Raw genomic sequence first — 115,343 nt, 5'->3', positions numbered from 1 at the left:
GAAATCTCATTCGCACTTGATGTCGCGGCATTGCCAATAGTTGCGATGCTAAAAAAGATGAGTGCAAGAACTGGAATATGGTTTTGAATTTTTATCATGATTTTCCGTAAATAAGTTCAACTTCAATGTTGCGAGTACTTTCACTGTCTTGGTCATACTTTATGTAATAAAATCAATCAATAGTATTGTTTATTCACTTGTTTTGTTGTGTGAATACTATGGTATTCGTTTTGAGAATTACTCTTTTTCTTTGAAGTCGTTACGGCAGTATTTAATGAAAGAGGTTAGGATTTCAGGCTGTAATATATTTTGTTTGTGGGCAATTACAATCTCGGTTGGATTGATGCTTTCTTTAATTTTAATCGGAACGACAAAGTGACCGTCATAGGTTTGTTTTGTTTGTGGACGCATCGTAAGAAGGGAAAATCCCAAGCCATGTCCGACAGCACTGCGGACAGATTCCAGTGACGTTGATTTAAAAGCAACTTTTGGGGTGATTTTATGTGCTGAAAAAATAGCAAAGAAATATTCGCGACTACCAGGAGCGTCGAATAGTACGTAGGGTTCATCTGCTAAATTTTGTAAGCTTAACGATGATTGGCTGGCCAGTGGATGATCTTCTGGTAATAGAATATAAGGTTGTGGTCTGGTAAGAACGTGCCAAGACAGTTCAGAAGGGTCTAGATCTAGATTATAGAGAATAGCCAAATCTATTTTTTCTGCCAATATTCCAGAAATAAGTTCTTCTTGTAAATGCTCTTGGGCATCAATCCTTATCTGGGGCATATGTTTGCTATAGCGACTGACCAGTCGGGCGATATGGAATGGGGCAATTGATTGAAAGCAACCTAACCTAATCGTGCCTTGTAAATTAGAGGCAATGTTTTCAGTACTTCGACTAAGAGCTTCGGCATGTTTGAGGAATCCGTGAATTTCTTTAAGGAAACTCCGCCCGGCGATGGTTAGTGACATGCCCTTTGCATGTTGTCTGTCAAACAATTGAAGTCCGGTAATTTCTTCTAATTTGTCAATTGCCTGGGCTATTGCCGGTTGCGAGATATTTAGGACACGAGAAGCTTGGGCAATACCACCTTGTTCTGCGACGATCGCAAAATAATGACATTGTTTGATTGTATACCTAACCATATTTTTCTTTCTTTATGTCAAGATTATACAATGTTTTTCTTTTTTATAAAATGCAATAGGGTAATGCAATAACACGAAATAAAGGAGCGCAGGATGAGTGTGGCAAATATAATCGACTTACAAAAACACCCAATTTCGGATCAGGCTTTTGTAAAGTCCTGCAGGGAAACGCTTGATCAGAATGGAGCCTTGGTTCTGGAAGGTTTTCTGTTACCTGATGCTGTTACTCAGATAAAATCAGAGGGCGAGCGAAACGAAGGGCAAGCTTATTTTTGCGAGCAAAAACATACTGTATATCTAAGCCCTCAAGACCCGAGTTTTGCGAATGATCACCCTCGAAATCGTCTGGTTACTTCCTCTAAGGGATGTATTACGGATGATCAAATCCCCGCAAACTCGCCTTTGCAGACGCTTTACCATGATAGGGAATTTCAAAAGTTTCTGTGTACTGTATTAAAAGAAAAGGCGTTGTATGAATACGCTGATCCTCTGTCGTCGATTAATCTGCACTATGCCCGGAAAGGTCAGGAGTTGGGGTGGCATTTCGACAATTCGTCTTTTGCGACAACCCTTATGATACAAGAACCCGAAGCCGGTGGTGCTTTTGAGTATGTAGAGAATTTACGCGATGCCGATCGTGGGGAAATGAATTTTGATGGTGTTGGGAACGTTCTTGATGGAGAAACGCCCGTTAGCCGGCTTTCGATGGGGGCCGGTGCACTTGTTCTGTTTCGTGGTCGAAATGCTATTCATCGGGTTGCCCCGGTCGAAGGTAGTCGTACCCGTATGTTAGTGGTATTGGCCTATAATTCTGAGCCGGGAATAGCACTTTCAGAGCCCGCGCGATTAACCTTTTATGGCCGCCTTGGGTGAGAAACGACCCAGTCGATTAGTTAAATTGCCAAATTCAAAAGGCCACAAGTTCATTAGATTTTGGGGTTAAGCTAAAATCAGTAGATCACGTGGGGGAGAAAGCGGGAGCTATCTTTGGTAATGGGGGAATTGTCTTCACGTATGCCCATGCCGCAAGGTTTACTCGCGACAAGCCAGGACCCGATAACAGTGTGATTGCCATCAAAGACTGGCAGGGGGTGTAAGGCTTGGATAATATGGCCTTCTTCCCCATATGGGCCTTCTATTTTTAGAGACTGTTCACCCTCGCGCACCATTTCTATATTGCTGCCTTCGCGGGAAAATAGTGGTTTTTTGACGTAGCCACCTTTAATATCGGCAGCGCGGGGGTCGTTGGCGAAAAAGGCTGGCAAAAGGTTAGGGTGACCTTCGAACATTTCCCATAACAGCGGAAGCAGTCCTTTGTTCGATAGAATTGATTTCCATGCTGGTTCGATAAAGGTCACACCGCTTTTGGGAACAGCCTTGCCGAAGTCATCAGTCATAATCCATTCCCATGGATACAGCTTGAACAGGGTTCGGATGCCCATATCGTCAAGGTCAGTGAAGTGACCGTTTTTATCTATGCCGATTTCTTCCATATGAAGGAAGCTGGTTTCCAACCCGGCCTGGACGGCGCATTCTTCGAGATAACGCACTGTACCCTCGTCTTCGGGGGCGTTCTGACATGATGCCAGATGTAACTTTCCATCAATGTCTTTATTGCGGTGCAGGTTTTGGAAAGCTTCGACAAGTTGTTCATGAATGGAATTGTACTGATCACAGCCCTTGGGGATCAGGTCAAGTTCCATTGCCTGTTCAAGCCAAAGCCATTGAAAGGCAGAGCTTTCATAAAGTGATGTTGGCGTATCGGCGTTATATTCCAAAAGCTTGGCGGGGCTTTGCCCATCATAGGAAAAATCTAGACGACCATAGAGGTTCTTTTCCTGATTAAACCAGCTTGCGCGTATGTAATCCCAAAAGCTTTCAGGAATGGCCAGCTTGGTCAGTATTTCTTCGGAATCTATGGCTCTTTGAACAACTTCGAAGCAGAGGTTTTCAATCTCTTCACTTGGATCTTCGATGTCGTTTTCTATTTGTTCTAGACTAAAGCGATAGCAGGCGCTTTCATCCCAATAGGGTGCATCGTCAATTGTGTGGAAGTTAAAACCAAGACTTTCCGCTTGTGTTTTCCAGTCTTCGCGCTGTTCCAGCGAAATGCGTTGCATTTATTCTATCCCTAAAATTTGGGGGCCTAAAATTGGGTGTGCCTAGTGATGTGCCTAGTATCGGGTGTGCTTATTATTGGGCGTTTTGTGCAAGGCGAGAATAGTCGGGCCTAAGAATTTTAAGATCCGAAAATATTAAAGCCTAAAAATACTAATGCCTAAAAATACTAATGCCTGAGAATATTTGAGCCGAGGGTACTGGGGCACGAAAAGCCTTAGCCACCAAAGCTGCGGCGAGGGGATGACATCTTGGGGGCACTGGCACCAAATCCGCCACGTCTGACTGTACTGGTTTTCGTTGTGGGGGCTTTTGCAACATTGGCAGGAACTTTTGAAATGCCTGTTTTCCCAGCAACTTTTTGGTTATCCCCTGTTCTGAAGCTTTTCGGATCATCCGCAGATCTATAAAGGGGTTGTGTTGCAACACGGGACCCGCCGCTGAGCATGTTGCCCATCATATAGCCCATCATTAACGGCATGAATACTGAGCCGCCGCTTGATGTCTGTACGGGTGCAATTTCACACTGTGTTGAGCCAAAATCAGCTTCGCAATCTTCTACGGATGTATATTTAGGCGAAACTCTCAGGTGTTCGTCTTGGGCCAATTTCATGTTTTCTTCGCAAGCAGAGCGATCAAAACCATCTTGCTGAGTACATTGGTCGACGTTCTCAAAGATAGCGACATCCTGGGGTTCTTCACAGGCACTTAGGGCCAGAACGCTTGCTCCCATCAGGGCAAGTTTTAAGGATTTTGATCTTTTCATGAAATGAAATTCCGCAAAGTTATTTATTGAGAGTTATTTGTTGTTGTTTATGCCTGTCAATGTAAGATTTACAGCCGTAGTTGCAAGGATAAAATCGCATAATTCCCTGTGAAATATTCAGATAAATGTGAAATATTCAGATAAATTCGTTTTAAGCGGCTACTTTGTTACGACGTTGGTATTTTTCCGCATTAATTCTTTGCGTTTGATCTTGTTTCCGGATGTGTTGAAGGTATAAAATTTTACATTTTTACGTAAGATCAACGTGTTACTGACTTTGCGCCTTAGTCTCAAAAGAGGTTATTCGTTGGTGGCACACAAATTGCTTGTTACGTGGTGTGTATTTTCTATTCATACTGATGGATAAGAGCAATGCTGCTAAGTCGAACAGACGCTGTGATAGAGGCAAACCGCAGGGTTAGCCAAGTTGAAGAGCAATTGAAGTTAACAAAGGTTCAGGCCGCCAGAGATTATAACCTGGCAAAAACTGCCTACTCTTCTAATAAGAGTGCGGCAGAAAGTGTTGCTGAGTCCTATAAAGATCTTACCGCGCAGAATGTCGTCGATGATAAAAGTGATCCGGTTGCAACCACGGCCGAAGCTATTAACCTAGCTGGAACTCAGACATCACAAACTCTTTTTTATGCTCAACAAATTGCATCGGCTGTGCCGGATGCGGACGTTAGCCAATATCTAAACCCAGTGGCACCGGATGAAGAGCAATACGAACAATCTGTCGCGGCTTTTAAAGATATTATTGGTCAGACACCGGGTGAGCGAATGCGTGCCCAGGTCTTGAGATCCCTTGGGTTGACCGAGGATGACCTTAAAAATATGTCACCGGAAGACCGTAAAAAGATTGAAGAGAAAATTGCCAAGCTAATCGATGAAAATATTAAGAATTCAGTTGCAGAGAACTTTACACCGGCAAATGAAACTGATGTTGAAAACGGCGATAGCAACCAACTACAGGCAAACCTCAATCTAGGAAATGAATTAAGCGATAAAACTTTGGCTGGCGGGGAAAACAAGAACCTTTCAGTAGATGAGCAGCAAAGGGACGGTATTCGTAAAGCAATACTACAAAATATTATCTAGCTCCGGATGCTCCCCCTCGATACTCCCCGGCAAGTGTATCCTTATAGTTGAATTTTAACTTTTATAAAATCCAATTATTACCTATATTAATCAGAAGGTGATTCTGTTTTTTGGTGGTATGGGATTTCATTGTGGAACAATACGCTGATCTGGATAATTTGGCTCCTCCGGTTCTTGGGGTGTACGAGTACTGGCTTTCTTTGCCGAAATACGAGGGATTACCGTTAAAGTCGTCTCTTGATCCTGTTGATATGCCAACAAAACTTCTACCCCATGTCTTTCTTGTTCAGTTGGAAACAAATCCCTTTGCTGCTTTGATCCGTTTGCAAGGTACCTATATAAATCATTCTCTTGGGGAATACTTCACCGATAAATATATCGACGAAAGTACCTTTGGTAATAGCGCCGCAGCTATTTTGGCGGGGTACGAGGAAGCAGCACAAAAACGTGTGGCCTATGTATCCCACGAAGAGGTCTATGGCTTATCCGGGCAAACCATGCTCATCGAAGCCATTCATCTGCCGATGGTTAATGAAGAAGGGCATGTTAATTATTTTCTTGGGGCTTTATCTCGGATTTCCGGGGTGACAAACCATGATCATGAATTCAGAGGGCGCCGTTGGGACGTCAAGACGATTAGTAACATCGCATAATCCCTGAGTTATCAAACTTTATTATTATAGACGCCAAATAAATCTTGAGGTTAATCCTTAAAGAATCAAGGGTTATGTTTACTTTAAAATTCGTAATATCAATCGCTTATTTTGAAATGTTACTCTATGGTCGAAATCTTATTTATAGTTAATACTATATTGTAGTATAGTGTCCCATCGCCTGAAACGAAAAGTGATTGTAGGACGTTGCTTCGTGGAAAAACCCAATGATCTCCTTAAGCTGACAGCCCCTGTGAAAGGTATTTATGATTATTGGCGATCTTTACCGACCTGTGAAGGTTTACCCCTGAAATCTGCGCTTGATCCTGTTGAAATCCCGTCGGGTTTTTTGCCACATATTTTTCTTGTACAGTTGGAATATAATCCCTTCGCTGCTTTTGTGCGGTTGCAGGGGACTTATCTGAATTATTCTCTGGGACAGTATTTTACAGATAAATACGTTGATAAGAGTACATTCGGGGATAGTGCCGCGACCATTCTCGCCAGCTATGAAGAGGCCGCAGCCAAGCGTATGGCTTATGTTTCTCAAGAAGAAATTCAGTCATCCAAGTATCAGTCAATTTTGATTGAAGCTATTCATCTGCCAATGGTTGATGACGTTGGTGACGTTAAGTTCATACTTGGGGCCTTATCTCGCATTTCAGGGGCCGATAGTACCGATCTGGAATTCAGAGGACGTCATTGGGATATTAAAGCCAGAAGCCAAATTGCCTGATGATTTTAACGTGACTTACATAGATAATAGGCTCGTATGGGGTTCGTATCCACATGTCTTGGGGATATGGCATTTGATTTGATGTTGGTCGACGTTATAGCTAGTACTAATTGCAACGAAATTTGCTATTCAGCAAGTGTTCACAAACATTAAAATCAGTATGAAAAGCAAGCGAGTAAAGCAAAATGAAGAAGACTTCTGCCCGTCCAGAGATTAATCAATCCATTGTTTTTACCTATTGCGATGATCTTGACATCGCATCGAAATTCTTTCGCGAAACGATGGAACTGGAATTCGTTGTCGATCAAGGGGCATGTCATATTTATCGGCTGACTGATTTAAGCTTTCTAGGGGTCTGTTGTTTGCCGGATCGACCGCGTTCTCAGGTGGGAGTGATGATTACCATTGTGTCCAGCGATGTGGATGGCTGGCATGAGTTCCTGACTTCAAAGGGCGTTAAATATATCAAAGACCCCGGACATTCAGAGAAATTTTCAGTCTATAGTTCTTTGTTCGAAAGCCCTCATGGTTACAAAATTGAAATTCAAAATTTTGATGATAAAGACTGGCACAAAAGAAATATTGGTTTGAAAGTTTGAATCGACTGATCTGGCCTTACTTGAAAGTAATTGCTTCAATTTTTATTGAGAGCGTTTTCTTAAATTCCTTTCTCGGTTTTTTGTCTCGTTTTTTTGTCTCGGGCTTTTTTCAAGTTTTGTTACCAAATCTTTCTTCTAAGTCTTTTTCCAAGGCTTTTGCGGTGGGGGTCATTGCCAAGCCACCTTTGCCCGTACATCGTAGTTCACAGGGCAGAGATTGTCCGACCTTGTGCATTGCGATGATGACTTCATCCAGAGGAATAAGATGATCAAATCCTGCCAGCGCCATGTTGGCTGCGGATAACGCGTTGCCAGACATCATTACATTTTTACCAAGGCAAGGGGCTTCGACGCGATTTGCAACCGGGTCACAGATAAGGCCAAAGGTGTTTTGCAAGGCCATGGAAGCAGCGGCAATACATTGATCGAGTGAACCATCGAGTAGAGTAACCAGCCCAGCCGCAGCCATGCCAGATCCTGACCCCGTTTCAGCCTGACAGCCACCGATTTCAGCCGAAAATGTGGCCATACGGGCAATGAAAACGCCAATAAGCCCCGCGGATAGCATGGCTTTGACCTTTTGGTCTTCGTTCATGTTCAGGGCTGTGGCGATGCCAAGGCAAGTACCGGGAAGTGTGCCGCAAGATCCAGCGGTTGGTGCGGCAACAATAACACCCATAGAACTTTTAACATCCATTAGGGCGGTCACTGCCAGAATTGCATCGTTATACAGCCCCATATTGAGGAAGCTGTTACTTGATTGTTTTTCTTTGAAAGCGGGGGCCTGAGCAGGGTAAATCCGATCCATGTATTGCGTGCCCTTGATACCGTCCGCGATGGATTTTTCAAGTATGCGAACAATGTCACGCATTTTCTCGAACACTTCTTCTTCAGGTATATTGCCCCGGGCGCTTTCGTACTTTAGGGCGAGTTCCCAAAGTGAGAGATTTTTATCTTTGTTGTAGGACATCATCTCTTCACTGATTGTGAAGGGGAGATCCATTTTAGTAGAGCTGCCAATAGGTAGAATAGGCTTGAGGTTTTTTATGGCTTTTATAGCTGTGCTGACAGGTAAGTCCTGTGTCGAAATACCCTTTTGCCCTTTTATTTGCAGGACACGACCTTGCAGTCCTTGGTGCGTGTGAAGACTATCGACATAGGGCAAGTCGTTCAAATGTTGATCAAGGGTCGTATCTTCGGTCCAGATAAAGGTTTCATGATAATCGCCATAGAGCGAGAGTTTGATATCATCAATGGCAATAATTTCAATAATGCCGCCACCGATTGAAATGGCTAGAATACAACAGCTTTCAGTATCATTGGTCAGGGTGAGTTTGTAGGTGTTGGGGTGTGTTGCGCCATAGTCTGTTATGGCGATTTCAACATCTGTACCTGTCGCTTCAAGATGTTTTCTAGCATCAACCATGCGGTCATCGGTGATGTCCCACCCCATCAATCCGGTAAAGAGCCCCATATCTGAGCCCTGACTGTCATGGGTAGGTTCCAAGGAACCGTTAGGGTCATATTCAATTAGGACTTTGGATAAATCGCCATTTATATAATCGCGGCCCAGCCGGCCAATTCTATAGGCTGCGGCAACGTGGGAACTGGATGCGCCGCGCATAACAGGGCCGATGGCGTCATTGAGAATAGAGGGAAAATAATTATCCATGATATGACCTGTCTCTGACCTGATTATGCGTGTGGGTTTCTGACTAACCCTTGGCAAATGGAGCGGTTTTATATATCCGCGTTTTGTTATGTTGTTATTGTGTCTGAATTGCGTCTTTTTTTTAGACTGGTTTATGTGAAAAGGTGCTGGACGAGACAGCAGAACTCGCCCAGCCAAGTTACTCTCAACAAGTTACCTCAAGTGATAGGGGGACCTTGAGAGTAGATACTTATGCGAGAGAAGGAAGTTCCGGACGGCAAGCAATAGCGTCGCGGATAATCTTTTCTGCTCGTTCACGCTGTGCGCCAATCAATGGCATACGTGGCATACGACAACGATCGTTAGAGCCGAGTTCAATCTGTTCAGCGAGCTTGATGTTCTGTACAAGGTATGTGGAAACATCAAGGTCAAGAAGAGGACGGAACCAACGATAGATTTCAAGTGCTTCCTGATTACGGCCAGCCTGCATCAGGCGATAGATGGCAACCGTTTCTTTTGGGAAGGCAACCACAAGGCCGGCAACCCAACCGATAGCACCAACACTCAGGGCTTCGTAGCCCAGGTTATCAACACCTGTGAAAACATCGAAACGATCACCGAATTTGTTGATGATCTCGGTTGTGCGACGAATATCATCAGAGCTTTCTTTGATCGCGACAAAACGCTTTTCGTCTGCAAGCTCTTCCATGATTTCCGGTGTAACATCAACACGATAAGCAACGCGGTTGGAATAGATCATGATTGGAAGATCGCTTGCTTCGGCAACCTGACGCATGCTTGCAACGGTTTCACGCGGATCTGTGTGATAAATCGGGCTTGGAACAAGCATAATGCCATCTGCACCAGCTTCCTGTGATGCTTGAGCCATAGCACAGGCGTCACGGGTTGCAGCTTCGTTGATGGTCATAATCGCGGGCTTGTCACCTGTGGACGCTTTTGCTGTTTTTAGAACGGCAATTTTCTCTTCCTTGGAAAGCATAGAGCCTTCGCCAAGAGATCCTGCGACGATCAGGCCATCACAACCTGCATCCATCTGATAATCAAAGCAGCGTTTCATTTCTGCATGATCTAGATTATCGTTTTCGTCAAACTTTGTCGTGACGGCTGGGATAACGCCTTTCCACATGGTCTTATTCCTGTACTGATTATAAAAACTGTTAATGGGTGGTGTGGTGTGTCCGAAAGAAGAATACTCCCTATCGGACGTTCGCTAAAAACTTTTGTGTATGAACCGATTGGGGGGCGCCAAAAATCTGTTCTGGTGGGCCCACTTCTTCCATGACGCCCTGATGGAAATAGGCAACACGGTCAGACACATCACGGGCAAAGCCCATTTCGTGCGTGACACAAATCATGGTCATACCTTCTTCGGCCAGAAGTCGCATGGTATCCAAAACTTCACCTACCAATTCGGGGTCCAATGCCGACGTTGCTTCGTCAAACAACATGTATTCTGGTTCCATAGCCAAGGCACGGGCAATGGCCAAACGTTGCTGCTGTCCGCCAGATAAAGCAGAGGGATAAACATCCAGCTTATCACCCAAACCAACATGCTTGAGTTGTTTTTCAGCAATGGATTTTGCTTGGTCTTTTGATACTTTCTTGACGATCTTGGGGGCCAACGCAACGTTTTCCAAAGCGGTAAGGTGAGGGAACGAATTCCATTGCTGGAAAACCATTCCCAAGCGTTGGCGTAGCTTGTTTATGTCGGTTTTTTTGTCATGAACGGTGGTTCCGTCAACGACAACCTGACCTTGCTGGATTTCTTCCAAGCCATTGATACAATAGAGCAGGGTTGATTTTCCAGACCCGGAAGATCCGATAATGCTCAGAACTTCGCCTTTGCTGACATTCAGGTCGATCCCCTGTAGGACATGGAGAGCCCCGAAATATTTGTGGAGTTGTTTGATCTCTATCATGAGGTCCAACCTTCTTCGAGCTTTTTGGAGTATTTGGATAGCGGGTAAGACAAGGCAAAGTAAAATGCCCCGGCACATGCCAAAATTATAAAAGGTTCTTGAGTTCTGGTGATCAAAATTTGGGATGCGCGCAGCAATTCCAGATATCCAAGAACAGATACCAACGCACTATCCTTGATTACGCTTAACGCAACGCCAACCCAGGATGGGAAGACTGCCCGTAATCCGATAGGCCAGACCACATATCGTAAATCCTGCCAATAGGACATGCCCAGTGATCTTGCCGCACGACGCATGGGGATACCAACGGCATCAATACCACCACGAACAACATTAGCAACAAGGGCTGCGGTGTAGAGGCTCAAAACAAAAGCACCAGCCGCAAAGGGACCCATTTTCCACCCAATGATGGGGAAGAAATTGTAAAACAGGATCAATTGAATAATCAAAGGGACGGATCTGAAGACGTCCAGAACAGTTCCAATGGTTGCCTGGGCAAACCATCTTGATGCTTGAAGCGCCCAGCCAAAGATACAGCCAAGTATCGTGCCGATTGTGATGGATACGGCTGAAATGCCCAGTGTGCGACCTGCGGCTTCCCCTAGGAATAGTAAATCTGTTGCCTGGAAGTCAGTGAAAAAGGATGCAGAGTTACTCATCTATTTGTCCTTTCTCAATATCTGAACAGACGTCGGGCAACGAGGTTTGATGCCAGAAGAATGATTTTGACGATGACGTAGTAAATTACAGCCGTCACGGCGAAGTATTCGAAAATGCGATAGGTTTTAGAGGCAAAGAACTGCGTTTCCCCAGATAGTTCGCGAAAGCCAACCAGCATTCCAAGCGAGCTCATCAACACAGCCCAAACCATTTGGTTTGTCATGGGGTGATAAACTATTTTCAAAACCTGTGGGATGATGATGCGTACGTACGTCTGTACCGCGGTCATGCCCAATGATCTTGCCGCGCGAACCTGTGTTTCCGGTACGGCAAGAAAGCCACCGCGAAAATTTTCTGCCAGATACCCGGCATTGTTAAAGGTCAATCCCGCCAAGACAATCAAATAGGGGGAGAGGTGTAGGCCAAATGCGCCCAAGCCAAAGCCAAAGAAAAACAGCTGAAAAAGGGCTGGTGTATTTCTGGCGATCTCAACCCAGGTTGTTGCAATCTGGCGCAGCGGGGTTGGCCCTTTCATACGAAGAAGTGCTAATCCTAGCCCTATCGTGATGCCGAGCACCATTGACAGAACTGCGACTTCCAGCGTTAAGAGGCCAGCCTCTAGCAATTCCGGTAGTTTTCTGAATACTGGACGCCAGTGAAAATTATAATCCACAAGTATTACTCCGACTATTTTCGGGGCGATTATCGGGGCCAATCCCGGCAAAATACCGATCAATCACACTCAATCGTGTTTTTCCTGAATGTGAGCCAAAATCTGGGCCGAAAAGAAAGTCAAGAATAGGGATGTCTGGTGTATAATCAGATATTGTCATGATAGCCAAACATCCCTTTAGATCACATATGTCAGATATAAACAGGTTTAGTACAGAACGCCGGGGATGCGGAGTTCTGGTGCTTCACCACCGACATAAGTGTTCCACAATTCCTGATAACGGCCTGAACGTACCTGATGGGTCACAAAAAGGTTCAGATAGTTAAGCCATGTAACGTCCTTGCGAGGGCCAACAACCGATGTGTAGTCTGTGGTCCACGGCATACGCGGGCCTGCGGAAATTGTGTCGTACTTTTCAACAATGGGCTTAACCGCCGTATTTGTTGTGATACCAACGTCTGCTTTACCTTGGGCGACAGCTAGGAAGACTTCGTTTTCGCTCTGATATCCCTGATAAAGGTCTTCTGTTCCCCATTCTTTTGCAATTTTGAGGAATTCCTGTTCCGGAACTGTACCAACAGCAGCGGCAACACGTTTGCCCTTCATGTCTTCGAAAGTTTTGATGCCGGTGTCTTTACCTACAACAGCCTGTGCAAAGTAAATTGCATAGGGAATAGAGAAGCCAACGGTTTTGGCGCGGGCGAGGGAATCAGATGTGCCACCGAAAACAACGTCAGCAGAGTTGGTCACGATAACAGGCAAGCGTTCTGCCCATGTCACGGGCAGGATTTCGTGTTCAACTTCCAACGCAGCGGCGAGATCTTTGCAGTATTCAACATCGAAGCCAGCAGGTTCGTTATTGGCATCGCGGTATCCAATTGGTGGAAAGTCTAGAACAACACCACAGCGTAGAACGCCTTCGTCTATCACGTCATCCAGTTTGTCTGCGAGTGCCGCGGGTTGAGCAACAAATGCAGCCAGGCAGCCGCCGAGCGCAAGTGTCTTCATCATATTCTTAATCATTTCTTTCTCCAACTGTTGAGCTTGTTTCTTGTCGTTATCTTTTTAAGTCCGGTTAAATCCGGGGCCTTTAAATTCCGAGTTAAGGCCCTGTGCGTCTGTGGAACTTCCTTAGTAAGGCCAGGGCCAGAATAAGGGAGAGGCCTGTTCCTGATCTTTTTGTCTGGTTTTGGTGGCCTACGTATTGTATAATGCAGATTGTATACAATATTCAATATAAATTTTTGTATTATCCTTCAAGTTTGAATAAATTTGACCAAGATTTGACCAAAATTTGGTGGGTAAAAATGAGAAAAATAAAAATATGCCTTTGTTAAAAAAGAGATTTTTGGCGGCACAAAAAATAATTTCTGGAGAGGAAAAAAGATGAAAATTTTTGCGACTGATCTGGCAAAAACAGCGTCTTCGTCGGATATTATTTACGATGCATTGCGGGATTCCATTATTAGCGGACAGATTCAGGCCGGGGAGTCGATGCGACAGGCGCATATCGCAGAGCTGTTCAATGTGTCGCGTATTCCGGTTCGTGAAGCCTTAAAGCGATTAGAAGCACAAGGGCTGGTTCAATCGCTTCGTTATAAGGGATATGTCGTCTCGCCCTTATCTCATGCAGAAATGGCAGAGATATACGAGATCAGGGCTAATCTGGAGCCAATAGTGATCGAAAAGTCCGTCGCCAATATGAGTGATGAAACACTGGAAGAGGCTAAGGAGTATTGTGATAGTTTCTCAACCGAAACAGATGCATCAAAATGGGGAGAGTGGAACCGTCTGTTTCATGAAACTTTGTATAGAGATGCCGAACGTCCCTATCATCTAAAGCTGGTTGGCGAGGCGATTGATCGGGTTGATTCCTATTTACGTGCGCAATTGGTTCTGACCAATGGGATGGAGGTCGCCAGACGTGAACACAATGATATTCTGGAAGCTTGTTTGCAGAGGGATGGTGTTTTGGCGGCGAAAAGAACCAGAGATCATATTCTTGGATCTTACCGTGTCTTGATGGATTACCTTGGAAAACAATCTAAATAAACACAGGATAGGCAACCCCAATTCCGCAAAATTTCAAAGGTGCCTTAATCTCACGATGATAAAATTCAAAGATTTTGAATACCAGCCTAACTGGGGTAATCAGGCTAAAATTTATCCAGACCTATGATGAATCTTTGGTTTGTAGAACAACGCTGAGAAGCAGGCGGTCAACATCAATTCCATTTTCTGACAAGGGTAGCATCAGACGTGAATATTTAATGTAATCCTTGTCTAGCCAGTTTGCATCAAGATCGTGCAATGTTGGCTCTTTGGTATTTACAATATGTCTGAACTGTTCCGTGACTTGATCATAAACGGGGCCGAGAAGGATATCTTCGACAAATCGTCCTGTGTAATCTACGCCCCATATTTCCACGACTCTTGTCCCCATTAACGTAACTTCATATCGTAAAGGGTATCTGTGAATTTTATAAATGCAAAGATTGGGAAGAAGGTGAGGGAAGTCGATGGGATCGATATCACTTCGGCTTGGGGCAAATCGATCCCCGCGTTTTGAATTCCAGTAATCATAGAGTTGTTGTTGTTCGGGGTAAGAAAACTCTAGCATCTGTATCCTAAATATGAAGTACAGTCATAATAACTGTAAGGCTTGATAATGACACAAATGATTTGAATTGGAAATTCAGTTTGTATCAGATCTATACAAGAACTTGTGATCAGGCATTAGGGGTGATATTTAAGCCAAATCATAACCGGGATCTGATGTGGTGACACAGATACCCTGTGCAAGAATACAATCTGTAGGGATATCATCGCGATGGGCGACAAAAATCGGGACTTTCAACAGGCGCTAGTAAATAGGCTTACTGACGCGACTTACCCTGAGCTTCCAAAGCACTATCAAGGCAAGGTACGTGATGCTTATGATCTGCCGGATGGTCGCCGTATTATGATTGCTACGGACAGACAGTCTGCGTTTGATCGTATTCTTGCGGCAGTACCCCACAAAGGGCAGGTTCTTAATCAGACGGCCCGTTTCTGGTTTGAACAAACTGAAGATATTTGCCCTAACCATGTGATTAGTTTTCCTGACCCAAATGTTGTGATTGGACGCAATCTTGAAATGTTGCCAATCGAGATGGTTGTTCGCGATTACATGACGGGCTCAACAGAAACGTCGATTTGGCCCATGTATCAACGCGGGGAACGCACGCTTTATGGGCATAATTTTCCTGAAGGCCTTAAAAAGAATCAGAAGCTGCCGACAACCATTATTACCCCGACAACAAAAGCCGCGCAGGGTGATCACGATGCCCCGATTACGGCGGCTCAAATTGTTGATCAGGGGATTTTATCCAAAGATGTTTGGGACGAGCTGGCGCGTTTATCCCTTGCACTTTTTGCGCGTGGTCGCGAAGTTGCCGCGAAAAACGGATTGATTTTGGTCGATACAAAGTATGAATTTGGCGTTGATCAGGATGGCCGTATTACATTGGCCGATGAAATCCACACTCCGGATTCAAGTCGTTACTGGATTGCCGAAAGCTATCAGGAGCGGATGGATAGCGGGTTAGAGCCGGAAAGCCTTGATAAAGAGTTCCTGCGTTTATGGGTAAGTCAGCGTTGTGACCCGTATAAAGATGATATCCCTGAAATTCCTGACGATACGTTGGAAATTTTCAGTGAAAAGTATATCAATTTGTTCGAGCGTGTAACTGGCGAGGCATTTAAACGGGAAAGCTTTGACAAGCCTTTACGAGAACGCATCCGGGATAATTTGGCCAAGATTTTGCCCGAATATTTCTAGAATACAGGAAATCATTTAAACTATTTTGAAGGCTGGGGTTTTTGTCTATGCCTAACAAGTATCAGAACTTCCAGACAAGCATAGAGTTTGTTGCACCATTCTACGGTGAAGGGGGCGTATGATGCCCGAGCAGTCATATTGCTATATATGGGAATTTATCGTCAAAGATGGCGCGAATAACCATTTTGAAGATTTTTACGGTGATGAAGGGGAGTGGGTACAGCTCTTTACCATGGGCGCTGGCTATATCCGAACAGAGCTGGTTCAGGATCAAACTGATCCTCAGCGGTATCTGACGGTGGATTATTGGAATACGGAAGAAGATTTCCACGAGTTCAAGAAAATCTTTGGTCAGGAATATTTGGCTCTTGATAAGGAATGCAATGGCCTGACCCTAAAGGAACGAAAGATTGGCGAGTTTGCTAATATGAACACTGCTTTTCATTAACAGCTGATATCTATTCTTTTGAGAAATAAAATGACCGCCACACATTTTTTACGCGCGGCGGTCATGAAAGGTGATCTCTTTAAGCTGCTTTTACCTGATCAATGAAGCTTGAGACATAAGAATTAAGCTTGCCTGATTCACCCGACAGTTCGACCGATGCCTGTTTTACCTGATTAGCGGCGGCTTCACTTTCTTTGGCGGTGTTACTGACATTGTTGATGTTGTGGGTCACAGTTTCAGTCCCGTTTGCTGCTCTTTCCACATTGCGGGCAATTTCTTGTGTTGCAGCCATTTGTTGTTCAACTGCCGCAGCAATTGCTGAGGCAATTTCGTCCATATTTCCAATGGTTTTACCGATAGAGCCGATGGCCGCAACGGCATCACTGGTGGCATTTTGAATACCCGTTATTTGCGTACCAATCTCGTCCGTTGCCTTGGATGTTTGGCTGGCAAGATTTTTAACTTCTGAAGCAACAACGGCAAAACCTTTACCCGCTTCGCCGGCACGCGCAGCTTCGATTGTTGCATTGAGCGCCAAAAGGTTGGTCTGTTCTGCTATATCGTTAATAAGAGAAAGAACTTCACCAATTTTTTGAGCAGATTGGTCCAGTCCCTGAATAACAGTATTTGTCTCGTTGGCCTGGGTAACCGCATCTGACGCAACTTGTGTTGATTTACTGACCTGCATGCCAATTTCTTTAATGGAGGCAGCCAACTGTTCTGATGCGGAAGCAACGGTTTGTACATTTGCAGATGCTTCGTTGGCAGCATTCGCAACGGCGGTGGATTGTCGGCTGACCTGATCGGCGGAATTGTTCATGGAACTTGCCGTATCTTCCATTTGATGAACAGCACCATCTACAGATCCAAGTGTTTTCTTGATCTGAGCTTCGAAGTCTTCTGTTAGCTGGTTGATATTATTGGACCGTTTTAACCGTTCTGCTTGATCAGCAGCCTGAGCAATAGCAAGTTCTTCGGCCTTGATCATGTTCTCTTTGAAAACAAGAACGGCACGACCTATTTGGCCCAACTCGTTTGCTCTTTCTGTTATGGGGACGTCTGTTTCTTTATCGCCGCCAGCTAACTTGGTCATGCTATCTGTTAATAACTGAAGCGGTGTTGTGATGCCTTTGCCGATAATCATTCCAACTGCAAAAACAATTAACGTGATGACAACAATCGTGGTCAGTGCCAGGTTTTGACTGTCAGAAATTGCGGTTGTGCCTTCTTTCACGGCTTGGTGAAAGTTTTCCTGAGTATAGTTAAATACGACATCAAAGTGTGGGGCCATTTCAGCGAAGATTGCACTGAGCACCTTAACGTTCGCTTCTGTTTGAAGCCGTGTTTCTGCCAGTGTCTTAAAATCTGTGATGTATGAGGATATAAGTTCAGTCAGTTCTTTCTGGGCGTTTGCGGGGATATCTGATTTTGCCAGATCTGCGCTGAATTCTTCGAAACGTGTATCCATACGGGCGATGTATTTATCCTCTAAACGCAATAAAAAATCTTTTTCATGACGTCGCATCATCAACATGGTTACAAGCAAGCGATCGTTTTTAAATTCTTGTAATTTGGTTTCGGCATTATGTACTGAATTTCGAAGTTTTCCGCGTAGCCCTTCTTCTTCGTTGAGGCCCATTTTTTTCCAGTCTTGTGATACCGCTGCAAATTGTGCCTGATATTTTTCGATGCCTTCTAGGGTTTTGTTGAGTTCTGTTCGTACTTCTGGTGAATTAATCAATCCCTTAAGCTCGGCTAATTGGATACTTGCTTTGGTAATGACCTCTGCATGTTGTCCGATGTATTTTTCATCCAACCTGATTAAGAAATCTTTTTCCCGACGCCGTGCGTTCAGGAATTCATACTTAACGCTGGCGACCAATTCCATGGCATTGGATGATCGAGTTTGTGTTTCCTGTGAGGAAAGCACGGTTTTTGAGCTGGTAAATAGAATGGCGCCAACAATAATGAAGCCAATTAATGCAATTATACTTGTTAAATTGACTTGGTATGCCAGCCGTACATTATAGAGCGACAGTTTTAACAAAGACATGAAACGACCTCTTCTAAAACAGATAAAAAGATAACAACGCATGCTTGTGAAAAAATGGAGGAACAACTGTCTTCAACTCCATAGATTGAACAAATAATACATTTTATACCTTAAATATTTATTACTTGTATCGTATGGCGCGGGTTGATTTTTTTTGTTTAAAAATTTTAGTTGTATATTGTTTTTTAGAATCTGTTGTAATCTGTCTTTTGTTGCGAATTGCGAGGGATTTTATGGTGCTTATTCTTTGCTTCAATTAAGAATAATGAAAGTTTCGGTTTTTAGAATTATAGCCTGACGTAAAATTTTCACGTAAATTTATTGAACTGTCGTGTATGTTTTATTGAGCAATACGTGTGAATATTCTCGGATGAAAGAGGATTAGAGGAGAAACTGGTTATGATTAAGTCCGTGGTGGAGATTGTGGCGAACGCAAAAGCTGAAGTGCCAACAATCAGTCCCGCCGGGTTAATGGAAGTATTGGGTCAAAGCAACGTTGTTGTTATTGACGTTAGAGATGCACAGGAATTGAAAGCAACAGGTGTTGTCCCCGGTGCCATTAATATTTCACGCGGCATGCTGGAGTTCAAGGCTGACCCCACCACGCCTATGCATCAGAAAGAATTGACGCGCGACAAGATGGTTGTTCTTTATTGTGCGTCTGGTGGTCGTTCTGCCCTGAGCGGTAAAGTCCTGATGGATATGGGGTATGATAATGTCCGCAATTTGGGTGCGATCAAAGACTGGGTCGATGCTGGTGGAGAAACCGAAGCGGTTGAGTAATTTTTCCCGATTACATCTATTCAAAATCTTTGATGGTCAAAACAGGCCAAATCATACGAATTTGGCCTGTTTTCAGGTGTTTTATTTACCTTATGAAGCTCTCAGTCCTTGAATAAAGTTATCAACTTCAGATCTGAGTGTTTCTGATTGCTTTGAAAGTTCACCCGCAGCTTCGAGAACCTCGTTTGCTGATGCGCCGGTTTGTTCCGCAGCTGTTTGAACTGTTGTTATATTCGTTGATACTTGTTGCGTGCCGATGGCTGCTTCCTGAACATTTTTTGATATTTCCTGAGTTGCACTTGTTTGTTGATCTATTGCCGCGGAAATGGATGTCGTGTTTGTACTTATGTTCTTGATTATCTCGGTAATTCCTTCGATAGAACGTACGGTGCCATCCGTTGCATTTTGCATCTGAGTAACTTGAATTGAAATGTCTTCTGTTGCTTTTGCCGTTTGATTGGCAAGAGACTTAACTTCACTGGCAACAACGGCAAAACCTTTTCCAGATTCTCCTGCTCTTGCGGCCTCTATCGTTGCATTTAAGGCGAGTAAATTGGTCTGTTCAGCAATGTCTGAAATTAAGCCAACTACTTCGCCAATCTTTTGAGCTGCGTCTGAAAGCCCCTTAACATTTTCATTTGCAGTATCTGCATCATTAACCGCCTTGTGTGCAATTGTTGTTGATTCTTCTATCTGGCGATTAATTTCTCCTATCGAAGCTGAGAGTTCTTCCGTTGCAGACGCAACAGTCTGGACATTTGAAGAAGCATCTTCTGAGGCCGAGCGAACTGCATTTGACTGCGTGTTTGTTTCGTCAGCAGTAGAGGACATTGATTGGGCCGTATGTTGTAGTTCTGTTGCAGCAGAGGATACTGTGCTGATAATAGATCCGACACTGCTCTCGAACTTATCTGCCATTTCTTCTGTTCTGCGTTTATTTTCTTCTTCTAAGCGTTGATCTTGCTCTATTTTTTCCGCCTGCATTTTCTTCACTGCAATGGCATTATCCTTAAATACTTGAACGGCTTCTGCCATGTCACCAATCTCGTCTTTTTGGCCGACTGCTGGAATCGCAGTTTCAAGATCTCCGTTGGCAAGTTTGTTCATAGCAGAGGTCATATTGTTAACAGGACCTGCGATCATCCGTCCTGTTAAAAAGGATAGAATTATGCCGATGATAATTGCACCAACTGAAATAATTGCAGTAATCAATACTGTCTCGTGCATGGATTTTAGCGCACGTGGGCCGAGCTCATCCTGAAGTGCTTTATTTTGTAATTTAAGCTGTTCAGTTTCTTCCGCGAGAGCTGGACCAATTACATCAAGAGTTCCTTTGATTATGGTATTGCGCTTGCTGATAATATCGACAGTTTCCTTGAATGTGACAAGGTATTGGCTTGCTAGGTCTTTTACTTCCTGGGCTAATTTTCTTCGGGTTGGGTTTTGAAGCTCCTGTAACATTTTATCTGCTGTGGCGTTGAAGCTTGTCAGTTCAGATATAGAACGTTCTGCACTGGCGTCTGTATTATCGACGAGATAACGGGTTGCATATAGTCTCGCGAGTAATAGATGTCTTAAGGTTACGCCGGCCATATGACTGGCAGAAGCATCCCCATCTGCATAAGCACTTTCCATGATGCTTGTCAGGCTTTTTTCTGACAGAGGCCCAATAGTGTTCATTCTTTCAACGTGATTATTACGTTTATTAACGTACTCTCGGACTTCCTGAAATGAGCTTTGATAGGTGAGCATGTCTTTTTCGGCTTGCTTCATCAGCTCTAAAGCTTCAGGGCGGTTGAATAGCTCGCCAGATTCTTCGATTAAATTTACTGTTGTTTGAATACGTTGTGAAACCTTTTCGGCAGAGGAGTCTTTGTTTGTTTTAATGTAATCTTTTGCGAAAAGCCTTGCTGTAAGGAGGTTGGCCTGAATGCGTCCCATTTGATTAGTTTGTAAGGCGTATGAACGATACTCAGAAAAATTTTTCTCAGCTTGTGATGTTCCGTAATAAGAGATGAAACCAACAACGGCGAGAAGAAAGAGGGTAAGGGCTGATCCCAATCCTATTTTCTTGCCGACTTTCATATTCACAAAAAAGTTTTTGCTGGAAGAGTGGGGAAGAGTTGCTATTTCTATCTCTTTGTTTTTAACGGTATCGGTAGTCATGTGTTCGCCCTAAATCAAATTTTCACTACAATTATTACATACTATTGTATGCACAAGTGTTAATATAGATTTAATCCCGACAAATTTGATGTGTTTAGGCTGTACGGATTCTTTTAAAAATATGTACGTAAATACCAGCTAGGGCCTGGGTCCTAGGTCTGTGCGATTAATATTTACGGAAGCACTATGCTTTAAAGCATAAAAGGACTTTTTTGCTCAGAAGGTAATTTGTTTTGTATTTTGTTCTCTTCATGTTGGTGAAACATGCCCAAAATTCATGCCCAAGATTCATGTCCGAGTATCATGCCGGTGAAAAAACTTTTAAACCAACAATGCCTGTTACGATTAACAGTAAGCAAATGATGCGCATGATGTCATGGCTTTCACCAAACAGGATCATCCCTAAGACTGCAACGCCAACCGTACCGATGCCTGTCCAGACCGCATAGGCCGTTCCAACCGGAATGGTTTTCATTGCGGCAGATAGTAGCCAAAAACTAATTGCCATGGCGGCAATGGTCAAAAGGGAGGGAACTAGTTTGGTCCATCCATCTGCGTACTTGAGCCCAATGGCCCACCCACATTCAAAAATACCGGCTAAGACTAAGTAAACCCAAGGCATGTCTGCTATACTCCTAAGTAATATCTTACAAGTCTCTCATCGCACGGTGTTCACGTTGCGACAAGCTGATATTTGCTTGATTTTGTGAGTATGTTTCACAAGATGAATGTTGAGGGCAGACTTTATAGTAATTTGGGCCGGACGGCTTATTTCAGTGTTAATAGTTTGAAGCCAGCAAACCCGAATATCAACGCGGCGGTGCCTTCTATCCAGCGCCGGAATGAACGATAGAGATCAATCATTCTTTGTGTGGAAAAGGCCAATGCGTAACCTCCAAAGACAAAAATACCCAAGAAAACGCAACCCCCAACGATGATAAAGCTAAGGTCCGTCGATGCGCCGGGAGTGATCCCGATAGTTATGATGGATAGCCACGCGAAGATGGATTTTGGGTTTGTCAGGTGAATGCCCAGACCGAGAAGGAGATATTGTGTATTGCTCCGGTTTTTATCCGTTTTCATCGCCTGTGGTGTTTGGGACCCCAAAGCGGATTTTAATGACTTATATCCAAGCCATAACAGGTAAATCCCGCCAACTATACGAAAGGCTGTCATCAACCAACCGAAAGAAGATAGAAGCGTTGAAAGGCCGAACGCAGCTAAAATGCCCCATGTCATTGACCCGATAATAACACCGCTTGCCATCATTAATCCCGGCGTGCGTCCTTCGCGCATAGAGGTGGACATGATTGCCAGATTGGCGGGGCCGGGGCTTATTGTCGCGATAAGATAGGCAGCATAAGAAACCGCGATGGTCGAAAGATAGGGGGGTAAGTCTTGTATATATGACACTACATAATCCTGCTATTGGGACATAATCCTACTATAGGGCATAAGCTTGATGATGGGTTGTTTGTTTCTTGGCAAAGCTTATTCGATGCCACGAACATTCGCGAGTTTGGTCACGGGGGGTTCAGTTGAAACATTCTTTTGTGCAAAACGTTTGGCCCCGGCAACACAAAGAACCACTGCTAGCGTGACAATCATCATTGCTAAATTAACAGTTTCGTTCAAAAGAAGCGCGGCCAAGATCAGGCTGAAAAAAGGTTGGAGTAGTTGGAGCTGACCGACAGAGGCGATCCCGCCTTCGACCAAGCCGCGATACCAGAAGATAAAGCCGATCAACATGCTAAAGAGGGACACATACGTCAAACCGATCCAGGCAGGTGTTGTGACATCAGCAAAGCTGGTAGGCATGGTGTAGAAGGTAATTGGAAGCATCAGCGGGAGAGAGAGAACAAGCGCCCAGGAGATTACTTGCCAGCCCCCAAGTCGCCGGGAAAGTTTTGCTCCTTCGGCATAGGCAAGTCCACAGAGAACGATTGCGGCAAACATCAGGAAATCCCAAAGGCTGAATGCTCCGGCACTTTCAACAAGGGCGTATCCGGCAACCAAGCCGGACCCCAAAATAGAAAACAGCCAGAATATTGCCGGTGGTTTTTCATTCCCGCGAAGAACGCCAAAGATAGCTGTGGCAAGCGGAAGCAAACCAATGAAGACCGTCGAATGGGCGGCCGTTACATGCTCTAATGCATAGGCCGTGAGCAGGGGAAAGCCAATAACAACGCCAAGAGCCACGATCAACAAAGAAAGAAGGTCTTTTGCCTGTGGGCGCTTTTCCCTGAACATCAATAAAAGAGAGAGACCGAGTAACCCGGCAATGCTTCCCCGAGCCAATGTCAGAAAGATAGGATCAAAAGAACCAACGGCAGCACGTGTTGCAGGCAGGGAAGCGCTGAAAATTGTCATGCCGATAAAGCCGTATAGCCAACCTTTGTTTATGTTCTTCATAATCCTAACTTTCTGTCATTTGTGGCCCTTATTGGCTCACGTGAAATTGAGGCCGAAATGTAATTAAGTGGAGGATAATCAGGTTACTCGGGCCTTGGTACTTATGTAGGTTGCTAAAGAAAACTGTACCAGATACAGTTAAGTACAGTTTGATTAAACTGTACTGGTTACAGGATAGGTACAGATATGATGTTGGTAGAAGAAACGACACTGGTTGAGCGGGTCATGGATGCGATCAGACAAAGAATTGCGGGTCGCACACTTGCGCCGGGGGCCAAGTTACCCTCTATCCGACGGTTTGCTGGTGATATGCAGGTTTCGAAATCAACGGTTGTCGACGCCTATGATCGTCTTTCTGCCGAAGGAGTTATCACCTCGCGACCGGGATCAGGGTTTTATGTTGCGGGACAGTTGGCACCTCTGTCTTTGGCAGAAATCGGGCCGAAACTGGACCGCGAAGTTGATCCCCTGTGGGTGTCGCGTCAGTCGCTGGATGCCGGAGGGAACTTTCTGAAGCCTGGCTGTGGGTGGATGCCCGCATCGTGGATGCCGGAAACATCTATTCGTAAGGCACTTAGAAATTTGTCGCGGGCAAATGATGCAATCCTGACTGAATATGGATCTCCATTGGGATTGTCAGAATTGCGCCAGTTTCTTGCCAGACGGGCGGGGGGATATGGTATTGATGCCAGCCCGGATCAAATTATCCTCACCGGGTCCGGTACTCAGGCTATTGATCAACTCTGTCGGTTTTTGCTGGAGCCGGGGCATTGTGTGGTTGTTGATGATCCCTGTTATTTTAACTTTCACGCACTGTTAAGGGCGCACCGAGCAAAGGTTATTTCTGTTCCCTTTACCCCAAACGGCCCAGATGTCCGGGCATTTGAACAGGTATTGATTGAACACAAGCCAAAGCTCTATATCACCAACTCTGGTCTGCATAACCCCACGGGGGCTACGTTATCCCCAGTGGTGGCGCACCGAGTGTTAAAGCTTGCAGAGCAGCATGATCTCACCATTATTGAAGATGATATCTTTGCAGATCTGGAACATGAACACGCGCCGCGCTATGCTGCCTTTGACGGATTAGAACGTGTTGTTCATATCGGTAGTTTTTCTAAAACGCTCTCGGCTTCGGTGCGTTGCGGATATATTATCGCCCGACCTGATTGGATAGATGGTCTGGTTGATCTTCGTATTGCAACGTCATTTGGGGCAGGACATTTTTCTGCCGAGCTCGTGTTATCTGTTCTGAAAGACGGCAGTTACCGCAAACATCTGGATGCGCTGAAAACAAAGTTGGCCGATACAATGGGCACCACGGCTGCCCGCCTGACTAAGCTTGGGATCAAGCCGTGGATCGAACCGCGTGGAGGTATGTTTCTTTGGTGCGAATTACCTGACGGAATGAATGCTGCCGATTTGGCGCAACGAGCCTTGGCCCGTGATGTCATTCTGGCACCCGGTAGTGTTTTCAGTATCACACAGTCTTCTGATAATTATATTCGTTTTAATGCTGCGCAATCTCAGAACCCAAAAATATTTGATGTACTCGAAGATTTGCTTATTGATATTAAAGATTAATTGGTTTCAGGGGCTATCATATTATTTTACGTTTTATTTTCTAACGGATGTCTTTGAGTAGGCAAACTGTAATTGTCGTTCAAGTGGTAAATTATAGGCATGATTTTTCATAGCGACGGTTTTTTATACCGCAGACGTTTGAACTCTATACTCATAAAAAGAGAGGCGTCTTATGAAGCTCTATCAAGTTATCTTACCAGCAACCGCATTACTTTTATCCAGTCTTGTCAGTAATGTGGCAATTGCGAAGTCTGCTAAGGGCAAACATGTCCAAAAACCTCATATTGTGAAATCTCACAAATATGTTCCGCCTGCTCAGAAGATTAAAAAGTCTCATGGTGTAAAAAGAAAGCGTCCCATTCAGATTATCTATACACAGAAAAAATTAAAGCAGAGGCATTTTTATAGATTAACTTCGTTACAACGCGCTCGTTTTGAGAACGCCTTTATTTCGGCAGTATCTATTTCAGATGGACGAGCCTTTTACTGGAATGCGAATGGTGTATCTGGTGCGATAAGCGTGTTTAATGACTCTTATCAGAATAATGGGTGCAGATCTTATCGACACACTGTGAAAATTAATGGAAAGTTAGAGAGGGTCGAAGGTCTGGCATGTAAACAGGTTAATGGCAGTTGGGAAATTATCTCGTGATAAATAGGCCTGCTGTTAGATCGCTGCATATATAGAAGCATTTTTATCGCTAATAATCTGGGTGAAGATAGATAGCCTGTAATATGACAGTTTTAACGATAGACTTGGCAGATTGGAATATGTGGGCAGGCCGTGTTTTGTCGCGATGGTTATCAACTTTTAGAGCCACCGAATAGATTTTAGGTCTTGTATCTGGCTTTGTCGTATTCTGAGGCAAGGTATCAAGACCAGCCCCTTCATTCTATATTAATTTTTCCATTGTGATATCCGTGGTGTGATACCCAAGTGATGCATAGAGTGCGTGTGCTGTTTTGTTAAAGGCAAAGACATGCAGACCAATTTTTTTGATGCCGAGTTTCTTTACTTCAGCCTCCAGCGCCAACATTGTGGCTTTGCCCAGTCCTTTGCCGCGTTCAGCCAGATTGATTTCAATATCATAGATGAACGCGGTTTTTTTGCCGTAATGTTCTTTAACGGCAAACCATAGGGAACCGACGGGTTGTTCCGATGAATTCATAATTGTGAAGATATAATTATCTGGCGTGCTTAATCCGTCTGGTAAACCTGATGCGTATGACTCTTCTGATAGTTTTAATGCGTTTTCAGGGCTGTATCCTGATTGTGCTTTATCTGCGGCAAAAGCTTTAATGCCGTGATCGCGCCAAGCTGGGTAATCTGCTTCGGCCATGGGGATGAGAATAGCTGTGCGGCCAGTTAGAATGCTCACGTTTTAATTTCCTTTGTATATAAAGTTACCCTTAAATAGATTGTTTTTATTTTTACCGTAATTATAGGTTGCAATTATAATATGAATGGAATGCAGTAAAATGAAAAGGAGCCACAATAAAAATTGTAGCTCCTGTGACATTTAAGCAGATAAAAGTGGAGGAACTGATTTTAAATGATCAGTCCTTCTTAGGTGCTTTTTTCCGTTTTAGTGTGGATGCACCTGCTTTATCACCAGCGGGCTTTCCACCTTTGCCTTTGAAAGGTTTCGCGCCTGACTTTGGACCTTTGGCGTTATCGCGGAAAGGTTTTTTGCCAAATGACTTTTTGTCACCTTCACTCCGTTTGCTATCTGAACTGTCGTCAAACCAAGGCTTTTTCCCGCTATCATCTTGGGGGCCTTGGAACTTGCCGTCAGCACCAAATTTGCCTTTAAACTTGGTTTTAGCTTTGGGGGTGTGATCTTTCTTTGCGTAATCACGTTCGCCAGCTTTGCGGTCGCCAAATTTCTTTTTGCCATAGGGTTTGTCGCCAGATTTATGGTCGCTAAACTTCCGATCATCTGATTTGCGGCCATCTGATTTCCTATCTGGGGATTTATCATCCCGATCTTTGAAATCGTTACCTTCGGCTGCACGGCGGCTGTATTCTTTGCTGCGGTCACTTCGATTGAAATTATCCCGAAACGGCTTTTGCTTATGCTTTTTACTCTCGCCTTTTCTACTCTCTCTGGGCTGGCGGTGATAACCCGGGCCGTCTTTATCGTCGAGGGTATCTTCAGGTAGATCCGGAATGCCTTCCAGACGTTTGACGGTAATGGTTTTTTCAATACGGTTGCTGCCACCAATGGTCTCAAAGAACTTTTCAGCGCCTTTGGGGGTTAGCTCGACATGGGTTTCCGCCATGTGAATGCGAATAGCACCGATTTCTTTTTTGGTAATACAGCCCGCACGACAAACCATAGGCAATAGCCACTTGGGATCGGCAGTGTGCTTGCGTCCGACGGTCATGGAAATCCAGACACCATCTTCGAAATCGACACGCTCTTTACGAGTTCCGGGGGAATTGTTGCGTCTGCCGCCGTTGCCGTATTCGTAACTGTCATCACGATCACGGCCGCGATCACGATCTCTGCCACCACGATCTCTTCCATCTCTGTCACGGTCTCTTTCCCGTGATGGTCTTTCCGGGCGGTCAATCAATTCTTCCGGTGCTGGGCGTCCGGCACTTTGGGTGCGGATTAGAGCAGCGGCAATCTGTTCTGCGCCATGCTTTTCAAGAAGCTCTTTGATGAATGCCTGTTCTTCTTCTTTTACAGGTTCGATCAACGTTGGGTTGGCAAGGAAGCGTTCGCGATCCCGTTGCAAGATTTCTTCAACAGATGGTGGTTTGGCCCAGGTTGCTTGAACCTTGGCACTTTCCAACAGACGTTCTGTGCGTTTGCGCCAGTTAAAAGGCACAACAAGGGCAGAAACACCCTTACGGCCAGCACGGCCTGTTCTGCCGGATCTATGCAACAGTGGTTCACGGCTTTTTGGAATATCGGCATGAACAACTAGCTCCAGATCGGGTAAATCGATACCACGCGCGGCAACGTCTGTGGCAATACAGACTTGCGCCCGACCATCACGTAGTGCCTGTATGGCATGACTACGCAGGTTCTGACTTAACTCACCGGACAGGGCAACGACAGAAAAACCGCGATTGGAAAAGCGGCTGGTCATGTGGTTCACGGTGGCACGGGTCGCACAGAAAACAATCGCATTCTTAGGCTCATAATACCGAACCAGATTGATGATCGCATTTTCCTTGTCGTTGGGGGCAACGGTCAAGGCGCGGTATTCAATATCGCTGTGTTGCTTTTCTTCGGCTTTGGTGCTGATACGAACTGCATTACGCTGATAACGCTTGGCAAGCATGGCAATAGAGCGCGGGACAGTGGCCGAGAACATCAGGGTACGACGTTCTTTCGGTGTGGTATCCAGCATATATTCGAGGTCGTCCCGGAAACCGAGATCAAGCATTTCATCCGCTTCATCCAGAACAACGGCCCGTAGCGCACTGATGTTCAGGGAACCGCGTTCAATATGATCGCGAAGACGTCCGGGCGTACCAACAACAATATGTGCACCACGTTCCAGCGCCCGCCGTTCGCTGCGCATATCCATACCACCAACACAGGTGGCTGTACGTGCGCCTGTATCGCCATAGAGCCATTCAAGCTCTCGCATGACCTGTAGGGCAAGTTCACGCGTTGGGGTGATGATCAGGGCAAAGGGCGCATCGGCGCGTTTGAAGTGATCCTGCCCTTCCAACAATGTCGGGGCGAGGGCAATACCAAAAGCAACTGTTTTACCTGAACCTGTTTGCGCAGAAACCAATGCATCCGCATCGGCAAGTTCCGGATCAAGAACGGCTTTTTGAACGGGAGTTAGCTTTGCATAGCCTTTTTTCGCCAAGGCTTTTGCCAAGGGTGCAGCTACGCCTTCAAAGGGATCAGCTTGTTCTGGTTCGAGGTCTGGTTCAGCGTTTGCGGCGGTGTCAGTGTTGGCCTCTGTACCTGAAACTGCACCCGAAGTGGCTTCTGTATCCGCGCCATTATCTGCATTAGGCGTTTCGTCGTTTTGATCTTGTGTTGAAACGCCAGGATTGTTTTCTTCTGCGATGGTTTCTACAGGTGTATCAACGGCGGCATCTGGTGCGTCTTCTGAAATGTCTTCTGTAACGTCTTTTGGGGTGTCGTTGACGGGTGTATCCGAATTGGACATCTTTAATCTTTCTGATTATTTAGCCGTAATATCCCATATGGATATTCTGGGCAATGTTCTGGCTGCGCGGCAAGGGCCATCAAGAAGATAGCTAACGAACAGGCGCGGCAGGTGTAACGTGAATGGGGACCTCAATCTCTTTATCTGTCGGGTCCACCGTACATACTTACCGTACATACTTAACAGTAAAATACTTAAAAGCTGGCGTCCTTGTACGTTGTGTTGCACAGAAAGTAAAGCATACAGAGGTTAAACAATTGCCCTATTCTCGCTGAACAATGCTGATTTTAGGTTTCAGAGTTAATTTGCTATATAAAATGAACATCTTTACGCCAAAAAATTATAAAATTATCAAACAATTTTTCGACTTAGCGGCCTTGATAATTGCGATATATAAACAGGGATAAATACAGTGGAAGCAACGTCCCATTGCAAGTCAGTTCGACTGACCATCAACGATAAACCAGAATTTCTTTTAAGCTGTAACTGTTTAATCTGTCACCGCTTCGGGGCGCTCTGGACCTACTCAACCCCGGATCAAATTAAGGTTGAATGCACAGGTCGCGAGACTAAAGCCTATAAACATGGCGACGAAACTATTGCCTTTCACCACTGTGAAAACTGTGGCTGTATCACCCATTGCACCCACAGCTATCTTTGTTTTTTTATCCGTTCTCTGAGTTTAACACCAGCATAGCTCTCTAGATAAGCGAGATGTTTGGGATTAAAGGCGTATAAAGTGTTGTTCCCTACGTTTTCCTATAACCAGAGCGGGTAATTTTGCTCATGCCAGTTAAAAGTATTGTAGCCATGGTATTTGAAGTATGCTCTATCTGTTTTAATAGAAAACCCGCAATTTGAGCAGGTTAGAAAGTCAATCCCTAGAACTAAATTGTCGGATGCTTTTTTGTTATTAATAACGGCATATCCTTGGCAATGAGGACAGACCACATAACTAGGCTCTATTTAGTATGATAAACAATATGGAGGATATTGAAATCGATCTGACATATTTAAATTTTCATATTTCAGAATGGGTTCGGGCAACAAACAGCTGCCTCAAGCATATTTTCATTGGAAGAGAGCTTCAATCCGTTTTCATCTAGATTGTTATAGATCACTAAACTTTGGTTTTCTTCTGTCGTCAGGATTAAGTCGACCCAGATTTCGCATTGATGACTGCCTATATTCATATGACCAGGAGAAAGACACACCCGTTTAAGTTTCTGACCTATAATACCATTTATTCTCTTTATGGGATTTAAAAGCCAACGAACTTGAAGGTCTGTTGTAGGGAAAGGGAGGGCTTCTCCCTCCTCGATCATTAATTCATCAAATTTTCTCCAAGAAATCGAAAGTTTCGTGTCCTTAAAGTGAAGTCGGAAAGGCAAATCCATCCAGTCATCCCAAGCCCTATTTTCTTCACACCAAAGCTGAGCGATTGAATAACCTGTAATTTCAGAACCAATCAAAGGTGTGAAATGCCGTTGAATAAGCTCGATCTTATCTTTTTTAGTGGATTTAAACTGCATGAAAAATGTTCGTTAATTCTAAGTCCCACAGAAAGTAGCATGAACAACTTCTTCTGGTTTGGGAGGCACTTCGTAATGGGCGTTGTCGGGTTGTTCTGTAAATGGGGCTGACAGGATGCTGTGGAGTTGTTCAAAGGGGGCGTAATCACCTGCAACGGCAGCTTGGATAATGGCTTCGACCTGATGGTTTCGGGGAATGAAGATCGGGTTTGATGTGTGCATGATCTCAAGGCGTTCTTCGGTTGAAGCTTCTTCTTGATCTTGCCGGGCTTGCCACTGTTGGAGCCATGTGGTCAGGGCTTCAGGCTCTTTGAACAGGTTTTGTAGTTTTTCTTTATGATCTTGGTCACTTTGGTCTTCGGCACCTTGGTCTTGTCCTAAATTAGATCGGGCATAACCCGTGAGGTGACGGAAGAAGAGAGTGAAATCGACTTCGTTATCTGACAAGAGCTTAAGATTGTCGCCAATAAAATCCGGGTCACCGTGCTGTAAAGTTATTAGGCCAAGCTTTTTGCCAAAGCCTTCGAAGTAATAGTTGCTGAAAATATCCTGAAATTCATCGATGGTTTCTTGGCCGATACCAACGGCGACCTGAGCGTCTTCGTGTAAAATCGGCAGCAAGGACTGGGCAAATTGAGACAGGTTCCAGTGCGCCATGCCAGGTTGTTTGGCCCATGCATAACGGCCTGCATGATCAATAGAGCTAAAAACAGTGCCGGGGTGGTAGGTATCCATAAAGGCGCAGGGGCCAAAGTCGATGGTCTCGCCCGCCACAGACATATTATCGGTATTCATGACGCCGTGGATAAAGCCAACCTGCATCCACTTGGCAATCAGTCTGGCCTGTTTGTCCATGACCATTTCAATCAGCGCGCGATAAGGGTTTTGTGCTTGTTTGGCTTCGGGATAGTGGCGGTCAATGACATAGTTCGCCAATATACGCAGGTTGTCTTTGTTACCTTGGGAATAGTGATATTGAAAGGTGCCGACCCGGATATGGCTTTGGGCAACACGGGTGATAATAGCACCGGGCAAAGGACCTTCTTCGCGGAGGATCTTGTTGCCGGTCTCTACAGCAGCTAAGGCACGTGTCGTCGGAATGTCCAAAGCCGCCATGGCTTCACTAATGACATATTCTCGCAGGACAGGGCCGAGCCATGCCCGGCCGTCACCACCACGGGAATAGGGGGTGCGCCCTGAACCCTTGAGGTGGATATCACGGCGGATACCATCCGTTCCAACTGTTTCACCGAGCAAAATCGCACGCCCGTCGCCCAGACGTGGTGACCATCCGCCAAACTGATGCCCGGCATAAACCATCGCCAGCGGTGATGCGCCGTTGGGCACACTATTCCCCGCGAGCATTTGAACACCGTCTTCGGATTTCAACGCAGCAGGATCGATGCCCATAAGTGTGGCAAGACCTTCATTCACCTTAATCAGTTTGGGGGCGGCAACTGGGACAGGGTCTTGCCGGGTATAGAACTGTTCAGGCAACTGAGAAAAGCTGTTATCAAAGGGAATGTTTACAGTTGAGGTCATTGGTACCAATTTCTGAGAGCGGATCGTGCTTTAAAAATAGGGATAGTCGGCATCATGAACAATGGGAAATGATGTTTTGGGCAATTTAACAAAGCAACAGTCTGGGGTTCTTTATTGCCTGTTGAATGGAAGGATATGATTGAAAGCTATTTTGACGAATTGAAAAGTGGTATTTAAGAATGCCTATGACGTAAGCAACGTTGACGCTTTTGGTATTGATATTTCAACCTGAAAACCCTTTTCGTTGCTGAATTTCAAGTTGCCATTATGAAGATGGATAACCGCAGAAACGAGGGAAAGTCCCAGTCCGTTGCCGGGTAAATTACGGCTTGATTCCACCCGATAAAATCGTTCCAGAACTTTTTTGTGTTCTGCTTGGGGAATGCCATTTCCTTGGTCGTGGATGGACAATGTCACATGGGTGTCCGAATTATCTATGCGGATGGTTATTACACTGTTATCAGGACCATATTTGATGGCGTTATCCAGTAAATTTGATATGCATTGGGCGATGAGATCGCAATCGCCAGATACCAATAGATCATCGTTAGGTGAAGGGTCTAGGACCGTGTGTTGGTTGGGAACGGCGTCTTTAAAGATAATCTGTTGCCCTTTATCTTCGGCAAGGGGTTCGTAAATTTCAATGGTGTCTTTGACCAGATGAGACAGCCGTATCGGCTTGAAATTCGTTTCCAGTTCACCTGTTTCCAAGCGGGATATACTGAGCAGGGCCGTGAAGGTCATCAAGAGTTGATCAACCTCGGCGATGGTTGATTCGACCAATTGGCGGTTTTTGTCGCCGAGTGTGAGAATAAGCAGGCTTTCCAGACGACCATGAACGCGGGTTAAGGGCGTGCGCAGATCATGGGCAATGTTGTCTGTCACATGTCGAATGCCGTCCATCAGGGTTTCGATACGATCAAGCATTGTGTTTAGTGTGTGCGCCATTGCATCGATTTCATCGCTGGTGTGCGAGACAGGAATTCGGTGTGAAAAACGACCCTGCATGATTTGGGTACAGGTGCCAGAAATCAGATCCAGACGGTTTTTTAGATTGCGGTGTAGAAGGAACCCCGCTGCACAGCCCCCGGCGATACTAAACAGGACGGCACCCAGAAAAATCAAAAAGACATAATCTTCCAGCTCTTCTTCTTTGAGTGTATCCAGGCCCAATAACAGGTGATATTTATCATCAAGGTTTAAGGCTAAGAACCTGTATTCATTGGGATTTTCGTTCGTGTCTTCTACTTCTGTCCATCCTGCTATTCTGGGAACGCTTTCCGGCCAGTGATTGATATTACCGGACAACTTTTGAAAATCAGCATCTGCCAGCAGGTAAATTCTGTTTTGTGAATCTGATTGTGCAGCGCGTTTTTCAATTAGCTTGGTCAGTAGGTCAATACCCCCAAGTTCATAGACGCCCCGCATGTCACTTATTTTCGTCTGGAGTTTGCTGTCGACCTCTTTTTCCATGAAGTATTCAGATGTTTCAGAAACGACGGCTTCGAAGACAAGGGTGCTGATGATAAAGATCGCACCAAAGCTCAGCGCGAATTTTAAGGAGAGAGAAAGGTGGGGAGCTTTGATTTTCAAAACGTCATTCCGGTCGGCTTTGTTTGGGGTTAGTCTTCGCGCAGGCAGTATCCAGCGCCACGAATTGTATGCAGCAACTCGTTTGGATAGCCCTTGTCTATTTTGTTGCGTAATCTGGACATATGAACGTCAATTACATTTGTTTGTGGGGCAAAGTTATAATCCCACACCTGTTCCAGAAGTATGGTGCGGGTGACTACTTGCCCGGCATGACGCATCATAAATTCCAAAAGCTTGTATTCTTTTGGTTTTAGGTCAATCTCAACACCTGCGCGAGTTGCTTTGCGTGACAAAAGATCAATTTTTAATTCGCCAACAGTTAGTTCTGATTCCGCATTTGAAGGTATTGTCCGCTTTAGAAGAACCTGTACGCGAGCCAAAAGCTCCGCGACGGAAAAGGGCTTGACCATATAGTCATCACCACCAGATTTTAGCCCGTCAATGCGGTGGCGTACATCCCCCAGGGCAGACAGAATAAGCACGGGCGTTGCGATCTCGGTTGCGCGCAAGGTTTTTAAAACGGACAAACCGTCTTTGGTCGGAAGCATACGATCAAGAATGATGACGTCATAGCTTTCGTTCGCGGCCATAAAAAGACCATCGCGTCCATCATGTGCGGTATCTGTGACAAACCCTGCTTCTTTCAAGGCTTGCGCGACAAAGTTGGCAACCTCGTGGTCGTCTTCGATTATTAATGCCCGCATCTAAAAATTTGATCCTGCTTGTCGCTGTATCGGTATCTATGCCCGTTCAGCGGTGAAGTGTTGCGCCTCTGTCAGGGGCAGATACTAACACGTTAAAAGGGGAAATAAATAACATGAACAAAAATTTAGAATTCAGACACGCTGACGATAAGTAGAAAACCTTAGTTTAGCTCTGCCAGAAAATACAAGTCACCTAAGAGAATCCTTTTCCCGTTGATTTTATCAATGAAAGCAGAGCTTTAAGTATGTTGAAAAAACAAAAATTAAAAACCTTTCTATCCTTGTCGATTATTCCTCTTGCTCTTTTGGGATGGATTAAATCGGAAGAAATCAGGCATACCGCGCTTTTGGCCCATACGGACATTACCAAGGGATATTTCTTATCGGGGTTTGCTTTGCAAAAACCAGCTTGGTTTGTTGCAGACAAGAATGCAATGTTCACCGAAAAGTCTGGAACGCTACAGATAAATAAAGGGAATTGGGATATTTCCGAACCTCTTATCCTTGACGGGGGCCTGACGATTGAACCGGGTGCTGTGCTCAATTTTTCCAAAGATAGTTATGTGATCGTAAATGGCCCGCTTAAAGCCGTTGGCACAGACCAGATGCCGATTGTGTTTCAGGGAAAAGATAGTCAACTCTGGAAAGGGGTCTATGTTCACGAAGCAAAGAGCCAATCCAGGCTGGAGAATGTTGTTATCTCGGATACTGATGCTTTGGAAAATGACCGTCTTGAGCTAACGGGGGGGGTAACCTTTTATCGCTCCAATGTTTCTATCAAAGACACGCACTTTCAAAATTCTAGCGCGGAAGATGGGTTGAACATCATCCTATCCGAATTTGAAATGGTGAATACGCGGTTTGATAAAATGCGGTCTGACGCGATTGATAGTGATTATTCCAATGGCGTTATAAAGGACGGCGTTTTTACGGATATTGGAGGGGATGGGATAGATTTTTCTGAAACAAGAGGCTGGGTTGAAAATCCCCAAATTTCGGATGTGCATGATAAAGGAATTTCGGCCGGTGAAAATTCTGTCGTAAGTGTCATGGGGGGCGTTATTAAATCTGTTGGCGTTGGTGTGGCTTCGAAAGATGGAAGCGTTGTTGATATTATGGAAACCGAGATCAAAGATGCAGCGCTTTTTGGTTTAATGACCTATGTAAAGAAATCTTCTTATAACCTGCCTGAACTCAACGCCTATAACCTTTTCTGGGGGGGAGCAGGGACCAAAGCCAGCAACAATAACTGGATACGACAAAACGGGACCACGTTGACCATAAATGGACAGGGTGTACCGGAAGAATCACTGGATGTTAAAGCTCTTTACCGAGGCCCCGTTATGGCCAAGTAAAGGTTGATCACCATCTTTTACCGACAAGGAATAGAGGTTAAAGCTCTATTCCTTGTCCTTTGAAGCGTTTCGTAAGTCTTAACATTATCTTGGGCATGATTGTTTAAAGTTTGTTTTGGCTATTTTCGGTACTTTCCTGAATGATGAGCGGGATTTTTGATATGGCTTTTTGCCCGACAGGTGTTTTGTAAAAGATAACAATTTCTCTCAATTCATCTGTCCTAAAGTGTTTGCTGTAAATTCTCTGAATATTCTTTCTGAAGCTAGGGCCATTAATATCGTTCTCGACCAATTCAATTGTAACTTCCTCAATTATTTTTAATGCACGATATGGTATATTAGGGTTCGCCTGTTTTAGGCTGGCGTAAATGTTTTGAACAACCGCTTTTGCCATCAACTTAACTGTATTTTCTGTCTGTGTAATTTCAAGTAATTCATTGATGATGGCTGTTTTTTCTGTTGATGACGTTTCGGGCTGTAGGGGGGGAAGAACAATCAAAGAATGAATGAATAAAAAAAGGCAGGAAAGATGATGGCTATAAAATCACAACTTTTGGGAGAAATGGGTGAGCAGACGGTTAACGATCATTTCTCTCAACGTAATCCTGATTATTTGATTGTAGAATTTAGTGAATATTATTATTCGACCCATATTATGCAGGATGATGCTGAACTTCTTTGAAAAAAGATTAACTCTAAATCGGAGACATTTCAGGGGAACAGACCACATTGCTTAAATCAAATCGTGCTATATGAAGGACCCTAAGTTAGGAGTTATGAATCATAAAATTATCATAGACAGCAATAGATTGAATTGGGTTCACACTTTAGTATCGTTTAAGGCTCGATATATTTATTAAAAATATTATTATAAGTACCGTCTGCTTTCATTGATGCAAGCGCAATGTTGTAGTCATTAATAATTTTCGTAAAATCTCGCTTTTTTGTAAACGCTAGGTAACTTGGTATAACTTCAATATCGGGTGATAATTGCTTTACTCTATTGGTTAGGCCCATTTTTTTTAGAGTATTAAGTACAACGTATTTATAAGAAGGAAGTACATCAATGCGACCTGCAATAAGTTTTCGAATATTACTTTGAGAGCTGTTAGTAATATCTATTTTTTCAAAAAAACCTTTTTCTAGTGCAGAATCCATCTTTGGACCATAGCTAGTATCATTAATGATACCAAGCGATAAACCCGACAGTTCCTGTAGGTTTCCATTGAAGGTTATTGTAGATTCAACCGCAACAAAAAAGGTTTGCACTTGATCAATAAGAACTTCATCAGCATATGTAAGAAACGCTTGACGCTCTTCTGTATTATAAATAGAAAAAATCCCATCAACAGCTCCTTCTTTTACTTCCTGTTGACACCGTGCCCAAGGCATTAATTTTATTTCTACAGAATGGCCTATTCGTTTAAAAACCTCATTTATGACGTCAACTAATATACCCTTTTGTTCTCCATTTTCTAGATACGAAGTTGGAATACTATTTTCTGCAGCCGCTAAAACGAATTTTTCAGCAAACACAGCTTGAGAATTAAGAAGAAGGGTTGAGCTGGCAACCAAGAAACCTAGCAAATATCGCTTCAGTTTAACGAAGAGATCAATTGTGAAAACTATCAACTGATAATCACGCATTCAGATACTCCTTTATTATGCGGCCAAGAACCAACATAACAACGCAAGAATATAGTAATACTCTTTATTCGGCGGCTATACAGAGAGCACACTTTTTGATGTTGCATTCTGTTCGCAGGTATTGAAGCGGGTCCATGCACAGCACTTTTGGTCATGCTGAACCTTGTATTTTTTATCAGGCTGCGTTTGCCGATTTTTCATGGATAAGACGTTTAAGGGTTTTAAGAAGGTCATCCATGTTTAAAGGCTTTGAACAAGTCGCGTTCATACCACTTGCAATATATTCTTTTAAATTACTGGTTTCGATATCGGCTGTTAAAGCAATGATCGGTACAGTTGATTTGTTGGTATCAGCAAGAGCTCGTATTTGCTTTGTCGCTTCCACGCCATCCATATCTGGCATGTGAATGTCCATCAGAATAATGTCATAATCATTCTTGGTTACTTTTTCGACGGCTTCGAAACCATTATCAGCAGTGTCCACAGACTGACCGCTTTTTTCCAGTAGAGCTTTTGCCATGATCTGGTTCACCTTGATATCTTCTACGAGCAAAAGATGAAGGTTTGTTAGGTCATGTTCGGGAATTTCTTCCTGAGGACGGAAGAGGGCTTTGGTTTTGTCGAGTGTAACTTCAAACCAGAAGGTACTGCCTTTTTCTTCTTCGCTATCAACCCCGATCTGACCATCCATCGCGAGGACTAGTTGCTTGTTAATGGCAAGCCCCAAACCTGTTCCTCCATAGTTCCGTGTTGTTGATGCATCGGCTTGGGAAAAGGCGCTGAAAAGAGCTGATTGTTTCGATTTCGGGATACCAATGCCCTGATCTGAAACCTCAAAACGTAATCTTTGGGTAAACTCATCTTCAGATTTTAGAGAGACACGAAGGGCAATTGAACCGTCAGTGGTAAACTTCACCGCATTAGAGAGAAAGTTCATCAGGATCTGGCGTAGTCTGACGCTATCGCCAAGTACCCATCGATGAATGTTATCGGGGAAGGTAACATCAAGAGTGTTGTTTTTTTCCCTTGCTGCGAGAACCATCATACTGCTGGTTTCTTCAACAAGTTCTGCCAAGCTCATGGCACTTTTTTCTAATACCAGTTCGCCCGCTTCGATTTTAGAGAAGTCCAGAATATCACCGATGAGATCCATCAGATGATTACCCGAGCTGGAAATAGTTTTAATGTAATTTTGCGTTTCTTGCGGAAGAGTCTGAATGTCTTTGTCACCAAGTGTCAGATCTGCATAGCCCAGTATTGAGTTCAAAGGCGATCGTAGTTCATGGCTCATATGGGCCAGGAACATGGATTTGGCTCTGTTTGCAACTTGAACTTCTTCGATTTTGTTTTTGATTGCCTCGGACATGCCTTCCATAGCGCGGGCCAAATCACCGAGTTCATCATTTGAAGTGACGTCGATATGGTCTATTGGTTCTTGTTTTGCAATGTGTGCTGCTGCTTTTTGTAGATGATTAATAGGTTGTATCAAAAGGCGACGGGTTACGAGTGTAAGCAATCCACCCATCAATAAAATAGAAAGAAGAGATACCCCAATTGTTACAAGCTGAATAATTGAAACTTGTTGAGTGACTTCTGCCTCGGGACGAGATACAAAAATAACCCAATTCCAGTCTGGTTTATCGAATGCTGCTGATGCATATAGTGTATTGATGCCGTCGAGGGCTTGAAAAATTCCAAAACTTTGCCCTTTTTGCGACTGAGCAAGTTCACTCCATTGATAGAGAACGCTTGGGTCTTTGCTATCGCTACAGTAAATAGGAGTGCCATCTTGACCGATGATAGAGTAGCGTCGATTGGTGATAGTCGCTAAGCTATTTAATTCATTGAATATCTCTTCCTGATAGGATTCAACAAATGCGGGCATGTCTGTCAGACCGGCTTGTTTCAAAAGATCATACCGTGAAGATATAATATGGTGCACAGCTTCGTTAAGAAGAAGATTCATATTTTCTTCTTCGCTTTTATAAAGTGCATTTCTGGAATGTGTATAAGACCAATATCCAAGAGAGCCAATGCAAATCAAAATAATTGGCAGCATAGTCAAAAAGTACTTTTGGTATAATCTCATGTCAGGCTTCTATCGATAAATGTTTTTACCCGCGAGCTTTAGAAGAGCAGAGGGAATAACAGTTCCCAGTTCCGTCGCGGTTGTAATGTTTATACTAACTAAATAGCTATTTGGTCGCGTCACAGGGATTTCCCCTGCTTTTTTCCCCTTGAAAATTTGGTCGGCGATTTCAGCGGCTGCTATGCCGTTGACTTCTGAGTTCGACGTCATAGAGAGCATGGCGCCGGCTTTAACCGATTCAGTATTGTTGGAAAAGATAATCGGTATATTTTTTTCTTTTAAAGTTTTCAGAAATTTGAGATCACTTCCCATGGGACCTGTTGATAACCAAAGTGTGTCAAAACGAGTACGATTATTCTCAATCACTTCCAAGGCGTTTTTATGCAAAATATCCCTATTTTCTTCACCGGGAAGGTACTGGAAATTTAAGTTTATGAATTCTAGTTCGTTAAGATTTTTGCCGATCTCCATAATTTGTGCTGTTTCACTAACCGCTGAAGGATAAGTAGAGTTTACGACACCTATCCTCATTGGAGATATTTTTGTTAATGGTTTAAGAGCTTGTTTGACGATTTCAATCTTGGCTGCGGGGGGGATAATATGTGTTTTTCCGGTGATATGTGTACCGCTAGCTTCTCCTATCGCACGAACAAAACCTTCTTTTTCAGGATAAGAAACAAGAATAAAAACTTGAGGAATATCTTGATCTTTTAATAATTTATAAGATGCTTTTGTTGCGAGCGTTGCAATAGTGACAACCATATCTGGTTTTTCATTGTTTAACTCATCAGATAACAAACGATAGGATGTTTCCGAATTACCTTCTGCATCTAGAGTAACATATTCGATGTTGTTTCCCTCTAAATAACCTAGGTCGGTCATTCCTTTGCGAAACCACTTGGTTGCATCCTGAAGAGCGGGAAGGCTCATCGTTTCAATGACAACAACTCTTTTGGGTTCTTCAGCTTTTGCTTGGGATATTACGCTAAGACCAAGAATGGAAGCCAGCAGTATATATAAGGCAAGCACCAGCTTGATAAACTTATGATTTCCTTTGATAATGCGAGCATAAAACGGCAAAGCTGGGACCTCTTAAAGTCTTTATTGTTTATAAGTTAACCAGACTGTCTGTGTGCGATTTGTTATGTTTTCAAAATACAATCTGCGTCACAGTTATTTCCTTTTTACAATAACATCTGTTAACAAGGGGCTAATAAACCAGAGGTTTCTACTTTTCTTATAATGATCAAATCGTCTGTAAGTTTATAAATAATATGCTACTTTTGTCTGTAGTGCTTGTTGATTGACAATTAAACTAAGAAGTAGAATGTCTGGGTGGATATAATTAATTGAAAAATAGTCAAAAATTTAGTTAAGCGATTAATGATCCATGTTTTCTTGGATAATGCATTTCGTTTTTGAGCTGTAAACAAAGAGAAATCACGACTTATTTTTTTGAAAGTAATTTAAGATGAATGAAGATTTGTTTTTAGAAAATTTATTAAAAGCTCACATTTATGAAGATAGAATTTTACATCTTCTTGATGCTGCTGAATTATCAAATTTTTTTGGGTATTCGTTAGAGTTTGGAGTGTACAAGGGACGAACACTTAATTGTTTGTCGCATGCATATCCAACGGAAAAATTTTGGGGATTTGATTCGTTTGATGGATTGCCCGAGCCTTGGTATCTTTCTCTGGATAAAGCAAGTGTTACACCAGAAAAATGGTTTGCATTAGATAGAATTCCAGAAGTTCCTAACACTGTAAAACTTGAAGTCGGCTTATTTGAAAATACAATTCCTGAATGGTTAAGACGTTATTCGGGTCTGGTATCATTTATACATGTTGATTGTGATTTATATTCGTCAACAAAAACAATATTGTCTCTATTGAATGATAGGATTGTTGAGGACACTGTACTCGTTTTTGACGAGCTGGTTAATACGCCAGAAAATGAATATGAAAACTGGCGAGAGGGGGAGTGGAAAGCCCTCAACGAGTGGTGTGATCAATACAACCGGGAGATAGAAATTCATTCCAAAACAACAAGCTGCCAAGTAACAGTTCGGGTTCTGAGATAAAATTTATCTGGGGTATGAGTGATTAATTCTAGGTAACCTTTATTCCCCCGACCCAGCGAGATGAGGATGTAAGATCCTGATAATCCAGGGCGCCCGATAATAGCCTTTTGCCGGTATCGGTAATACTAATTAATCGTTCAGGCCAAGGCTGAGGGGCTTGTGTTGTCTCATATTGAATTAGGGGGATTTTGCATTTCACTAACTGGCTTAGTTCGTACCAGTACATAAGATCGCCCAGATAGGGGAGAGGCTCATATTCCTTCATTAATATTGAAAATAGGTTTTTGCCTTTTATCTGGCCTTTGTCTGCAAGAATACGCAGTGTCAGTTCGTGTGTGAGACCAAGCCCATTATGGGGCGATGGTAATTCTTTTAGATGCCGCTTTAGGGCGTTTTTCATTAAGGGAAGGATGGGGGTACCTTCTGTAATGATTGTTTCCAACTTATCAGGAGTTTCCTGTTTTAGTGCATTCCAAATTCTTTCACCCAATAAAAGTTGATCGTCGGTTATGGGCGTACGTTGATTTTCCCACAGCCATATCAGTAATTCCGGGGCAAGTTGGCCAAGACCGACGAAATCGGGAACGCCTGGGACGCTATCTATGCAGATTAGTTCTAATTTTGGGCGCGTGATAAGTGACGATAGATGGTCGAGTAAAAAAGCAAGAATGAGTTGATCATAACTATCGTGTTCGAACCATAAAACAACACGATCATAATCCCAAAGTTGATCCAGCTTGTCGTAGGCAATTGCTTGGTTTGCCGTGACCTCATTCAACGGAATGCCGTAAGAGGAAGAGATAAACTCTGACCGTTTCTTTCTGAGTGTCGCTGTACTTCCCTTAGGGATCGGGCCTTGACAAAAGGGATCGTTAAATTCGTGAAACTCGCCTGTAAATCCAGCCACCTTTAAGCTATGTTTGATGTCTGAGCCACAGCGAATATGTAGGGTGGTTGCGTCATCCAGATTTGGGGTATGTCCTGAACGTATCTGGGCTTGTTTAATTCGAAGCTGATCACAGTGGGTTTTGAGTTTTTGCCATGATGCAAAACCATTTTCACGTGCGATACAAAGTTGGCAATCAGCAAGGATAGCGTTGTTTATATCTGCTGTTATCTTTGATGCGCGGGGGTGATAGCGTTCTATCTTGTCTAGTGCCTTTTGGTCATGCTTTTTGACAGCCTTTAAAAGCTCTTTTGCTCGCTTTTTTTGTTGCTCGTAGTTGATAGAGCCATGGAACATCGTTCGGGGAAGTTGTGGCGACGTCAAGTCAAATTCAGGCTGAGTATTCATACGATTATCCTCTGTCTAAAAACCTGTGTCCGCCATTCAGGTTAGGAAATCGTTTATATAAATCATAAACTTATTTTTGGGCGCAGCCCTTTCCGCGAACATGGAGGCTTAAGAAAAGCCAAGAAATGTATGCCATGTGCGAAAAGGGGCGTCAATACTGGTTATCTTTATAAGCTATGGGTGAGGGGACGCTCCGCCAAAGTTTTTTGCCAGATATGCTGTGATTTCTATCGGATCAATTATACTTTCCCGCTCATTTAGAATGAGCACTGGTAGCCATTGATTTTCTTTGCCTAAGTATTGAATGATTTCTTTTCTTGGTTTCGCATGAGAAATGCGTTTGATTTCGACATGGTTACCCCAATGTGGATTGATCGCAAGCGCACCCTCGATCATTGCACAGTGAGTACAAAACCAGCTGTTATTATTGGGTGAAGGGATTTCTCGATCTTCAAAAGGCATCTTGAGTATAAAGAGCACGGGTTTGTCCATTGTGATCATTTTTCAAGTTCCTTTATTTTTATAATAGGTATTTTTATAGTAGGTATTATTGAGGGGCTTCCCCGGCGGGTACACCGACACAGATTATATAACCATCCGGGTCTTTCAAGTAGAGTTCGTGCATCCCATACCATTGTTGCAAAGGGCCTTTGATAACAATGTCCCGAGAGGCTTTTTTAAGAATTACTTCAGGATCTAACCCGCGGAAATAAATCGTCCCAGATGGGGTTGGCGAACTCTTTGCACTAAAGGAGGGGAGTTCATCTGACAGGCTTTGGGCCGTTTGTAACATAATTTGACCACCAGGTTGGTTTTTGGAGTTTCCGTCAGGATTTTGAGCTTTCCATTCTAATGTTGCAAAGGCTGCACCTGCACCATTGCCTTCGAAGGCAACATCCCTTTGTGGGGAGACGAGAACGACAAGTTCCATCCCTAAAATCTCTCTATAAAAATTAAGGGATGCTTCTATGTCTGTGACCATAAGGTTGGGAATTATCATTTTATGCTCTGAGTAATAATTGGGGAGGAAAAGGTATTTTGAAAGCGCGTGATCATCGCATCATCACACGGACGATGCAATTTTCTGAACATAAAGAAATTTTGTAAATCTATGCAGTCTGTCGTTGCTTCACCCAGGCGATAAATTCATCTGCGGGAACAGGGCGGCTTATATAATAACCTTGCGCAGAATGGGCCCCTTGACGCCTTAGGAACTCCAGATGATCTTTTGTTTCTACGCCTTCACCAACAATGTGCAAGTTCAATGCTTTGCCAAGATAAATTACGGCTGTTGCTATGCCCGCGTGCTCTGGGTCGTCCATGATGTTTGCTATAAAAGAACGATCAATCTTTAGAACGTCAAATGGTAAGCGTTTTAGGTAAGTTAGGGATGAATAACCCGTTCCAAAATCATCCAGTGCAAAAGAAAACCCCATCTCTTTCAATTCACGCATTTTTACGGCGGTTTCTTCGATATCGGCCAACATAGTGCTTTCGGTTAACTCTAATTCTAGCTGTTTCGGGCTGACCTTGGTTTCTTTGGTGATTTGTTCAATCGTTTCAACAAAGTTTGGTGCATGAAATTGCTTGGCGCTGATGTTAACCGAAATTCGTGGAATGCCCGCAAAGCTATGAATTTGTTCACAGGCCATTTTGAAAATTAAAGCCCCAAGAGGATGGATAAGCCCGCTTTGTTCTGCGGATGGAATAAAATCAAGTGGGGAGATCAACCCTTTTTCCGGGTGCATCCATCTAACAAGAGCCTCTGCACCAATAACAGCGCCTGAGTTAACGCAAACCTGTGGTTGGTAATAGAGTTCAAATTCATTTTTCGGGATAGCTTTACGCAGGTCATTTTCTAGCGCCAGCTTATATTTTACTGATTTTTCCATTTCTTCCTGGAAAAAACTGATAGTGTTGCGTCCAGACGATTTTGCTTCGTACATCGCTGTGTCAGCATGTTTTAAAACCGTGTCGGCACAGGTTGTATCTTTCCCGGAAAACAGCGTTGCACCAATTGATATACCGATGTGTAATTGATGATCCCCCAGTTCAATGGGAAGTCGCAAAGTGTTTATGATGTTATCTGCAATCTGTTGCGCTTTTAACGCTGCTTCTTCTTTTTCTTTCGAAATCTCGGGAAGAAGAATGATGAACTCATCCCCCCCAGGCCGGGCGACTGAATCTGTTTCGTTTAATACAGAGCTAAGTCTTTTGGATACTTCGATTAATAGGTCATCGCCAACAGTATGCCCAAGAGAGTCATTGATTATTTTAAAGCTATCCAGATCGAGAAATAGCAAAACGCTGTGACGTTGAGTGCGCGAAAATCTGATCAAGGTTCGCTCTAGGCGATCAAGTAGTAAATTTTTGTTAGGTAATCCTGTAAGAGCATCGTGATAGGCAAGGTATTGTATGTGTTCTTCTGCTTTTTTGTGCTTTAACGAATAACGAACGGCCATTTCAAAAGAATAAGGCGTTAATTCTTCTTTCAACAGAAAATCCTGGGCGCCTGCCTCCATGGCCTTTAGATCAGCTTCACGACTATTTTCTTCAGAAAGAAAGATTACGGGAACCATAATCTTAAGATCATTTATAATGTGGTGAACAAAATCGATCCCATCTGGGCCTGTTGATTTGTAATCCAGCAGTACAAGATCGTAATTTTGCAGCCTGATTTTTTCGGTCCCCGCGATTAAGCTGGTGACTTTGTCGTAACGGTAATTATTATGAAAAGCCTGCTCAAGATAGCTTTTCACCTGCTTATTTTCTTCTTGTTCGTCCTCTAGGAGCAATATTTTAATTTGCTCTTCCATGCTGTGGTTTCCTGTGTTTTTTGTTTTATATTGTCAGAGTTGGTGCATTTTTATTTGTAAAATTCTTATGTCAGGGACTTTTTTCTTGTTGTGCTATAATTGTTCGGGATGCAGGGAAGGTTAGGGTTACTTTGGTTCCAACAGTAACTTTGCTCTCAATTTTCAACTTCCCACCCAAAAGTTTCATAAAGCTGTGGCAGAGGAAAAGGCCAAGCCCAGTTCCTTCATGTTTTCTGGGGTGCAAGCGATCGGTTTGTTCAAAAGCGTTCATTGCACACTCTAAATCTTGTTCAGACATTCCGATTCCGGAATCTTTGACTGATATTTCAATCCCGTTGTTTTCGTTAGTCGTGGCGTTGACAGCAATAGTTCCCTGTTTTGGCGAATATTTGATCGCGTTGGATATCAGGTTGTTTAAAATCTGAATAATGGCGCGCTTATCCCCTTTTAAATGGGGAAGGGTTGATGGGATTTCCATCTTGAGAGACTGATGGGAACTTTCGGCCATTAGTTCCAACTGCCGAAATGATAAACCAATTAATTCATCTATTTGCAGAGGTTCGTTGGTCAGTTCGTATTTGCCCGCCTCTATTTTTGAGAGGTCGAGTATATCATTGATGAGGCCGATTAAGAGAGTTCCGCTATTATGAATATCCCGGACATATTCATCGTATCTGGGGTGACCTAATTTACCAAAGGTTTTGTGCCGCATAATATCGCTGAAACCGATAATAGCAGTCAAAGGTGTTCGTAGATCGTGGCTCATATTCGCCAAGAAATCGGACTTGGATTTGTTGGCTTTTTCTGCTTCATCGCGGGCTTTTTTTAGCTCGTGTTCTGCTTTGGTGCGTTTTGTGATGTCCGATGCTGAACCTCTGTGTCCTTTGTAGTTGCCTTCGTCATCATAGAGGGGAATTCCATTAATCAGAGCGTGGTATATTTGTCCGTTTTCATCGGGGTATTTATAATGGAAGTCTTTAATTTCTTCCTGTTTGTCCAAGGCTTTTTGGTAATCTGCCCAATCTTTTTTCTTCATAACATCCCCTGCCAGTTCCTGGCGGGTCATCCCTTGGATTTCGATGAATTTTCTACCTCTGTAACCTTGTTTCTTACTGGCTGATTCCCAAACGATGCGCCCCTTTTCATCTGTCTCCCACAGCCAATCTGATGCTGTTGATGCAAATTCTTTGAATCTCTCTTCACTTGTCCGAAGGCGGCGTTCAACTTTTTCCAGCTCATTGACCATCGAGTTGAAAGAAAGGACAAGATCATTGGCTTCTTTGAGGATGAAGGACCTAAAGGTTGGTATTCTTGCGTTTAGTTTACCCTTTGCAACATCGCCGGCGGCATAGACCACGGCCTGCATGGGCATGGAAAGATAACGTGCTAGCCACCAACTAATCAGGGCAGCCGTTAATATGCCGAGAAGGGTAATAATGATAACAGCCGTTCTGACACCGCTGGCGCGTTCTTCTAATTCTGATAGAGGTTGGGGAATCATAACGCCCCACCCAATTTTGGGTAGAAAAGTAAACCCCGCGATCATGTCAGTCTCTATAGCTGGCGAATAAAACGTGGTGACCCCAGTTTGCGCCGCCATCATTAGGGATACAGGTTTGATGTGGGATATGTCTTTTATTTCGTTCCGCCATGTAGAATTGGGGTGGGATAGAACATGACCTTTATGATCAACAATCGTTGCGTGCCCTAACTTACCAAAAGAAATGTTTTGCCCCATATCAACAATATAATCTGTTTCTAGCGCCCCAATAACAAGAGAGCCATCAGGGGTGAATTTAATGAGGTATATTGTTGGTTTACCGTGGGAGTTATGAAGCGCAGGGGAAAAGAAAACGTGGTCAGGTAATAATTTTGCCTGTTCAATGTCGAGGGATAATTTCGATAGCAATTTGTGTGAAATTTGAGTGTTGTTTTTTATTGGTTCTTGCCCTTGCCAATCTGATTCAATGCTGAAAATTCGTCCGGTTTTGTCCGTTATGTGAAGATGATTGAAGCGAACGATCTTCATTAGGGCGGCTATTTGTTCTGTTGGTTTATCGGTCTGAAGATAATGGGTTGAAACACGGAAAATTTGTTCTGCATCCTTGGCGAAACGATCTAATGTACCCGTTAGGTTTTTTGCTAATAATAGATGCTTATCTTCTATTGCGGTATATTCATTTTCAATGGCCGATTTCTGTGTCCAAGCGGCAAGAAAGAAAACAGGTACAGTCGAGATTAGGGTGAACCCGATGAATAACAGGTGATGGAGACGCACTTTTTTTGGGTCTGACTTCTTACCACCTGCTTCCATTAAGGTTCCCCGATTATCCCCTTGATGGCTGATTTCTGTCAGCCCAGTGATAGCGTGATCTTCGTTATACTAGGAATAATACAATCTAGGGATTTCTAATTCATTAATACGCAACCTATGATCGGAATTAGGTGCGTTTCTTATTAATATCCTAACAGAAGAGCAGTAGATTACGCTATATCCATGCGATAGAGATGTATACAGTACAATTGAAATCAATGAGGTTGGCTGGGAAAATGCCTGAGCATCTACGTATTTCTTAGGATGTTTTTGAGGTGATTCCGTGCGAGTGTGTTCAGGGGTAACGGAGTGTTTCGTATTACGTTTTATTGTTCCCCAATTTTTTTACCGATCAGAATAACCCGTTCGTTTGCGGAAGAGAGGCTTTGTAGCAGATTGTTTCTAAAGCCCGGATCATTCTCGTTACCCGGATTTGTATTTAGGTCATCTGGACCTGTCAGCGGAAGTAACAGAACTGTCGCGACAGAAAGATTATCCTGAGATTTATTGACGGGTAGGGCATAAGCCAGATTCAGGTGATCCAATTCACCAAAGGCAAAATCGTGAGTTTTACCATTGAATTCTAGGCTTACACGACCATCGTCCATATAGGATATACGGTCATCTGGTTGTGGTATTTCGTCCCGGGTAATATCTTTGATAAAGCCAATGTCGCCTGTCATCAAATCCCGGTCTGGATCGTTTTGTAACAGTATGACTTTGTCACCGATTTTATATTGGGTGCCAAATTTTTGCAGGGTTAAACCTGTGTGCCCGTCGTTAAGCAAGCTTTGCAGTTGAGGTATCAGGTTCTGAGGGGCAAGCATTCCCTTTGCCATGCTGATGACCTGAATGTCTTTTATGGAATTGTATTTAAAGCTTTTGGGTAAGCGGTTTTTAATGACTTCGGCCAGTTTACGTTGTGTATCTTGCTCATTTTCAGATTCAATATAATAGAATGTTCCTGGGTTTTGTGTATCTGAGGTACAATCAAAACCCTGATTGTTATTTAAACTAAGCAAATTTCCTGCGCGTTTATTATTCTGGTCTTGGGTAGATAGTTGATCAAGTAAGAGAGTATTGTTGTCACCAAGATCGAGCAGTTTATCCAGTACGCGGCCCGAACCGGGAAAAGCATTTGCTGTGCTGCTTCGCATCAATACCAGACCTGAGTTTTCGGGGAGGGCATCCAGCACAGCAAGGGTTGTTGATCGATCTAACAAGTCAGCTTGATCAATAATCAAAAGCTGGCAATCCAATTGTTTTCGTGCGTTGCGTTTAAAGGTTTTTGTCTTGGAATTATATTCCAGAAGTTTGACAATCGAGACTGTATCTTCGTCCAGTGCCGCGCTGGTCTTCTTTGTCTGAGTAGAGGACGGAACGGCGATCAATGATGATATGTTTTTTGCGCTGACGATTTTGGCAAAGGCTTTGATAACATCATCTTTACCGGTTCCGGCAACGCCTTTGAGGGTGGATAATTTGTTTTTTAGTAATTTAGCAACAGCAGCTTTTTGATGTTCCGACAGATCAATTTTGTCACGATTGATAACCCAATCAATTGCCTTTTGCGTATCAATTTCACCCCAGGGAACAGTCCCTTCGGACAGCACATTCAACCGTTTTTTGATTTTTGAATTTGTTTGCCAGTCCTGTTTCAAAATCAGGAATTCTTGAGTGCTTCCAGTCGCATCTTTTTCTTTGTAGGCGTGTATATGTTTGGCTTCTAGCTCTGTCGTCAGAGCTTGTTCTAGTATGTCTGTCGGAATATCCAAACGTTTATTCAATAGCGCCAGTAGATTGCTTTTTTCGCGTGCATCAGCGGCCTGTAGGAGCGCGTAATACAATGCCGCGCCAGCACGTTCCAGACCGTGCGCTTCCAGTCCAAGTCGATGTGCAATGCAATCGGGTACTTCAAAGGGGACACCCTTTATATCGCGGACGATACAATAGGGATTGTCTTTTAATTTCGCGATTGTGTCTTGCCCGTAAGCATCAAAAAGACGGTAGGATCTTGCGGGGTCAACACTATGGTTGTGTAGGAAGGTGGTAATTTCAGAATGTGTCTTCCTATCTTCGGACCAGTCTTCCAATAGCTTGATTTTTCCCTTTGGCAGGGATGTTTCTGTTGCAAGCTTTTCCGGTGTTTCCACGATCACCTTTAGCGTATCGACCCCAAAGCTTTCGACCAATTGCTTTGCTGCTTTTGCCCCTAGCCCTTTGATCATGCCGTCAGAGAGTTGTTTTTCAAGGTTTGCGAGGACTTTTTCCGGGCTTGGCCCTTTACCACCAAGATGTTCATCCAGAAATTCACGACAGACATTAAAGTCTGATGTATAGCCCTTGGGGAGTTTTACCCCCTTGTTCTGGGCAACGGACTTTGCCGTTTCCTTCATTTTATCCGTTGGTTTGCCCTTGCCGGCATTTTTGGGCATGGCCACACCTGTATTGATCTTTGGCGCGGTTGCAGCACTGGTTTTGAGGATGCTGATAAGGCGTTCTGTATCATTCCCAATATCGTCCCAAACCTGTCGTGCCGTCTGTTTCCCTTCGAGCACGTCGTCCATGTTCATTTCCCACATGGCGGTAACACCGGGATCAACCAGTTCCGGGGCTGCTGCTTTCAGGGTTTTGTATAGGGTCAAGCCTGCGTCCGTTGGAACGATGTGTTTTCCGCTTTGGGCAAGGAAGTTTTGTAGTTTCAGACCTGTAATCACGGCTGCGCGCGTGGCCGGGGTGCCGATACCCTTGGCTTCTTTTAGGCGTTCTTTCAGATCCTTGTTTTCAACAAAACGCCAGGCATTCTGCATGGCATCAATCAGAGTTCCTTCGTTATACCGCGGAGGTGCTTTGGTTTTCTTGGTATCGGTTATCACAGGGGATAGAACAGCAATGTCGCCGTTCTGAATGGGGGGAAGTTCCCCGGCGTGATCTTCCTTTTTTTCCATGACATCGGTATAAACGGCTTTCCAGCCCTGTTCTTTTGGAATGTTGCCTGTCACCTTGAAATCGAGAATGTTCTCTTTTTCTTGACCGGTGTCTTCATCAGGCAGGGTTACGGGAACGTCCATAGACACACTGGTTGATTCATAGACGTAATCAGGCATCAGGATCGCGAGATAAGAACTGGCTACCAGATCGAACATGCGTTGTTCGTCCTGGGTCAGGCGTGCATAGATGACTTCTACACGATCCATGGTGTTTTTATTCGGAACAATCGCGTGGTGGGATACGCCCTTTAAACCTGCATCAGAAAAGTGACCGGATTTTCCTTTGCGCACTTCGGGGGATGACAAGTCAATTCCTTGATATTGCGGAAGCTTGGTTAATCCCTGAATGATTTCGCCGATGTCTTCTATCTGGTTTTCTGCCAGATACCGGGATTCAGCACGGGGGTAGGTCTGGATCTTCTTGCCTTCCCCGTCGTAGAGTTCCTGGGCAATGTTCAGTGTTTTGTCGGCGCTCCACCCCCAACGGCGGGCGCATATCTTTTGTAATTCTGGCAGGTCAAGAAGGCGCGGTGGCTTTGTTTTCTTGATTTTCTTTTCTGTTTTCAGCGGACCTTCAAAGCCTTCGACAGCAGCGCGGAGCTGTTCTGCCTTTTCCGGGTTTAGTATACGGTCTTTGGGGGCGTGACGAAGGTCTAGTTCGCCACTTTCAGCCTTGGCCGTTGCAACAAGGTGGTAATAATCCTGCGGCGTGAAATCCAGAATTTCCAATTCGCGCATACAGACAATTGCCATGGTCGGCGTCTTTACACGGCCAATACCGATTGCGCCGTATTGTCCGGGTTGTTTGAGGGCGACCGTGGCAGCACGGGTTAGGGATAGGTTATAAACCTGATCCGCTTGCTGACGTACAACTGCTGCTTGGCCCAGATTATGATATTTATCATTGGGTTCCAGATTCTCGAACGCTTGTCGCAGGGTCTTTTCATCCTGCGCGGTGAACATGGCACGCTGAACCTGACCTGAAAATTTATAGTGCCGTAAAATCTCTTCACCAATAAGCTGTCCCTCGCGGTCACAGTCGGTCGCGATGATGACACGTTCTGCGGTTTTTAGGGCCTTGGCGATTGCCTCAAGCTTGCTTTTTGCTGAAGGTGATGCATCAGGAGCTGGACAGGTTGGGTAGAAATCATCAGGTTTGAGCAAGTCAAATGACCAGCGTCCCCAACTGCTTTGAATTTGTTGTGGTTCTTGCAGGCTTAACAGGTGTCCTTCTGCTGGCAGGATTTGCCCGTATTTACTGCCGATTGCCGCTTGAACATCGCGCTTTTGCGAGGTTTTTTCCGTAATAATAATGGTGGACAATCTAAAACCCTTTACCGTCACTCAGCTCTACTATGCTTTTACAGTAAAGAAGGGCGTGGGATAAAGCCTCTCTTTTGAAAAAATGTGTTTGTTGAGGACTGGATTTGGTTTTTCCCTCTAAATGAATTTCTTCTCAAAGTTCCTGATGAATTGTTCGGCTTGCCTGTTGATTATAAAATAAGGGCGGGGAAGTGGGCGTGATTTTTGCCTTGGATAAGTAGATATCCTTTCCCCATTTCTGTTTTATATCTGGGGGAGGAAAAATGAGTGATCCGGATCTAAAGCAGCCGTTGAGCGAGCGACAAAAGAGGTTTGTCGAAGAATATCTGGTGGATTTAAACGCCACGCAAGCTGCACTTCGGGCAGGCTATAGCCCTAAATCAATTAAGCAGAGCGCCAGCCGAACGTTGAAAAATCCTTTGGTGCTAGATGCCATTGAACATGCGAAGGCCGCGCGTTCCCAGCGCTTACAGGTCGATGCTGATTACGTTCTGAAAGGGGCGGTGGAGCTGTTTGAACGTTGTATGCAGCGTAGCCCGGTCGCGGATGCCGATGGGGAGTACAAATTCCAGCATACCGGGGCGGGAAAGGCGTTAGAGATTATCGGGCGGCATGTATCGGTTCAGGCCTTTAAGGAAAAGGTTGAAATGTCGATTGAAAATGAACTGGTTGATCGTCTGATGCGCGGACGCAAACGCCTAAAGAATAAGTAAGTTTTCTCGTCTTCTGGTCACCATTTTTCCTATCTGATTATAGAGGTATCTTATGACCCATGGGGTTGATCTGGATCTTGCCGAAGATTGCGCGCAGTTCTATGCAAATCCGCTTGGCTTTGTTCTGTGGGCCTTTGATTGGGGACAGGGCGAATTGGCCGACTTTAAAGGCCCGCGCGACTGGCAGTTGACCTATCTGGAAGATCTGGGCGTGCAAATCACAGAACGCGGATTTGATGGTCTTCACCCCGTTGCTCCAATGGATATGGCGACGGCATCTGGGCATGGTATTGGCAAATCAGCGATGTCGGCGTGGCTTATTCTCTTTATTATGTCAACGCGGCCCTTTGCTAAAGGGGTTGTGACGTCGAATACAAGCGATCAGCTGCGTACAAAAACCTGGGCCGAGTTGGGGAAGTGGCACAAACGCTGTCTGACCGGTCATTGGTTTAACTATAGCGCAAGCAAAGGCAATATGGCGCTGGTCCATAAACGTCACCCCGAAAGCTGGCGGTGTGACGCGCAGACCTGTCGCGAAGAAAATTCTGAAAGTTTTGCCGGATTGCACGCCGCGAACTCAACGCCCTTTTATCTGTTCGATGAAGCATCAGCCGTGCCGGATAAAATCTGGGAGGTTTCCGATGGCGGTCTGACCGACGGTGAGCCCATGCGCTTTGTCTTTGGCAATCCAACCAGAAACTCGGGGCGCTTTTTTGAATGTTTTAATCGGTTACGCCATCGTTGGAAAACCAGACAAATTGATAGCCGTTCAGTGGATGGAACCAACCAGAACCTGATGCAGCAATGGGTCGAGGATTACGGCGAAGACAGTGACTTTGTTCGTGTGCGTGTGCGCGGTGTGTTCCCTAGAGCTGGATCAACGCAGTTTATCAGTGGTGCGATTGTTAAAGCGGCCCGAAATCGCCAGCTTTCGGCGCAACCACAAGATCCCCTTGTCATTGGTGTGGATGTTGCCCGGTTTGGCGATGACCAATCGGTGATTTTGATACGGCAGGGGCGCAAGGTACTGGAAATCAAAAAGTACCGGGTGGATACGATGACACTGGTCGGACATGTGGTTGAGGCCATACGCCAATATCGTCCAGACGGTGTGCTTGTTGATGGTGTGGGCGTTGGTGGCGGCGTTGTCGATCGCCTAAAGCAATTGGGTCATGACTGCATTGATGTGAATGCAGGAGCCAGAGCGCAGGACCAGAAGACTTACATGAACAAACGCGCTGAAATGTGGGGCAAGATGCGCGACTGGCTCAAGGGTGGCGATATCCCCGCTGATGATCAGGAGCTTGAAACAGATCTGACAGCCATTGAATACGGCTTTGATGCCAAGAACAGACTACAGCTTGAGCGCAAGGAAGACATGAAGAAGCGGGGATTGCATTCGCCAGACGTAGCAGATGCACTTGCACTGACCTTTGCCGAGGATATAGCCAAGTGGTCAGAGGATGACTACGGCGATATGGAGGTGGCTATCTCGGATTATGAGCCGGGGGGGTGATTGATTAGCCTGTTGTATCATTATTCCATGTTTTTAGTACAGTTTGGCTCCACACTCTCGCATTTTCTTTAGCAATTTTGAGAGTTTCGAGCATTTTGTTTGAGCATTTGTAAGAGTTATGAGTCTCAACCTTATTGGCAACTGTTGAAGCTATTTCTTCTAAATAGTAAGAAATTTCTACATCTCTTTTTAATACAATATAGATTGTTGAACGCGGTATTTCCAACTCCAGACCTTTAGTAATTACTGAAATATCAGTGTTAAAATTTTTTGTCTCTTCACTTGATAAATAATTACATCTTTTGTTTATTTGTTGCGCCTGAATTATCATTGCGTAAGAGGTAAAGACTTTTTCTAATATTTCTTTCGTAAGCTTCTCTGCAGAAGCTGTAACAGTAAACGTAGATAGCAGAAAAACAGATAGCAAAATTTTTGTCATGTCGCCCCCTATTGCTCACGAAATCTAATGTTCAATCCGTATGTATGCCAGGGTTGTGCCTAATCGAACGCTTCAACCTGTTGTTGTGTGAGAGTGTTGGGCTGTTTTTTGAGTTTAAAGTAGAGCCAGAAGAGGTCGAATGTGAGAAACAGCGGGGTTATCCATATGAAGATTACAGTGCCTATAAATAATAATTTTAACGCTTGTGTATGCCTCGAACTTAATACCGTCTCCATCATGCCAATAGGATTAGTGAAAATTTGTACGCTAACGATATATAGTTGTTCTGAAGGAACATAAACTATTAGTTCAGCTATAAAGTAGATGAACAAGCCACCAACCACACTCATCGCCAAAGCACTTTTCTTATACCCCAAATACCACCGATGCCCACCGAAGACACCAGTGAACAGACAGAGTAAGTACGCTATGGGGAGGGATTTATTGGGCATGTGATAATATTAGAGAGTTATCATAGCATTATTTTTAATTATTTCACAAAAGCCTTAAGGCGATGTTGCATAGAGATAAAGTAGTAACCGTCAACTCTATGAGAAAAATCAAATAAATCTTCTTTAATTTCATTGTAAGGCTTCTCAAACAATCTGCTAATCATCTCAGTTTGGGATTCATTTCTTTTTATATATGTTGGTCCTGCATATGCCTTAGCCAAACGATCAAGATGGGATTCTATACTTAATTCCTTTAAATTGTGATGAAGATCTTTATCAGCAGTACCAGCATGAATTTCTACTCTGTGTAAAACACCCAAATTAAAGACAACAAAAGCAGTTACGTATTGCTGTAAGTCAGAACTATATAAACTCAGACTCATTAATTCCTGTGATTTTTTTAACTGGAGTGGATACTCATTTTGAGGCGTCCTTCGGAATCCTAATTTTGTAAGACCTTCTCTCGTCGTAGATTCAGAAATAGAGTTTACTTTTGTTGTGATAAATTGGGGGAAATCTCGAGTAACATTTTTTGTTCTTGTGTCTGCACCTGGTAAGGTTTGAGCAATTGAATGTGGAGAGTTATAGATAAACAAAAAGCAACAAAACACAGTTGTTAAAATAGTTCTCAAAATGGTCTCCTGAAAATATTATTTTATGAGAAGAATTATGCAGAGATAAAGTAACAATAATCTAGAGATTATGTGTTTATCTTTCCAAATATAAAGTAAGAAAAATGAAGAGGAAAATTTCGCCAAACCAAAAGCCTGTTTCTTTGGACCTCTGTAGGCCTAAGATCTCTCATAGAAACATCCGTGATGAAGTGAATGATTGCTTTATGACACATATAATCTTCCTGTTTGGTGATCGTTGTTCGAAACAGGAGTTATTCTATGACAACACTTAAAATGTTAATCGTTGCTTTGTTTGGAGTTTTCTTATCAACTGCTGTTGTGGCCGGTAACGGTAAAGCGGTATCGTCGCATTGGATGGCAACAGGGGAATCTGCGACCAGCTTATGGGTGAGTAACATTACTGAACATGATTTGAAGGTAAATATTGTGTTCTATGATGAGCATGGAACTGCGTTAAACCCTGATCTGTATTATAACTTTGAAAACTCTAATACCGAGATTGCTGCTGGTGATACTGGTTATGTAACCATTCACAATGATTCCTATGGGTATGCTGTGATTACCTGGGAAAATAAAGGGACTGATGACGATCCCTTTGGTTTGGTTGCGCATTCTCACCGTGGTGGCGGATCTGTTCCTTGGCGTGCGTCTATTTTGATTAATAATGGCCAGCCTTTTTAATTTTCACTGTAGGATTAAGCGAAATTTTTAAACAGAATTAAGGTCCTGCGGGGCTTTAATTCTGTTGTTTCTGGTAAATATTGTTTTGTATTAAAGCAGCAACGAGTTAAAGCACTCTGCTTGGTTTGTGTTTTATATGAACCTTTTGGATAATATCGCAGACTAACAGTACAAATCTGTATGCAATTTATTGTCGGAGGGCAAAATGGGGTTCATTCTTTTTCTTGTTGGTCTTGTCGGTGTCGCGTTTGGGATGTGGGGCATGTATACGGATGCTGGCCGGGTGAGGTTTGATGAAATGGATGGCCTTTACCCGATGTTCAGTGCCTTGGCCGGCGGGATTTTGATTATCATTTCCATCATCGTGATTTATTATCGTAGCCGATAAAGAAGGGGCCCTTCAGACCCTATTAGAACTTGTCAAAGCTGCGTGCGAGAAAGAACAGGCAGGGCAAAGCTGCGTATACTGTTGCAACCAAAAGCCAGAATTGGGTGAGCTGATAGTAGATATCAGGCTGATTAACAAAGAGAAAGTAACAGATCCCCGCCGCATAAAGAATTGTCAGGATCATGCTTATGGCGGGTGTAACGCGTTCGCTAACCCAAACCGACAAGCAAAGATGGGGAAAGAGTACCAGTAAAAACAGGTCTAAGAAGTGTTGTTTGGAAATCATCAGAGGGGATTGCCCTGTCTTGTTTGGATTGTCTGCATCTAGATATCTCTTGAAGGGAGCTTTAACCCAAATCTCGGTTTTATCTAGGGGCTGTTTCTAATTTGGGGAATAGTGGGCAAGGGCTATTATGAAGTCAAGAAATGATGAAATAGCGATTTTTTCAGAAAATGATTGAAAAGATACCTAATTTGATTAGGGTTAGGTGCGACTGATTGATTGTACCGAGCGCCGCAAACCTTTACTAGGGGCGCGGCGTTTTGGGTTTTTGCCAAGTATTTTGATCCAGAAATCTGAGTATGATGAGTTAGCGACGCATATTTCCAAGTGCGTAACCAATGGTAGAGCCAACCAGCAATAAAAATACTGTCGTAATCCCAAAGGCACCACCGATAAAAATGATACTAAGCCAACTTATGGCAAGAGCAATTGTTGCGCCGATCAAGGCACCAAGGAAACTATTTTTCATTGTTATTTGCCCTAATAATGTGTCTTTATAGTTGTATTGATTTTGTGGTAAAATTTGACAATGGTCAATAGTTTGTTGTGAGAGAGTTATGACTTGGAAAGAGGCTCTATTTGCAAGTCAAGACGAAGGTAAGTTGTTAATACGCTGAGTTCAAATGCTTTTAACCTGTTTTGTGATACGAAGGTTTGTCGGAGATGTTTTAAACAGGGTATATAATCACTCAGGTTGAGGTCGGACATGCGTTCTCTAATTTAGTCCTATGATACTTTTTATACCATCAATATTGTTGGTAATATTGTTTTGGGAAAATCCGTCTTTTTTGAAAAGTAAGCTCCACCGAAAGTGGAGCTTTTTTTTGTATGGATAATGGGGCGCAGCACATTTTGTCGCTGATAACCGTAAGCAATCAAAAAGGTTTCGAAGTTTTGAAGCTTTTTAATTGAGGAGATTTAAAACGTGAGGAAAAGGCAAAAGGTTTCGAAACGAGGAAATGCTTTGGCTCGTTTGGCAACAAAGGGGCGATTTGGTGATACAGAGTTGGTTCATGTTAATAAACGCGAAGCCGCACTGTTAAAGGCATTGGGGGGAAGCGGCACTGTAAACCCGAAAACCGGGTTTAGAGAGTTCTATGATGCACCTGGTGATAATGAAGCTGGTGCTAATTCTCCGCAAGATAATACCGGTCTTGATGGGCGGGGAAGGGACCGAAGCAATGAAAACGATAATGACCCAAATGATAATAGAGATAAAGATGGAGGAGAAAACAGAAACCCGGGATCAATAGATAATAATAAGACAAAAGGGCCAGCTGGTAGTCCGAAAGCTGATAAAACCAAAGAGTTGGCAGATAAACACAGGGCTGCTTTAGAGAAAGAGTATAACGCAATAGAGCAGGAAGAAGCAGAGGAAACTGGATCTGGTTGGCAGCATACACCTGATGCCCCGCCTGGATATTCGGGAAGCAGAGTTGATTGGGCCAGACAATATAATCGAGCGAATGGTATTGCGACTGCGAAGCTCAGCCCTCTCACAAAAAGTCAGTTGGATAATATTCAAGCCGCTGCTTCACCTGTAGAACGCAGAGCGCTTGCCCGAACTTACGCAAAAATAAATAACCCCGGTACTTATACTTTTTCTCGGATTGCAAGCGCTTTTCTGCCGGGAATTGATGCCTACCCAACCTATTCTCTGGATACAGAAACCTTTGGCCAGCCAGCCTGGAGTAAATCATATAACCCCGGAGAACAGGCACTTTCATTTATTTCTAGAAGTCATGGTTATTCTGGTATAGCGGGGCAGGCTTCGAAGTTTGCTTCTTTGGCCGGGTACCCAGTCGGGAAATCCTATACCAGTGAAGTTTTGGATAGTGTGCAACGACAACAAAGTGCGGTTGCTGCAGGACGACGGAGCTTACAAAAAGAAGCTGAAAAAACGAGAGGTAAATCCGTTTTTGAACGGGCTTCGCAGCAATTATATCCTGAAGCGTTAACCGAGGATGATCCGTTCAATTATGCTGTCGGTGTATCGCAAGGGAATTCACCTGTTCGCAGGGCACCAAATCTTTCAGCACTAAAAGCCAGACGGGCTAATTTCGGGAGGGTGAGATAATGCAACTGACTTCGACGAATTACCGGGCGCCACGCCCAGCCAGAAAATCTGAGGCGTCTGAGGGAATTCTTGTGTCTCAAAAGGCTCGACAGAATTTTGGGCGGCCATTTGGTTCCTCGCAGGGGCGTTATGAAGATACGCGGAGTTTGAGGACGATCAGGCGTCCCCCAGAGGATGTTTTGTATCCAAATGCAAACAAACCAACGTCTTTGTTATCTCCTTATACCAGCTTAACCCCATCACCTGTTCGACGAGTTCGCGGTCTGGCGACGTTGAATTTACATCGCCCTGAGTATAGCAAAATTCGATAAGAATTTTTCTTCGTTATACTTTGTTTGAATAAGTGGATAACGGTATATTCGTTCTTGGATAAATAGGTCCTCTTAACGGCGAACTCTGTGGGCAATTTAATTGCTGTCTAGTGTTTTAACGATCATGGCGGATACGTCTTGAACCCCTCGTATTAAATGCGAGGGGTTTTGTTTTGTGGGGATGAGATAACAGTGAACTGGAGATCTTATGGAGCTTGCTGAGAAGGTAATTAATCGTCAGGCGGCGCTGGCGAATGAAAGATCCAAGTTTGACAAGATTTGGGTGGAAACGGCTGAACGCCTTGATCCCTTTGGCTCAATCCTAGAGGGCAAGCGTGGCGATATGTCAAAGATGTTCAGCTCTCGCCCTTTGCAGGATTTGGCGCGTTTTTCTGCGGCAATCGAAAGCCTGCTTATTCCACGGGGATCAATTTGGCATGGGCTGGAACCTGTAGATGACGATCTCCGCGAAAGTGACGAAATTCAGGCCTGGGCAGAGCAGCGCACCAAAAAGCTCTTTTCTGTTCGGTATATGGCAAAATCAGGGTTCGTTTCAAACACGCAACGGATGTTTCGGTCGCTGGGCTGTTATGGCAACCAGGTGCTGATGACGGAAGAAGTGCTTTCCAGAGGTCCGGGCGGGGAAGATTTGCCACCCATTCGTTATCGAATGATCCCGATCATTGAGTGCTTTTTGGCGACCACGGCATGGGGACAAGTGGATACCTTTTACCGGGTTTATAAACTTACCCTGCGGCAAATTATTGATGAATTTGGTCTAGAGGCGTTACCCGAGTTTTTGACGACCCGCTTGGATAAACCAGATTTATTGGAAGAAAAGTTTGAAATTATCCACGCCATCGACACAACCCTGAGCGCAGATACGCAAACTCTACTTCCCTGGCCGTCTGTGCATGTTCTTAAGGGGCATCATCATGTCTTGCGACAGTCTGGCTATTACGAGTTTCCCATTCACGCGTCGTCATTTGTAGAGAGCGATGGTGAAGCCTATGGCTGGGGACCGGGCATGATGGCCCTGCCGGATATCAAGCAGCTCAATGTCATGAATAAAACAACAATTGCAGCGGCTGAGCAGGCGGTATCACCTGCCTTTGCCACGGTGCAAAAGCTCAAGCGTCGATTGAACCTGAGTGCCAATGCAATTAATCCGGACCTTGTAACCGATGACGGCCGTTTGAAAATTCAGCCGATTGTTACGGGGGCGCGGCCGGACATTGGCGAACAACTGATTGCCAAAAAGCAAATGGATATCAGCGCGAATTTCTATGGTGATCTGTGGCAAATCCTTGTGAATAAGCCTGATATGACAGCTTATGAAGCAGCTTTACGGGCACAGGAAAAGAACGAGTTGATCGGACCACCCTTTGCCAAGCAGGAAGAAATGCTGGCGTCTATGGTGATGCGTGAAAATGCGATCTTGGAACGTCAGGCGGAAGACGGGATTATTGATCTACCTCCGCGCCATGATGGGTTAGAGGGAAAAAGTCTAACCCTTAAATTTACCAGTCCCATGGCCAAATTACGTCGGGCGGCAGAAGATGTCGGCATTCAACGGACGCTGGAAACTGCTGCGCAACAGGCACAGTTCGATCCAACAATTATGGATAATTTTGATCACGACCGGATTATTCGCGCTCGTGCAGATATTAATGGCATGCCCGCAGATTTGATGCGTCCAATGGAAGAGGTTCAAGCAAGTCGACAAGCAAAGATAGAAGCCGAACAACATCAGTTGATGGCGGCCCAGCATGCACAGGATGTTGATACTGCGGGTAAAGCCTTACCGATAATGGAAGCACTTGGGGCGGCGGGACTTAATCATGATCAGATCCCGGAAGGAGAGGTTTAAAATATGCTCAAAGGTTGGCCTTTTTCCCTGCAAAAACAACACGAACTTGTCGAAGCTTATAATCGGCTTTTTGCGTCAAGCGATGGTCAGATTGTTCTGGCTGATATTCTTGAACAAGCGCAGGCCTTTGAAGCCACGCCACCGGATGGACCATCGATTTTCAATGACGGTAAACGGGCTGTTGCGTTCGATATCCTGCGTAAAGCGTCGGTTAGTTCTGACTTGCGTGCAGAACTTGCAAAAGCGGCTTATCTAAAACAAGAGGAAGATACACAGTATGAGTGATGATCCCGGTTCTTCACAACCTTTACCAAATCAACCCGCATCGCAAGATAGCGGGTCTTTTTATGCCGAAAACACAGGCGGTGCTGATGGTATGAATACATCACTATCCGGGCAGAATGACGTTTCTGCAAACGAAGGTGGACAGGATAGCGATGGTCATTTGACGGATAGTCCAACGGTTCAGGAAACTAATCAAGCAGCTGATCAAACTACTGGGCAGGACGGATTTATCAAGTTGCCGGCAGATGACGCCAATGAAGATGAAGTTGATGCTTTTTACGAGGCGTTGGGCGTACCTGAAACCCCTGATGGGTATGAGCTACAAGTTCCCGAAGAACTGAGTTCTCAGCATAGTGAGGAGGACTGGAAAGCATACACAGGTGCCATTAGTGAACTATCGCACGCGCTGGGCCTTTCACCAGATCAGGCACAGGCGCTGGCCGACATGGATATACAGGCGAAGACACAATCCATGGAAAACATGGAGCGTGAACAAGAACAGTATCTAAGCCAACAAATTGAGGAAACCACGCAAACGTTAAGCGATGAGTGGGGATCCAAAATGGATGTGAATGTCAGAACTGCCAATCGTGCCTTAAAGGCGCTGGGTGGTTCTGAACTTGAGGGGGTGTTGTCTGAGGCCGGGGTTCTGAACGATCCCGTTGTCATTCGCGCCTTCCATAAAGCTGGCCTCTCCCTGGTAGAGGACAGCAGCCCCGGCGGTGCCGGTGCAACCAGACGCAACAAATCTGCTGCGGAAATTCTCTACCCATCATCTACTAAGGAAGGCTGATTATGGCTACACTTGGAAATACTTTTGTCGATCTTATCGATATTTATAAACAAACTGATCCAAATGGTTCTACGGCAACCATTATTGAGCTCCTCAAACAGCAAAATCCTATTCTGGATGATGCGATTGCAATGGAATGTAATAAAGGATCGGAACACCTGCATACCATTCGTACAGGTTTGCCATCTGTTTCCTGGGGGGCTTTGTATCAGGGGATCACACAATCCAAAGCCAAGCAACAGCAGGTTACGGATACAACGGGTTATCTGGAAGCATTGGCAACCATTGATGAACGCGTTTTGAGCCTGTCAAAAAATGAAGCGGGTGTCCGTTTGAACGAGGCCATGGCGTTCATGGAATCAATGAACCAGGAAGCGGCTTCGGGTCTGTTTTATCATGACACAGCCTCTACCCCGGAAAAGTTCAAAGGGCTTTCCGCACGCTTTAACGCCATCGGTGGTGGTGGTGCAGGTGAACAGGTTATCGATGCCGGAGGAACAGGATCTGACAACACGTCGATTTGGTTCGTAACCTGGGGTGATCGTCACTGTCATCTGCTTTATCCGCAAGGCACAAAAGCAGGTTTGCAACGTGATGACATGGGCCGTCAGCGCGTTTTGGATGAAAACAATAATCCGTACTATGTGAAGGAAGAAAAGTTCACATGGCACCTTGGTTTGGCCGTCAAGGATTGGCGCTATGTATCCCGTGTTGCAAATGTGGATGTGTCTGAAATGCAGGCGGGTAATGTGAAGCTGTATGACTTCATGCGCAAAGCCTATTACAAGCTACAAAGTCGCATTCGTCGCGGGGATGCGGCAGGTGGTCGTCAGGTTATTTATTGTAACCGTGATGTGCTTGAAGCACTGGATGCACTGGCGACCAATGCCGGGGCCGGAGACAACTTTGTTCGCCTGAAAGACAGTGAACTGGAAGGACAGGAAGTTCTGACCTATCGCGGTATTCCAATTCGTGAAACCGATGCGTTGCTCAATACAGAAGCACGGGTTTTGTCTGCTTAATCCTTATTCAAACTTAAGGGCCAAATTTAGAGAGAGATTTAATATGATCCATAGTAAGCAACTCACCTTCTCTGATCAGCAGGCAATTACCAGTACTGCTGCATCAACCAATATTCTTGATCTTGGTACTACCGGAACTGTGGTCGGGGCATCTGCCGCGTTACCAAGTAATCCCGGTGATGGTACTGCGGTGCCGCTGAATGTACAGGTGACAGAGGATTTTAATAATCTGACGTCACTTAAGATAGGGATTGAAGTGGACAGCACATCAAGCTTCTCTTCACCGCGTGAAGTGTTGTCTCAGTCTATTGTGCGGGCCGATCTTGTCGCAGGAAAGCAAACGTCTTTCCACATTCTGCCCAAGGGGCTGGATGAACGATATATGCGTCTGCGTTATACCGTGACGGGCACAAACCCGACCAACGGTAAAATTTCAGCGGCAATCGTGGCTGGCGTACAGAGTTAATGACGCTGAGGACAAGATCTACAAAAGCAACTGGTGCAAAGGGATCGCGCGGTTCTGCCAAAGCAGTAACTGTTGAAAGCCTTTCTGGTGCAAAAGCAACTGAGCCAAAAGCTGAAACGTTGAATGTACGCGCTATTGCTTTGGGGTATTACGGTGCCCAGCTCAGGGAAGAGGGGGATACTTTTGACTTGAGAGAGGCTGAACATTTTTCGTCCAGTTGGATGGAGAGGGTTTAATGTCATCAAGGATTGAGTTCCTTTGATGTTTGAGAAAGCGGGAGATCGGAAAGCCGATCTCTCGCTTTTTGTATTATTTCCACAATTACAGGTCAGGAAAACAGATGAGCAGCAAGGTTGAAATCTGTCGGGATGCTTTGCAGATCCTGGGGGACAAGTCGATTGTCAGTCTGGAAGATAGCAGTAAGGAAGCACGACAGTGCAAGATTGCCTATCCCAGAGCGGTAGAGACTGTGTTGCGAACCTATCCTTGGTCGTGTGCTATCCGACGCGTCAAGCTGGCGGCATCTGCGGAAACATCTGCCTTTGGCGAGTGGAAACGATATCGCCGTCCGGTTGATGATATTCAGGTTTTGCCGATTACAACGACAGGTGAAGCCAATGGTTTGCCCGTGACCTATCAACTAGAGGGACGGTATATCCTGTGCCACCAAGACGCACCGCTTTATTATCGTTATATCAGTAGTGAGGTTGAACCGTCTGATATGCCGCCGGATTTACGCCGTGTTGTGGCAGCTCAGTTGGCCGTGAGACTGGCAGAGGTTCTAACCGGATCCCAAACCAAATTAAACATGGCTCTTGGTCTTTATCGGAATGATCTGGCGCTGGCGAAAACCAACGACATGACGGAAGACGGCGTGAGTGATTTTGTGCCTTCTTCATGGGTGGAGGCACGGGACTGATGCCACCAAGAACTCTTCAGGCTAGCTTTGTTCGTGGCGAGATTACACCCCGATTGCACGGGCGGGAAGATACCCAGCTTTATCAAACAGGATTGGCCCTGTGTGAAAACTGGATCGTCTTGCCGCACGGGGGCATGACGCGTCGTCCGGGAACACGATTTGTCGCAAAAGCAAAATATGCGGATAAACAATGCCGCCTTATTTCTTTCGAATATTCGACAGAAGATGCCTATATTCTGGAAATTGGTAATCTTTATATGCGGTTTTATCGTGATTTCGGGCAGATCGAAAAAGATAATGCTCCTTATGAGATTACCACGCCTTATAAGGAAGAAGAGCTATTTGATCTGGTCTTTACCCAGACGGAAAACAGCCTGTGGATTGTGCACAAGGATCACCCGCCTAAAGAGCTTAAAAGAAATGATCATGCCGATTGGGCCTTGGCGGATATTACCTTTACGTCCAAGCCTTCGGAATGGAAGGCCGGGAATTACCCTAGACGCTGTTCCTTTTACCAGCAGCGGTCTATTTTTGCCTCACCACCAGATCAACCACAAACCATCTGGACATCGAAAACATCTAATGAGAAAAATTTCACTTTAGGCACCAATGCCGACGATGCGTTCAAAGCCACGATCAAGGCCGGACAGGTCAATCACATTCAATGGATGGTCGAGGGGCGTGCCCTGATGATGGGGACATCCGGGGCCACAAGGACGTTGAGCGGATCCTCGGCGAATGAAGCCCTGACCGTTACGTCGGTTATCAATCGCCGCCATACTACCGAGGGATCTGCCGCCATTCCACCCATCCAGAAGGGGGAAGTGGCTCTCTTTTTAAGCCGGAACAGAAAGCGGTTGCATGAGTTTGTCTTCTCGTTTGAGCGAGACAGTTTTATTGCGCCCGATCAGACCTTTTTATCTCAACATATAACGGGAACCGGGATCAAGGATATGGACATGGTCAATGACCCTGATTCCATTATCTGGATGGTCCGGGACGATGGGCAACTGGTTGGCGTTACCTATGAAAAATCTCAAGAGGTTGTCGCGTTCCACCGTCATAAGCTGGGCGGTTCAACGGACGAGCACGATTGGGGTGAAGTTGAAACCGTTGCCGTGACTTATGAAGCCAAACGAGAAGTTTTATGGCTGTCGGTCAAGCGTAAAGTCAATGGAGAAATCGTGCGCCACATTGAATTTATGGAAGCCGGGTTTGATGATGGTTTGGACAAAAAAGATGCCTTTTTTGTGGATAGTGGCGGAACTTATGAAGGTGTCGCGGCGAACACAATTAATGGTTTTGATCATCTGATCGGTGAAGAGGTGGATATTTTGCACGATGGCAAGGTGTCTCCACGATCAATGGTGGCAAATGATGGCAAGGTATCGTTAAAGAATAATCGTACAGGTTTGAAAATTACAGCCGGCTTGCCTTATCAATCTGTCGTCCAGCCTTTATCCCCGATTGTCGCTCTGCAAAATGGTACGGGCAGAGGTAAGAAAAAGCGTGTTGTTTCTATGGGCGTGGATGTCATGAACACAGGAACAATCGAAGCTGGGGACAGTTTGGAAGATACGCAAACGCATATCTTCCGAGACGGATCGACCCCATTCGGACAGTCCCCGGATCTCTATACCGGGTATCTGGAAATTGATCCGGAAAACGGCTTTAGCGACAAAGCACAAATTTTCATCAGAGCAAGACAGCCGCTTCCGGCAACAATCAGATCATTGATCACAGAAGTACAGTCAGAGGGGTAGTTACCTCTCTAGTTTTGCTTTTACATGGTCGTTCTAATTGAGGAATAAAATGGAAAACTTTCGTACTATAAAAGATTTTACTGGCTCATCAGATTTTCTTAGTCCATCGCAGAAAGATTTCCCAAAAGTGGCTGAAACCGTTGATGAACTTCTGAGGCGCATTGATCAGTTGACTGAAGGCGCAACAACTAATTTCTACAAAGCATATTCCGAGATAGCTTTAGTTCTTGATGAAAAACCTGAAATATTGGGGATGGATCGGAATTCTAAGGACTTTGATAAAACGAAAACATGGTTTGAACGGGCTGTGGAAATTAATAGTAATGATCCTCGAAGTTCAGCAAATAAATTTATACGCGCAGTTTCTAAGTATGGATTGCTTTATTCGGGAGAACCTCTTGTCAACAAAGACGGTAAAGATCGTCTTGCAGATACAACCAATATAATTGGAAGTAATGTTATTGGTTATATTCTTGATAAAAAGACAGTGCCAAATATTGGTGAAATTATTAATGCTGAAATTGATGGCGCTTTGAATGAGGGAGGGCAGGATCTGGCTGGTTGGGGCGGTGCGTTTTATTTTTGGGATCATGAATTGGAAACAGGTAAAACAATTGGCCAGACAATAAGAGAAGATCCTGAAAAGCTAGAAAAATTTTTGACGATTAATGCAGCTGCTACCCGGTATACAATGGGGGCGGAATGGGAGGAGGGAGATGGCAAAGAGTTATTTGAAGGCGTCCTGTTTGGTATGGCGGCTCCTGTCCCAATGCCTCTAAGAGCAGAAATTACAGGGAGAGCTATAAGTAAAAATTATACAGGGAGTCCTGACAGAATTGATGGTTGGATGTTTCGTGACCAAGATAATCAATGGATTAAATCGGGAGGATTGAAAGCCTATGGGGTATCCGAGTTTACACTTGATCCGGGTGACGTAGCTGAATTTGATTTGAGAAGACAAGTTCGTTTGAAAGGTCAAAGTTTAGATTTTGATAGCATAGATGTACTGGGAAATCGCGATAATTCAGACATCTTTGCTCCTGTTAATGGGAGGGAAAATTTACTGGACAAATTCTTCCCTGATAAAGTTTTACCTGGACATGATGATTTTGAGTTCTGGTCTGGGAAAAAGAGTGATTTACGTCAAGAAACACAAGGAGGTGTAAATCAGCTTGATCACGATGATGAACAAGAAAATTTAGGATTTTTAAATGGCTTTCCCCGGAATTCTTTGATGTCTTCTCAAATAAACAGGCAATCTAAATCTATTCAATGACCTGTTTTGATAAAGATGATGTCGCTTGAGTGGTCGTAATGTTGTGCCGTTTGGAGAACTTCAAACATGTTATGAATATATCACTGATGCTGATCAAGTTTTGACAAGAAATCTAACATAAAGGGTAACGCGATGGGGTTTTTTAAAAAGCTTTTTAAAGGTGTTAAAAAAGTTTTGAAGGGTGCTGCCCCGGCTATTGGTGCGCTGGCAGGGATTGGCGGTTTGTCGTCGACGGCTGGTCTACTCGGTGCGGGCGGGGCACTTTTTAACGGCTTTGCCGAACGCAAACGGGCAAAAAAACAGGCTAAAATGGCTCGACGGTTTGCGGCACAGGACGCGGCCAACAGCCTGCGAAATACGCAACGTTTGGCGGGGCAGCAGCGCGCGAACTTCGCTGCGGCAGGCTTGAAGATTGAAGGCAGTCCTGCTCTGTTGATTGAAGAAACTGAAAAACTGGGGGCGCAGGAAGTGGATAATATTCTCTACGCCGGGAATCAGAAAGCAAAAGCTTATAAACGTGCCGGAAACAACGCAATGATTGGTGGATTTCTGAATGCGGGATCTTATTTACCTTAGGCGTTGTTATATTCCTTTTGATGCTTATGGTAGAATGTTGTCCGATGGTAAGAGCTATGGTGTCTGGGGGAAAAGATGGATTGGTATTTTATAAGGTATCGAGTTGCCGTTTGGGCGGTGAAGGGCGCAACCTCAACCCTTCTTTCCCTTTGTTTGTGTTTGAATCTTGTTCCCATAAAACCAGTTTATGCAGAGAACTGGAAAGAGTGTCCCGGTATTGAGCATAGCGAACCGCTTCATGATGCGATCAGGCAGGAAGCGTTATCTACTGTGAAATGCCTCCTGAAGGGGGGATATAATCCAGATACGCTTGGTAAATATAACTATTCTTCTTTGTCCTTAAGCGTTGACGTTGATATCAACAGTAAAATTCTTGATTTACTGCTTGATTATGGTGCTGATGTAAATATTAACAATGGACGTGCCTTACAGGTTGCAATGCTCAATCTCGGAGAAGCTGTAAGCGACTGGAATTCCATTGAGAAAGCACCCGAACAAGGGGAAAATGATGATGCTCTGAGCCTGGAGCAAGATGTTTTAACAAGTTTACAGATGCTTTTTAAGCTGTTGGATTATGGGGCAAATTACTATTTAATTCGAAATGAAGGCCAAGATCCTGAATATTCTCACCTTGTATCCCTGATTTATAGTGTGTGCCAAGTCGATTCAGAACGTTTTTATGATTATCTGGATTACAAGAATATTTTTAATGGAATAAAAACCAAGTCCCAATTCAGGATATTTATGACCAAGGATGAACTTCAGGGAATTCGACATCTTGAGGTCTTATCTGATCTTGGCTTATTTGATTATGAGTGCCTTTTATCATCTCAGAAAATTTTCCCCCCTGAAGAGAAAATTTGAAATCCTGACCATTAACTTTCTTATCCAGTAATTTGATGTTTGTGAAGAGGTTAAATAATGCCGCAATGGAAAAAACGAAAACCAAAGATTGATACGAGAGAACGAGCACTGGATTTTGCAATTGAAAAGGCCATTGCTGAAGCCAATAAACAAGGCAGAGCAAGCTATGCAAACAGAAATCAAACGACTGGTAATGAACTCCTTGATAGTATTAAAGAAGCCTTTGAAGCTGGCCAAGAAGCTAAAGGCAATCCTATGTCTGCCGGAAGGAGTGCTGCCTTGGATGCTTGGGATAAAATAACGATATCAGGAGGCTTTTCGTTCGCTGTTAACCTTGGTGTTCAAAGAGCCCAAAATATCTATACAAAAAGGCTTGAAAAACTAAAGTTGCCTGAACCAACAAATAAAGAGCTACAGCTAATAAAGGAGCTAGCTGAAGAAGAGTTTTTAAAAAAAGCGAATATGCCGATCCAGATGATGCCGTTAGGAATGGGGGTGTAAGCGGGCTTGAACAGAGATCTTCCAGAAAGGAACCTTCATCAGAAAATCGGGATAAATCGAAAGTGAATAGAACTGGAGCAACCCGATCAGGCAAATGGGGAGATGGTTTTCGTGGTGCAGAGGAAAATGAGATTAACTTGAAGGATCTTGTTAGTTCTCTTTCTGTTCAAGACCCTGAAGAGGCTATTGATACTGATGAAATTTTATCAGAACGCCTTCGCCAGGAATTCAATAAACCTCAAATAGATGATCCAGACGCTGATATAGAAAACAATGTGGCCGGGTTCTTGAGTAACCTTTCAAACAACGAGCTGTTACGGACACAGTGAATGCCAATGATTTAATGCCTTTGTAGGCATCCTTCCAACCATATCTCTTTAGTTTTCTCTTTAGATCCAAGCATAGCTGCTGGATCTATTTTTTTGCCCAAATTCAGTGGGTTCAAGCTTAAAAGGTTATCAAAATGCCAAATATCCCTGATAGTCGAGCCCCCGCGACAGTTCGATTTCAACTGCCTGATGAAAATATTGGTGCCGTTACGAGTGGTCTTTCTAAGCTTTCACAAGCTTTTCATGAAAAAGATAAAAAGAAGAAAGAGGAAGAAAAGGCACGTAAACAAGAGCCTGCTACTGCGGATGTTGATCCTGCTGAGAACCCACAAGATGAAAGTCCCATCGAAGGTGTGAAATCTGATCTGAGGGACGCATCGGAATACATGCAGGAAAAATTGCGTGATATTGATCTGTACGAAGAAATGTCAGAATTTGCGTCTGGTCTTTATCAGGGGATCAAGGAACAGCTTGGCTTTACAGACAGTTCGCCATCAAAAATTGATGATGAAATCACGACGTCCTATGCGGATATGAAAACGGACCTGATGGCGCGACAGAGTTTCAAAAATGAAAATGATGCTGCCGTTTTCAGTCAGCGATTTGATGAAAAAGCCCGTTTTGATCAACAGTCTCTCGGAGCCTTTAAACAACAAGTTCTTAGAGAAAAAATTTATACGACTGTTGATCGCCATATTGAAAAATACGGGGCTGGTGTTATTGGCAATCCAGATACTTTGACGGATGCCATTATCGTTATTGATAGCAATATCAACGATCTTGCGCCGGGCATAGGGCGTGAAGCCGCAGTTGAAAAAAGCAAAGAAGCACGTAGAAGTTTGTTGTCCTTTGCGCTTCAGGGGCATGCGAAACAGGGGAATTATGACGCATTACAATTTTTGCTGGATGGCGTTGACCCGGCAACAGGGGCGGCGATCAACATTGATGAGTATGTGAACCGCGAAGATAAGGGGTATTTTCAATCCATCGCCTCAAAAGGTATTGTCCGCAATGAGGCCACGAAACTTTTGGATGATATTTCAGCCGCGAGGCTGTCCGAAGAGGATTTGCTTCTGACGTTGGAATATTATCCTGACCAGTTGGTCGGCAAGGAAGCAGGTCTTCTTTGGAGAAATCAACGACGCCTTCAAGCTAAAGAGCAAAGAGAGATAATAAAAGGGCAGCGTTATTCCGCGTGGAACTATCTTGTCGAAAACAAAGGAAATATTGACGTTAATAATCTTTCGCTGGAGTTAAGCGAAATAGATCGAGATCAGATTGCGGAGTATGCTGATCAGATAAACGCCGGGGATAATGATTTCTCTTCTGAAATTAAGTTTAAACGTGAGCAAGGTTCACGTGCTTTACACGAACTTAAAGCGTTGCAAGTCGCTGATCCAGAAGCTTTTCAAAGCTATGATTTATCTCATTATTTTCAGGATCTTTCCCCAAAGCAAATCAGCGAAGTTATGGCCATGCAGCAAAGCGAGCCGGATCCTCGTATATCTGCCAATTTTAAATTACGCGAACGTTTGGCACAAAGAGCCTGGAAAAATATTACCGGCAGTGATGGGCAAGGAGAGTTTGATGGGGATGCTTTTGTTGACTTCCGTGTTCGCCTTGATGAAAGGATTGACGAATATAACGGAACGCAAAAAGAACCCGCGGGACCTTTTGAAGTAGAGCAAATCGTCAATGATATGGTCGCGAATGGCGAGGTGGTTCAGCCTGAATTTGGAGACGTTTTAATCGAAGGTGACAGGCGGGATATCCTTATTGGTGGTGTTGAAGAAGAACTCTTCGAAGACGAAGGTAATACAGGTGTTCCGGAAGTTGTCTCAATTGATGAAGATTTTCAAAGCCGTGTTGAAAAGGAACTTGAGATTCCAGAAGGAGCGACAGCTGTCTTGTTTCAAGACAAGCAGACCTTTCTTGATGAAGAGCAGTTAGGGAAAAGTAGTTTTGAAGTGATTCTACAAGATGAGAATGGTGAGGTTATCGAAGGCCCAATTAACTTCAAAAGGCTTCCCGGTGAACCGAGAGAACAAAGTTATCTCAGATATATGCCGGGTGAGGAGTTCCAGAGACATGTTAGCGGTAATTTAGCTTCAAACCAGCAAGTGTCTGTAATGGATAATACAGATGATTGGCATAATTATATGGCTAATTTAATGGAAACAAACAGACCTGAATACGATAAACTACCTTTAGTAGATCGAGTTGCAAATGAAGCATATTGGTCAAAAAGGCTGGGGGGAGGGCGATTTGAAGCAAGCCCTGCGACTTGGTTTGCTGCAATAAATGATGGGTCTGAACATAGGCATAATGCTTTGGTCGCAGGGCAGCTACAAAGAAGTATGTTTGACGAAGTTGATTGGGAAGAAAGGCTAACCGATCACCTTGTCAGTGCTGGATTTGATAGAGATATTGCTAAAACGGGTGTTCTTATTGTTTCTTTGACGCCCGTTGGTTCGGCCTTGGATATAGGTGAAGGTTTACTTAATGCATCGGGTGCGCTTGCTAAAAATGATGTGAAAGGAGCACTAGGCTATCTCGGTAGTGCAGGTATAAGTGCTATAAAATTAAAGAAAATTGATCGGGCGTTAAAAAAAGGTGGCGTACTTGCACAACAGGCGCTTGTTAAAGCGATGCCTGATATTATAGCGGCAACTATGATGAGGAAATTAACCAAGAAAGGATTGTCATCGAAAGTTGTTCATGACAGCTTGTCGAGAGCATTTAGAAATGGCTTTAACCCGGGAGAAGCTCTTGCCTATGGTGTGTTTTCTGCCAACGCAAAACAGACTATAAGCTCATCGATGAAAGCTTTTAAAGGGGTCGTTTCCAGAAGCACCTTTGAAAAACGTTCTAGAGATAGAAAAGATGCTATTAGAAAAAAAATAGAGACAGATCTGTATCGTAAAGGTAGCAAATTTCTGGAAGGTGTTTCTAAGAAAGCCATCAATAAAGCGATTAATACGTTAATGGATGAGTGGTTTGAAAATTCACAACTACAATAGTCTATAGTGTAAGATGAATTGTTCACCTCCTATCCTCCATATATAATCGTTCTTGGATAAACAGGTCTCAACCTCTGCTATTTGGCGGAGGTTTTTTTATTGGGAAAATCTGATATGACTATTTCTGCGACACCGCGGAGGGCCTCTTACATCGGGGATGACTCTACGGTAACTTTTGCTGTGCCTTTCAAGTTCCTTGCCGACAGCCATTTAAAGGTTGTGGTGACAACGGATGATGGGGGAGAGACTGTTGTCACACCGTCACAAATCATCGGGGCTGGAACAGAAAATGGTGGCTCTGTTACGCTTCCTTCTGCACCTGTTGCGGGGGATACGATTACCGTTCTCGGGGCGACACCGTTGGAGCAACAAACTGATCTCGCGGTATCAGATGGAATGCCGGCGGATGTGATTGAGACCGCTGTTGACCTGTTGACCATTCAGAACCAGGAACAGGATGTGCAGATCGGTCGGGCAATTAAGTTACCCATTGCCTATTCAGGGGATGAGTTGCAATTTCCGTCACCGGTGCCTAACGAAGTTCCCTATTATGATGAAAACGGCAAACTGGTGATGTCATCAGTTGGCTTTAGTACTTTGATGTCGACAGTTCAGGGTTTGATTAATTTAGCCGCCGACACGGGGCAGGCCCATACCCATGACTTTTCGGTTCTAACAGGGACAGATCAGGTTCTTTTGGCAAACTTATCTCGAATTTTGGGGGTGAGTTACCCGACGATGGTTAATTCCTATGGTAACTCGACTGATAACCCTGTGATTGATTTGACCCAAACCTTTCTGACATCCATGACGAATAATGGAAATGGTGTCATTACGGCGGATAAAGCCAATAACAACGCTGTTGATATCTGGTTGACCAATGGTCCAACAGCAGGGGTGTTGGATATTTCCAGCTTTGATTACGTGAAGGGATCATTCGGCGTGGGAGATGGTGTTATCACCATTATGCATATGTCCACTGTCAACGGCATTGCCCGTGTTGCGTTGGAGGTACTGGAATGAGAGCACTTTATGCTGGAGCAGATGGTCAATGGAAAAACGACCTAATGAATTCCTTGGCGTTGTCTGCGGGGAAAAAGCTGACCTTCACGCCAAGTGTGTTAGGAAATCAACGCCAATTTACGGTTATGTGTAACGTGCGTCGCACCCAATTGGGGGGACTGCATTACATTTTTTCCGGGGGGACTTACTGTTATTGGTATTTCCATTTTGATGACACCCTACGTTGGAATGGTACGGCCGCAGTTGGGGCTTATCACACAACCAGAAAATTCCGTGATACCGAATGGATGTTCCTGGGGCTTGCGGTTGATACGGTGGCCAGAACAGTGAAGATGGTTGTGAACGACGAAGAAATTGACCTGTGGGACACGCAAACACTACCTACACAAAATGCCGCTGTGGGAGTGAGCTTAGCTGGTACCGCTATGCAGATTGGCGAAGGGGAGCATGTTCTATCTGATTTTGTCCTGCTTGACGGCGAAGTTCTAACGCCACAGGAAATGGTCAACTACCGAACACAGAATGTGCCCTTTGGTAACAACGTTATTACGACGACCAAGAAGTTCACGACAGAGGGAACGCAAGAACGATTTTGGGCTATTGCGCTTAACGTACCAACATCGGGAACGTCTATTCAAGATGAGGGGCAGTTTCTAGTATGCCCTTCAGCTTCTTGGTCAAATATTGCGCACACAGAAATTCTACCTGAAACCGGCAAATATCAAGTTGAATTTACTCAACTTGATGGAACAGGGGCTAAGTTCCTCGTAGGTACAGGACTAGCTTCTTCGAATTCGTTTACAGGTAACAGTATAAATACGCAAGGTAACTACACAGGGATGTCTTTAAGAGGGGATAATAACTGCGTTTATTACAGTAATACTAATAATGGTGGAGAGATCTCTCCTACCAGTTGGGGTAAAGCATTTCTACGGGATGATGTTGCATCCCTGTTTCTTGATATGGATGCCCGTAAGATGTACTTCAAACTCAACGGTGTCGAACCTAACGGTATGAGTGTGGAGGCAGGTACAGGTGGTGCAGATATTAATCCTGCTGACGTTCGGATGTATTTTGATTTAAACAATCAAGATGCAGGTATGAGAGTTAACTTCGGGCAAACAGACTATAAATACCCAGTAACTGGATATGGTGCTCTTAAAGAACCAGTCAAATCTAATTTAAAGCGGTGTAATTTCTACGAACTCCAAAACGGCGCTATGTGCGATAATGTAAACGATAAAGTGTTTACGACAGGTGCTGCATGGTACACAGCAATCTCCAACTTCGTAATGCCAACTGGTAAGTTTTATATGGAGTGGGAAGTTAGTGACGTTACGCACCAAATTGTAGGTGCAGGTAATCATGATCTTTCTAGCGCCAATACATACTTAAGTTTGGCTGCGAATGGAGATAGTGCTGGGATGTACTTCTACAATTCCACAACGACTATCTATAAAGATAATACTTCCACTCTAGTAACTACACCTGGCCTATCTGGGGCAACAGTTATTGGTGATATCCTTCAGGTGGCTGTTGACGCAGACACTGGCAAGTTGTGGATTGGCCGTAATGATGTCTGGGAAGGCGATCCGGCAGCGGGTATAGGAGAAGTAGATATTCTTGGCATAGATGGTCTTCGGTTTGCTATCTCTGTTAACTCTAATACGGGTTGTTATTACAATTTCGGTGATAGCCCATGGAAGATGACACCACCGATAGGATTTAAAGGTCCTGCCGAGCTTGATTTTGATAGTTTGCGACCTTCTCAAGACGAAAAGAATTATGAATATGGCGCCAATGGTTGCCAGCTTTTGTTCGAGAATGGGGGAGCGTTAGGAGAGGTAACTGAGGGTAATCTCCAAAACTGGACGTTGACGGGGATCGCACCTGACGATCAATTAACGGATACGCCGGGCGATCCTTATGCGGTACTGAGTTCTATACATACGTATGGAACAAATGTAGCCATTAGTGAGGGAGGGTTACGTACAACTGTTTCTAGTACAGCTACTGATAGAGGGGCATTGACCAACATCCCTGCCGACTTCCCAATCTACTTTGAGTTCACGGTTGGGGACACGGTGGCTGATAATAACTTAGGTCTGCAAATGTGTCCTAATAGCGGGGATACTGGTCCTTACCCCACTGGTGGTTTTCGTTGGCAGGATACTGGTAATATTAATCAGAATGGTGGTTCGGCGGGAGCTACTCCTGCGTGGTCCAACGATCACGTCATGATGATTGCTTACAGCCCTGCTGACGGTATGGCATGGTTTGGACGTAATGGTTCTTGGTATGGGGATGTACCTGCGATAGGCAGTGTAGGGGACATTTCAGGACTTGCAGGAAAATTGTTTGTTGCAACGAATCATTATGGAACATCACGATACTTAACACTTAATTTTGGGCAGCGACCATTCGCTTATACCGTTCCCACAGGCTTTAAAGAGCTTAAAAGCTCTAATCTTGAAACGCCTAAATTCCATGGGCGCGACAAATTCGATGTTGCCCTCTCTGTTGGGACGGGAGCACCCCGAGATATCCCTACGTCCTTTGATGAAATTGGTTTGGTTTGGGGGAAAGCGAGATCATCAGCCTACAGTCATCGGCTAGAAGACCGATTACGTGGTGCTGGAAAAGGATTGTATTCCGATATTACCAATGCGGAAAACACACGCTCGGATAGCATCACTGACTTTACTTCTGGGAGCTTTTCTCTCGGTAATGATGTTGGGTCTGGTTACAATGAGAATGGCGTAAGTTATGCCTATTGGATATTCGGGAATGACGGAACAGAAGTCACGAACAATGACGGAACAATTCCTTCTCAGGTTATTGCGGATAGTTCCGGTTACTTTTCTATAGTGACAGCAACAGCCGATGGAAGTACTGGGTCATTTGGGCATGGATTAGATGACGTAGAATTCTCGCTAATAAAATCTCGTAATAATGTAGGTACAACTGGCTGGGATGTCTGGCATAAGGATTTAGCCAGTCAAATTCATTATCTCGGGCTGGATACTTCAAATGCACAAAGTAGCGGTAGTTCTAATTTTTCAGGAGCTTGGGGGGGCGTCATCGGGCTTAACACAGGAGCGATGACTAGTGGTGCGCAACTCATGGCAATCAATTTTTCTTCTGTTGCCGGATTATCTAAAGTCTTTAGCTACCAAGGTAACGGGGCAATAGTTAACGGCCCTCATGTGTACTGTGAGTTTAAACCGCGCTGGATATTACTTAAACGTGTTGATTCTAGTGGAGCATGGAGCATTCTGGATACCGAACGGGATACGATAAATCCGGTACTTAAAGAACTTAACCCAGATTTAAGTAGTGCCGAGACAGAGGCAGCCGGACCGCGCCTCGATATTACAGCGCAAGGGTTCACTCTGCGCACAACAGGTGCCGCCTATAATGCAAACGGTGGCGAATACATCGGCCTTGCCATCGCAGACGTTGCTGGTGGGGGTAATCTTCCGGCTATTTTGGGGAATTAATCATGAAATATGTAATCGAAAAAAATGAAATTCTTGTTTCTTCGATCAGTGCTTGGACGCCGGGGTTGGCTAAAAAATGTAATTTGGTCGGGAATAATCAACCACCCCAATCCTTGCCGTTTGATCTGGGTGAAGGGGCAACACTTAGAGCTGTCCGTACGGTTCGGGTAAACCCAAATCCTTATCAATATGTCGTAGATGATGGCGGAGCTTTGGTGAGGGATGAATGGGTTATTACGCAGTCTTTGCAGGATAAAACTGTTGAACAAATTGCGGCTCAGAAACGAGATAAGGTAAATGCTGAAGCGGCACGTCGTATTGAAGACATCGCGCCACTTTGGAAGCAAGTACGCGGGAGCGAGCGCGCAATTGAGTTAATTGAAATCAAAAATGCTCGATCTTGGAGTACTGTCGAGAGTAATGAAGCAACTTTTCTTAGACAAAAAAGACATGAAATCGAGGCTATTCGGCAACGATCAAACTTTTTGATTTCCCTATCAGACCGCGATTTGGCTAATACAGATATTTTTGATGACGGTAATTGGAGTACGCCATGATTGATACGGTTTTAAGAGGAGAAAACGTAGATAAATTTATTGGCGTTACGGCAGTTTCTACTCCCTTGTGGTTCCATTATTTTAACACAGGTATTGCTGTGTGTATCGGGATAGGTGGTCTTGCTTTGTTAGCTTTTCGTATCGCCAAAGCAAGGCAGGAATATTTGAAGGCAAAAGCGGAAAGGGAGGCATTATGACAAAGATCAGCTGGTCAGATTACTCAAACTTTTCTGCATTCGAGTTCGCTTGTAAATGCGGCTGTGGCCGTTCTGATATGAAGCCTGAGTTTATGGCAAAGCTGCAAGAGCTTCGGGACCAGGTTGGCCCTCTGGAAATCACAAGCGGGTTTCGTTGTCGGAATCATCCGGTCGAGAAAAACAAGAAGCGTCCGGGCGCGCATTCCGTCGGGCTTGCTGCGGATATCGTCCCGCTGAAATCAAGGCGATACGATTTACTCACCACCATTAGCGACATGCGTTTTAGAGGTATTGGGGTTGCTAAGACTTTCATCCACATAGACGAGGGCCACCCATACGCATATCGCCCCGCGTCTTGGAGTTATTAGGAAAGCTACCATGAAAAACATATTGATGACGGTCGCTCTTGTAGCGGCTTTTTTTGTGTCTGCTTGCACGACGCCGAGCGGTAACCGCCTGAATGCTGAGCAGCAAGTGCAGATTACCTGTGAAGGCATTATCTCAACCGTTCGCATCCTTTCTGGATATCGAGCAGCGGGCGAGTTGTCAGACGAAACAATCAAGACAGTTTCTGATCTGATGCCATCAACTGTGAAGCTCTGTTCTGGTGAGGTGACGGATTATCAATCTGCGCTGGCCACCTTGCAGGAAACGGCTTTTATCCTTCTGACTGTTAAGAAAGGTGTTGAATCATGAACCCGGCAACAATCGCAACTGTAAACGCGCTTATTGAAATTGGCGTGTTTGCCTTCAAGTCTATTCGTGCTGTTCAAAATGGTGACAAGACGCCTGAAGAAATTCGCGCAGAGTGGCCCAAGCTCACTGCCAAGCTTGACGATGTTTGGGCAGAATGGGAAGCGGCGGGGAAGAGTAATGGCTAAGGTGTACGAGTTCACACCTGAATACGATCTGGCCCAGATTAAAGCATCGCGCCCAACTGGTGCGGTGCTGGTCTGGGTGTCGCCAGAAGATCCCGATAATCCTTTTACAGCCGCTTGTGCTCACAAGATCTCAGGGCCAAGGGGCATGAATGTAATTGTGCCAGGTGGCTTTAACTATGACGGGGCAAGTGTTCCTCGTGCGCTGTGGTGGTTTATCCCTCGGGCTGATGCTCGGTTCTTTCGGGCGGCAACCCTGCACGATCTGCTTTATGCAAGCCGGGAAGGTTCACGGGCTGTTGCTGATGCAATTTTGCGGATCGTAGCGGAACAAGACCGGATGCCTTGGCTCAAACGATGGGCGGCTTATATCGCTGTGCGGCTTGGTGGTCGTGCTGCTTGGGACGATGATATTCAATAATTAATACCGGATAAGTTGGGCCTTTGTTTAAAACATGCCACTCTGATCACCAGAGTGGCATGTTTACACTTTAAATTTCCTGTTGGGTAAAATATTTCATTTAAGGCGAGGCAAGAAAATAACTGATCAAGCTATCCATAATCCCGTTTTCAGTGATGAATTCGATATACTCCTGATGATGCTTGATGGACTTCCAATCTTCATCAATCAGCATTTCTTGCCTTGCTTGATCAAAGAAAATATCGACACGAATGTTTTCGGCGAAGTTACGGACGTTAGGTGGATTTTGTTTAAGATAAACAATTAATTAGTTAAGTTTTTCAGGGTTTATCTGACAGTTTAAAGTAACTCTTGTTGTCATTTCTCTACTCCATTACTGATTACAGTGGAGAAACTCGACCTGTAAAAAAACAAACTACCTCGAAAATACCATTAATGCCGTTTTTACTTCATTATGTTATAAATAGCCGATATTCTTTCGGGGTCGTTCCATATGATTCCTTAAACGACTTTATGAAATGTGAGACATTTTCATAACCGATATCAAAAGCTATTTCCGTTATTGTCAGGTCTTCTTTGCGTAAAAGCTTTTCTGCATATGTTAGGCGTTGCTTTTTAAGCCATTGTTTTGGTGGCATGTTGTATGTTGCCCGGAAATCACGGTTAAAACTGGATAAGCTCCTACCTGAAAGGTGTGCTAAATCACTAATGTTGAGTTTTAGATGGGAGGGTTATTGTGTCTGCGTTAATGGTGATATTGTTTTCTTCTGCCGACGTGATGCGCTCTTGCCCTTGTTCTGTGTATATAAAACAGGGTGAGTAACAATAAAACTCTACATCCAAGAGATCTCGTTTTAATTCCTTATCTTTAGAGTACATTAGAATCGATTTTTTGTCGCTTAGCATATGTTTAGGACATGCTTTAACGCCCCTGTTCCTGCGTACTTTGTTATAAAGTGCATTTTTCTGTATTTTTTCACTTTACAGATTTGATGTAAGACCTTAGTAATTCGGCTGTTCACAGATTGTGGAGAGTTGGCCGAGTGGCTGAAGGCGCTCCCCTGCTAAGGGAGTATACGTTAATCGCGTATCGAGGGTTCGAATCCCTCACTCTCCGCCATAAGAAAATAGCGCCTTCAAGGCGCTTTTTTTGTGTGTGATACGCAGTTCAAAAATATCTTTGGCATTATTTAAATCCCAAGTTACCTAACCGGATTTTAATAAATTTAGTGCTATAAGAAGTATAAGAAATTCTTGAACAAAGATGAATTTAAAGCTTTATGCTAAGGAATCTAATTTTTTGAGAAGCTTATACAAGCTAACATTCGTTACGATAACCTTTCTCGCTTTAACTGGAATTATGTCTTCTCGTGCGGGGGCTGGCGAGTTGAAATTAACAACGGGTGAATATCCTCCTTTTACTTCTGAACATATACCCGGTGGTGGGGTGGTTTCCGAGATCGTGGAGCTGGTCATCATGGAAATGGGGCATGATTTTGTGGTCGATTATTTGCCCTGGAAACGAGGATATATTCTTTCGAAAAAGGGTAAATACGCAGCGACATACCCCTATCTTTTGACTAAGGAACGTGAAGATGAATTTCTTTATAGTGCGCCAATAATAGAGTGGGAAAGTAAGGTTTATGTACGCAGAGATTCTGGTATTGAGTATAATAGTTCGCTCGATTTATTAGGATTAAGAGAATGTCTTCCTCATCATTACGGTGGTTTACCCGAATTAGATAAACTTCATGCCGCGGGAAGTATCAAACGGGTAAGCACACCTTATATTAAAAGTTGTTGGTTGATGATTCTTAACGGTCGTGCTGACTTCTTTGTCGAAGATGTCTTTGTTGCAGATATTTTTCGTCGAGAAGTGTTATCGGAACGATCTAATGAGGTTGTGGAATTGCAAAAAACGATAAGTACTGATTATGGGCATATCATTTTCCCAAAAGGATTTGATCAATCCGAAGAGCTCGTTGCAGGCTTTAATGATACTTTGGCTAAATTATCCGAGCGTGGTGAGATAGCAAGAATTAAAGAAAGCTTTTTAAAGCAGCATACTCAACTTGTAGATTTAATAAACTAGCCAGAGAGTTTTATATAGTAGGTGAAGGGCAAGGCTGTAGAAAAGATTTGCCTGATGAATTCGATTATTTTTCTGTCCAATCGCTTTTTATAAATTCAAATCCCACCCTAGAATGATAGGAGTTTTAAAAATTAAATGTACTTTATTTTTGGATTAAAGTTGATTGAGAAGAGGGAAAAGCCTAAATAGGATGGTAGCAAAAGAAACTAGGAATAAATTATTTATGTTATCTGCTTTGATCCTTACAGTTCTCCGCGCTTTTAAAATTTCGCCAGAACCAGCACGAGCCGTGGTGCCCGTACGAGCAAAACGTCGTAGGCAAGATTCAAATAGTAAATATCCCCGCTATTAATAATGGGTAAAGGCTTGATTTCGGGGTGATTTCCAAAAGATCATACGAAATTTACCAAGGATATTAGATTTTTACAGGGTCGCTTATCTGGTTTTCAGGGAATCTCCATGAAGGAAATTAGATTTCTGAAACAGGCGCAGAAGTTCTGGTCTTCAGATCATGAAAGCCTTTGTTGGTGGCATCTGTTTTTTACTTTTAAACGTGCTGAAAACTCACTTGCTAAGCGGTCGTCTGGTATTGCCCGGCTAGTTCCTATTTTGTTGCTTGTTGCGCTGATCACTTTATTTGCCGGGCTAACTATTCCAATTTTGCGGGTTGAGAAGTTTTTTCTCTTCGAAGATCTTATCTCTATTTCTGGTGCAATTGATCAATTGGCCAGTAGTGGTGAGTATCTAATTGCTATTGTTATTCTCTTTTTCTCGGTAATCTTTCCGACGGTTAAAATCTTGGTCGCTAATTATATTTGGCGGGCGCGGTCTGTTGGCCATAAATCGGTGCAAAGGGCAGTGAAGTTAATCGATCTGTTGGGAAAGTGGAGCATGTTAGATGTTTTTATCGTTGGCATGATCGTTATTTCCGCAAAATCATCTGGGATGGCAAATGCAACATCACAACCGGGAATGTATTATTTCGGTGCTTCAGTTATTTGTTCAATGCTTGCTGTTGTTTTACTTAAGCGTTCGCTTGATAAGATAACCCAGATTACTTAGCTTGGCGTTGTTTTTTGTCGGTTTTTGTTTGAGAGTTTTCTCCAAAGTCGCCCGTCGATTGCGGATAATCCTATGGCAATAAAGGCCATGCCCATAAAGTGAGGGACATCAAGTTTCTCGTCCAAAAATAATGCACCGAGTAAAATAGCAGAAACGGGAACAAGTAAGGTGACAAGGAGCAGGTTGGTTGCGCCTGCCCGTTCTAGGATTTTAAAATATAGAATATAGGCAACAGCTGTTGAAAGTAGGGCGAGTGCGACTAAAGATGCCCATGTTTCATTTGAAATGGTTGGTAAAGATGGCATTCCTTCGATTGCGTATGTGATCGGGAAAAGAAGAAAGGTTGCCCCCGTGACCTGTCCTGCTGCTGTAACGATTGGATTTATTGCCATCGTTTTAAAGCGCCGGCCAAAAACGCCGGCAAATGCATAGCTCAATGTCGCCCCCAAAATAGCGAGTTGGGCAAGGAGGTTTTGGTTGTCATCTGGCAAACCAAACATGAGAACCACGCCGAAAAAACCAACGATAACCCCAAGTGCCTTTAAGAGAGTGGCCTTTTCATCAGATAAAAACAGGGTTGCAACTACAACCCCGAACAGTGGGGTGGTTGCGTTCAAGATCGATGCTAGACCAGATGGGATGTATATCTGTCCCCAAACGATAAGGGTAAAGGGGATGACGTTATTCAAAATACCCATAGCTAAAAGAGCTCTCCATGCCTTTATCGTTGTTGGTACAGGCATTTTGAGGGCGAAGATAACAGTCCATAAAGCGATAGCCGCAAGTCCAACGCGGAATGTCACAATTGTAAAGGGCGGTAGTTCGGATACCGCGACACCAACAAAGAAAAAAGACCCGCCCCACAATATGGACAGGATAATTAACATTAGCCATTCACGGGCGCCCATAGCGGTATTGATCGATGCGTTCATGTCTAGGGTTCACATTCTTAAGTTTGTTTATGTACATATAGAAACGAATATATGTACAAACTATCCGTTTCTTGCTTTTGTAGGTGTGAATATAGTTAAGGGGCGGTAGTTGTAAAAATAAATGTGTAATCAGCTTTTTATGGGATGGATTAACGTATTGTTCTTTATCCAAAAAGAATACCGTAAACTATATTCCAAACTGCCGTGGTTAGTTATTTTCTGTTATTTGGTTTTATGGGTGGACATAGCGTGTTCGTCTCCCCGTTTTATTATCTATTACAATAGTGATGTTTCTTCCTTGGGTGAGATTTCTCAGACGGAATATACCCATGTTATTTTATCCTTTTTGAATGCCAGAATTGATAAGAAGGGTGTAATTGTTCTTACCCCACCAAAAAATATGTCTAATCAGTGGGAAAGCGTACAAATACTTAGGACCAGAGGCATCAAAGTTATGATTTCTTTTGGGGGCGGCTTGGCCAAGACAAAAGATTATCAAGGCTTTGTGGGGCGAGAAAAAGAACTGGCTACTGCAATTGGGGCATTCGTGCGTGCAAAACAGCTTGATGGAGTGGACCTTGATTTCGAAGCCAGCGATATGCTTCACAAAGTACGAAAAGCCAATGTCGCGGATGGTAAAAAGTTTCTGATTAAACTTACAAAGGCCTTACGTGTTGAACTGCCTGCTCCTGCTTTTTCGATTAGTCATGCGCCGCAATCTCCCTATTTAAACCCCGAATGGCACGGGGGACCGTATCTGGATATCTTGAAAGTATCAGGAGAGGCAATCGATTGGATAACAGTACAGTATTATAATAATCCGGGACAGGATGGTCCTGTAAATACAAAGGTCGTTGGGTTAAGAAAAGAAACTTATAGTACGTCTTATCGGGGATTGGTTGCCAAAGATGGTGCCCTAGCTTGGCCAAGCGGGAAAATTGTTATCGGTAAACCTGTGTATAAGGCCGATGCCTTTAGCGGACATATATCGCCAGAAGATATTATCACGCAAATTATTGCCCCATTGTATGACGAGTTTGGTGATCAGTTTGGTGGTATTGCCGGATGGCAATTTTCGACGCACACCCAAGATCACCGAGATTGGAATAGCCAAGTCGGAAAAGTACTATTCCAATAGATGGTACCTGGGGCGTTATACCCTGCCGTTTCGTACTTTGATTTTATGTCCCACTTCGACAATGGCATTGATTGCGGGGACAAGTTCTTCGCCGAGATCTGTCAGGCTATATTCTACGGATGGTGGTGATGTTGGCAATACTTTGCGATCCACGACCATCTTACTTTCAAGTTCTTTCAGGCGGGTGGTGAGCATTTTGGCTGAAATCCCATCCAAGTCGTTTTTTAATTCGCTGAAGCGGCGTGGGCCCCCGGATAGAAACCAGATTAAGTTTGTCGTCCAGGCGCCACCAAGAATGGCCATGCATTCTGATAGGGGACAATTGTAAGGGACATCTCCGCTCTGATTCTTTCGCATTTTTAAGGCCATGCTGGTGTGCTCCGGTCCGACGCTTATACTGTTTAATCTTTTATATTAATACGTTACCAAAAGGAAACTGAGTTACCTTAGTGAAACTTTATAATTAAGTATCACAATATCATATGGTTTACAAAAGTAACTAAGGATCTTACCTCATTGGCTATCACGAACAACTTTTTTGAGGAAAGATCTTATGAAACTTTATTATAAACCCGGTGCATGTTCTTTGGCGTCCCACATTGTTTTACGTGAATTAGGGCACGATTTTGATATTGAAAAAGTCGATACAGATATCAAGAAGACTGAAAACGGTGAAGATTTTTTACAGGTTAATCCAAATGGATACGTTCCAGCGTTGAAGCTTGATAACGGCGAAGTCCTGACCGAGGGCGCTGCTATTCTTCAATATTTAGCTGATCAAAATCCGGAATCAGGTCTGACCCCTGCAACCGGGTCTGTTGAACGCGCTAGACTACAGGAGCATCTTAACTTTATCTCTTCAGAGCTACACAAAGCTTTTAGTCCTTTCTTTTCTGGTAATGCCGACGGGGACGCACGCCAACCAGCGGAAGAGAATGTTGCTAAGAAACTGGCTCATTTTGAAAAAGTTCTCTCCGATGGCAGAAGCTACCTGTTGGGCGATTCTTTTTCTGTCGCTGATGCTTATCTTTTCGTTGTGAGCAACTGGTCTAACTTTGTTGGTATCAATTTGGATAAAGTTCCACATCTGGCGGCCTTTGTTAAACGGGTAGCTGCGCGCGAAAAAACACAGACAGCACTTGCAGCCGAAGGTCTTGCTTAATTGATTGGTCGTGTGTGTCCGTCCTTTGCTTAGGGCGGGCACCCTTTCAATGTGTTGATTGATAAAAAGGTAGCCATAGCATGTCCAAGGATTATCAGGCTGTTGTAAACACAATTCAGGTTTATTTTGACGGTCTTTTTCATAGTGATACAGAACGACTGGCAAAGGTATTTCATCCCAAGGCGCATTACGTTTGTGCGACGGATGACCCGCTTCTTTATCTGACAATGGATGAATATTTTCCAATCGTTGACAAAAGACCATCACCAGCAAGTCGGGGAGAGGCCCGTCAGGATCAAATACTTTCTATACGTTTTGCTGGGGATAATACTGCCTTTGTGCATCTCAATTGTGCAATTGGCGAGAAGTTTTTTACCGATTTCCTGACGCTTATCCTTGTAGATGGGCGTTGGCAGGTTATATCAAAAGTGTTTGATTTTGAAATCAAGAAGCTTTCTTGAAATTCCCGTTACCAATTATATTTTAATAACTTATAGGATGAATGTAATGCCGTACGTAAATATAAAAGTTACCGATGAAGGCGTGACCAAAGATCAAAAAGCCCAATTGATCAAAGGTGTTTCCGACCTTTTACATGATGTACTTGGGAAAGACCCAAAGACAACCTATGTTGTTATCAATGAAGTTGCACTAGAAGATTGGGGAGTAGGCGGCCTACAGGTCGATGAATACCGTAAGCTTCATTCTTCTTAGTGTTTGGAATAAGTCGCAGAAACGGGCCTCAAATACTTGAAATAGTTAGAAGCCGCTTCTGCGACTTGAAATGAATTTTTTTTGATCAGATTGTTTCCTTTACACCAACTTGTGCATGTGTGTCTTGAAGAGAAGCATTTAGTTTTGATACTTCTTTAATTGCTGATTTAAGCGCTTTGTAACATTGCGAGTCAATTGCGCTGTCCACCATGTCATCCATAATTGAAATGGCTTTTTCAATGGGCATGGCTGTACGATAGGGGCGATCAGCAGTCAGAGCATCAAATATATCGGCAACTGTTACAATTCTTGTTTCCATATTGATTTCATTGTCATGTAATCCATGGGGGTATCCTTTGCCATCCAGCCTTTCGTGATGGCCGCCAGCTATGGGGGATATGTCTGAAAAAGCGATGATGTTTTTAAGAATATTAACAGAAAACACCGGGTGCATTTTTATCATAGCAAACTCTTCATTTGTGAGCTTTCCGGGTTTATCAAGGATGCTGTTACTGATGCCAAGTTTACCAATGTCATGCAAAAGGGCAGCCCGTCTTAGCCAACGCCTTTTGTGATAGGGAACGCCCATTTGTTGCGCTATTAAATCACTATAGCCCATAACCCGTTCACTGTGGCCGTGGGTAAAGGGACTTTTTGCGTCGATAACCTTGGCAAATGCGCTTGCTATATCGTCCAGATAGTCTTCGTCGACTGTAATATCGTGGGTTGGGAAAACTAAATCTTGGATGATGTTTTCCAGATTGGGGTCCTTTATTCCATCCCAGAATTGATCTTCGACAGCAACACGTTCAAAGGCCTCAACCATGTCGGGCTCAAACCATGTTCCTGATCTGGATCGAACTTCTTCTAACGCGGCGCGTCGCCCTTCCGAGGTATGAAAAACATCTATAACCTGTGATAACAGGGCAATACGGGAAAAGACCGGGATATCATTACCGGAAACGCCCATTGGTAAGCCAGTGCCGTTCCAGCGTTCATCCAGATTTAGAATGCCATCTGCAACCTTTTGCGAGAAGCGCATTTTAAGGGCGATTTCTGCGCCGCGATGACATCGTGTTTCGATGAGTTCACGTGCAATTTCGCCGCCGTCTTGCAGTATGTTGATAATAGCGTGGAAGCGTTCGCTTAAGCTGGCCTGTAATCCGGTGTGGGAAAGGACAAACCGTAAGGCTTGTGGCAGACTGCCGTTTGTTTTTTTGAAATCGTGTTTGAATTTTTGATCATCCGTCAGGTAAAGTTGGCAAATGCGCGCTGCATTGCTACTACACCCCAAGTCTTTCAGAAGTATCATATAATATAGTTCTGAAAGATCCTGATCGCTGAGACCAATCTCTTGCCCGATATGAATACCAATCCAACAGCTTCGTACACAGTGTCCAATAGGCTGACCTTCGGTCATGTCCAAAGCGGTACTGATTGCACTGACGAGCTCAGATAAGTGCAAACTGTCTGATTTATCAATATCCTGCTTAAGGGTGTTCATATACTGGCCATGAGTTAATAATAATCACGCAGTAAAGTAACCCCAGAGAAATTAAGGTATGGTTTATTTTTGAGCAATACGCACGTGCTCCGAGTGCCTTCACATAAGCTTATGCGTTGAATTGCTCAAGACGTGTTCTGGCGACAGGGTCTAATTCCCTGCCTTATAAAGATCTGCATAGCTCTGTCTTAGGATATTTTTTTGTACTTTTCCCATTGTGTTTCGGGGGAGTTCATCAAGAAAAAAGATGTTTTTAGGCTGTTTAAAGCGGGCAAGCTGATCCCTGAGGTTTGCCAATATGTCGTCCTGTTTTAGGTCCTGTGCAGGATCGGCAATAATTACGGCAACGACGGCTTCGCCGAAATCAGGATGTTGAACACCGATAACGGCAGATTCCTTGACGCCTTCAATCGTGTCTATAACTTGCTCGATTTCCTTGGGATAGACGTTGTATCCGCCACTGATAATTAAATCCTTGGCGCGCCCGACGATGGCAACACGATTGTCATGAGAAATCGTTGCGATATCACCTGTTATAAAATACCCGTCCGGGGTGAATTCTTCGGCCGTTTTCTCTGGCATTTTCCAATAACCTTTAAAAACGTTTGGTCCTTTTATCTCAAGCACACCGGCATCTTCACTCGATGTATCTTGGGATAATCTGGCTTCAACGCCGGGCAAGGGGTAGCCAACAGTACTTGCGACGCGATCTCCATCAAGCGGGTTAGAGGTAATCATACCAGCCTCTGTCATGCCATAGCGCTCGAGTATGGTCATGCCTGTTAATTTTTCAAACTGGGTAAAGGTGTCTTCTAATAACGGGGCTGAGCCGGAGATAAATAACCGCATATTTTTACAGGTCGTGCGGTTGAATTCCGGTTGATCCAATAATCGGGTATAAAAAGTTGGAACCCCCATCATTACGGTGCTTTGGGGGATGAGCGTGATCATTTCCTTTGCATCGAATTTGGGAAGGAACCACATACTTGAACCGTTCATTAGTACACAGTGGATTGCAACAAAAAGCCCGTGGACATGAAAGATCGGCAAAGCGTGTAAAAGAATGTCGTCAGGAACCCATCCCCAGTATTTATGTAATACGGCTGCGTTACTTGCCAGATTGTCGTGGGATAGCATTGCGCCCTTAGATCGCCCGGTCGTCCCGGATGTATAAAGGATAGCGGCAAGATCATCCCCGGTTACGTCTGCAATATCTGTATGGGATTTTGCACCTTTGAACTGATCCATCAAGCTACCTGTTGCCGTGTTACTTAGCGTTAACAGGTGGGGAACAGAATTTTTCTGTGCAACAGGGGTAAGCTTATCGTGTTTTTCCGGGGTGCAAACCATAATGTGCGGTTTGGCATCCCCCATAAAGTAATCAAGCTCGTCGGCAGTATAGGCGGTGTTAAGAGGCAGGTATATGGCACCAACACGCAAACAGGCCAGATAGAGAACGACGGCTTCTTTTGTTTTCTCCACCTGTACGGCAACCCGTTCTCCAGTTTTGGTGCCTAGGGATAAGAGGGCACCTGCCATTTGCGCTGTTTGTTGATCCAACTCTCTATAGCTCAGATTATTTCCGTCTGGTGATTTAATAAAATCAGCTGACATATCTTGGGGAAAACGGGATTGGAAAAGGGCATAGAGGTTTTTAGACATAAATAAGCTCGGTGAAAAATGTATATACTGGGAAGAGAACTAGGCGGATTGATCTATGAGATCCATGGGCAAACTGGCCAGAAAGTCGTTAAAAGATCCTTGTTGAACGGTTACGTGGGTTCCTAAAAGCTGTTCTGCCAATTCTTTGTTTCCGTTTATAATTGCGTCTGTGATATCAGCGTGTTCCTGAAACGAATTGTTAAGACGGTTGCTCTGTCGCAATTGAAGGCGGCGGTATGGGGTTAGACGATTACGTAAATTTTTTGTTTGCTCGCTGAGAAACTCGTTATGGCTTCCTTTGTATATTGCTTCGTGAAAAGCAACATTTGCCTTGTAATAGCTGTCATAATCTCTGTCAGCCACCAGCGGTTCTGAGATAAGATGCAATGCTTTGAGCTTGTCACGTTCTTCATCTGTCATGCGGTCTGCAGCCAGCTTGCCACAGGTTCCTTCCAGCTCGGCCATGACTTCAAACATGTCCACGAGTTCTCTCAGGCTCATTTTTTTGACAAAAGCACCGCGTCTGGGGCGAATTTCTACTAACTGCATCATATTCAGTTGTTGCAGGGCTTCCCGCACCGGGGTTCTAGAGACCCCAAATCGTTCAGTTAACGCAACTTCGTCCAATCGTGTGCCCGGAACAATCTCCCCCAGGACAATTTCATGCTCAAGCTGTCTTCTCAAGTCATTTGACGACATGTTCGCCACGTGCGGAACTCCTGATATTTTATTGTTTTTGCTCTATTGCCTTTAACCAAAGCTTATCTCTCAAAAGCAATAGAATTGAAAACTATAATACAGGTTATTTTGTATATTTAAATATAATTATTGTATACAAGAATTATTGACTTGTATTTCAAAGCTGGCTTATTGTGTTCAGAATTGAGCTTAGGATTTAATAAAAAGCAACGGGTCATGTTCCTTGTTTGGGGAATAAATTGATCCAAACAGGGAGACTACCAATGAAAATGACAAAAAAAGCGCTAGGTCTGGCGCTGGGCAGCTTTGTGCTAACAGGTGGATTATTGGCTGAAGCTGCAATGGCAAAAAGCCTGAAAGCTTCGCATCAGTGGCCTGGTGGAAAAGGGGACGTCCGCGATGAAATGGTTCAGATTATCGCGCGCGAAGTTAATGCGGCTAATGTTGGTCTGGATATAAAGGTTTATCCGGGCAAGGCACTTTTTAAACCCAAAGAACAATGGGGCGCAATGGTAAAGGGACAGCTAGATATTTCTGCTTTTCCACTGGCCTATGCGGCGGGGCGTCATCCAGAATTTAATGCAACCAATATGCCGGGTCTTGTTAAAAACCATGACCATGCGACACGTTTGAACAAATCCCCCTTTATGGATGACATCAAAAAAATCATTGATGACGCGGGTGTGGTTGTTCTTGCTGATGCCTGGCTTGCTGGTGGGTTTGCCTCTAAAAAGCAGTGCATTCTCGGTCCAGACACAATGAAGGGGCAGGTAACCCGTGCGGCGGGTAAATCCTTTGAACAAATGCTGGTTGGGGCGGGGGCCTCTATTGCGTCAATGCCAAGTTCTGAAATTTATTCTGCCATGCAAACAGGTGTGCTTGATGCGGCGAATACGAGTTCAGGAAGCTTTGTTTCTTACCGTATTTACGAACAGGTTACATGCCTGACAGCACCGGGCGATAATGCGCTTTGGTTTATGTACGAACCCCTTCTTATGTCTAAGAAAAGCTGGAACAAGCTGAATAAAGAACAGCAAGATGCTTTGATGGCAGCGGGTAAAAAATCCGAAGATTTCTTCCTTGATGCAGCCAAAGGTCTGGATAGCAAACTGGTTGAGGCTTACGAAGGTGCTGGCGTTGAAGTGGTTACGATGAGTAACGATGATGCGGCGGCATGGCTCGAAATTGCCAAAGGTACATCTTACAAAGCCTTTGCTGAACAGGTGAAGGGCGGGGAAGAGCTGATTAACAAAGCTCTCGCTGTTGAGTAAGTAAGATATAAGTGCCTCGCAGAATTATCTGTGGGGCACTTTTCCTTGCATTGATTTACAACTTTCGTCTCTGGTCAGTACAGTATGAATTTTTTCATTGATCTCGTGCGCCTTCTTTCTCGTATATGTGGCGTATTTGCTTCTATTCTCATTGCTTCAGCGATTGTTGTTGTCTGCCAAATGGTTGTTCTGCGTTATTTCTTACAGGAATCTACGGTATGGCAGACAGACTATGTGACCTATGCGTTGGTCGCGGCGACATTGATCGGCAGCCCTTATGTTCTTTTGATTAAGGGGCATGTGAATGTGGATCTACTCCCTCATTATCTGAGCTTGTCAGCACGAAAAATTCTCGCCTTTGTCGCCAGTGTGTGCGGTCTGGCCTTTACCGTCCTGTTGGCATGGAAGGGCTATGAACTCTTTGCCGAGGCACTGGAAGGTGGGTGGGTAACCGATACCATTTGGGAATTACCAATGTGGATACCATATTTATCACTGCCTGTTGGTATTGGGTTGTTATCTCTGCAATACGTTGCTGATATATTGGCGCTATTAAGCGGGCGAGATATGCCCTTTGCAATGGACAGCCACAGTTCATTTGAGGGGGAATAGAAATGGATCCACTTTATATTGGTTTATTGGTTGCCATCGCGACGATCTTTGTTCTTTCATCTGGCATTCCTGTTGCCTTTGGACTGGGGCTGGTGGCCGTTGTTTTCCTTTTTGCTTTCGAGGGTTTTGACTCGCTTGATGTGGTTGCGGAAACTTTCTTTTCCGGCTTGGCCGAGTTTGCACTGGTTTCCATTCCCATGTTTATTGTTATGGGGGCGGCTGTTGCTTCTTCCCCGGCTGGCAAGGATTTGTACGCCGCGCTTGATCGCTGGCTTAACCGTGTACCGGGTGGCCTTATTATCTCAAACATTGGTGCCTGCTCTATTTTTGCGGCCTTAAGCGGCTCATCGCCTGCAACCTGTGCCGCGATCGGGAAAATGGGCATTCCGGAAATGCGCAAACGCGGGTATCCGGACGGATTGGCGACAGGATCGATTGCAGCTGGGGGAACCCTTGGAATTCTTATCCCGCCGTCGATAACTATGATTGTTTATGGCATTGCAACAGAAACATCTATTGGCCGTCTGTTTCTGGCCGGATTGTTACCGGGATTGCTTCTGACCGTTTTATTTATGTGCTGGTCGCTTTATACAGCATGGCGGAATGGGTACAGCTTCAAGGCACAAATCGGTGGCTACAGCTGGCGTGAAAAATTTGAGGTTCTGCCACGGGTTTTCCCTTTCCTTGTGATCATTGTCGGGGTGCTTTATGTGCTCTATGGCGGTGTGGCTACCCCGTCCGAAGCGGCAGGGGTTGGCGCGCTGTTCTGTCTGGTTCTGGTTGTTGTTATTTACGGCATGTGGCAACCACGAAAGATTTGGGCCATCTTGTCAGATTCAATGAAAGAGTCTGTGATGATCCTGATGATCATTGGGGCCTCGGCACTTTTCAGCTATACGCTTTCGTCACTTTTTGTGACGCAATCGGTGGCGGAATACATTGCTAATCTTGATATTGGTAAATGGCAGCTCCTCATTATTATCAATCTGTTTTTGTTGGTCGCCGGATTTTTCCTGCCACCAGTAGCGGTTATTTTGATGACGGCACCGATCCTGTTGCCGATTATCATTCAGGCAGGGTTCGACCCTTACTGGTTTGCTGTTGTCTTTACCATCAATATGGAAATCGGACTCATCACACCGCCTGTTGGACTTAACCTGTATGTGATCAACGGTATTGTGCCGGATGTATCGCTCCCCACTATCCTCAAAGGGGCACTTCCCTTTATGCTCTGTATGGTTTTGGCTATCGCCATTCTTTGTGTCTTCCCTGAGATTGCAACTTGGCTACCCAATTATCTGATGGGTGGAGCATTATAGCGAAGCTGTCTTGTTCTTGGGATGGTGATAAAAATCGGTTGATCAGTTTTGGTCAGCCGATTTTTTATATCTCGCTGGTATCTTTTGTTCACTAAGATGCTGGATTGGCTTTATGCTTTTGCCAATTAGCAAAGTAATCTTGGCATAGATCTGTGTATTACCAAGTAATCTGGTCTTGAAGCGTGACAGTTGAAACATCTGGATGCTGAAATTTTAAATAAATGGGTTGCAAAGGAATCTATCTTCTTTATTGATTTGCTCGTTCACGGTTCTGTTCGTACGTTTTATATGTGTGCGATGTAACTCTTGTTTTTGGATCAGGCTATTATATGACTGTTGATACTACTGATTTCCCCCGAATTCTTAACGAGATCAAAGAAGAAATCCAACCTTTCTTTGGAAAGGGAAAGCAAGCAGATTACATCCCCGCTTTGGCGAATGTACCCGGCGATAAATTTGGCATGGCTGTTCGTACCGCCGATGGGCAAGAATTTATTGTGGGCGATGCGAAAGAAGATTTTTCTATTCAGTCTATTTCAAAGCTTTTTACCCTTATGCAGGTGTTAGGGCTCGGTGACGAAGATATATGGTCGCGTGTTGGTCGGGAACCGTCAGGAACGGCTTTTAATTCCTTGGTTCAGCTGGAATATGAACAGGGTATTCCCCGCAACCCCTTCATTAATGCGGGGGCAATCGTTGTAACTGATATTCTTGCAAGCCGTTCAGCAGATGCGTCCCGCCGGATTATTGACTTTTATCGGATGCTTTCGGGGAATGAGGAAAACCGTCTGGATGAAGAGGTTGCCATATCTGAAAAGGAATGGGGCTATCGGAATGCTGCTTTGGCTAATCTGATGTGTAGCTTCGGCAATATTAAAACACCCATTCCAGACTTGTTGGATGTGTATTTCAGGCAATGTGCGCTGACCACATCCTGTCTGGACCTTGCCCGTGCGGCGATGCCATTGGTCTGCGGCGGCTATTCGCCGATTGCAGACGAACAGATTATGACAAGCCGGGACGCAAAGCGAATTAATGCTTTGCTGCTTACTTGTGGCCTTTATGATGCTGTCGGATCGTTTGCCTATACAGTTGGCCTGCCAGCAAAAAGTGGTGTCGGCGGTGGCATCATCGCGGTGTTACCAAAGGAATTTTCCATAGCCGTCTGGTCACCGGAACTGGACCGCTATGGTAATTCTTATGTTGGCGGAAAAGCACTAGAGTTATTTACAACCAAAACCGATCTTTCAATTTTCTAAGTCAATTCTCTACTGCGTCCAAAGGTCCCGGTAGTGTTGGGGCCTTTTAATTTGACTTTGTTGGGTTTATCAATAAACATGTATTTATAATGAATGTTTATAGGGAGAGCAAAATGGCTTTACTACACTGGCTTGAAGTTGCGTTTCTTTTTCCGGGAAATATTGTTGTTCAAAAGCTAGGGATCAGCCTTGAGGAGGACGGCGGAATTTTACGATCTTTTATTAATATGTGTGTTTGGGGCATTGTAACTGGCACCATAGCCTTTTACGCGCTATAGGCTTTTTAAGATGATCTACCGGCCCGAATTTTTTGCCTTGCCGTCATCTTTATCTGGTGATGAGACGCATCAGATTTTCGATCGGGCCACGTGTGAAGAACTTGGAATATGCCCAGACATAGAGGCCTGTCGCGAAGATAAAAATCCCAGAGGCAAGAACTGCATCATCTGTGGTGCCAGATGCATTCTGTCCATCAAGAAGCCCTAATGCTTCCAATGCCCCCATGCCGAAAAGGATATGGGCAACATATAGAGTAAGCGTCTGCCTGCCGATTTGATTACAAAGCTTAAAGCCAAATATTTTCGACAAACGAGGGGACTTTGCAAACAAAGAGCTTACCCACAAGCTAAAGGCCAGAACCATACAAGCGCTTGCCATACCCGCAATCATATAAAAAGGCATTGGCGGAATTGGCTCGGTCGTGGCGATATCCAATAAATCCTGTTCAGCTCCAGAGAGCAGGGCAAGGGTGAAAAGGGATAGCCCCTCAACAGTAAGCAAGGCGATCAAACCGAAAATAAAAAGCTGTAGCTGTGTTTGAACTTGGTCCAGTGACAACCTGCTGAGAAGTATGCCGAAAAGAAAGAAGGCCAACCAAGGGATAACGGGGTGCCAACCATTGAAAAAGAGATTGGTAATGAAACCTTCGAAGGTCCAAAAATTGTTATAAGTGTAAGTTTTCCAGTCCCAACCGACATCGTAATCCAGGGTGAATAACATAATCACAAAGCAGATGATCAGGAAGATTATAGAGAAGATCAATCCACCAGAACTCATGCGGATGAAAAAGACACCAAAAAAGAAATATAGTGCATAGTAATGCAAAATATCTGCATCAAAAATCAGGCTGTTTAAAAGGCCGATCGCAAGAAGAAACAATGCTCGCTTTGTGGTGAGCCAGATCAGGTGATCATTAAAGTCATGATTAAAGTCGTGCTTATCTGCGGCTTTGTTTGATGCCAAGCCAAGGCCGATACCCGCCAATACAACAAACGTCGCCGCAGCACGGCCTTCCAACGCGCCAACAAAGTTTGTTGCCAGAAAAGACCCTTGTCCTTCTGCGCCGATGGCAACCGTGAAGTTGACCAGAACCATACCAACAAAGGCGATGAAACGGGCAAAATCCAAACCTTCTAGGCGTGCAGACGGTGTCATAAATCTTTCCTGTGTAATGACCTTTTCATTCATACCCAGTTGTTCATTTATTTTACAGAACAATTCTATAGGTATTAGCAGGGTGGTCATACGTGAAGCAAGCTGACAGGTTACTGACAAAGCCCCAGAAATAAATCGAGAAATAAATCGAGAAATAAATCGAGAAATATAACCAAAATTATATGATGTCTGTGGTCTGATAAAAACAGTATCGAATGATGGAAATAAAAAAGCAGCCGCTGGAAACGGCTGCTTTATACATAACGTGTGTTGCAAGCGCTTGTAGGCTAGCTTGCTTTTAAAATCGCGACCATTGTTTCCATCGACGTTTTCAGCGCTTCAAGATCTGCACCTTGTGGAACGGCCTTTTGCGTACAATTATTTAGCGCGACAACATGATCCATAAAGAGACGGTTTTGCGGGTATCTCTTGTTATATCCTGCTACGACTTGGCTTTTATAGGCATCTACTTGTTCCTGTAGCTTGCTGGCTTTGCCCTGATCACCGTTGCTGAATTTAAGCAGTCCAGGTGTAACAATTTCGTTTTGGATATAGCTGTTATAGGCACCCAGACCGTCTTGAACCTTAGCAACATCAGATGAATCATAGGATGTCTGATCAAGTTTGGCATCAAGAAAATCAATGAGGGCTTGGCACCCTTGCATATCATTGATGGATGGTTCTGCCCTAGCCGGCTGGCTTAGGATGATGAATGCACCTAATACGAGGTATGTAACTGTTTTCATTTTATTATCCGTAATTAAAAAGTGGAAGGTTTATCAAATGATCTTTGAAATTTGAACAGAGCGATCCTGTTCACAAAGATTGGGGATCTTGTGTTTATAGGTTTTTCTTAAACGGTACTTGTGAGGTTGTTTATGAAAAGGGGCTATATGATGGGAAGTGTCGGGTCTCCACCTAGTAAAGTAGGATCGTCACCTAAAACGGTTTCCATAATGCTTCCGCCGCCAGACGTGGTGACAACAACAAAGCCGTCGCTAGCGGTATTTGTTGTTGTTTGGGGATCAGTAAACACAGGTGAAAAACCGGACCCCAGTAAATCGCTTAAGGGAATAACCGATGTGGTTGTTTCATCAGATGTATCGATTCCGCCAGACTGGGTTTCTGTCCCGTCGATTGGTGCCGCGGTGCTTAATATCTCTGTGGGGTCCAATACGCCTTGTGTACTCAACAATTCCAGAATTGTACCAATGCTTTGGTGGTATGATTGCCCGCTTAGGCTGGTGGTGTCTTCTGGGGATAACGCAGTTTCTTTTGTTGTGCCTGTGATGATAAGAGACGCCAGAGGATCATCAAGCTCTTCGTCTAGTAAATTGAGGTGCTGGGTATCTTCTAAAAGAGAATGGTCGTTCCCCCGCGCTGTGTGCGTCTCTCGAATTTCTGAAAGCTGAACGGTTCTATCTTCTGCTTGCGGAACAATTGATGCTGTTCCAGGTAAAGCGATATCTTCCTCGCTCTGGAGTGCAGGAAGTGTTTCAAACAGACCTTCAACCCCCAAAATGATAAAAGAAGCATGCAATTGATAGTCATAGGGATCGCGCCGTGTATTCTTTTGACGCTTTTTATAATACAGCGCCAAAAGATCAGATTTGCTTTTCCATGCTAGCCGTTTGGAACGGGACGTCATAACAGAAGGGGGTGAACCTGCGTTCTTTGAGGTGTCATCCTGATCTGATGCAGAGTTTGAATCCGTAAAGAGAGCATTCAAAGACGTATCCGTATCCTCTGGATCGTAAAACACAGGGGGGATGAACATAAAGATAAATTCTTCACCGAGTTGTAATTTCTCTTTCAGGCGCTTTCTGGCGCGTGACAATCTGCTCATTACTGTGCCAATTGGTACAGAAAGGCTTCTGGCTGCTTCTTCATAGCTATGGCCAAAGGAAACGATCTGTTCCAGAACTTCCTGATCTTTTTGCGGCAGGTTCTTAAGAACATCCTGCACACGGTTCAAGAGGGACCGGTGCTCTATTTCCTTAGCAAAACAGATGTTGTTCTGGATGCTGTCATTTTCAATTTCGGTTTGAGACTGCAACTCCTTTTGCCGACGCTTTATCTGGTTAATCCAGAGGTTCTTCATCATTGGGAATAACCACTGTTCCATTTCATAAGCATCGTTATAGAGATGCTTTTTTGCATGGGCACGGCCATAGGTTTCCTGAAAAAGATCGGAAGCCAGGTCGTCATCTTTTGTTAAATATCTGGCATAGCGTTTAAGCTTTGGCATAGAGGTTTCTAATTTTTGCTCAAAATTCAACTGCTTGGGCCTTATCAAATATGTTTGTGTCTAATTGTTTTTGCGCAAGCATTGATGCCGCACGTATTAAATAACATCTTCTGGTGGTAAAATGATTGCTGCACCATACCTGCCTAAGCCAGAGTATCAAGCGTATTATGGTTCAACATGTTAGTCAGGATATCAGTATCAGAGGTTCCAGTAGGCCAACCAAGGCTAGAGAGTGTTTGGTTTTCGAGAACAATGATGTGATCTGTAACACCATCCTGATTGGTATCAATGTTAATATTAACGCCGTTTGTTCCTTGACTGAAATCCAGATATTGATCGAGATTGGATGCTGTCTGCGCCGTATTGAGTAAATCGCCGAGGTCGATAACATCATCAAACCGGAAGTCTTTGATGATATCTGTTTCAGCCGGGCCATTGGTGGCAATGTCTGCCTGACGGAATACAAATCGATCACTTCCACCAACGCCGTACATAATGTCATTCCCACGACCACCAGTGATTATGTCATCACCCCCGACATTATGACCGGTACTCATTGGATAGGTTTGGCTATCCCCGTAAATGATGTCATCGCCATCACCGCCATCGATAATATCATTACCGCCTAGTGCAAAGTTAAACCCGACCCCCGGGATATAGCCGTTTTGATGTATGGCGTCGCCCCAAATACGGTCGTTTCCGCTGCCACCATAAATGATATCATCTCCACCGGAATAGGTGTTCGTGTCAAAGACGTTTATTGTCGCTGCGTCCCCAATGATTGCATCATCACCATTGCCGCCGTAAATAACATCATTTCCACCGTTTGAATCGTTTAGCAAACTGCCATCGCCATAGATGTCATCATTGTCGTCATCACCATGAATGATATCGTTTCCACAAACTGAATCGCTGATGACCCCGGCATCGCCGAAAATGATATCCCGACCGGCACCACCGTTCAGGGTATCGTCCCCTCCGACGGAGCTCGTCAAATAATTACTGTCACCATGCAGGTGGTCGTTTCCACCATCGCCGTTGATCACATCATCACCTGTAACAACATTATTTAGGAAAGTGCCATCGCCGAAGATCGTATCGTCGGTGGCAAGTCCGGTGATTTGATCATCCCCAAAAGACGTAGAGGTTTGGTGCGTGATTGTGACCGATGATGACAATCCGCCGCTGCTTGCCAGAATATTATAGGAACCAGCCGTCCAGGCATTATCGGCTGAAAAGATAATGGATGAAAACGGCGCAGTTACTTCCCATGCGGAGCCGTTGCTTCCGGGAACCATTGTACCCTGATTAAGGACCGTCCCGGCGGGGAAACCCTGTAATAGAATAGTTTCCGTCGAGGACAGATTGTGGGCAAAGGTAATCTGATAAACATTATTTGCGCCATCACCAACAATAATACCGCTATCGACCAGAACATCATTTCCGTCTCCGCCCCTCAGCGTAATTGGCTGATTGTTAAAGGTTCCCTGATCTCGGATTGAAGTGGGCAGTAGGTTAAGGGATAGACTTAAGAAAGGGGCAGGGGGAGTATTAATCCCGTCAGCTTTGTTATTGTCGGTTGTTACCAGTTGATTGGCAGTCAGACCAAACTCTAACTCTGTCGGATCAATAACGCCTTGACGGCTTAACAGGTCGATTGCGTTTCCCAAGTCATCGCTGTATTGGCTTCCTCCGCCCCCAACGAGTGCTACGGCATCCCCCGCTGCCGTCTCGATGGGGGCCTGATCCAATATCTTGGCAAGCTCTTCTTTTTCTTCTTCTGAAAGGGCGGCAATGATCTCTGCAAAGTATTCGGGATTACCCAAAGCGCTGGCGAATTCAACCAGAGTATCATCCGCACTGGCAGCAGCCCCAGAAGGCATCACATCACTGGTAAGGGTATCAGGCTTGATCAGGTGATTTAAACTTGCATCAAGCTCTGGTGAAACAGAGGTTGTTTGTGTGTTTGTTTCTTGGGCGAGTGCAGAATTTTTTTCAAGGCGTGTCGTCATAGCTTTTTCCCGTAAAATCGTTGTCTGACAAGCAAACAAATTCGAAAGTTACTAGGACTACAGCCCGGATTTCTTTTTATTCCATTTTTTTTGAATTATTTTTTTGGGGGGAGAATTAGTTCCGTTTATTTGTTCGTTCGATCTTGAAAAGATGTTTCTAAATGGATTTGAAACGCGCGCTTTATATGCTGTTGAGCTGCTTTTTCAGCCGCTTCAGGATTACGATTTTTTATTTCTTCAATTATGCGTTGGTGCTCTTCATAAAGTGGGTTTGGTCGGTCTGAAGGAAGATACTTCACTCCACGAAGGAGAGCCATCGAGTCAGAGATCGCTTCAAAGGCTTTAATTAAAAAGCGATTATGGGCCGCATTATAGATAGCGTGATGAAGCTCCCAATTGATTTGGTTTAAATCTCTAGGGTCCTTTGCTTCGCGCCCTTTCTCCAAGATATATTCCATATTCGCTATTTCCATGTCTGAGGCATGTTGAGCGGCGAAACGAGCGGCGATGCCTTCTAGTTGCTGGCGTAGGGCATATAATTCTGCAACTTCTTGCGGGTTTAATTCTGCAACGATAGCACCTCTTTGAGGTTCGAACGTGAGGCGACCCTCGGACTGTAATCTCCGAAAAGCCTCACGCACAGGCGTGCGGCTCACATTCAATGATTTTGTGAATTCTGATTCTCGGATCCGTTCCCCAGGATGGTATTGTCCATCACGAATAGCTTGAAGTACTTCTTGGTATACATATTCACCCAGTGAGGGTTGGGCACTTTTACTCTCTTCTATTTTATTATTTTTATCACTCATGATCACTACGTTAACTTATTGTTTTCAAAAATAGAAGTTACGATAAATTAACTCATCTTGCAATATATTGACTTTAATGTATTAAAATGTATACAATTAAGTACATAATCAAACTTCCCTAGATTGGGTTGTTAAAATATAGCAGGAGGTTCCTTTCTATGAATGGTAGAATCAAAATTGTCGCCCTAGCCTTAGCCTTGGCGATCGCAACAACAATACTTCCATCTTTTGAAACAAAAGCGGCTGACTTTCCGAAAAAACCTTTGGCGATGATTGTAGCTTATTCACCTGGCGGGGGGACTGATACAGCCGCACGCGTAATTGCTAAATATGTTCAACCTCACTTGGGGCAAAGACTTATTATACAAAATAAGCCTGGCGCTGGTGGCCAAATTGGCTTTACGGCATTAGCAAACGCTAAGAATGACGGTTACAAAATTGGATTTATTAATATTCCGTCGATTTTCATGGTTAAAATGCTGCGCGATAATGTGCCGTATGAGATGTCAGATTTTGAGGCTATCGCAAATATTCAACTGGACCCGGTTGTACTGACTGTAAAAGCCGATAGTCCTTATCAAACATTTGAAGAGTTTATCGATGCGGTAAAAAAGAACCCTGGTAATATTAATGTTGGCGGTGATGGGCCTCAATCTAACAACCAATTACAAGTTGTTGTTGCTGAGGATAAGCTGGGAGTCGATGTGAATTTTGTTTCATTCAACGGCTCTGGACCTGCTATTACGGCGACGTTAGGTGATCAGGTTGTTGCTTCTGTTCCATCAGCGAGTTCTGCGACAAGCCACATACAAAATGGTCGGTTACGTGCCTTAGCCGTCTTTGCTAATGCACGGTATAAATACCTTCCCGATGTACCAACGATTAAAGAAGCATCTGGTGTTGAAGTGCCGGCTATCGGTGCCTCAATGCGTGGTGTTGCTGTTCCTAAAGGTATGGATCCTGCTCGTAAAAAAATCATTGAAGATGCATTTGCAAAAGTGATGAAAGATCCAGATTTTATAGCGCATGCAGATAAAATGGGCTTACCGCTACATTATATGAATGCAAAAGATTTTGATGCTTATCTCAAAACAGCTGCTGAATCTGTTGAGAGCTATGTTTCATTATTAAAATAGTAAAGAAAGCCTGAAAGGAGTATGTGATGCGCCAAGACTTTATGGATAAATTGTTTTCTTTATTGATGATAGTTTTTGCTATCACCAGTGGGATTGTGGCTTTTCAGTATTCTTATGAATCGTCATATTTTCCACGTCTCCTTTCGGCATTCATTGCTACGGTAGCGTTACTCCTTTTAATTCGCCTTCGGTCATCTTCAAATACAAGGGAAGGAGATGTGGTTGATGGGGCGAAGGATCAACTTATAGCTGGTTTTAGTGTTTTTACGGGCATCGCACTTTATGCATTTGGCATACAAATTATCAACTTTGAACTTTCAACAATAATTTTTATTGCCGGGTTTGCCTTCTATCTCGGGTACCGAAATTTATTGATTATTTGTGGTGTTAGCCTCGGCGTTACAGTTCTTCTTTACGGTATTTTCTTTGAATTCTTGGCGGTAAGTCGTCCTGAAAGTCTCTTTTTACAGTAAGGACGAAGGTTATGTTTGATAATATTTTGCTTGGATTATCAGCACTCTCGGACGTTACAATGTTGGCTGCTATTGCCGCAGGTGTGCTCGGTGGCGTGATGATTGGGGTTCTGCCGGGATTAAGCAGTACGATGGGTGTTGCTTTGCTTATTCCGGTAACATTTTCTATGCCGCCGCAAGTCGGTTTGGCTATGCTAGGCGGTATTTACCTCTCTTCTACTTATAGTGGTTCAATTAGCGCAATTCTTTTGAATATTCCGGGCACTTCAGCTGCTGTTGCCACGTTGTTAGATGGGCATCCTATGTCAAAGAGGGGACAGTCGACGCGCGCAATTTCATTGGCAACTTTTGGTTCCTGTATTGGTGGGTTGATTAGTGTTGTTGCCCTTCTTTTTATTGCTCCACCATTAGCAGAGTTTTCTTTAATGTTCGGTTCTCCCGAATATTTCTTACTGGCTGTATTTGGTATTACAGTTATTGCATCTTTATCCGCAGGAGCGATGGAAAAAGGCTTAATTGCCGGCGCAATCGGTTTGATCCTGAGTACTATCGGCAATCACCCTTTGACAGGAGAGATGCGCTATACCTTAGGATTACCTTCTTTATATGATGGAATTCCATTAGTTGTATCGTTAATTGGTCTGTATTCAATTCCTGAAGTAATTGATATGATTGCCAAGCGTAATCAGTCTGAACGCCCGCTTATCGATACTGATGCTTCCAATCCGTTCACTTTTTTACCAGAAGTTTTAAGCCAGAAAATAAATCTACTTCGTTCTAGTTTAATTGGGATAGTTGTTGGGATTATACCTGGTGTGGGATGCAGTGTCGGAGGCTTTTTGTCCTATGATGCTGCTAAGCGTATATCCAAGAAACCAAAAGAGTTTGGTAATGGTTCACCTGAAGGCGTCATAGCATGTGAAACGGCTAATAATGCTGTAACCGGGGGGACATTGATTCCGTTGCTCACGCTGGGAATACCCGGAAACCCAGTGACAGCGGTTTTGTTGGGGGGGATCATGATACATGGTTTACGCCCTGGTGCTGAACTTTTCACCCTGAACGCAGAAATCACCTATGGCTTTATTCTCAGCTTGTTTGTCGCCAACCTTTTGTTTGTGCCCGTTGGATTATTTATTGCGAAATATTGCGTGCGCATCATTCAGGTGCCGCGATCAATTCTCGCGCCGACAATCATGACTTTGGCAGTTGTGGGGGCTTACTCTATTCGTAGCTCGATTGAAGATATCGCGATTATGCTTTTTGTTGGTGCCGTTGGGTTTATCTTTCAGCTCTTTAATGTGCCCAGGGCACCCCTAGTACTTGGCTTGGTACTGGGAACTTTGGCCGAAGGCGAATTAGCAAGATCCCTAGCGCTGGTTCATGGTGATGTCCTTGCTTTCGCAACTCAATTGGTAACGCGTCCTATCTCTTTTGTAATTCTACTGTTTTGTTTCTATGCCCTATATCAAGGCATCGTACAGCATCGTAAAAAATCTAAAATTCTTGATGATTAATAATGTCTTTATGGACAGAGAGGAAGATTATGAAATCACTTTTCGCAACCTGTGTTCTCGCCTGTACTTTGTTGGTCAGTGCTTGTGGAACCACATCAACGCCAGACCCTGAAATTAATCTAAAAGGGCCACTAGCACTTGATGAAAAAGGAATAGTTGAATTATCTGGCAGTGGATTTGTTCCAAACTCAGATGTGACATTGGTCTTTAGAACGATAGACGGTGTAGAAAGCGATATCACTTATGCCGTCGATCCTGCGCCAAAAGCTGATGGCAAGGGAAATTGGGTCACGACATGGTCTTACGGTCGCTTTGTGAAAAAGAAATTAGTTGCTGCGGGTGACTATACCCTGATTGCAACAGATACTGATTTTACGCCTTTGGCCCAAGAGGTTGTAAGCTTCAAATAATCCATTTGAGTATGCACCTGTCATGAATTTGGCAGGTGCATATTTTTGTCATAAGAAAAGTGAAAGATTATTCATGACCAACGTTAGTGCCATTCGACATTTCTGCCCTATTCGCCGCGTGGGAGAGGGTGAATTACATCATTTTTTTGGGTATTATAATAAAAATGTTTGGGACCGTACTGGCAGATATTTTTTATCAAACCAAGTACAGATGATGACACAGAATTTAACTGGAAATGAGGTGGCGACGGTTGGGTATTTTGACTTGGATGATGGTGATAAATATATGTCTATTGGTTCCACTACGACATGGAATTGGCAAATGGGTTGTCAGTTGCAATGGTTAGAGGGCAACAAAGGTCATCATATTATCTATAATACACGTAGCGAAGACGGTGAAGGGACTGTTTATCCTGATTTCTGTTCCACTATTTACAACGTGGAAACAGGCATAGAAAAAAAACTACCTTTACCTATTTATGTCGTAGCCCCAAATAGTGAGTACGCATTATCTGTTGATTATTCACGCTTTCAAGAAACGCATCGTACAATTGGCTATAGTGCAACACATCAAGAGCCTGAATTACCTTTGGCGCCAGATAACGATGGTATTTGGCGTATGGATATTGAAACAGGCAGCTATAAGTTGATCCTGAGCTTGAAAGATCTGTTCAATTATCGCCATGTACCTTCCATGGATAAGGCAATTCATTGGGTCACTCATTTGGAAATTTGCCCAAATTCTTCACGATTTTTATTTATCCATCGCTGGACAGAGCGTGTTGAAGATGAGTTCTGTTTTTTACATCGACTGTTTACCATTAATGAAGATGGTAGCGATCTAAGATTATTGGAATGTACAGATCATCCAATTCCACAATTGGCGAAAGATTTTGACCCAGATGCTTTGGGAACTTTTGATTATGAAAAATCGGAATACCAAATTTCTCACCCTGTTTGGAAAGACGACGATACAGTAATCGTATGGGGGCCACATAAGGGGAATATTCATTATCACCTTTATGATGATAAAACCAATCAAGTTAAGGTCCTTGGCAAAGAGCATCTGACGGAAAATGGGCATATGACCTTTTCAAAAGATGGTCGTTGGTTGTTGTCGGATACTTACCCTGATGATGTTACGAATGAACGTTTCTTAATCTTGTATGATGTTGAGAATAATCAACGTTATAATATTGGCAGTTTTTATACTCCGGCAGATCTTGGCAAACACAATCGTTGCGATCTACATCCAAGATGGAGCCCGGATTGTCAGCAAGTTTGCATAGATTCTGTTCATGAAGGTTCCCGCCAACGTTATATTATTGATGTCTCAGAGCTGGTGAATAGCTAGGTATTTTGGGGGTGACAGGTGGAAATTCATGTCATTGTTATCATTGCAATAGGAACTTTCCTTGTCTCCTCCTTTAATGCGGCTATTGGACCAACGGGCGGCATTCAACTGGCTTTGGTTGCATCTTTATTGCCTCCGCAACTCTCTATACCTGTACATGCTGTTATTTCGGGCACATCTAGTCTGACACGGTTTTATCAGTTTAGATCGTCGGTTGATTGGTTTTTTGTTCTTCGCTTTTGTCTTGGTTCTATTATCGGCACCAGCGTTGCTATTGCTGTTTTTTTTCAGATTGACGAAGGTCTTTTACTCGTCGTTATCGGTAGCTTTGTTCTCTTTAATAATTATATTCCTTATAAGGACTTTATTGGGAGCAAAGCTGTATCTTATCTGGATTTTATTATTGGATTAATTACGGGTGCTTTGACCGTTTTTGTCGGAGCAACAGGCCCTGCTGTTTTTACGTATATAGCAGCATCAAGAGGACATCGGGAAGCCGTTCTGGGAACTGATGCTGCGTGCATGTCATTTCAGCATTTTACTAAGGTTATTGGTTTTTCCTTGTTGGCCTTTTTACCTCTAAAGTACCTTTCGATTCTTATAATTTTCGGGTTATGTGGAATTTTTGGTACTTCAGTAGGTGTTGTATTTGTCCGAAAAATGCCAGAAAAATTTTTCCAAACTGCCTTTAAGTTCGTAACGACTTTAGTCGGGGGGTACTTGATCGTATTGGGCTTGTGGTCTTAAGAATGTAATTCCTGTTTTTTTTACTTACTACTAAGACAAGATTATTTTTTAATAAAATCAAATCAAGAAATTAGCCAAGATTTCATTGTTGGTGATGTCCTGAAATTTGATGCCGTTTTCGTGGAATTTTTCCATCAGGGTTTCGAAGTTCTTCGGGTTCTTGGTTTCGATACCGATCAGGATGGAACCGAAGTTTCGGGCGGATTTTTTCAGGTATTCGAAACGAGAAATATCATCTTCATCGCCAAGCAGGAAAAGGAAGTCTTTCAGGGCGCCGGGGCGCTGAGGCATGCGAAGGATGAAGTATTTTTTGAGACCAGCATGTCTTAAAGCGCGTTCTTTTACTTCAGGCAGGCGTTCAAAGTCGAAATTACCACCAGAGGTAACACAGACAACATTTTTGCCCCGGATCGTTTCAGGATCAAGGGATTGCAGAATATCAATGGTCAGGGCACCTGCGGGTTCCAGAACCACGCCTTCAATATTAAGCATGGTGATCATGGTGGCGCACAGGCGATCTTCCGGGGCAAGGAGGACGCGATCCGCAGAAAAATCCTTGAGCGCCTCAAAGTTATGTTCCCCGATCAGGGCAACGGCAGCACCATCGACAAAGTTATCAACGCTTTTTAATTTGATACGCTCTCCGGCGGCAAGGCTTTCTTTCAGACTTGGTGCACCTTCGGGTTCCACAAACCAGAAATCTGTCGCTGGGGATGCTTCTTTAAGGTATTGGGTCACACCTGCAGCTAAGCCACCGCCACCCGTTGGCATGATCAGGGTATCAAGGGGTGCACCGCCCAATTGATCCATAATTTCCAGCCCGATGGTCGCCTGTCCTTCTATGATATCCGGATGGTCAAAGGGCGGCACCATAAAGGCACCTTCTTCATCCGCGAACCTGTGGGCTGCTTCGTAAGCCTCGTCAAAGATATCCCCGACCAGCTTAACATCAATGTACGAACCGCCAAAGGCGCGGGTCTTGTGAATTTTTTGCTGCGGCGTTGTGGTCGGCATAAAGACCGTACCACGCTTTTTGAAATGGTTACAGGTATAGGCAAAACCCTGCGCATGATTTCCGGCAGAAGCACACACAAATTGCTGCTCGGCAAATTGTCGATCATCTGTTGCTCCATGACCCTTCTCAAGCGCCTTGCTGAAAAAGTTAAAAGCCCCACGGATTTTATAACTGCGAACCGGGGTCAGATCTTCGCGTTTGAGATAAACGTTACAGTCGTATTTATCCGACAGAAAACGGTTATGCTGTAGCGGCGTTTCCGAAAAAACAGTCGAAATATTCTGCCGCGCTTTCTGAACGGAACCCTTGAATGCAGTCATTATCTCTTAACCTTTGAAGAACAACAGCTATTTGTATAGTCGCTCCGTGGGTTTTTGTATAGGGCATATGCGAATAGCTCTCATGCATTCTCGGTAGATCTGTGAAGGAATATTGGCTTTTGACAATTACCTCAGAAAATCTACTGTTTCCTTTTTCCCATCCAGATTAAGCTGTGCCTCAACGGGGGCTGTTGTGCTGATGAGCTTTCCGCGGCGTATCACAAACAGTCGGGCAGGGCGCAGGCGGATGGCTTCGATGGGGTCTTGAGCTTGTAAAATCACCAGATCAGCAAAATTGCCTTTGGCAATGCCATAATCCGGCAGGTGCATCACCTTGGCGGAGTTTTCTGTGACGGCTTTGAACATGGCTTTGGTTTCGGCGACGCCTGTCATCTGCGCGACGTGGGTCGCCATGTGGGCGACTTCGAGCATGTCGTGGCTGCCAAAGCTGTACCAAGGGTCCATCACACAATCATGGCCTAGGGCGACGTTAATGCCCATGGCGGCCATTTCCTTGACCCGTGTCATGCCACGTCGTTTTGGATAGCTATCGTGGCGACCTTGCAATGTGATGTTGATCAGGGGATTGGGAATGGCCGTGATCTCTGCTTCTTTGATCAGGGGCAGGAGCTTGCTGACGTAGTAGTTATCCATGGAATGCATGGAGGTCAGGTGAGATCCGGCAACACGACCCTGTAAGCCTAAGCGCACGGTTTCGCTGGCAAGGGTTTCGATGTGGCGGGAATGCGGATCATCGCTTTCGTCGCAGTGCATATCAACCAGCAAGCCGCGATCAGCCGCGATTTCACAAAGCGTTTTTACGGAACGGGCGCCATCATCCATGGTGCGTTCGAAATGGGGAATGCCGCCCACAACATCAACGCCCATATCTAGGGCACGTTTGAGGTTCTCTGCCGCTTTTTCATAGCGGTAATATCCATCCTGAGGAAAGGCAACCAGTTGAATGTCAATCCACGGGGCGAGTTCTTTCTTGGCTTCGAGCAGGGCACCAACAGCAAGCAGGCGATCGTCGCTGGTATCCACATGGCTGCGTATCGCCAAGGTACCACGGGCGATCGACCAGCGGGCGAGGGCGTGTACACGTTCCTTGATTGCTTCGTGGGTCAGATGCGGTTTCAGTTCTCCCCAAAGCTGAATGCCTTCCAGCAATGTCCCGCTTTCGTTCAATCTGGGTTGACCAAGGCTGAGCGTGGAATCAAGGTGGAAATGCGGATCGATAAAGGGGGCGGTGACCAGATGCCCTTTGGCATCAATGATCTCTGTCTGTCCCTCGATAATGCCATCCGTAATATGCGGATTGATTTCGACAATACGGTCGTCCTTAACGGCGATATCAACGCTGTTTTTAGCATCTGTGCTATCAGCAAGGCGGGCGTTTTTGATAATGAGATCAAACATGGGGAGTTCCGTTAATTATCGTTCATTAAATACAGTTGCCGAGATCAAGTGCCAACATCGTGTCTAGTTCGCCTCAAGTTCGTTCTCCTCTGCGGAAGGGAACCAGAAGTGCTTTGGGGTAACTGGCTTTACGGGCCATGATCACCATCGCAACGATACTGAGAATATAGGGCATCATAAGGAAGAATTGATAGGGGATCAAAGCCCCAGCCGTTTGCTGTGCACGTACCTGTAACGCATCAAGTCCGGCGAACAGTAGTGCGCCGATCAAGGCCTTGCCGGGTTTCCATGACGCAAAGATAACCAGTGCGATGCAGATCCAGCCGCGACCGTTGATCATGCCAAAGAAAAAGGCATCAAAGGCCGACATGGTAATAAAGGCGCCGCCCACTGCCATAAAGGCACTGCCGACCATCACGGCGCCTGTCCGGATTGTCAGAACGTTAATGCCCTGTGCTTCTACCGCCATGGGGTTTTCCCCGGCCATACGTACGGCAAGGCCGAGGGGTGTCTTGTACAGTACATACCAGACAATAGGCACTAGGATCAGGGCGAGATAGGTAAGGGGCGTCTGGCTAAAGAGCGCTTCGCCCATAACCGGGATTTCTGACAGAAAAGGAACTTCGTAAACTTGAAAGGGTTCAATCTTCGGGGGCGTGGTCGCGTCTGGCAACAGCATACGATAGACGTAATAGCTAAGCGAAGAGGCAAACAGCGTAATGCCAATCCCGGTCACATGCTGGGAAAGGCCAAGATAGACGGTGAAGATGCTGTGTAACAGGCCGAACATCAGGCCCAGAAAAGCGGCGAACATAACCCCGGTCCACAGATCACCGCCCATATAGACCCACATCCATCCAGACATGGCCCCCATAGTCATGATGCCTTCGATCCCAAGGTTGAGAACGCCAGCTCGCTCGCAGATAAGTTCACCAAGCGTGCCAAGAATAAGCGGGCTTACGATGCGAATTGTTGCCGCCCAGAAGCCAGCAGAAACGAGTATTTCAAGAATATCCATCATGGCTTTATCTGAACCTCACGCGGTAGCGGGTTAGCATCACACTGACAAGTATGGAAAGAACGGAAAGACCGACCAGAACATCCGCGATATAGGTTGGGATGTTAATTGCCCGGCTCATGGAATCTGCGCCGACATAGATCATGGAAATGAACAACGCCGAAAGGATCACAGCCAGTGGATTGAGCTGTGCCAGCATAGCAACCGCAATGCCCGTATAGCCAAATCCCGGTGAAATATCGAGGGTGAGGTATCCCTTTAGTCCGGCGACTTCACTGACCCCGGCAAGACCCGCTAGACCACCACTGATCAAGGCAGTGCGGACCACGGTGGTGTTTACATTAATGCCGGCGAACTTGGCAGCGGATGTGTTTAGCCCGACGGCCCTGATTTCATAGCCCCACACCGTAAAGCGCATCATGGCCCAACAAAGAACAGAGCCGATAAGGGCAAACACAAAGCCAAAATGAAGCCGGCTTTTATCAACAAGGCTTGGGAAAAGACCTTCGTCAATAATGGGGGCGGCCTGTGGCCAGCCCATAGACATAGGGTCTTTTAAGGGGCCTTCCAGAAAGTATCCAACAAACAGCAGGATTACAAAGTTAAGCAACAGTGTCGTGACGACCTCATCAACTTTCAGATGGGTTTTGAGCATGACGGGAACGGCAAGGGCCGCGCCACCAGCCAAGGCCCCGACCAGCATCAGGAAGGGGATCATCAATAGCGGGGGCAGGGTGATTAACCCGGTGCCAAAGAACGTCGCAGCCAAGGCCCCACAATAAAGCTGTCCCTCTGCACCGATATTATAGAACTTGGCGCGAAAGGCGATTGTCGCTGCTAATCCGGTGAAGATGAGGGGGATAGAGCGCGTGAGTGTTTCTGTCAGGGCAAAGCTGGACCCCACAGCACCTTTGACCAACAGGCTATAAGCTTCTAACACAGGTGCGCCGACCCACAGGATCAGGACAGATCCAATTAACAGTGAGATAAAGACAGCGGCAACTGGTGCCAAGGCAATACGCCAGGCGGCAACGTGTTCCCGAGGTTCAATTTGCATGGGGCTGTTCCTCGTTACCAGAATTCGTTGTCGCCGAATGGTTCGTGTTTTCAGAGTGAGATTGCCCTGAATGACCTGTATTCTCGGATTGTTGTCCGGCCATCATCAAGCCAACTTCGGCTGTTGTCAGTGTTTTCGCATCGTAGCTTTGGGTCAGGTTGCCGTGGTACATAACGGCAATCCGGTCACATAGGGCAAAAAGCTCGTCCAAATCTTCGGAAATCAGCACAATCGCTGCACCCCGTTTTCTCGCGGCGAGAAGCTGTTCATGGACATAAGCGATGGCCCCTTCATCCAGGCCACGCACAGGCTGGTTTGCGAGGATAAAATCAGGCTGGGGCGATAGAGCCCGAGCGAGAATGAGTTTTTGCATGTTCCCGCCGGAAAGCAGCTTGGTTTCTGCTTCGGGGCCTTCACATCTGATATCAAAGGCGTCGATCAGTTTGTTGGCCCGTTCCAGACAGGCTTTTCGATCTATTAAAACACCTGCTTTAGACACGGGTGCATGTCGTAGGTCTTCACTGATAAGGTTTTCCCACAGCATCATCTCGCCAACCACGCCAGAGCTATGGCGATCTTCGGGAATACGCCCGACGCCCCGGTGTACGATATCGGCGGGCGAGGCACTGGTTACGGCATTACCAAGAAGAGTAAAGGTGCCGGCATCAGGTTTTTCCAGACCGGAAAGCAGATCGGCAAGGGTTGATTGCCCGTTCCCGGCGACACCCGCGATGCCTATAATTTCATGCTGATGTACGCTCAGATTAACCTGATTGAGTTTGGGAACGTTGCTGGTATCTTTGCTTTTGTCTTCAACGCTGACGTCTTCAAGTTCGACAATTGGTTTTCCGATTGTCATTTGTTCCAGAACCGGGCGTTCAACGGTGCGGCCGACCATCATTTCGGCCAGTAGTTTTCGGTCAGCTTTTTCTGTTTCGATGCTGCCAACAATTTTTCCACGGCGTAAAACTTCTACCCGTGTACTGATGGCAAGGATTTCGTGAAGCTTGTGCGATATAAAGATAATCGCAAAGCCTTCTTTGGTCAGGCTTTTTAAGGTCTTGAACAGACTGTCAGCTTCTTGTGGTGTCAAAACCGCTGTGGGTTCATCGAGTATCAGAACCCTGGCGTCGCGATAGAGTGCTTTCAGGATTTCTACACGTTGTCGTTCACCAACGGAAAGATCAGCAACACGGGCGTCCGGGTTAATCTTTAAGCCATAGTCTTTGGACATCTGTGCCAGCTTTGCTTTGGCAGGGGCGCGTTTTTGGCCCAGTGACCACAGGCTTTCGGTCCCAAGCATGATGTTTTCAAGAACGGTAAGGTTTTCAGCTAATGTAAAATGCTGATGAACCATGCCAATTCCCGCATTGATCGCGGCATCCGTTTGCCCGGCGGGGAGTTTCTGCCCCTCAACTTCTATATATCCTTGGTCTGCTGTGTAGTGACCATAAAGGATATTCATCAGGGTGGTTTTGCCCGCGCCATTTTCCCCGAGCAGGGCAATGACTTCACCCTTATCAAGAGAGAAAGAGATATCGTCGTTGGCGGTAAGGGAGCCAAAGCGTTTGGTAATATTATGAAAGGCAAGCAAAGCCATGTTATGCCTCAAGAGATGCAAGAACAGAATTGTCTTGAAATAGCCGAAACGATAAAGGAATGAATAATTCTTGGATTGATACTCAAACAAAGCTTAAGTATCAATAATAATTACATCTTTATCTGTTCGCCTAAATACGTTTCCACGAAAAAACTGTTTAAGTTTTTTCAATAAAATCCCCGGTCCTCCATCAGAATGGTTCAGGCATAAAATGGTTCAGTAAAGAACAAGACCGGGGATGGAAGGCGGTTAGTAAGTCGATTTGGGCTCTTCGTCGTTGATCTCAACAACAAATTTACCCGAGAGGATATCTGCTTTTACTTGTTCGACCTTGGCCTTTGCATCGGCTGGAATTTTATCGTCAAATTCATAATACGGGGCAAGTGAAGCACCACCCTTTTGCATCATGGTCCACTCTTTATAATCAGCAGCAGAATAGGTTCCCGCTTTAACTTGGCTGATGGCATGGCCAATTGCTGATTCCATGTGCCAAAGGGCAGAAGTGACAACAACGTCCTTGCCATTTTCTTCCTTGTTCATGTCGTTTACGTTGCCAAAGGCAATAATACCTTTGTCACGTGCTGCATCAACAACACCAGCACGTTCTGCATAGAGAACATCAACGCCAGCCTCAATCTGGGCAAAGGCGGCTTCTTTTGCTTTCGGTGGGTCATACCATGATCCGATAAAGTTCACTTTGAACTGTGCATCGGGGTTCACGGATAGCGCACCCGCCATAAAGGCGTGGAACAGACGGTTGACCTCGCCAATCGGATAGCCGCCGACCATGCCGATCTTGCCTGACTTGCTCATGCTTCCGGCAAGGATACCCATGAGATAACAGGGTTCGTGAATGTAG

At 44.5% G+C, this 115,343-nt stretch carries 113 protein-coding genes and 1 tRNA gene (2 of these 114 cut by a window edge); 59 read left to right on the top strand and 55 right to left on the bottom strand.

Features of this window, described 5'->3' with window-relative positions; all coding sequences use genetic code 11:
• Window positions 1-98: the beginning of a hypothetical protein gene (locus tag ACN0W5_RS13080; RefSeq protein ID WP_417454532.1), read on the bottom strand. 478 nt of this gene lie to the left of the window's left edge; 98 of the gene's 576 nt are visible here — the first part of the coding sequence; the start codon lies at window positions 96-98; the stop codon falls past the left edge of the window.
• 139 nt (window positions 99-237) lie between these two features.
• Window positions 238-1,146: a LysR family transcriptional regulator gene (locus ACN0W5_RS13075; protein WP_417454531.1), complete on the bottom strand. Its 909-nt coding sequence runs from the start codon at window positions 1,144-1,146 to the stop codon at window positions 238-240.
• A 93-nt stretch (window positions 1,147-1,239) separates the two neighbouring features.
• Between ACN0W5_RS13075 and ACN0W5_RS13070 the strand changes: the two genes are divergently transcribed.
• Window positions 1,240-2,019 carry a 2OG-Fe(II) oxygenase gene (locus ACN0W5_RS13070; protein WP_417454530.1) on the top strand — a complete coding sequence of 260 codons (780 nt, stop codon included), beginning with the start codon at window positions 1,240-1,242 and terminating at the stop codon, window positions 2,017-2,019.
• A gap of 77 nt (window positions 2,020-2,096) precedes the next feature.
• Here ACN0W5_RS13070 and ACN0W5_RS13065 read toward each other — a convergent pair whose 3' ends face one another.
• Window positions 2,097-3,266, bottom strand: coding sequence for a glutathionylspermidine synthase family protein (locus ACN0W5_RS13065; protein ID WP_417454529.1), 1,170 nt, complete (start codon window positions 3,264-3,266; stop codon window positions 2,097-2,099).
• A 215-nt stretch (window positions 3,267-3,481) separates the two neighbouring features.
• Window positions 3,482-4,030, bottom strand: a complete 549-nt coding sequence (locus ACN0W5_RS13060) for a DUF1190 domain-containing protein (protein WP_417454528.1) — start codon at window positions 4,028-4,030, stop codon at window positions 3,482-3,484.
• A 372-nt stretch (window positions 4,031-4,402) separates the two neighbouring features.
• Between ACN0W5_RS13060 and ACN0W5_RS13055 the strand changes: the two genes are divergently transcribed.
• The 4 genes from ACN0W5_RS13055 to ACN0W5_RS13040 all read left to right on the top strand — a co-directional run bounded on the left by ACN0W5_RS13055 (window position 4,403) and on the right by ACN0W5_RS13040 (window position 7,116).
• Window positions 4,403-5,128: a hypothetical protein gene (locus ACN0W5_RS13055; RefSeq protein ID WP_417454527.1), complete on the top strand. Its 726-nt coding sequence runs from the start codon at window positions 4,403-4,405 to the stop codon at window positions 5,126-5,128.
• 131 nt (window positions 5,129-5,259) lie between these two features.
• Window positions 5,260-5,781 carry a PAS domain-containing protein gene (locus tag ACN0W5_RS13050; RefSeq protein ID WP_417454526.1) on the top strand — a complete coding sequence of 174 codons (522 nt, stop codon included), beginning with the start codon at window positions 5,260-5,262 and terminating at the stop codon, window positions 5,779-5,781.
• Between the two features lie 214 nt (window positions 5,782-5,995).
• Window positions 5,996-6,517: a PAS domain-containing protein gene (locus ACN0W5_RS13045; protein ID WP_417454525.1), complete on the top strand. Its 522-nt coding sequence runs from the start codon at window positions 5,996-5,998 to the stop codon at window positions 6,515-6,517.
• Window positions 6,518-6,702: 185 nt separating this feature from the next.
• Window positions 6,703-7,116, top strand: coding sequence for a VOC family protein (locus ACN0W5_RS13040; protein WP_417454524.1), 414 nt, complete (start codon window positions 6,703-6,705; stop codon window positions 7,114-7,116).
• Between the two features lie 109 nt (window positions 7,117-7,225).
• Here ACN0W5_RS13040 and ACN0W5_RS13035 read toward each other — a convergent pair whose 3' ends face one another.
• The 7 genes from ACN0W5_RS13035 to ACN0W5_RS13005 form a co-directional block, all read right to left on the bottom strand.
• The gene (locus tag ACN0W5_RS13035) at window positions 7,226-8,788 is read right to left on the bottom strand and encodes an L-serine ammonia-lyase, iron-sulfur-dependent, subunit alpha (RefSeq protein ID WP_417454523.1); all 1,563 of its coding nucleotides are present in this window, start codon (window positions 8,786-8,788) and stop codon (window positions 7,226-7,228) included.
• Between the two features lie 229 nt (window positions 8,789-9,017).
• Window positions 9,018-9,914 (bottom strand): dihydrodipicolinate synthase family protein, encoded by an 897-nt coding sequence (locus ACN0W5_RS13030; RefSeq protein WP_417454522.1) that lies wholly within the window; start codon window positions 9,912-9,914, stop codon window positions 9,018-9,020.
• A 70-nt stretch (window positions 9,915-9,984) separates the two neighbouring features.
• Window positions 9,985-10,707 (bottom strand): amino acid ABC transporter ATP-binding protein, encoded by a 723-nt coding sequence (locus ACN0W5_RS13025; protein WP_417454521.1) that lies wholly within the window; start codon window positions 10,705-10,707, stop codon window positions 9,985-9,987.
• Window positions 10,704-11,366, bottom strand: coding sequence for an amino acid ABC transporter permease (locus tag ACN0W5_RS13020; protein ID WP_299373227.1), 663 nt, complete (start codon window positions 11,364-11,366; stop codon window positions 10,704-10,706). Before ACN0W5_RS13020 ends, ACN0W5_RS13025 begins: the two co-directional genes overlap by 4 nt.
• Before the next feature lie 14 nt (window positions 11,367-11,380).
• Window positions 11,381-12,040 carry an amino acid ABC transporter permease gene (locus ACN0W5_RS13015; protein WP_417454520.1) on the bottom strand — a complete coding sequence of 220 codons (660 nt, stop codon included), beginning with the start codon at window positions 12,038-12,040 and terminating at the stop codon, window positions 11,381-11,383.
• Entirely contained in the window at window positions 12,030-12,200 is a 171-nt protein-coding gene (locus ACN0W5_RS13010) for a hypothetical protein (protein ID WP_417454519.1), read from the bottom strand. Before ACN0W5_RS13010 ends, ACN0W5_RS13015 begins: the two co-directional genes overlap by 11 nt.
• Before the next feature lie 47 nt (window positions 12,201-12,247).
• On the bottom strand, window positions 12,248-13,063 hold the full coding sequence (locus ACN0W5_RS13005; protein WP_417431918.1) for a transporter substrate-binding domain-containing protein: 816 nt from the start codon (window positions 13,061-13,063) through the stop codon (window positions 12,248-12,250).
• 363 nt (window positions 13,064-13,426) lie between these two features.
• On the opposite strand from ACN0W5_RS13005, the gene ACN0W5_RS13000 reads away from it, so the two are divergent.
• Window positions 13,427-14,092, top strand: a complete 666-nt coding sequence (locus ACN0W5_RS13000; protein ID WP_417454518.1) for a GntR family transcriptional regulator — start codon at window positions 13,427-13,429, stop codon at window positions 14,090-14,092.
• A 121-nt stretch (window positions 14,093-14,213) separates the two neighbouring features.
• Here ACN0W5_RS13000 and ACN0W5_RS12995 read toward each other — a convergent pair whose 3' ends face one another.
• Complete coding sequence (locus ACN0W5_RS12995; RefSeq protein WP_417454517.1) at window positions 14,214-14,660, bottom strand: PAS domain-containing protein; 447 nt, start codon at window positions 14,658-14,660, stop codon at window positions 14,214-14,216.
• A 210-nt stretch (window positions 14,661-14,870) separates the two neighbouring features.
• On the opposite strand from ACN0W5_RS12995, the gene ACN0W5_RS12990 reads away from it, so the two are divergent.
• On the top strand, window positions 14,871-15,860 hold the full coding sequence (locus tag ACN0W5_RS12990) for a phosphoribosylaminoimidazolesuccinocarboxamide synthase (RefSeq protein WP_417454516.1): 990 nt from the start codon (window positions 14,871-14,873) through the stop codon (window positions 15,858-15,860).
• 121 nt (window positions 15,861-15,981) lie between these two features.
• Window positions 15,982-16,308 (top strand): antibiotic biosynthesis monooxygenase family protein, encoded by a 327-nt coding sequence (locus ACN0W5_RS12985; RefSeq protein ID WP_417454515.1) that lies wholly within the window; start codon window positions 15,982-15,984, stop codon window positions 16,306-16,308.
• Window positions 16,309-16,387: 79 nt separating this feature from the next.
• Here the strand turns inward: ACN0W5_RS12985 and ACN0W5_RS12980 are convergent, their stop codons facing one another.
• Window positions 16,388-18,361 carry a methyl-accepting chemotaxis protein gene (locus tag ACN0W5_RS12980; RefSeq protein ID WP_417454514.1) on the bottom strand — a complete coding sequence of 658 codons (1,974 nt, stop codon included), beginning with the start codon at window positions 18,359-18,361 and terminating at the stop codon, window positions 16,388-16,390.
• Window positions 18,362-18,760: 399 nt separating this feature from the next.
• Between ACN0W5_RS12980 and ACN0W5_RS12975 the strand changes: the two genes are divergently transcribed.
• Window positions 18,761-19,144, top strand: a complete 384-nt coding sequence (locus ACN0W5_RS12975) for a rhodanese-like domain-containing protein (protein ID WP_417454513.1) — start codon at window positions 18,761-18,763, stop codon at window positions 19,142-19,144.
• 90 nt (window positions 19,145-19,234) lie between these two features.
• Here ACN0W5_RS12975 and ACN0W5_RS12970 read toward each other — a convergent pair whose 3' ends face one another.
• From ACN0W5_RS12970 to ACN0W5_RS12955, 4 genes are all read right to left on the bottom strand, one after another.
• Window positions 19,235-21,310 (bottom strand): HAMP domain-containing methyl-accepting chemotaxis protein, encoded by a 2,076-nt coding sequence (locus ACN0W5_RS12970; protein WP_417454512.1) that lies wholly within the window; start codon window positions 21,308-21,310, stop codon window positions 19,235-19,237.
• Window positions 21,311-21,611: 301 nt separating this feature from the next.
• The gene (gene sugE, locus ACN0W5_RS12965) at window positions 21,612-21,932 is read right to left on the bottom strand and encodes a quaternary ammonium compound efflux SMR transporter SugE (protein WP_417454511.1); all 321 of its coding nucleotides are present in this window, start codon (window positions 21,930-21,932) and stop codon (window positions 21,612-21,614) included.
• 146 nt (window positions 21,933-22,078) lie between these two features.
• The gene (locus ACN0W5_RS12960) at window positions 22,079-22,723 is read right to left on the bottom strand and encodes a LysE family translocator (protein ID WP_417454510.1); all 645 of its coding nucleotides are present in this window, start codon (window positions 22,721-22,723) and stop codon (window positions 22,079-22,081) included.
• 78 nt (window positions 22,724-22,801) lie between these two features.
• The gene (locus tag ACN0W5_RS12955; protein WP_417454509.1) at window positions 22,802-23,722 is read right to left on the bottom strand and encodes a DMT family transporter; all 921 of its coding nucleotides are present in this window, start codon (window positions 23,720-23,722) and stop codon (window positions 22,802-22,804) included.
• A 186-nt stretch (window positions 23,723-23,908) separates the two neighbouring features.
• On the opposite strand from ACN0W5_RS12955, the gene ACN0W5_RS12950 reads away from it, so the two are divergent.
• Window positions 23,909-25,306, top strand: coding sequence for a PLP-dependent aminotransferase family protein (locus ACN0W5_RS12950; protein WP_417454508.1), 1,398 nt, complete (start codon window positions 23,909-23,911; stop codon window positions 25,304-25,306).
• A 172-nt stretch (window positions 25,307-25,478) separates the two neighbouring features.
• On the top strand, window positions 25,479-25,958 hold the full coding sequence (locus ACN0W5_RS12945; protein ID WP_417454507.1) for a hypothetical protein: 480 nt from the start codon (window positions 25,479-25,481) through the stop codon (window positions 25,956-25,958).
• 241 nt (window positions 25,959-26,199) lie between these two features.
• On the opposite strand, the gene ACN0W5_RS12940 is transcribed toward ACN0W5_RS12945, so the two are convergent.
• The 6 genes from ACN0W5_RS12940 to ACN0W5_RS12915 all read right to left on the bottom strand — a co-directional run bounded on the left by ACN0W5_RS12940 (window position 26,200) and on the right by ACN0W5_RS12915 (window position 34,823).
• Window positions 26,200-26,685 (bottom strand): GNAT family N-acetyltransferase, encoded by a 486-nt coding sequence (locus tag ACN0W5_RS12940; RefSeq protein ID WP_417454506.1) that lies wholly within the window; start codon window positions 26,683-26,685, stop codon window positions 26,200-26,202.
• A gap of 178 nt (window positions 26,686-26,863) precedes the next feature.
• A complete protein-coding gene (locus tag ACN0W5_RS12935; RefSeq protein WP_417454505.1) occupies window positions 26,864-29,452 on the bottom strand; it encodes a DEAD/DEAH box helicase in 2,589 nt (862 codons plus the stop codon).
• Between the two features lie 1,028 nt (window positions 29,453-30,480).
• Window positions 30,481-30,984, bottom strand: a complete 504-nt coding sequence (locus ACN0W5_RS12930; RefSeq protein ID WP_417454504.1) for a hypothetical protein — start codon at window positions 30,982-30,984, stop codon at window positions 30,481-30,483.
• Window positions 30,985-31,002: 18 nt separating this feature from the next.
• Window positions 31,003-32,526, bottom strand: a complete 1,524-nt coding sequence (locus ACN0W5_RS12925; protein WP_417454503.1) for a protein adenylyltransferase SelO — start codon at window positions 32,524-32,526, stop codon at window positions 31,003-31,005.
• 183 nt (window positions 32,527-32,709) lie between these two features.
• A complete protein-coding gene (locus tag ACN0W5_RS12920) occupies window positions 32,710-34,119 on the bottom strand; it encodes an ATP-binding protein (protein WP_417454502.1) in 1,410 nt (469 codons plus the stop codon).
• Between the two features lie 29 nt (window positions 34,120-34,148).
• Window positions 34,149-34,823, bottom strand: a complete 675-nt coding sequence (locus ACN0W5_RS12915; protein WP_417454501.1) for a winged helix-turn-helix domain-containing protein — start codon at window positions 34,821-34,823, stop codon at window positions 34,149-34,151.
• Window positions 34,824-35,068: 245 nt separating this feature from the next.
• Here ACN0W5_RS12915 and ACN0W5_RS12910 point away from each other — a divergent pair, with 245 nt between their 5' ends.
• Complete coding sequence (locus tag ACN0W5_RS12910) at window positions 35,069-36,178, top strand: hypothetical protein (protein ID WP_417454500.1); 1,110 nt, start codon at window positions 35,069-35,071, stop codon at window positions 36,176-36,178.
• Between the two features lie 103 nt (window positions 36,179-36,281).
• On the opposite strand, the gene ACN0W5_RS12905 is transcribed toward ACN0W5_RS12910, so the two are convergent.
• The 4 genes from ACN0W5_RS12905 to ACN0W5_RS12890 form a co-directional block, all read right to left on the bottom strand.
• On the bottom strand, window positions 36,282-36,677 hold the full coding sequence (locus ACN0W5_RS12905; protein ID WP_417454499.1) for a DUF2059 domain-containing protein: 396 nt from the start codon (window positions 36,675-36,677) through the stop codon (window positions 36,282-36,284).
• Between the two features lie 338 nt (window positions 36,678-37,015).
• Window positions 37,016-37,825, bottom strand: coding sequence for a substrate-binding periplasmic protein (locus tag ACN0W5_RS12900; protein ID WP_417454498.1), 810 nt, complete (start codon window positions 37,823-37,825; stop codon window positions 37,016-37,018).
• 175 nt (window positions 37,826-38,000) lie between these two features.
• Window positions 38,001-39,791: an ATP-binding protein gene (locus ACN0W5_RS12895; protein ID WP_417454497.1), complete on the bottom strand. Its 1,791-nt coding sequence runs from the start codon at window positions 39,789-39,791 to the stop codon at window positions 38,001-38,003.
• Between the two features lie 132 nt (window positions 39,792-39,923).
• A complete protein-coding gene (locus tag ACN0W5_RS12890) occupies window positions 39,924-40,994 on the bottom strand; it encodes an ABC transporter substrate-binding protein (RefSeq protein WP_417454496.1) in 1,071 nt (356 codons plus the stop codon).
• A gap of 391 nt (window positions 40,995-41,385) precedes the next feature.
• On the opposite strand from ACN0W5_RS12890, the gene ACN0W5_RS12885 reads away from it, so the two are divergent.
• Window positions 41,386-41,997 (top strand): TylF/MycF/NovP-related O-methyltransferase, encoded by a 612-nt coding sequence (locus ACN0W5_RS12885; protein ID WP_417454495.1) that lies wholly within the window; start codon window positions 41,386-41,388, stop codon window positions 41,995-41,997.
• A 28-nt stretch (window positions 41,998-42,025) separates the two neighbouring features.
• Here the strand turns inward: ACN0W5_RS12885 and ACN0W5_RS12880 are convergent, their stop codons facing one another.
• The 6 genes from ACN0W5_RS12880 to ACN0W5_RS12855 all read right to left on the bottom strand — a co-directional run bounded on the left by ACN0W5_RS12880 (window position 42,026) and on the right by ACN0W5_RS12855 (window position 52,734).
• Window positions 42,026-43,291, bottom strand: a complete 1,266-nt coding sequence (locus ACN0W5_RS12880; RefSeq protein ID WP_417454494.1) for a DUF1835 domain-containing protein — start codon at window positions 43,289-43,291, stop codon at window positions 42,026-42,028.
• Window positions 43,292-43,465: 174 nt separating this feature from the next.
• Window positions 43,466-43,792: a DUF3088 family protein gene (locus ACN0W5_RS12875; RefSeq protein WP_417454493.1), complete on the bottom strand. Its 327-nt coding sequence runs from the start codon at window positions 43,790-43,792 to the stop codon at window positions 43,466-43,468.
• 46 nt (window positions 43,793-43,838) lie between these two features.
• The gene (locus tag ACN0W5_RS12870) at window positions 43,839-44,291 is read right to left on the bottom strand and encodes a VOC family protein (RefSeq protein ID WP_417454492.1); all 453 of its coding nucleotides are present in this window, start codon (window positions 44,289-44,291) and stop codon (window positions 43,839-43,841) included.
• A gap of 109 nt (window positions 44,292-44,400) precedes the next feature.
• A complete protein-coding gene (locus ACN0W5_RS12865; RefSeq protein ID WP_417454491.1) occupies window positions 44,401-46,107 on the bottom strand; it encodes an EAL domain-containing protein in 1,707 nt (568 codons plus the stop codon).
• Between the two features lie 70 nt (window positions 46,108-46,177).
• Complete coding sequence (locus tag ACN0W5_RS12860) at window positions 46,178-48,421, bottom strand: ATP-binding protein (protein ID WP_417454490.1); 2,244 nt, start codon at window positions 48,419-48,421, stop codon at window positions 46,178-46,180.
• A 326-nt stretch (window positions 48,422-48,747) separates the two neighbouring features.
• Complete coding sequence (locus tag ACN0W5_RS12855) at window positions 48,748-52,734, bottom strand: DNA topoisomerase (protein WP_417454489.1); 3,987 nt, start codon at window positions 52,732-52,734, stop codon at window positions 48,748-48,750.
• Between the two features lie 263 nt (window positions 52,735-52,997).
• On the opposite strand from ACN0W5_RS12855, the gene ACN0W5_RS12850 reads away from it, so the two are divergent.
• Together ACN0W5_RS12850 and ACN0W5_RS12845 are read left to right on the top strand one after the other, a co-directional pair.
• The gene (locus tag ACN0W5_RS12850; RefSeq protein WP_417454488.1) at window positions 52,998-53,447 is read left to right on the top strand and encodes a terminase small subunit; all 450 of its coding nucleotides are present in this window, start codon (window positions 52,998-53,000) and stop codon (window positions 53,445-53,447) included.
• A 52-nt stretch (window positions 53,448-53,499) separates the two neighbouring features.
• The gene (locus ACN0W5_RS12845; protein ID WP_417454487.1) at window positions 53,500-54,963 is read left to right on the top strand and encodes a terminase; all 1,464 of its coding nucleotides are present in this window, start codon (window positions 53,500-53,502) and stop codon (window positions 54,961-54,963) included.
• 4 nt (window positions 54,964-54,967) lie between these two features.
• Here ACN0W5_RS12845 and ACN0W5_RS12840 read toward each other — a convergent pair whose 3' ends face one another.
• Genes ACN0W5_RS12840 through ACN0W5_RS12830 form a run of 3 tightly spaced genes read right to left on the bottom strand, consistent with a single transcriptional unit; the run spans window position 54,968 to window position 56,486 of the window.
• Window positions 54,968-55,402 carry a hypothetical protein gene (locus ACN0W5_RS12840; RefSeq protein WP_417454486.1) on the bottom strand — a complete coding sequence of 145 codons (435 nt, stop codon included), beginning with the start codon at window positions 55,400-55,402 and terminating at the stop codon, window positions 54,968-54,970.
• A gap of 59 nt (window positions 55,403-55,461) precedes the next feature.
• Complete coding sequence (locus tag ACN0W5_RS12835; RefSeq protein ID WP_417454485.1) at window positions 55,462-55,854, bottom strand: NINE protein; 393 nt, start codon at window positions 55,852-55,854, stop codon at window positions 55,462-55,464.
• 38 nt (window positions 55,855-55,892) lie between these two features.
• Window positions 55,893-56,486, bottom strand: coding sequence for a hypothetical protein (locus ACN0W5_RS12830; RefSeq protein ID WP_417454484.1), 594 nt, complete (start codon window positions 56,484-56,486; stop codon window positions 55,893-55,895).
• A gap of 261 nt (window positions 56,487-56,747) precedes the next feature.
• Between ACN0W5_RS12830 and ACN0W5_RS12825 the strand changes: the two genes are divergently transcribed.
• Together ACN0W5_RS12825 and ACN0W5_RS12820 are read left to right on the top strand one after the other, a co-directional pair.
• Complete coding sequence (locus ACN0W5_RS12825) at window positions 56,748-57,170, top strand: hypothetical protein (RefSeq protein ID WP_417454483.1); 423 nt, start codon at window positions 56,748-56,750, stop codon at window positions 57,168-57,170.
• Window positions 57,171-57,375: 205 nt separating this feature from the next.
• Entirely contained in the window at window positions 57,376-57,558 is a 183-nt protein-coding gene (locus ACN0W5_RS12820) for a hypothetical protein (protein ID WP_417454482.1), read from the top strand.
• 22 nt (window positions 57,559-57,580) lie between these two features.
• On the opposite strand, the gene ACN0W5_RS12815 is transcribed toward ACN0W5_RS12820, so the two are convergent.
• On the bottom strand, window positions 57,581-57,844 hold the full coding sequence (locus ACN0W5_RS12815; RefSeq protein ID WP_417454481.1) for a hypothetical protein: 264 nt from the start codon (window positions 57,842-57,844) through the stop codon (window positions 57,581-57,583).
• A 304-nt stretch (window positions 57,845-58,148) separates the two neighbouring features.
• The gene (locus tag ACN0W5_RS12810) at window positions 58,149-58,310 is read right to left on the bottom strand and encodes a hypothetical protein (protein ID WP_417454480.1); all 162 of its coding nucleotides are present in this window, start codon (window positions 58,308-58,310) and stop codon (window positions 58,149-58,151) included.
• A 456-nt stretch (window positions 58,311-58,766) separates the two neighbouring features.
• Here ACN0W5_RS12810 and ACN0W5_RS12805 point away from each other — a divergent pair, with 456 nt between their 5' ends.
• From ACN0W5_RS12805 to ACN0W5_RS12690, 24 genes are all read left to right on the top strand, one after another.
• A complete protein-coding gene (locus ACN0W5_RS12805) occupies window positions 58,767-59,918 on the top strand; it encodes a hypothetical protein (protein ID WP_417454479.1) in 1,152 nt (383 codons plus the stop codon).
• A complete protein-coding gene (locus tag ACN0W5_RS12800) occupies window positions 59,918-60,229 on the top strand; it encodes a hypothetical protein (protein WP_417454478.1) in 312 nt (103 codons plus the stop codon). Before ACN0W5_RS12805 ends, ACN0W5_RS12800 begins: the two co-directional genes overlap by 1 nt.
• 208 nt (window positions 60,230-60,437) lie before the next feature.
• Complete coding sequence (locus ACN0W5_RS12795; RefSeq protein ID WP_417454477.1) at window positions 60,438-62,099, top strand: portal protein; 1,662 nt, start codon at window positions 60,438-60,440, stop codon at window positions 62,097-62,099.
• 3 nt (window positions 62,100-62,102) lie between these two features.
• Complete coding sequence (locus tag ACN0W5_RS12790; RefSeq protein WP_417431824.1) at window positions 62,103-62,384, top strand: hypothetical protein; 282 nt, start codon at window positions 62,103-62,105, stop codon at window positions 62,382-62,384.
• Complete coding sequence (locus tag ACN0W5_RS12785; protein WP_417454476.1) at window positions 62,377-63,177, top strand: hypothetical protein; 801 nt, start codon at window positions 62,377-62,379, stop codon at window positions 63,175-63,177. Before ACN0W5_RS12790 ends, ACN0W5_RS12785 begins: the two co-directional genes overlap by 8 nt.
• A gap of 2 nt (window positions 63,178-63,179) precedes the next feature.
• Window positions 63,180-64,199, top strand: coding sequence for a major capsid protein (locus ACN0W5_RS12780; protein ID WP_417454475.1), 1,020 nt, complete (start codon window positions 63,180-63,182; stop codon window positions 64,197-64,199).
• A gap of 43 nt (window positions 64,200-64,242) precedes the next feature.
• On the top strand, window positions 64,243-64,665 hold the full coding sequence (locus tag ACN0W5_RS12775; protein ID WP_417431820.1) for a Bbp16 family capsid cement protein: 423 nt from the start codon (window positions 64,243-64,245) through the stop codon (window positions 64,663-64,665).
• A complete protein-coding gene (locus ACN0W5_RS12770) occupies window positions 64,665-64,901 on the top strand; it encodes a hypothetical protein (RefSeq protein WP_417454474.1) in 237 nt (78 codons plus the stop codon). The genes ACN0W5_RS12775 and ACN0W5_RS12770 overlap by 1 nt, the downstream gene beginning before the upstream one ends.
• Window positions 64,902-65,005: 104 nt before the next feature.
• Window positions 65,006-65,584 (top strand): hypothetical protein, encoded by a 579-nt coding sequence (locus tag ACN0W5_RS12765; RefSeq protein WP_417454473.1) that lies wholly within the window; start codon window positions 65,006-65,008, stop codon window positions 65,582-65,584.
• A complete protein-coding gene (locus tag ACN0W5_RS12760; protein WP_417454472.1) occupies window positions 65,584-67,347 on the top strand; it encodes a hypothetical protein in 1,764 nt (587 codons plus the stop codon). Before ACN0W5_RS12765 ends, ACN0W5_RS12760 begins: the two co-directional genes overlap by 1 nt.
• A 49-nt stretch (window positions 67,348-67,396) precedes the next feature.
• The gene (locus ACN0W5_RS12755; protein ID WP_417454471.1) at window positions 67,397-68,623 is read left to right on the top strand and encodes a hypothetical protein; all 1,227 of its coding nucleotides are present in this window, start codon (window positions 67,397-67,399) and stop codon (window positions 68,621-68,623) included.
• Between the two features lie 132 nt (window positions 68,624-68,755).
• On the top strand, window positions 68,756-69,199 hold the full coding sequence (locus ACN0W5_RS12750) for a hypothetical protein (RefSeq protein ID WP_417454470.1): 444 nt from the start codon (window positions 68,756-68,758) through the stop codon (window positions 69,197-69,199).
• Between the two features lie 75 nt (window positions 69,200-69,274).
• Entirely contained in the window at window positions 69,275-70,063 is a 789-nt protein-coding gene (locus ACN0W5_RS12745; RefSeq protein WP_417454469.1) for a hypothetical protein, read from the top strand.
• 57 nt (window positions 70,064-70,120) lie between these two features.
• Window positions 70,121-70,564: a hypothetical protein gene (locus ACN0W5_RS12740; RefSeq protein ID WP_417454468.1), complete on the top strand. Its 444-nt coding sequence runs from the start codon at window positions 70,121-70,123 to the stop codon at window positions 70,562-70,564.
• Window positions 70,565-70,626: 62 nt separating this feature from the next.
• Window positions 70,627-70,893: a hypothetical protein gene (locus ACN0W5_RS12735; RefSeq protein ID WP_417454467.1), complete on the top strand. Its 267-nt coding sequence runs from the start codon at window positions 70,627-70,629 to the stop codon at window positions 70,891-70,893.
• A 134-nt stretch (window positions 70,894-71,027) separates the two neighbouring features.
• Window positions 71,028-73,913, top strand: coding sequence for a hypothetical protein (locus ACN0W5_RS12730; RefSeq protein ID WP_417454466.1), 2,886 nt, complete (start codon window positions 71,028-71,030; stop codon window positions 73,911-73,913).
• A 114-nt stretch (window positions 73,914-74,027) separates the two neighbouring features.
• Complete coding sequence (locus ACN0W5_RS12725) at window positions 74,028-74,936, top strand: hypothetical protein (protein WP_417454465.1); 909 nt, start codon at window positions 74,028-74,030, stop codon at window positions 74,934-74,936.
• Window positions 74,933-78,436: a hypothetical protein gene (locus tag ACN0W5_RS12720; protein ID WP_417454464.1), complete on the top strand. Its 3,504-nt coding sequence runs from the start codon at window positions 74,933-74,935 to the stop codon at window positions 78,434-78,436. Before ACN0W5_RS12725 ends, ACN0W5_RS12720 begins: the two co-directional genes overlap by 4 nt.
• A gap of 2 nt (window positions 78,437-78,438) precedes the next feature.
• Window positions 78,439-78,993 (top strand): hypothetical protein, encoded by a 555-nt coding sequence (locus ACN0W5_RS12715; RefSeq protein WP_417454463.1) that lies wholly within the window; start codon window positions 78,439-78,441, stop codon window positions 78,991-78,993.
• Complete coding sequence (locus ACN0W5_RS12710) at window positions 78,990-79,190, top strand: hypothetical protein (protein ID WP_417454462.1); 201 nt, start codon at window positions 78,990-78,992, stop codon at window positions 79,188-79,190. The genes ACN0W5_RS12715 and ACN0W5_RS12710 overlap by 4 nt, the downstream gene beginning before the upstream one ends.
• Window positions 79,187-79,558, top strand: a complete 372-nt coding sequence (locus ACN0W5_RS12705) for a D-Ala-D-Ala carboxypeptidase family metallohydrolase (protein ID WP_417454461.1) — start codon at window positions 79,187-79,189, stop codon at window positions 79,556-79,558. Before ACN0W5_RS12710 ends, ACN0W5_RS12705 begins: the two co-directional genes overlap by 4 nt.
• Before the next feature lie 10 nt (window positions 79,559-79,568).
• Window positions 79,569-79,886 (top strand): hypothetical protein, encoded by a 318-nt coding sequence (locus tag ACN0W5_RS12700; protein WP_417454460.1) that lies wholly within the window; start codon window positions 79,569-79,571, stop codon window positions 79,884-79,886.
• Complete coding sequence (locus ACN0W5_RS12695) at window positions 79,883-80,071, top strand: hypothetical protein (RefSeq protein ID WP_417454459.1); 189 nt, start codon at window positions 79,883-79,885, stop codon at window positions 80,069-80,071. The genes ACN0W5_RS12700 and ACN0W5_RS12695 overlap by 4 nt, the downstream gene beginning before the upstream one ends.
• Window positions 80,064-80,489, top strand: coding sequence for a DUF1353 domain-containing protein (locus tag ACN0W5_RS12690; protein WP_417454458.1), 426 nt, complete (start codon window positions 80,064-80,066; stop codon window positions 80,487-80,489). The genes ACN0W5_RS12695 and ACN0W5_RS12690 overlap by 8 nt, the downstream gene beginning before the upstream one ends.
• A 452-nt stretch (window positions 80,490-80,941) precedes the next feature.
• Here the strand turns inward: ACN0W5_RS12690 and ACN0W5_RS12685 are convergent, their stop codons facing one another.
• The gene (locus ACN0W5_RS12685; RefSeq protein WP_417454734.1) at window positions 80,942-81,199 is read right to left on the bottom strand and encodes a helix-turn-helix domain-containing protein; all 258 of its coding nucleotides are present in this window, start codon (window positions 81,197-81,199) and stop codon (window positions 80,942-80,944) included.
• Window positions 81,200-81,518: 319 nt separating this feature from the next.
• Between ACN0W5_RS12685 and ACN0W5_RS12680 the strand changes: the two genes are divergently transcribed.
• The 3 genes from ACN0W5_RS12680 (at window position 81,519) to ACN0W5_RS12670 (ending at window position 83,643) form a co-directional block, all read left to right on the top strand.
• Window positions 81,519-81,609: transfer RNA gene (locus tag ACN0W5_RS12680), tRNA-Ser, on the top strand.
• A 144-nt stretch (window positions 81,610-81,753) separates the two neighbouring features.
• Window positions 81,754-82,581, top strand: a complete 828-nt coding sequence (locus ACN0W5_RS12675; protein ID WP_417454457.1) for a substrate-binding periplasmic protein — start codon at window positions 81,754-81,756, stop codon at window positions 82,579-82,581.
• Between the two features lie 459 nt (window positions 82,582-83,040).
• Entirely contained in the window at window positions 83,041-83,643 is a 603-nt protein-coding gene (locus tag ACN0W5_RS12670; RefSeq protein WP_417454456.1) for a paraquat-inducible protein A, read from the top strand.
• Here the strand turns inward: ACN0W5_RS12670 and ACN0W5_RS12665 are convergent.
• Window positions 83,640-84,575, bottom strand: a complete 936-nt coding sequence (locus ACN0W5_RS12665) for a DMT family transporter (RefSeq protein WP_417454455.1) — start codon at window positions 84,573-84,575, stop codon at window positions 83,640-83,642. The two genes, ACN0W5_RS12670 and ACN0W5_RS12665, sit on opposite strands and share 4 nt — an antisense overlap.
• Window positions 84,576-84,696: 121 nt before the next feature.
• Between ACN0W5_RS12665 and ACN0W5_RS12660 the strand changes: the two genes are divergently transcribed.
• Window positions 84,697-85,713 (top strand): glycosyl hydrolase family 18 protein, encoded by a 1,017-nt coding sequence (locus ACN0W5_RS12660; RefSeq protein ID WP_417454454.1) that lies wholly within the window; start codon window positions 84,697-84,699, stop codon window positions 85,711-85,713.
• 15 nt (window positions 85,714-85,728) lie between these two features.
• On the opposite strand, the gene ACN0W5_RS12655 is transcribed toward ACN0W5_RS12660, so the two are convergent.
• Window positions 85,729-86,070 (bottom strand): winged helix-turn-helix transcriptional regulator, encoded by a 342-nt coding sequence (locus ACN0W5_RS12655; protein ID WP_417454453.1) that lies wholly within the window; start codon window positions 86,068-86,070, stop codon window positions 85,729-85,731.
• A gap of 196 nt (window positions 86,071-86,266) precedes the next feature.
• Here ACN0W5_RS12655 and gstA point away from each other — a divergent pair, with 196 nt between their 5' ends.
• From gstA to ACN0W5_RS12640, 3 genes are all read left to right on the top strand, one after another.
• Window positions 86,267-86,875, top strand: coding sequence for a glutathione transferase GstA (gstA, locus tag ACN0W5_RS12650; RefSeq protein WP_417454452.1), 609 nt, complete (start codon window positions 86,267-86,269; stop codon window positions 86,873-86,875).
• 80 nt (window positions 86,876-86,955) lie between these two features.
• Window positions 86,956-87,336, top strand: coding sequence for a nuclear transport factor 2 family protein (locus ACN0W5_RS12645; RefSeq protein ID WP_417454451.1), 381 nt, complete (start codon window positions 86,956-86,958; stop codon window positions 87,334-87,336).
• 46 nt (window positions 87,337-87,382) lie between these two features.
• Entirely contained in the window at window positions 87,383-87,589 is a 207-nt protein-coding gene (locus tag ACN0W5_RS12640; RefSeq protein ID WP_299372662.1) for a tautomerase family protein, read from the top strand.
• A gap of 85 nt (window positions 87,590-87,674) precedes the next feature.
• Here ACN0W5_RS12640 and ACN0W5_RS12635 read toward each other — a convergent pair whose 3' ends face one another.
• The 3 genes from ACN0W5_RS12635 to ACN0W5_RS12625 form a co-directional block, all read right to left on the bottom strand.
• On the bottom strand, window positions 87,675-89,093 hold the full coding sequence (locus tag ACN0W5_RS12635) for an HD-GYP domain-containing protein (RefSeq protein WP_417454450.1): 1,419 nt from the start codon (window positions 89,091-89,093) through the stop codon (window positions 87,675-87,677).
• 150 nt (window positions 89,094-89,243) lie between these two features.
• Window positions 89,244-90,755, bottom strand: a complete 1,512-nt coding sequence (locus ACN0W5_RS12630; RefSeq protein WP_417454449.1) for a malonate--CoA ligase — start codon at window positions 90,753-90,755, stop codon at window positions 89,244-89,246.
• Between the two features lie 39 nt (window positions 90,756-90,794).
• Complete coding sequence (locus ACN0W5_RS12625) at window positions 90,795-91,454, bottom strand: GntR family transcriptional regulator (protein WP_299372695.1); 660 nt, start codon at window positions 91,452-91,454, stop codon at window positions 90,795-90,797.
• Between the two features lie 263 nt (window positions 91,455-91,717).
• On the opposite strand from ACN0W5_RS12625, the gene dctP reads away from it, so the two are divergent.
• The 5 genes from dctP (at window position 91,718) to ACN0W5_RS12600 (ending at window position 96,193) form a co-directional block, all read left to right on the top strand.
• Complete coding sequence (gene dctP, locus ACN0W5_RS12620; protein ID WP_417454448.1) at window positions 91,718-92,725, top strand: TRAP transporter substrate-binding protein DctP; 1,008 nt, start codon at window positions 91,718-91,720, stop codon at window positions 92,723-92,725.
• Window positions 92,726-92,809: 84 nt separating this feature from the next.
• Window positions 92,810-93,337 (top strand): TRAP transporter small permease, encoded by a 528-nt coding sequence (locus ACN0W5_RS12615; RefSeq protein ID WP_417454447.1) that lies wholly within the window; start codon window positions 92,810-92,812, stop codon window positions 93,335-93,337.
• A 2-nt stretch (window positions 93,338-93,339) separates the two neighbouring features.
• Window positions 93,340-94,656, top strand: coding sequence for a TRAP transporter large permease (locus ACN0W5_RS12610; protein ID WP_299372647.1), 1,317 nt, complete (start codon window positions 93,340-93,342; stop codon window positions 94,654-94,656).
• Window positions 94,657-94,985: 329 nt separating this feature from the next.
• Window positions 94,986-95,915: a glutaminase gene (locus ACN0W5_RS12605; RefSeq protein WP_417454446.1), complete on the top strand. Its 930-nt coding sequence runs from the start codon at window positions 94,986-94,988 to the stop codon at window positions 95,913-95,915.
• A gap of 113 nt (window positions 95,916-96,028) precedes the next feature.
• Window positions 96,029-96,193 carry a hypothetical protein gene (locus ACN0W5_RS12600; RefSeq protein WP_299372641.1) on the top strand — a complete coding sequence of 55 codons (165 nt, stop codon included), beginning with the start codon at window positions 96,029-96,031 and terminating at the stop codon, window positions 96,191-96,193.
• A gap of 49 nt (window positions 96,194-96,242) precedes the next feature.
• Here ACN0W5_RS12600 and ACN0W5_RS12595 read toward each other — a convergent pair whose 3' ends face one another.
• From ACN0W5_RS12595 to ACN0W5_RS12575, 5 genes are all read right to left on the bottom strand, one after another.
• On the bottom strand, window positions 96,243-97,349 hold the full coding sequence (locus ACN0W5_RS12595) for a heparan-alpha-glucosaminide N-acetyltransferase domain-containing protein (RefSeq protein WP_417454445.1): 1,107 nt from the start codon (window positions 97,347-97,349) through the stop codon (window positions 96,243-96,245).
• A 287-nt stretch (window positions 97,350-97,636) separates the two neighbouring features.
• Complete coding sequence (locus tag ACN0W5_RS12590; RefSeq protein WP_417454444.1) at window positions 97,637-98,095, bottom strand: hypothetical protein; 459 nt, start codon at window positions 98,093-98,095, stop codon at window positions 97,637-97,639.
• Window positions 98,096-98,238: 143 nt separating this feature from the next.
• On the bottom strand, window positions 98,239-99,627 hold the full coding sequence (locus ACN0W5_RS12585) for an RNA polymerase sigma factor (protein ID WP_417454443.1): 1,389 nt from the start codon (window positions 99,625-99,627) through the stop codon (window positions 98,239-98,241).
• A gap of 113 nt (window positions 99,628-99,740) precedes the next feature.
• Window positions 99,741-101,609, bottom strand: a complete 1,869-nt coding sequence (locus ACN0W5_RS12580; protein ID WP_417454442.1) for a type I secretion C-terminal target domain-containing protein — start codon at window positions 101,607-101,609, stop codon at window positions 99,741-99,743.
• 125 nt (window positions 101,610-101,734) lie between these two features.
• Window positions 101,735-102,418: a GntR family transcriptional regulator gene (locus tag ACN0W5_RS12575; protein ID WP_417454441.1), complete on the bottom strand. Its 684-nt coding sequence runs from the start codon at window positions 102,416-102,418 to the stop codon at window positions 101,735-101,737.
• A gap of 158 nt (window positions 102,419-102,576) precedes the next feature.
• On the opposite strand from ACN0W5_RS12575, the gene ACN0W5_RS12570 reads away from it, so the two are divergent.
• The 6 genes from ACN0W5_RS12570 to ACN0W5_RS12545 are packed head-to-tail and all read left to right on the top strand — an operon-like array spanning window position 102,577 to window position 108,055.
• The gene (locus ACN0W5_RS12570) at window positions 102,577-103,554 is read left to right on the top strand and encodes a Bug family tripartite tricarboxylate transporter substrate binding protein (protein WP_417454440.1); all 978 of its coding nucleotides are present in this window, start codon (window positions 102,577-102,579) and stop codon (window positions 103,552-103,554) included.
• A gap of 26 nt (window positions 103,555-103,580) precedes the next feature.
• A complete protein-coding gene (locus ACN0W5_RS12565; protein ID WP_417454439.1) occupies window positions 103,581-104,027 on the top strand; it encodes a tripartite tricarboxylate transporter TctB family protein in 447 nt (148 codons plus the stop codon).
• Between the two features lie 11 nt (window positions 104,028-104,038).
• On the top strand, window positions 104,039-105,544 hold the full coding sequence (locus tag ACN0W5_RS12560) for a tripartite tricarboxylate transporter permease (RefSeq protein WP_417433354.1): 1,506 nt from the start codon (window positions 104,039-104,041) through the stop codon (window positions 105,542-105,544).
• A gap of 29 nt (window positions 105,545-105,573) precedes the next feature.
• Window positions 105,574-105,954 carry a hypothetical protein gene (locus tag ACN0W5_RS12555; protein ID WP_417454438.1) on the top strand — a complete coding sequence of 127 codons (381 nt, stop codon included), beginning with the start codon at window positions 105,574-105,576 and terminating at the stop codon, window positions 105,952-105,954.
• A gap of 22 nt (window positions 105,955-105,976) precedes the next feature.
• Complete coding sequence (locus tag ACN0W5_RS12550; protein WP_417454437.1) at window positions 105,977-107,308, top strand: hypothetical protein; 1,332 nt, start codon at window positions 105,977-105,979, stop codon at window positions 107,306-107,308.
• 18 nt (window positions 107,309-107,326) lie between these two features.
• Window positions 107,327-108,055, top strand: coding sequence for a sulfite exporter TauE/SafE family protein (locus ACN0W5_RS12545; protein WP_417454436.1), 729 nt, complete (start codon window positions 107,327-107,329; stop codon window positions 108,053-108,055).
• Window positions 108,056-108,112: 57 nt separating this feature from the next.
• Here the strand turns inward: ACN0W5_RS12545 and ilvA are convergent, their stop codons facing one another.
• The 6 genes from ilvA to ACN0W5_RS12515 form a co-directional block, all read right to left on the bottom strand.
• On the bottom strand, window positions 108,113-109,390 hold the full coding sequence (ilvA, locus tag ACN0W5_RS12540) for a threonine ammonia-lyase IlvA (protein ID WP_417454435.1): 1,278 nt from the start codon (window positions 109,388-109,390) through the stop codon (window positions 108,113-108,115).
• A 126-nt stretch (window positions 109,391-109,516) separates the two neighbouring features.
• Window positions 109,517-110,809: an amidohydrolase family protein gene (locus tag ACN0W5_RS12535; protein ID WP_417454434.1), complete on the bottom strand. Its 1,293-nt coding sequence runs from the start codon at window positions 110,807-110,809 to the stop codon at window positions 109,517-109,519.
• A 73-nt stretch (window positions 110,810-110,882) separates the two neighbouring features.
• Window positions 110,883-111,830, bottom strand: coding sequence for an ABC transporter permease (locus ACN0W5_RS12530; RefSeq protein WP_417433367.1), 948 nt, complete (start codon window positions 111,828-111,830; stop codon window positions 110,883-110,885).
• A gap of 4 nt (window positions 111,831-111,834) precedes the next feature.
• Window positions 111,835-112,884 (bottom strand): ABC transporter permease, encoded by a 1,050-nt coding sequence (locus tag ACN0W5_RS12525; protein ID WP_417454433.1) that lies wholly within the window; start codon window positions 112,882-112,884, stop codon window positions 111,835-111,837.
• On the bottom strand, window positions 112,874-114,484 hold the full coding sequence (locus ACN0W5_RS12520; RefSeq protein WP_417454432.1) for an ABC transporter ATP-binding protein: 1,611 nt from the start codon (window positions 114,482-114,484) through the stop codon (window positions 112,874-112,876). The genes ACN0W5_RS12525 and ACN0W5_RS12520 overlap by 11 nt, the downstream gene beginning before the upstream one ends.
• A 249-nt stretch (window positions 114,485-114,733) precedes the next feature.
• On the bottom strand, window positions 114,734-115,343 hold the 3' portion of the coding sequence (locus ACN0W5_RS12515) for a BMP family protein (RefSeq protein ID WP_299377685.1). 395 nt of this gene lie beyond the right edge of the window; only the last 610 of its 1,005 coding nucleotides appear in the window; the start codon falls outside the window, past its right edge; the stop codon is at window positions 114,734-114,736.

The sequence above is a fragment of the Kiloniella sp. genome (assembly GCF_048270245.1).
Classification (GTDB): domain Bacteria; phylum Pseudomonadota; class Alphaproteobacteria; order Kiloniellales; family Kiloniellaceae; genus Kiloniella.
The sequence above is the reverse complement of the archived record's forward strand: the minus strand, read 5'-3'. Positions and strand labels throughout refer to the sequence as shown.

Bases quoted from the DNA above. Each gene is read 5' to 3' on its own strand.
- ACN0W5_RS12850 (WP_417454488.1), top strand. From the start codon at position 52,998: ATGAGTGATCCGGATCTAAAGCAGCCGTTGAGCGAGCGACAAAAGAGG.
- ACN0W5_RS12790 (WP_417431824.1), top strand. From the start codon at position 62,103: ATGCTCAAAGGTTGGCCTTTTTCCCTGCAAAAACAACACGAACTTGTC.
- ACN0W5_RS12875 (WP_417454493.1), bottom strand. From the start codon at position 43,792: ATGATCACAATGGACAAACCCGTGCTCTTTATACTCAAGATGCCTTTT.
- ACN0W5_RS12655 (WP_417454453.1), bottom strand. From the start codon at position 86,070: ATGCGAAAGAATCAGAGCGGAGATGTCCCTTACAATTGTCCCCTATCA.
- ACN0W5_RS12570 (WP_417454440.1), top strand. From the start codon at position 102,577: ATGAATGGTAGAATCAAAATTGTCGCCCTAGCCTTAGCCTTGGCGATC.
- ACN0W5_RS12590 (WP_417454444.1), bottom strand. From the start codon at position 98,095: ATGAAAACAGTTACATACCTCGTATTAGGTGCATTCATCATCCTAAGC.
- ACN0W5_RS12720 (WP_417454464.1), top strand. From the start codon at position 74,933: ATGAGAGCACTTTATGCTGGAGCAGATGGTCAATGGAAAAACGACCTA.
- sugE (WP_417454511.1), bottom strand. From the start codon at position 21,932: ATGCCTTGGGTTTACTTAGTCTTAGCCGGTATTTTTGAATGTGGGTGG.
- ACN0W5_RS13020 (WP_299373227.1), bottom strand. From the start codon at position 11,366: ATGAGTAACTCTGCATCCTTTTTCACTGACTTCCAGGCAACAGATTTA.
- ACN0W5_RS12840 (WP_417454486.1), bottom strand. From the start codon at position 55,402: ATGACAAAAATTTTGCTATCTGTTTTTCTGCTATCTACGTTTACTGTT.
- ACN0W5_RS12975 (WP_417454513.1), top strand. From the start codon at position 18,761: ATGATTAAGTCCGTGGTGGAGATTGTGGCGAACGCAAAAGCTGAAGTG.
- ACN0W5_RS13030 (WP_417454522.1), bottom strand. From the start codon at position 9,914: ATGTGGAAAGGCGTTATCCCAGCCGTCACGACAAAGTTTGACGAAAAC.
- ACN0W5_RS12560 (WP_417433354.1), top strand. From the start codon at position 104,039: ATGTTTGATAATATTTTGCTTGGATTATCAGCACTCTCGGACGTTACA.
- ACN0W5_RS12715 (WP_417454463.1), top strand. From the start codon at position 78,439: ATGAAATATGTAATCGAAAAAAATGAAATTCTTGTTTCTTCGATCAGT.
- ACN0W5_RS12910 (WP_417454500.1), top strand. From the start codon at position 35,069: ATGTTGAAAAAACAAAAATTAAAAACCTTTCTATCCTTGTCGATTATT.
- ACN0W5_RS12520 (WP_417454432.1), bottom strand. From the start codon at position 114,484: ATGGCTTTGCTTGCCTTTCATAATATTACCAAACGCTTTGGCTCCCTT.
- ACN0W5_RS12675 (WP_417454457.1), top strand. From the start codon at position 81,754: ATGAATTTAAAGCTTTATGCTAAGGAATCTAATTTTTTGAGAAGCTTA.
- ACN0W5_RS12575 (WP_417454441.1), bottom strand. From the start codon at position 102,418: ATGAGTGATAAAAATAATAAAATAGAAGAGAGTAAAAGTGCCCAACCC.
- ACN0W5_RS12645 (WP_417454451.1), top strand. From the start codon at position 86,956: ATGTCCAAGGATTATCAGGCTGTTGTAAACACAATTCAGGTTTATTTT.
- ACN0W5_RS12990 (WP_417454516.1), top strand. From the start codon at position 14,871: ATGGGCGACAAAAATCGGGACTTTCAACAGGCGCTAGTAAATAGGCTT.
- dctP (WP_417454448.1), top strand. From the start codon at position 91,718: ATGAAAATGACAAAAAAAGCGCTAGGTCTGGCGCTGGGCAGCTTTGTG.
- ACN0W5_RS12690 (WP_417454458.1), top strand. From the start codon at position 80,064: ATGGCTAAGGTGTACGAGTTCACACCTGAATACGATCTGGCCCAGATT.
- ACN0W5_RS12865 (WP_417454491.1), bottom strand. From the start codon at position 46,107: ATGGAAGAGCAAATTAAAATATTGCTCCTAGAGGACGAACAAGAAGAA.
- ACN0W5_RS13065 (WP_417454529.1), bottom strand. From the start codon at position 3,266: ATGCAACGCATTTCGCTGGAACAGCGCGAAGACTGGAAAACACAAGCG.
- ACN0W5_RS12695 (WP_417454459.1), top strand. From the start codon at position 79,883: ATGAACCCGGCAACAATCGCAACTGTAAACGCGCTTATTGAAATTGGC.
- ACN0W5_RS12765 (WP_417454473.1), top strand. From the start codon at position 65,006: ATGAGCAGCAAGGTTGAAATCTGTCGGGATGCTTTGCAGATCCTGGGG.
- ACN0W5_RS13040 (WP_417454524.1), top strand. From the start codon at position 6,703: ATGAAGAAGACTTCTGCCCGTCCAGAGATTAATCAATCCATTGTTTTT.
- ACN0W5_RS12730 (WP_417454466.1), top strand. From the start codon at position 71,028: ATGCCAAATATCCCTGATAGTCGAGCCCCCGCGACAGTTCGATTTCAA.
- ACN0W5_RS12900 (WP_417454498.1), bottom strand. From the start codon at position 37,825: ATGCGTGATTATCAGTTGATAGTTTTCACAATTGATCTCTTCGTTAAA.
- ACN0W5_RS12610 (WP_299372647.1), top strand. From the start codon at position 93,340: ATGGATCCACTTTATATTGGTTTATTGGTTGCCATCGCGACGATCTTT.
- ACN0W5_RS12815 (WP_417454481.1), bottom strand. From the start codon at position 57,844: ATGATTTCCAAACAACACTTCTTAGACCTGTTTTTACTGGTACTCTTT.
- ACN0W5_RS12600 (WP_299372641.1), top strand. From the start codon at position 96,029: ATGGCTTTACTACACTGGCTTGAAGTTGCGTTTCTTTTTCCGGGAAAT.
- ACN0W5_RS12550 (WP_417454437.1), top strand. From the start codon at position 105,977: ATGAATTTGGCAGGTGCATATTTTTGTCATAAGAAAAGTGAAAGATTA.
- ACN0W5_RS13035 (WP_417454523.1), bottom strand. From the start codon at position 8,788: ATGGATAATTATTTTCCCTCTATTCTCAATGACGCCATCGGCCCTGTT.
- ACN0W5_RS12580 (WP_417454442.1), bottom strand. From the start codon at position 101,609: ATGACGACACGCCTTGAAAAAAATTCTGCACTCGCCCAAGAAACAAAC.
- ACN0W5_RS12820 (WP_417454482.1), top strand. From the start codon at position 57,376: ATGGGGTTCATTCTTTTTCTTGTTGGTCTTGTCGGTGTCGCGTTTGGG.
- ACN0W5_RS12970 (WP_417454512.1), bottom strand. From the start codon at position 21,310: ATGACTACCGATACCGTTAAAAACAAAGAGATAGAAATAGCAACTCTT.
- ACN0W5_RS12750 (WP_417454470.1), top strand. From the start codon at position 68,756: ATGGGGTTTTTTAAAAAGCTTTTTAAAGGTGTTAAAAAAGTTTTGAAG.
- ACN0W5_RS12860 (WP_417454490.1), bottom strand. From the start codon at position 48,421: ATGGAAGCAGGTGGTAAGAAGTCAGACCCAAAAAAAGTGCGTCTCCAT.
- ACN0W5_RS12885 (WP_417454495.1), top strand. From the start codon at position 41,386: ATGAATGAAGATTTGTTTTTAGAAAATTTATTAAAAGCTCACATTTAT.
- ACN0W5_RS12525 (WP_417454433.1), bottom strand. From the start codon at position 112,884: ATGCAAATTGAACCTCGGGAACACGTTGCCGCCTGGCGTATTGCCTTG.
- ACN0W5_RS12670 (WP_417454456.1), top strand. From the start codon at position 83,041: ATGAAGGAAATTAGATTTCTGAAACAGGCGCAGAAGTTCTGGTCTTCA.
- ACN0W5_RS12630 (WP_417454449.1), bottom strand. From the start codon at position 90,755: ATGTCTAAAAACCTCTATGCCCTTTTCCAATCCCGTTTTCCCCAAGAT.
- ACN0W5_RS12745 (WP_417454469.1), top strand. From the start codon at position 69,275: ATGGATTGGTATTTTATAAGGTATCGAGTTGCCGTTTGGGCGGTGAAG.
- ACN0W5_RS13005 (WP_417431918.1), bottom strand. From the start codon at position 13,063: ATGATTAAGAATATGATGAAGACACTTGCGCTCGGCGGCTGCCTGGCT.
- ACN0W5_RS12945 (WP_417454507.1), top strand. From the start codon at position 25,479: ATGAAGCTCTATCAAGTTATCTTACCAGCAACCGCATTACTTTTATCC.
- ACN0W5_RS12640 (WP_299372662.1), top strand. From the start codon at position 87,383: ATGCCGTACGTAAATATAAAAGTTACCGATGAAGGCGTGACCAAAGAT.
- ACN0W5_RS12980 (WP_417454514.1), bottom strand. From the start codon at position 18,361: ATGTCTTTGTTAAAACTGTCGCTCTATAATGTACGGCTGGCATACCAA.
- ACN0W5_RS12595 (WP_417454445.1), bottom strand. From the start codon at position 97,349: ATGACACCGTCTGCACGCCTAGAAGGTTTGGATTTTGCCCGTTTCATC.
- ACN0W5_RS12740 (WP_417454468.1), top strand. From the start codon at position 70,121: ATGCCGCAATGGAAAAAACGAAAACCAAAGATTGATACGAGAGAACGA.
- ACN0W5_RS12810 (WP_417454480.1), bottom strand. From the start codon at position 58,310: ATGAAAAATAGTTTCCTTGGTGCCTTGATCGGCGCAACAATTGCTCTT.
- ACN0W5_RS12710 (WP_417454462.1), top strand. From the start codon at position 78,990: ATGATTGATACGGTTTTAAGAGGAGAAAACGTAGATAAATTTATTGGC.
- ACN0W5_RS12995 (WP_417454517.1), bottom strand. From the start codon at position 14,660: ATGCTAGAGTTTTCTTACCCCGAACAACAACAACTCTATGATTACTGG.
- ACN0W5_RS12800 (WP_417454478.1), top strand. From the start codon at position 59,918: ATGCAACTGACTTCGACGAATTACCGGGCGCCACGCCCAGCCAGAAAA.
- ACN0W5_RS12535 (WP_417454434.1), bottom strand. From the start codon at position 110,809: ATGTTTGATCTCATTATCAAAAACGCCCGCCTTGCTGATAGCACAGAT.
- ACN0W5_RS12935 (WP_417454505.1), bottom strand. From the start codon at position 29,452: ATGTCCAATTCGGATACACCCGTCAACGACACCCCAAAAGACGTTACA.
- ACN0W5_RS12845 (WP_417454487.1), top strand. From the start codon at position 53,500: ATGACCCATGGGGTTGATCTGGATCTTGCCGAAGATTGCGCGCAGTTC.
- ACN0W5_RS12615 (WP_417454447.1), top strand. From the start codon at position 92,810: ATGAATTTTTTCATTGATCTCGTGCGCCTTCTTTCTCGTATATGTGGC.
- ACN0W5_RS12895 (WP_417454497.1), bottom strand. From the start codon at position 39,791: ATGAATCTTCTTCTTAACGAAGCTGTGCACCATATTATATCTTCACGG.
- ACN0W5_RS12755 (WP_417454471.1), top strand. From the start codon at position 67,397: ATGGAAAACTTTCGTACTATAAAAGATTTTACTGGCTCATCAGATTTT.
- ACN0W5_RS13025 (WP_417454521.1), bottom strand. From the start codon at position 10,707: ATGATAGAGATCAAACAACTCCACAAATATTTCGGGGCTCTCCATGTC.
- ACN0W5_RS12915 (WP_417454501.1), bottom strand. From the start codon at position 34,823: ATGCGGGCATTAATAATCGAAGACGACCACGAGGTTGCCAACTTTGTC.
- ACN0W5_RS12825 (WP_417454483.1), top strand. From the start codon at position 56,748: ATGACAACACTTAAAATGTTAATCGTTGCTTTGTTTGGAGTTTTCTTA.
- ilvA (WP_417454435.1), bottom strand. From the start codon at position 109,390: ATGACTGCATTCAAGGGTTCCGTTCAGAAAGCGCGGCAGAATATTTCG.
- ACN0W5_RS12880 (WP_417454494.1), bottom strand. From the start codon at position 43,291: ATGAATACTCAGCCTGAATTTGACTTGACGTCGCCACAACTTCCCCGA.
- ACN0W5_RS13055 (WP_417454527.1), top strand. From the start codon at position 4,403: ATGCTGCTAAGTCGAACAGACGCTGTGATAGAGGCAAACCGCAGGGTT.
- ACN0W5_RS12605 (WP_417454446.1), top strand. From the start codon at position 94,986: ATGACTGTTGATACTACTGATTTCCCCCGAATTCTTAACGAGATCAAA.
- ACN0W5_RS13010 (WP_417454519.1), bottom strand. From the start codon at position 12,200: ATGACAATATCTGATTATACACCAGACATCCCTATTCTTGACTTTCTT.
- ACN0W5_RS12770 (WP_417454474.1), top strand. From the start codon at position 64,665: ATGACGCTGAGGACAAGATCTACAAAAGCAACTGGTGCAAAGGGATCG.
- ACN0W5_RS13000 (WP_417454518.1), top strand. From the start codon at position 13,427: ATGAAAATTTTTGCGACTGATCTGGCAAAAACAGCGTCTTCGTCGGAT.
- ACN0W5_RS12925 (WP_417454503.1), bottom strand. From the start codon at position 32,526: ATGACCTCAACTGTAAACATTCCCTTTGATAACAGCTTTTCTCAGTTG.
- ACN0W5_RS12625 (WP_299372695.1), bottom strand. From the start codon at position 91,454: ATGTCGTCAAATGACTTGAGAAGACAGCTTGAGCATGAAATTGTCCTG.
- ACN0W5_RS12555 (WP_417454438.1), top strand. From the start codon at position 105,574: ATGAAATCACTTTTCGCAACCTGTGTTCTCGCCTGTACTTTGTTGGTC.
- ACN0W5_RS12950 (WP_417454508.1), top strand. From the start codon at position 23,909: ATGATGTTGGTAGAAGAAACGACACTGGTTGAGCGGGTCATGGATGCG.
- ACN0W5_RS13070 (WP_417454530.1), top strand. From the start codon at position 1,240: ATGAGTGTGGCAAATATAATCGACTTACAAAAACACCCAATTTCGGAT.
- ACN0W5_RS12835 (WP_417454485.1), bottom strand. From the start codon at position 55,854: ATGCCCAATAAATCCCTCCCCATAGCGTACTTACTCTGTCTGTTCACT.
- ACN0W5_RS12955 (WP_417454509.1), bottom strand. From the start codon at position 23,722: ATGAAGAACATAAACAAAGGTTGGCTATACGGCTTTATCGGCATGACA.
- ACN0W5_RS12705 (WP_417454461.1), top strand. From the start codon at position 79,187: ATGACAAAGATCAGCTGGTCAGATTACTCAAACTTTTCTGCATTCGAG.
- gstA (WP_417454452.1), top strand. From the start codon at position 86,267: ATGAAACTTTATTATAAACCCGGTGCATGTTCTTTGGCGTCCCACATT.
- ACN0W5_RS12985 (WP_417454515.1), top strand. From the start codon at position 15,982: ATGCCCGAGCAGTCATATTGCTATATATGGGAATTTATCGTCAAAGAT.
- ACN0W5_RS12760 (WP_417454472.1), top strand. From the start codon at position 65,584: ATGCCACCAAGAACTCTTCAGGCTAGCTTTGTTCGTGGCGAGATTACA.
- ACN0W5_RS12530 (WP_417433367.1), bottom strand. From the start codon at position 111,830: ATGATGGATATTCTTGAAATACTCGTTTCTGCTGGCTTCTGGGCGGCA.
- ACN0W5_RS13060 (WP_417454528.1), bottom strand. From the start codon at position 4,030: ATGAAAAGATCAAAATCCTTAAAACTTGCCCTGATGGGAGCAAGCGTT.
- ACN0W5_RS12785 (WP_417454476.1), top strand. From the start codon at position 62,377: ATGAGTGATGATCCCGGTTCTTCACAACCTTTACCAAATCAACCCGCA.
- ACN0W5_RS12635 (WP_417454450.1), bottom strand. From the start codon at position 89,093: ATGAACACCCTTAAGCAGGATATTGATAAATCAGACAGTTTGCACTTA.
- ACN0W5_RS12780 (WP_417454475.1), top strand. From the start codon at position 63,180: ATGGCTACACTTGGAAATACTTTTGTCGATCTTATCGATATTTATAAA.
- ACN0W5_RS12665 (WP_417454455.1), bottom strand. From the start codon at position 84,575: ATGAACGCATCGATCAATACCGCTATGGGCGCCCGTGAATGGCTAATG.
- ACN0W5_RS12725 (WP_417454465.1), top strand. From the start codon at position 74,028: ATGACTATTTCTGCGACACCGCGGAGGGCCTCTTACATCGGGGATGAC.
- ACN0W5_RS12660 (WP_417454454.1), top strand. From the start codon at position 84,697: ATGTGTAATCAGCTTTTTATGGGATGGATTAACGTATTGTTCTTTATC.
- ACN0W5_RS12700 (WP_417454460.1), top strand. From the start codon at position 79,569: ATGAAAAACATATTGATGACGGTCGCTCTTGTAGCGGCTTTTTTTGTG.
- ACN0W5_RS12775 (WP_417431820.1), top strand. From the start codon at position 64,243: ATGATCCATAGTAAGCAACTCACCTTCTCTGATCAGCAGGCAATTACC.
- ACN0W5_RS12930 (WP_417454504.1), bottom strand. From the start codon at position 30,984: ATGCAGTTTAAATCCACTAAAAAAGATAAGATCGAGCTTATTCAACGG.
- ACN0W5_RS12795 (WP_417454477.1), top strand. From the start codon at position 60,438: ATGGAGCTTGCTGAGAAGGTAATTAATCGTCAGGCGGCGCTGGCGAAT.
- ACN0W5_RS12870 (WP_417454492.1), bottom strand. From the start codon at position 44,291: ATGATAATTCCCAACCTTATGGTCACAGACATAGAAGCATCCCTTAAT.
- ACN0W5_RS13075 (WP_417454531.1), bottom strand. From the start codon at position 1,146: ATGGTTAGGTATACAATCAAACAATGTCATTATTTTGCGATCGTCGCA.
- ACN0W5_RS12565 (WP_417454439.1), top strand. From the start codon at position 103,581: ATGCGCCAAGACTTTATGGATAAATTGTTTTCTTTATTGATGATAGTT.